We start from the raw sequence: 112753 nt of genomic DNA on the forward strand, positions 1-112753 counted from the left end.
CCGTCGAGGTCGACGTCGGTCATGAGCAGTCCCTCGGTCATGCCGTAGGGGGTGTGGGCGCTGGCGTTCGGCATCAGCTCGGTCGCCGCGGTGAGCAGCGCAGCCGAGACGGGAGCCCCGGCCGACAGGAACAGCCGCACGCCCTTCAGTGCCTGGCGGTCGGCGTCGGTGAGCTCCGACGCGGTCGCGACGACGTTCGCCAGGGCCGCCGGCGACAGGAACACCACGGTGGCGTCGGCCGCGGCGACCGAGGCCGCGACCGCCTTCGCCGTCAGGGTGCGTGGCGCGGTCACGTCCATGTCGGGCGCGACCGACCGTGCTCCGAGGGCCGGGCCGAGCAGCGCGAACGGTGCGAACCCGGCAACGAGGGCGGTGCCGACACCGACGTCGTACTGGGTGGCCAGGGCGTCCCGGACGGCGCTGAGCTGCCCGTGCGTGTACACGACGCCCTTCGCCGGCCCGGTCGATCCCGAGGTGAAGAGCACGGCCGCGGGTGCGTCCGGCGACGGTGCCGCCGGCAGCGCGGTGCCGTGCGCGAGACGACGCGCACCCCGTCGGGCGACGTCGACGAGCGTGTGCTCCACCCGCAGCGCCTTCCGGGCCGGCGCGGGCAGCGAGAGCGTCGCGATGCGTCGCCCCGGCCAGCCGAGGGCACGCGCGGCACCGAGCCCGGGCAGCGCGCCGATGATCCAGTCGGGTCGGGCTCCGCGGACCGCGCGGGTCAGGCCGCCGAGTCCGAGTCCGGCGTCCGCGACGACGACGACCGCGCCGATCCGCACGCAGGCGTACAGGACGGCGGTCAGGTCGGCACCGGGGGTCACCAGGAGCGAGACACGGTCGCCGCTCCGGACGCCCAGGTCGTCGAGTCCTGCGGCGATCTCGTCGACCCGTCGTGCGAGCAGCCGCCACGTGATGGTGCGGGGGCCACCGGCTGCGGCCATCTCGACCAGCGCGGGTTCGTCACTGTCACGCAGTTCGTCGAGCCGTGCCCAGAGCGGCGGGGTCGCCGGTGCGGGCTGGCCCGGGTCCACGGCGTCGGACTGGAGGCCCGTGGGGGCCTGGGCAGGACGGCCACCGTCCGGCAGGCGGTCACCGAGCCAGTCGAACACCGCGCCCGCCACGTCGGCGTCATCAGGCAGCAGGTGCCCGGCACCCTCGAACCGGTGGACGTCGGCGTGCGGCACGCGTTCGGTCAGGTCGTCCAGGTAGCGCTCGAGGAACACCGGGTCGCGCGGACCCCAGAGCAGGAGCACCGGCACGTCGAGCGCGGCGACCCCGGCGGCGATGCGGTCGAGTTCGGGTGCGCTCCGGTGCCGGGCGTCGACGGGGATGTCCGCGACGAAGCCGCCGATGCCACCGCGACGGGCGGCACCGCGGTAGGGTGCCCGGTAGCCGTCGGCCGTGGCACGGTCGAGCTTCGGGTGCGCGATGGCCAGGGTGGTCTCGAGGAACGCCGGGGTCACGACCGTCGCGCGGCCGAGCATCCCCGGGCCGAGGGCGAGCCGCAGCGGTGCAGGGATCGGGGCGTCGTCGGGCTGGTGCACGGCGGTGTTGCACGTCATCGCGGCGGCCAGGGCGTCCGGGTGGTCGACCGCCCAACCGAGCGACACCACACCGCCCCAGTCGTGGCCGAGGGTGACGACCGGTCCGGTCAGCCCGAGTTCGTCGGTCAGGGCTCCGAGGTCCGCGACGCGCTGCGCCAGTCCCCGCTCGACGCCGGTGCGCTCCGAGAAGCCCATGTCGAGCTGGTCGACGGCGACCACACGCCAGGCCGGTCCGCCGGCCTGCGCGACCTCGAGCGAGGTGCGGAGCACCGACCGCCACAGGTACGACCACGTCGGGTTGCCGTGCACGCACAGGATGGTGCCGATCGGTTCCACGCCGAGCGCGGCCAGGGACCCGGCCGTGTCGAGGAGGTGCCAGGTGCGCGCGGCGCGATCCGTTCCTCCCGTCCGCTCTCCGGACCACACGGGAACCGTGACCAGACGCGACCAGGCCGGGTCGAGGCCGGGCAGGGAGGGCGGCTGCGTCGCCGGAGCCGTGCTCGCGGCGACGCGGGGCAGCCGGGACCTCACCAGTGGAGTTCCATCATCGCCGTGTTGATGCCGGAACCGACGCCACCCAGGAACACGCGGTCACCGCGACGGATACCACCGGATGCGACCTCGTCGGCCAGGGTGATCGGGATCGACGCGGGGCCGACGTTGCCGAACCGCTGGTACGTGGTGGGGACCTTGTCGCGCGGGATGCCGATCGCCTCGACGAAGGCGTTGGTGTGCACGTCCGAGACCTGGTGCAGCACGTAGCGGTCCATGTCGGCCCAGTCGAAGTGGGCTCGGGCCTCGGTCCAGGCGGCGACGACGAGCTCCATGCCGCCCTTGAGCAGCATCTTCGCGTCCGTGAACATGCCGTCGACGCTGCCGACGCACAGGTCGTACCACTGGGTCGCCGCGCGGGTGACGCCGCCGACGATCCGGTGTCCTTCGGGGTGCAGGTCCGCCGGGCCGAGCACGGCCGCCGCGGCACCGGACCCGAGGGTCAGGCTGGCGAACTCGCTCATGAAGTCCTTGCGGTTCCGGCCGCCCTGGTTCAGGCGGTCGATGGTGTTGAGCTGCACCTGGTCGGCGTCCTCGCCGTCGACGACGAGCGCGTACTTGATCTGCCCGGAGTCGATCATGCCCGCGGCGACGCTCATGGCGTTGACGAACCCGAGGCAGGCGTTCGCGATGTCGAAGTTGATGGCGGACGACGGCAGCCCGAGGCCGTGGTGCAGGCGGACGGCCACCGACGGCTCGAGGTGCGGACGGGTCACCGAGGTGTTGATGAGCAGCCCGATCTCGTCCGGACGGACCCCGGCTTCGGCCATGGCACGGCGGCCGGCATCGATCGCAGCGTCCTGGAAGGTCTGGCCCTCGCCCCAGTTGCGACGCTCGATGACCCCGGCGACGCGCTCGAGCAGCCCCATCGGCAGACGGAGTCGACGGAGGACCCCGCGGAGCTTGGCCTCGATGTCGGCCGAGGTCGTCACACGCTCCGCCGTGGTGGTCGCCACGGAGAGCAGTGAGACGTTCCGGTGCTTCGCCGTGGCGTTGCCGGGCTGCTCCGGTTCACTGCTCGATGCCTGGTCGACCGGCCGTTCCGTCATGATCGTCACCGACACATACTTCCGCATCTGGCCTGTGTGCGCGATCCGGATGCGCTGGACGGCCCTGAATCCGCGCAATGCATTGCATGTGAAATACATATTGCATACGATGGCTACCGACCCTTCGATCGGAGCCCCGAATGCCCCCGCTCAGCAAGTCCACCTCTGCCGCAGCCCTCCTGCTGGCGTTCGCGCCGTTGGCGGTGCCGGACATGGCCGCCGCGACGACCGTCACGACGGCACCCGCGCCGACCGAGGAGCGAGCCGACGCGTCCGTGGAGCCGGAGGCTCCGGGCGAGGAGGAGTCACCTGTCGACAGTGGCGCACCTGTCGAGCCCGACGCGCCCGCGGACACCGCGGCCCCGGTCGACGCCGACCCCGCCACGGAGCCGGAGCCGGCCCCGGCGCCGAGCACCGCGCCCGCCCCGATCCCCACCCCCACCCCCGAGGCGCAGCCCACGACCGTCGAGGTCACGCCGAACGAGACGCCGATCAACGTGTACGTCGATGGAGCCGCGGACGCGATCGGTCAGCCGGGACAGCGGTTCGAGACGTCGATCTTCAACGTCAAGAACGTGAGTGGCTTCACGATCCCGAGCCGTTCGCTCGACTTCCACTGGACCATCACCGGCCCCGCGACCTTCACACGCGGACGACCGCCGTTCTCCGTGGCGAACTCAGGCACGGCGAACGTTGCGAACTGCACGTTCACGTCCTCCACGCAGACCGACTGCCTCGGCGGGAACCCCCAGCCACTCAACACCGGAGGAGCGAACTTCAACCACATCCGGGTGCCGATCACCGTCGACGTTTCCGCTCTGCCGGGCGACGTCATCACGGTGCACGGCTCGTTCGCCCCGAACGCCGCCACCGACTACGTGAACTCGAGCGAGCAGACGACATCGACGTGGAAGGTCACCATCCCGCTGACCGCCGCCGTCATCGACGAGCCGACCGCAGCCGTCGGGCCGAAGCCGACCATCACCGGCCAGGGCGTCCGCGGTGGCACCGTCGACGTGGCCGTCGGTGACCGGGCGCCGGTGAACGTCCCCGTCGGCGATGACGGCACCTGGTCGCTCCCCGTCACCGAGGCGCTGTCGGAGGGGTCGGTCACCGTCACCGCCGTGCAGCACCGCAACGGCTTCACCGCCGACCCGACCACGGCGACCCTCGACGTCGACGCCACCGCCCCCGACGTCCCGATCGTCGACGACCCCGGCACCCTCGCCGACCCGACCGGACCCATCACCGGCACCGCCGAGCCAGGCGCCATCGTCATCGTCCGCGACCCCGCCGGCAACGAACTCGGCCGCGATCGTGCGAACGAGGCCGGCGACTTCTCCGTCCGTCTCGACGCACCGCTGCCCGAGGGTGCGACCGACCTCGTGGTCGTCGCCGCCGATGCGGTCGGCAACGAGTCCGGCCCGGCGACCGCGACCGCGGTCGTCCCGGACACCACCGCGCCCGATGCTCCGGTCGTCGAGCGCCAGGACCTCGCGACCCCGACCGGCCCGGTGGTCGGCACCGCCGAGCCCGGCTCCATCGTGATCATCCGCGACCGGGACGGCGACGAGATCGGGCGCGGCGAAGCCAATGACGACGGCGACTTCTCGGTCGAGTTGAACGAGCCACTGACCGAGGGCGACCACGGCCTGGAGGTCGTCGCGCAGGACGACGCCGGCAACGAGTCGGCTCCCTCGCCCGTGACCGTCACCGCACCCGACGTCACCGCACCCGACGCACCGATCAGCACGACCCCCGAGTTCCTCGCCGACGGCACCGGCCCCTTCACCGGGTCGGCCGAACCCGGTTCGACAGTGATCGTGCGCGACGCCGACGGCAACGAACTCGGCCGTACCGAGGCCCGCGACGACGGGCAGTTCACCGTCGTGCTCGACGAGCCGCTCGACGACGGCGCGCACGACCTCGAGCTCGTCGCGCAGGACGAGGCCGGCAACACCTCCGAGCCGACGCCGGTCACGGTGGACGTGGACGACGACGCTCCGAACGCACCGATCGTGACCGGACCGACCGACCTCGCTGACGGCGCGGGTCCGATCATCGGCACCGCCGAGCCTGGTGCCACGGTGATCATCCGCGACGAGGACGGCAACGAGATCGGCCGCGGCGAAGCCAACGACGACGGCGACTTCAGCATCGAGCTGGACGAGCCCCTCGACGACGGCGCCCACCACCTCGAGCTGATCGCCCAGGACGACGCCGGCAACGTCTCGACGCCGACCCCGGTCACCGTCGACGTCGACACCGAAGCACCCGACGCACCAGTCGTCACCAGCCCGTCCGACCTGAGCGACGGCAAGGGACCCATCACCGGGACCGCCGAGGCCGGCTCCACCGTGATCATCCGCGACGAGGACGGTACTGAACTCGGCCGCGGCGAGGCCAACGATGACGGGGACTTCAGCATCGAGCTGGAAGAGCCGCTCGACGATGGCGACCACCACCTCGAACTCATCGCCCAGGACAAGGCTGGCAACCAGTCAGAGGAAACGAAGACCACGGTCGACGTCGACACCAAGGCGCCGACGGCACCAATCGTCACCAGCCCGTCCGACCTCGCTGACGGGACCGGCCCCATCACCGGAACCGCCGAACCGGGCGCCACCGTGATCATCCGTGACGAAGACGGCAACGAGCTCGGCCGCGGTGAAGCCAACGACGACGGCGACTTCAGCATCGAGCTGGACGAACCGCTCAACGATGGCGAGCACAAGCTCGAACTCGTCGCCCAGGACAAGGCCGGCAACGAATCCGACCCGACCGACACCACGGTCGACGTCGACACCGAAGCCCCCGACGCACCAGTCGTCACCAGCCCCAAGGACCTCGACAACGGCAAGGGCCCCATCACCGGGACCGCGGAGCCGGGCTCGGTAGTGATCATCCGTGACGAGGACGGCAACGAGATCGGCAGGGGCGAAGCCAACGACGACGGGGACTTCTCGATCGAGCTCGACGAGCCCCTCGACGACGGCGCCCACAAGCTCGAACTCATCGCCCAGGACAAGGCCGGCAACACCTCCGAAGAGACGAAGACCACGGTCGACATCGACACGAAGGCCCCGACCGCACCCGTCGTCACCAGTCCGTCCGACCTCGCTGACGGGACCGGCCCCATCACCGGCACCGCCGAGCCCGGCTCGACGGTGATCATCCGCGACGAAGACGGCAACGAACTCGGCCGCGGCGAAGCCAACGACGACGGGAACTTCAGCATCGAGCTGGACGAGCCCCTCAACGACGGCGAGCACAAGCTGGAACTCGTCGCCCAGGACGACGCCGGCAACGAATCCAACCCGACCGACACCACGGTCGACGTCGACACGGAAGCCCCCACGGCCCCGGTCGTCACCAGTCCCAGCGACCTCGACAACGGCAAGGGACCCATCACCGGGACCGCCGAGCCCGGCTCCACCGTCATCATCCGCGACGAGGACGGCAACGAGATCGGCCGCGGCGAAACCAACGACGACGGGGACTTCAGCATCGAGCTCGACGAGCCCCTCGACGACGGCGAGCACAAGCTCGAACTCATCGCTGAAGACAAGGCGGGCAACACCTCCGAAGAGACGACGACCACCGTCGACGTCGACACCGAAGCCCCCACGGCTCCCGTCGTCACCAGCCCCAAGGACCTCGACAACGGCAAGGGACCCATCACCGGGACCGCCGAGCCCGGCGCCACCGTCATCATCCGCGACGAAGACGGCAACGAGATCGGCCGCGGCGAAACCAACGACGACGGCGACTTCAGCATCGAACTCGACGAGCCCCTCGACGACGGCGAGCACAAGCTCGAACTCATCGCCCAGGACGACGCCGGCAACACCTCCGAAGAGACGACGACCACGGTCGACGTCGACACCGAAGCACCCGACGCACCGGTCGTGACCAGCCCCAGCGATCTCGACAACGGCAAGGGACCCATCACCGGGACCGCCGAGCCCGGCGCCACCGTCATCATCCGCGACGAAGACGGCAACGAGCTCGGCCGCGACACCGCGGACGAGAACGGCGACTTCGAGATCGCCCTCGACGAGCCGCTCATGGACGGTGGGCACGACCTCGAGCTCATCGCGCAGGACAAGGCCGGCAACACCTCCGACGAGACGAAGACCACGGTCGACGTCGATACCGAGGCCCCGGCGGCACCGGTCCTCGAGGCGTTCGACGACATCGTCGACGGCACCGGCGTCGTCCGGGGCTCCGCCGAGCCCGGCTCGACGGTCGTGATCCGCGACGCCGACGGCCGTGAGCTCGGCCGTGGGACCGCCGACTCCGACGGGCGGTTCGCCTTCCGGACGACGGCTCCCCTGGAGCCGGGAGCGCACCTGCTGTCGGTCGTCGCCGTGGACCGCATCGGTCACGTCTCACCGGGCTCGAGCATGCTCGTCACGCTCGTCCCCGAGAGCGAAGAGGGCGAGAACGACGAGAACGACAACGGGGCCGGAACGGGAATCGCGTTCCCGGGGATCGTGGCCCCGGGCACCGGCCCGCAGCTCGGCTCGACCGACGATCGCACCGCACCCGCTCCGAAGACCGACGGAGCCGGCACCACCGGCACCGGCACCGGCACCACCAACCGTGAGCTCGCGTTCACCGGCGTCGAGCTCGGCGGCTGGCTCGCCGCCGCGCTCACCGCGCTCGGGCTCGGCGCCGTCCTGCGCCTGCTCGCGCGCCGACGCCAAGGCGACGTGCGCGGCGACTGAGCCCCCGACTGCGGACTGGAGGCCCGGATCACGTACCCGACGAGAGGACGCGATCCGGGCCTCCCGGCTGTCACGGCGCTGCAGCGCCCCGAGCGCTCAGCCCTCGGTCTGCAACGGCTCCTTCGGCAGCTTCCGCACCTTCGCACGCCGCTTGCGACGCTCCGGGATCATCGACCGCATCTCCTCGAGCTTGCCGAAGCAGAGCAGGCGGTCCCCCGGCTCGAGGGCGACGCCACTGCGCGGGTTCGGGATGACGTTCGAGCCGCGGTGCAGCGTGAGGACCGTGATGTCCCGGTCCCAGAGCCCGGACTCCTTGATCGTCTTGCCGACCAGGTCGGCGTTGGTGTGCACGAGGAGCTCGGCGACGCCGTAGCCGGTCGAGACGGACAGCCGCTGGCGGACGTCGATCTCGGGGAACGCGACCTGGTTCGCGATGAAGTCGACGATCGCACCGGCGATGTCGAGGCCGGTGGCGCGCTCGACACCCTCGAGCCCCGGTGAGGAGTTGACCTCCATCACGAGCGGCCCGTCGTTGCCCTCGAGCATGTCGACGCCGGCGACCTTGAGGCCCATGATCTGCGCCGAGCGCACGGCCACCGCCTCGTACTCGGGCGAGAGCGTGACCTTCTCGACGGTGCCGCCGCGGTGCACGTTGGAGCGGAACTCGTCACCCGAGGCGGTCCGGCGCATCGCCGCCACGACCCGGTCACCGACGACGAGGGCCCGGATGTCACGACCGCGGCTCTCGGCGATGAACCGCTGGATCAGGACGTTCTGCTTCGTGGAGTGGAGGGTCTCGACGATCGACTCGGCCACCTTCGCCTCGGGTGCCAGGATCACGCCGATGCCCTGCGTGCCCTCGAGGAGCTTGATGACGACGGGCCCGCCGCCGACCCGTTCGATCGCGCCGCGCACGTCGTTACGGCCGGCCACGAAGGTCGTCGCCGGCATGCCGATGTCGTGCCGCGACAGGATCTGGTTCGCCCGGAGCTTGTCGCGCGAGTTCGTGATGCCGTTCGCCGTGTTCGGCGTGTAGACGTCCATCTGCTCGAACTGGCGCACGACGGCGGTGCCGTAGTAGGTGATCGAGTTGCCGATGCGCGGCAGCACGGCGTCGTAGTCGCTCAGCAGCTTGCCGCGGTAGAGCAGGTCCGGGTCATCGCCGGACAGGTCGATCGCGAAGCGCAAGGTGTTGAGCACCTTGACCTCGTGACCGCGGTCGAGTGCCGCTGCGCGGAGGCGCTGGGTCGAGTACGCCTGGGGCGCGCGCGACAGGATGGCGAGTTTCATCGAGGGGTTCTCCGCTGGGTCGGATCGACGGCGACGCTCCATCAAAGCATGCGGACGTGGCCACGGAGCATGCGACAGGATGGGCACATGGCCCGAGCTCCGAAGTCCTCCGACAGCGGGCTCGTCGTCGCCGGGTGGCGGGAGTGGGCGGGACTGCCGGACCTCGGCGTGCCGTGGATCAAGGTGAAGCTCGACACCGGCGCCCGGAGCTCCGCGTTGCACGCCTTCGACCTCGAGGAACTGCCCGGCGAGCGGGTGCGGTTCTCGCTGCACCCCTGGCAGGACACCGATGCCGACGCCTCCACCATCGAGTGCGACGTGCACGACCGGCGTATCGTCCGCAGCTCGACCGGGCACACCCAGGAGCGCATCGTCGTCCGCACGCGGATCGCGTTGGCCGGGCAGGTCGTCGAGTCCGAGGTCACCTTGAGCAACCGGGATCAGATGGGGTTCCGGATGCTCGTCGGTCGGGAGGCGCTCCGGCAGGGCTTCCTCGTCGATCCTGCACGGTCCTTCATGGCCGGGCGCGCTCCGAAGGAGATCCGGCGCCGCAACCGCGGTCGCGCCTGAGCGCTCCTGGTCACCTGGCACGGGCCGTTGCGGTGACCGGTCGACGGCCTGGAGGCGCGGTGCGGGGCCGCCACGGGCCTCCCGTCCGACTGGACGCGCGTCTCGGGCGCTGGTCGGCTCAGCGACCGAGGTGGCGGCCGAGGAAGGCGAGTTGCTGGGGCGCCAGGCGGCGCCAGTACCCGTGCGTGTGGGCGCCGGGTGCGAAGCCTCCGGCCGGAGGCGTGGCGAAGCCGTCGACGTACTTGTGCACCGCCGGAGCGAACCCGTCACCGTTGCCGCAGTCGACGCGGACGGCGACGCCGTCGAGGGCGCGCTGACGCCCGAGGACCGTGTTCGCGCGGAAGTCGGCGGCGTCGTCGAAGGCGCCGCGGGCGGTGTCGGCGGCCGACTTCCAGAGCGCGGGGCTGATGGCCGAGACGGCCCGGACGCGCGAGGCGCCGAGCACTCCGCCGAGCCGGAGGGCGCCGAAGCCACCCATCGAGTAGCCGGTCAGGGCGAGGCGGTCCGTGTCGAAGCCGCGGCGGGCGATCAGGGGCAGGAACTCGTCGACGACCATCGCGGCGGGGTCGTCGCCGTCGGCACGCCGGTGCCAGTAGCGGTTGCCGCCGTCGATCGAGGCGATCGCGAACGGTGCTCCGCCGGCGGCGACGTGCGCTGCGAGGAACCGGTCGTAGCCCAGGCTCCGCCCGAAGAACGAGGTGTGGTCGTCGCCGTAGCCGTGCATGGCGACCGCCACCGGCAAGGGGGTGTCGGACGCCGGGGCCGCGATCGTCCAGCCGACGGTGCGGCCCTTCCGCGCTGCTGACACGAAGGTGCCGGAGGTGGTGGGGACCGGCTGGACGTCGGGGACCGTGCCGTCGGTGCCGTCCAGACCGAGGACCCGGTACAGGGTCGAGCGCCCGGGCAGCAGGCCGAGGTTGATCCCCTCGGCCACGGCTCCCGCGGCGACGATGCCCGTGCCACCGATGAGCAGGGAACGCCGCGTGATCGTGGCAGCACGCGATCGGGTCATGTGGTGGGCGCCGTTCCGTCTGGGGTGTGTTCCCGGATGAGGGACGCGGCGACGGACCGTGCCGTCGTCGTGTCGAGCGCGGGGTCGCGCAGTCGCATCGCAAGGTAACCGGAGACGATGAGGAGCAGCTGGTCGGCGAGGGCCCCGGCACGGGGACCGACCACCGGCACCGCCCGTGCCACGAGCCGCCGGCGCAGGGTGGTGGTCTCGAGGTCCAGGACCTGCCGGACCTCGGCGGGGGCGTCGGCGTACTCGGCGGCGGTGCCGAGGAAGGCGCACCAGCGGGAGCCCGTGGGCGTCGAGCGGTAGTCGTCGAGGGCGTCGAACACCGCCAGGAGTCGGCCCAGGTCGTCCCGTTCGGCGGCGACCGCACGGTCCCAGGTGGCGATCCAGTCCTCGTGGCGACGGGTGAGGGCCGCGGCGACGAGCGACTCCTTGCTCGCGTAGCCGCGGTAGAGCGTGGCCGTCGAGACCCCGGCCCGTTCGAGGACGGCGTCGATCGGGGTGGCGGCGATGCCCTGTGAGAAGAAGAGCTCCTCGGCGGCGTCGAGCAGCCGTTGCTCGGTCCCTGGGCGCATCACCATGAGAGCACCCTAGGCTCTGAAAAGTGAAACGATCGTTTTCGTTACGACATCGACTGCTCCTGGTGAGCGGACTCGGCCTGATCGCCGCCACCTACGGCCTGGTGCGCCTGGCGTACGGGCTGTTCCTGCCCGACGTGCAGCGGGACCTGGGGCTCCGGGCAGACGCCGCCGGGTGGGTCTCGTCGGGTGCCTCGGCGCTGTACTGCGTCGGTGCGGTGGCCGGGTTCCTGCTCGCCGCACGGATGCCCCGGGTCCTCGTCGCGGTCGCGACCCTGGTGGCGGGGGTCGGCGCGATCGCCATGGCGACGGCCGGCGGGTCGCTGGCGTTCGGCGTGAGCGCCGTGCTCGCGTCGGCGGGTGCCGGACTCGCGTCGCCCGCCCTCGTGCGGATCGTCGCCGAGCAGGTGCCGTCGGCGCTGCTCGGTCGAGCGCAGGCGATCGTGAACGCGGGTACCGGCCCGGGGCTCGTGGGTGCCGGGGTGCTCGCACTCGTGCTGCTGCCCGACTGGCGGACGGCCTGGGCGGTGTCCGGGGTGTTCTCCCTGGCGGTCGGAGTGCTGCTGCTCGTGGTGTCCCGCGGCGGGACTGCTGCGTCCCGGTCACCGCTGCCCGGCACCCCGTGGTTCGCGGCGCACCGAGGGGTGCTCGTGCTGGCGCTGCTGTTCGGGGCCGGGTCCGCCGTCGTCTGGACCTACGGACGTTCGGCGCTGGTGGAGGCCGGCGCGTCGGTCGTCGTCTCGGTGTCGGCCTGGATCGCGCTCGGGATCGGCGGAGCGGCCGTCGTGGTCACCGCGCGTTGGACGAGCGGACTGCGCGCCCGGACGCTCTGGGCGGTCACGGCGGGTTCGGTCGCCGTCGCCGTCGTGGTGCTGGGGGCAGCGCCGCAGTCGACGGTCGCGGCACTGCTGGCGTGTGCCGTGTTCGGCTGGGGCTACACGGCGGCGACCGGGGCACTGATCGCGTGGACGACCGAGATCGATGCCGAGCGGTCGTCGGCGGGCACGTCGATGTTGTTCGTCGCACTCGTGCTCGGGCAGGCAGTCGGCGCTGCGGGTGCCGGAGCGCTCGTCGGTGCGATCGGGTTCGTCGCGTCGTTCGTGGTCGGGGCGGGTGTGACCGCGGCGAGCGCCGTCCCTGCGGTGGTCCGTCGGCCGGGTGGGGTCCGTGCCGTCAGAGCAGCGGGCGGAGCTCGATCTTCCGGTTGCACGCCTGCGACGCCTGGTGCGCCACCCGTGCCGCCGTCTCGGCATCCGGGAGGTCCATGACCCAGAACCCGGCGACGTACTCGTCGGTGGCGGTCGCGGGCCCGGTCGTGGCGCGCCCGGCCGTGGTGTCCGCCGCGCCCTCGCGGGCGTCGACCACGGTGGCGTCGGAGGGTGCGGAGACCCCGGCGGCGAACACGATCACGTCGGCCATCCGTTGGTTGAAGGAATCGACCGCGGCGGCTTCGGCGTCGGTCGCGGAGTACGTGTTGCCGACGGCGGCGGCCTGACCGTCGTCGATGACGTTGACGAGGAACTGCATGGCGTCTCCCCTGCTCGTTGGCGGGAGGCTACTCCTGCCGTGCACCGACCGACGCGTTCGGTGCGAAGCTGCTGTTCCGCTGGGACATCCGCGGACGCGGCAGTTTCACGTTTACCATCTGTGAACATGAACACTTCCACTCGAGGAGCTGCAGCCGGGACTCTCCTCAGGCACGGGCGCGGCTGGCAGACACCGGTGTTCCTCTGCAGTGCCGCCGTGGTCGCGTCCTTCGTGTTCGTGGTCGAGGGGCTGGATGCCCCGCGGCTGCCGATCCTCGCGGTCGCCGCGGTCGTCGTGATCGCGCTGTGGCTCGTCGCGAGTACCCGGCGGGTCGTTCCCCGCGGCGGCAACCGACTGATGACCGTCGCCTGGGTCGCAACCGGTGTCCTGTACGTCCTCGTCGTCGCACCGCTCAATGCCGCGCTGCTCCGAGGACTCGACGGGTCGACGTCGGTGCTGGCGTGGGGAGTGACCTCGCTCGTCGTCGCAGTGCCACTCGTCGTGGCGGCGGTGCAGGCTCGGCCGAGGCGTCGATGACGAGCGGCTCCCACCCTCGGCACGAACTCGACGATCGGATCCACTCGCCGGTGCGGTTCTCACTGCTCGCTCTGCTCAGGACGGTGGACGAAGCGGAGTTCGGTGTCGTCCGGGACGCACTCGAGGTGAGCGACTCAACGCTGTCCCAAGCAGCGGCGACCCTGGGAGAGGCGGGTTTCCTCCGCATCCGCAGACTTCGCGTCGGACGGAGCACGAGGAGCTGGCTCGCCCTCACCGACGCAGGACGAGATGCGTTCGAGCGGCACTTCGCCGTCATCCGGGCGATCGCCGAGCCCGCTGGGTGACCAGAGCACCGTGACGCGAGCGGATGCCGAGCAGTCCAGCGTGGTGGCGACATCGCACGGGGATTCCGCTAGCGTTTCGCGAGTGGGGACGACGGCGGAGTGGTCGCGACTGCCGGTGGGGCGGCACGAGTACCGGCAGGACACGGTGCTCGCAGTTGTGCTGGCCGGTGGGCTCGCCGTCACGACGTTCCTGTACGGGTCGGCCGGTACGTACGGCGACGACCAGGCCGCCTGGTGGGTCTCGGCGTTGATGATCGTCGCGAACGCGGCCCCGATCGCGTTCCGCCGACGGTTCCCGATGTCGGTGGCACTGGTGTCGGCGGTGGCGTTCGCCGCGACGCAGCTGCTCCAGGTGCCCGAGGTCTTCCTCGTCAACTTCACGCTCTTCATCGCGCTGTACACGGTGGGCGCCTGGTGCTCCGACCGGGTGCGAGCCGAAGCAGTGCGCTGGGTCGTCATCGGCGGCATGTTCGCGTGGCTGTTCGTCGCGATCTCGTTCGGGTGGGCGTCGCCGAACGCTCTGCCGAACGACACGGACTCCCCCGTGGCGCCCTACGTCGCGATCTCGCTGCTCAACGTCGTCATCAACGTGATCTACTTCGGCGCGGCCTGGTACGCCGGCAACCGCGCCTGGGTCTCCGCAGTGGCCCGGCACCAGCTCGCCGAACGCACCGCCGAACTCGCCGCCGAGCGGGAGCGGTCCGCGGCACAGGCCGTCACGATCGAACGGGTACGGATCGCTCGCGAGCTGCACGACGTGGTCGCCCACCACGTCTCGCTGATGGGGGTGCAGGCGGGTGCTGCACGGCGCGTGATCGACCGCGACCCCGCGCAGGCCACCGCCTCGCTCGGGGTGGTCGAGGAGAGCGCCCGCACCGCGGTGGAGGAACTCCGGCGGATGCTCGGCACCCTGCGCTCCGACGACGACGCGTCCGGCCTCGGGACGGCCGGTGGCGACGGCCCGAGCACCGAGGGCCTCACGCGGATCGCCGAACTGGCCGAGTCCGCCCGGGTGGCCGGCCACCCCGCCGAGTACGTCGTCGTGGGTGACGAGCGACCGGTGCCGCCGACGGTGGCCGCGGTGGCGTACCGGATCGTGCAGGAAGCGGTGACGAACATCCTCAAGCACGCCGGCCCGACCGCCCGCGCCGACGTCCGGATGCGGTACCTGGACGACGGCGTCGAGGTCGAGGTCACCGACGACGGGCTCGGTGCCCGTGCTGCCCGGAGCACCTCCGGCAGCGGCCTCGGACACGTCGGGATGCGGGAACGCGTCGCCGCCGTGGACGGACGGATCGAGATCGGGCCACGAGCCCGGGGAGGCTACCTGGTGCGGGCATGGCTGCCGACGACGTGAACGCGACGACCGACCTGACGATCGTGCTGGCCGACGACCAGGAGCTCGTCCGCGCCGGGTTCCGCGTGATCCTGGAGTCCGAGCCCGGGTTCCGTGTGGTCGGCGAGGCCGCGGACGGCGCCGGGGCGGTCGAAGCCGTGCAGCAGCTCCGTCCGGACGTCGTCTGCCTCGACGTGCAGATGCCGGGCGTCGACGGGCTCGAGGCCGCGCGGCGGATCGCGGCGCTGCCGGACCCGCCGGCGGTGCTCATCCTCACCACGTTCGACAGCGACGACGCGCTGTTCCAGGCGCTCGAGGCGGGAGCGAGCGGGTTCCTGTTGAAGAACGCCTCCCCCGAGCGGCTGATCGACGCCGTGCGGACCGTCGCCGCCGGGGACGCCCTGCTCGCGCCGGACGTCACGCGCCGGGTGATCAGCCGGGCGACGGCGTCCGCTGCGGTGCAGCCCTCGGCGACCACCACGGCGACGGCTGCGACGACCGACACGACTGCCACGACGGGCGACGACGCACTCGCCGCGGCCGGGCTCACCGAGCGGGAGACCGATGTGCTGCGGCTCCTCGCCCGGGGCCTGAGCAACGCGGAGATCGCCGCCGAGCTCTACGTCGGGGACGCCACCGTGAAGACCCACGTGTCGAACGTGCTCCAGAAACTCGCACTGCGCGACCGCATCCAGGCCGTCGTCTGGGCGTTCGAGCACGGCGTCGCCGGCTGACCGAGCCGAGCAGAACCCGCACGAACCGAACAAGCCCGCACGGTGCCGAGTTCGCAGACATGGCCGCACCGTGCGCCTTCGTTCAACCCGTGCAGCGTTGACCGCACCGTGCCGAGCCACCACAACGCACCGTGCAACCAAACCCGCACCAGCCCAACAAGCCCGCACCGTGCCCACCACCGCACCCCACGCCCGCACCGTGCGCCTTCGCTCAACTCGTGCGGCCTTGACCGCGCCGTGCGCCGCCAGCACGACGCACCGAAAGACCAAACCCGCACGAGCCGAACAAGCCCGCACCGTGCCGACCCGCACCCAGCGCGCGCCGCGCGCCGTGCCGAGCCGGGCCGACGCGCGCTCCTCCCCCACGCGGTGGAGCCGACCACCCACCCAAGTCCCGCCTGGCGGCGGAGGCGGGGCGTGCCTCCCGGCCAATAGCGTCGGACGCAGCGACGACCAGCGTCGCGACGAAGGGGAACGACATGCTCACCATCGAAGGGGTGACCAAGCACTTCGGCGACCGCCGGGTGCTCGACGACGTGGGGTTCACGGTCGGCAGCGGCCGCCTCACCGGCTTCGTCGGCGGCAACGGTGCCGGCAAGACCACCACCATGCGCATCATGCTCGGCGTGCTCCAGGCCGATGCGGGCACGGTCTCGATCGACGGCACCGCGGTCCGTCCCGCCGACCGCCGCCGCTTCGGCTACATGCCCGAGGAACGCGGCCTGTACCCGAAGATGCCGGTGGCCGAGCAGATCACCTACCTGGCCCGGCTGCACGGCGTCGACAAGCGCGCCGCGACGACCCGCACCGGCGAGCTGCTCGACCGCCTCGAACTCACCGCACACGCCGGCGACCCCGTCGAGAAGCTCTCGCTCGGCAACCAGCAGCGCGTGCAGATCGCCGCGGCGCTGGCACACGACCCCGAGGTGCTCGTGCTCGACGAGCCGTTCTCGGGCCTCGACCCGATGGCCGTCGACACGGTGCTCGGTGTCCTGCGCGAGACCGCGGCCCGGGGCGTCCCCGTGCTGTTCTCGAGCCACCAGCTCGACGTGGTCGAGCGGCTGTGCGACGACGTCGTCGTCATCGCCGGTGGCACGATCCGCGCCGCCGGTCCGCAGGAGGAACTCCGCAAACAGGCCGGTCCGGCCGCGTGGGAGCTGCTGGTCGACGGGGACGTCGCCTGGCTCCGCGACGAGCCGGGTGTGGCCGTGCGGGAGTTCGACGGCGGGTACGCGGTCTTCGAGGCCGACGCCGCCACCGCCCAGCGCGTCCTGCAGCGTGCCGTCCAGCACGGCACCGTCGGGTCGTTCTCGCCGCGGGTGCCGCGGCTCAGCGAGGTCTTCCGGGAGGTCGTGCGATGAACAACTCCTTCGTGCAGGCCGTGCGGCTCGTCTCCGCACGTGAGATCCAGGCACGCATTCGCAGCAAGGCCTTCGTGGTCTCGGCGCTCATCCTGATCGGCATGGTCGTCGCGTCGATCGTCGTCGGCGGGATCGTGAGCAAGGCCACCGCCGACGACACCACCCCGGTCGCGGTCGTCGACGGCGTCTCGCTGCCGACCACCAGTGGGCTGGACGTCACGAAGTCGGCATCGGTCGACGACGCCGAACGGCTCGTGACCAAGGGCGACGTCGACGCGGCGATCGTGCCGTCGGACGACCCGCTCGGCTACAAGGTCGTCGGACTCGACGAGGCCCCGTCCGAGGTCGTCTCGGCGTTGAGCGTCACCCCGCGCATCGAGTTGCTCGACCCGGACGCGTTGCCGGGTGGCCTGGTGTACCTCATCGCCATCGCGTTCGGCGTCGTGTACTTCGCGTCGGCGGTGACGTTCGGCCAGTCGATCGCGCAGAGCGTCGTCGAGGAGAAGTCGACGCGGGTGGTCGAGATCCTGATGTCCGCGATCCCGGCCAGGGCGCTGCTCGCCGGCAAGGTCCTCGGCAACAGCATCATGGCCTTCGCCCAGATCGTCGCGGTGGCCGTCGCCGCCATCGTCACGTTGGCGGTGACCGGGCAGGACAACATGTTCGCGATGCTCGGCCCGAGCATCCTGTGGTTCATCAGCTTCTTCGCGATCGGGTTCGTGCTCCTCGCGTCGCTGTTCGCCGCGGCGGCCGTGCTGGTGTCCCGCCAGGAGGACGTCGGCAGCGTCACCACCCCGGTGATGATGCTCGTGATGATCCCGTACTTCCTGATCATCGTCGCGTACGACAACCCGACGATCCTCGGCATCATGTCGTACGTGCCGTTCAGCGCCCCGATCGGCATGCCCATGCGGATCTTCCTGGGGACGGCCGAGTGGTGGGAGCCGATCCTGTCGCTCGTCATCGTCGCCGCTTCGGTCGTCGCGGTCGTGGTCATCGGTGCCCGCGTCTACGAGAACGCCCTGCTCCGCACCGGCAGTCGCGTGAAGCTGTCGGAGGCGCTGCGCGGCTGACGCCGCCAGGCCCGGCAAACCCGGCAAGCCCGGCAGGCCCGGCGGGTTCGGATTGGAGGCCCGCCCCACGTGAGCAGATCTGCTCACGCGGGGCGGGCCTCCAGTCCGTTGCCCGGCGCCGGTCAGGCGGTCAGGGTCGCGAAGGCGGACCGGTGCCAGACCAGCGGGTTGTGCGCGAAGTCGGACATGAGTCCGAGCACCCGGAGCACCACGATGTCGTGGTCGCCGGCCGGGTAGGTGTGCTCGACCGAGCACTCCAACCAGATCGGGGCCCCCTGCAGGAACACCGCACCCGTCTCGGCGACGGTCGTGTCGACACCGACGAAGCGGATCGACTTGTCACGCGAGGCGAGCTGCCGGGTGACCTGCGCGTGCCCCTCGCCGAGGATCGAGACGCCGATCGTGCCGGCGTCCCGCAGCACCGGCCACGTGGTCGACGTGTGCTGCACGGCGAACATCACGAGCGGCGGGTCCTGCGAGACGCCGACCGTGAACGAGGAGGCCACGAGCACGGTCGGTTCGCCGTCCACGACGGCGGAGAGCGCGGCGACGCCGCACGGGAACCCGGAGAACGCCTGCTTGAGCGCGGACAGGTCCGGGGCCTCGGTGGAGTAGGGGCTGATCATGACGCGGTTCCTTCCTGGTGGACGGCGGCCGCGCCGAGGACGACGTCCTGCCAGCGGGCGAGCCACACGTCGGTCGATGCGGGGTCCGAGTACTGCTTGTCGTTGAGGTACAGGGCGGGTGCGACGACGGTCGCGCCGAGTTCGACCAGCACCGGTTTGAGGAAGACCTCGGGGGCGAGGGCATGGGCCGGGCCGGCACCGAGCATGAGCGGCACCGCGACGACACCGGCGAGTCCGTCGCCGGTACCGAACTGGTCGAGGAACAGCTTGAGCACGCCGGTGTACGTCGCCTTGAACGTCGGCGACGCGACGACGACGAGGTCCGAACCGGCGACGGTCCGGACGGCGTCCGACACGGCGGCGTCACCCCAGCCGAGCAGGCCGGCACCGAGGTCGATGACGTCGACGACGTGGTCGGGGGCGCGGCCGGTGAGCCGTTCGAGCACGACCGTCGCGGCGTCGAGCGTCCGTGAGGCCGGCTTGGGGTTGCCGGCGACGACGGTGGTGATCATCGGGGTGCTCCTGTCGGTGGGCGGGTGGTGGGTGCGGGGGTGTTCGTGGAGCGTGTGGTTCGTGCAGCGGGTCGTTGGTGCAGTCCACCGCTCGTTCGTTTCGTCGCCGTGCCGCGTCCGTATCGGGTGGGTTACGCCAGCTGCCCCCTGCCCCGTGGCACCCGAATGTCCCGGTCAGCGGGGCTGCGCGTCCGGGTCTCCCGGCCATTCCGCCAGGCACGGTCCTCGCTGACCGCGCCGAATTGTGAGAGCGCCGTTTCCGGAAGTCGCCTCGGATGGGTCCGGCGTGTTTCGCCCCGCCGTCGCCGGCCCGTCACCGCCCCGATCCGCCCCTGCTCGCGGGTCGGTGGCGCAGTCGTCCACCCCGGATCGGCGGGGCGGACGCCCCTCGGCGTCGGGCGCCGCAGGTGGCCTAACACCAGCGAAACAAACGCCTAACAGGACCGTTACCGGGCGACCGCCTGCCGGTGCCCCGCGGCCGTTACATTCGCATCAGCCCCACTGCAGCGGCCGGCGTCACCGGCGATCCGCCGCCCCGCCGCCGCCCGGTCCGGCTCCCTGCACGTCCTGCCCCGCTCCGCGGGGCCTTCGTCGTACCCGCCGCAGCTCCCCCGTCCCCGCTCCGGCTCCCCGTCCCCGCACCTTCCCTGCTCCACCCGTCCAGGAGGTCCCCGACCGATGTCGTCCCCCGCACCGTCCCGAACGCGTCCGTCGCGTCCCGCGCTCCTCGCCGCCGCACTCGCCGGCGTGCTGCTGCTGTCCGCCTGCTCTGCCACCTCGACCGCGTCGACGAGTTCCGGTGACGACACCGCCGGTGTCGAGCACGCCACGAGCCAGATCAAGGCCGCCAGCGTCGACCCCGAGTTCACCTTCGAGGGCGCTCGCTTCGACATGTCGGGCATCGCCGGCAAGACGATCTTCAACATCCCGAACTCGTCCGCCGTCCCCTTCATCACCGCGGTCGACGAGGCTGGCGAGAAGGTCGCCGAGCAGTACGGCGCGAAGTGGATCGAGTACACGAACCAGGGCACGCCCACCGAGCACTCCGCCGGCATCGACCAGGCGATCAGCCGCGGAGCCGACATCATCGTGCTGGCGCAGGGCGTCAACGGCGAACTGATCGTCCCGGCACTGAAGCGTGCGAAGGCAGCGGGGATCCCCGTGCTGATCAGTCACACCTACCAGACCGGGCAGGCGCTGCCGGACCAGCTGCAGGACCTCGTCGCCGCGCAGGTGACCGCCCCGTTCCACGAAGCCGCCAAGCTCAACGCCGACTGGGCCATCAAGGAGACCAAGGGCCAGGGCGACGTCCTCATCATCACGTCGTCCGAGGTGCCGCCGTCCGACGGCATCGTCAAGGCGATGCAGGACGAGTTCGAGGCGCAGTGCGACGGCTGCAAGGTGAAGGTGACGAACGTCCCCGTCGCCGACTGGGCGACGAAGATCTCGTCGACCGTGCAGTCCGCCGTGCAGTCCGACCCGAACCTCGACTACGTCCTGCCGGTCTACGACTCGATGACGCTGTACGTCGAGGCCGGCGTGACCGCTGCCGGCAAGACCGGCCAGGTCTTCACCTCCTCGTACAACGGCACCCCCGCGGTGCTGAAGATCCTGCAGGAGGGCAGCGTCCTCACGATGGACATCGGCGAGAACATGGAGTGGCTCGCCTACGCGACGCTCGACCAGGCCGGCCGTGTCCTGACCGGCACGCCGATCATCGAGGACGGTGACGAGAAGACCCCGCTGAAGGTCTTCACGAAGGACAACGTCGACGAGACCGGCACGCCGCCGGCGCCGAGCAAGGGCTACGGCGACGCGTACAAGACCGGGTACGAAGCGATCTGGGGCGCGGCCGAGTGACCGCCACCCGGGAGGCACGGCTCGGCTCCGCATCGTCGGCTGCGGTCGTCGGGTCCGGTGCGGCCACCGCATCCGGTGCGGACCTCGCGTCCGTCGCGGACACCGCGCCGGTCCTGCGGATCAGCGGGCTCACGAAGCGCTTCGGCGGGCTGACCGCACTCGACGACGTCGACCTCGAGGTCCTGCCGGGTCAGGTGCACGCACTGCTCGGCGAGAACGGCTCCGGCAAGTCGACCCTCATCAAGATCCTGTCCGGCACGTACGCGCCGGAGCCGGGCGCGACGATCGAGGTCCGAGGCGCCCGGCTGCCCCTGCCGGTGCCTCCCGGGTACTTCCGCCGCGTCGGGATCAGCTTCGTCCACCAGGACCTGGCACTCGTGCCGTCGCTCGGCGTGACCGAGAACCTGCGGCTCGCGACCGTGGTGGCCGGGCGCGGACCCTTCGTCCGCTGGGGCGCCGAGCACCGTGCCGCGGCCGAGCTGTTCGCGCGGTACGGGGTCGACATCGACCCGCGAGCACGGATCGACGAACTCACCGACACCCAGAAGGCCCTCGTCGCGATCCTGCGGGCCGTCGCCGAGCTGGGCGACGACCGGGCGCTCATCGTGCTCGACGAGCCGACGGTCTTCCTGCCGAAGGAGGACGCCGACCTGCTGTTCCGCGTCGTGAAGGACCTCGTGGCGGACGGCCGTACCTCGGCACTGCTGGTGTCGCACGACATGTCCGAGGTCCTCCAGCACGCCGACCGGGTCACCGTCCTGCGGGCGGGCCGGGTCCAGGCGCATCGGGACACCGCCACGACGACGGCGGACGAGCTCGTCTCCCTCATCGTCGGACGCGGACTGGACGGTCCCGCTGCCAGGACTCCGCGCCCGGCGACCACCGGCGACGCCGTCGTGACGGTGCGGGACCTCCGGGTCGGTGTCGTCGACGGTCTGTCGTTCGACGTCGCGGACGGCGAGGTCGTCGGCATCACCGGGCTCGCCGGCTCCGGTGTCGAGGACGTGCTGCCCGGCCTGTACGGCGCACGGCCCGCGACCGGCTCGCTCGCCGTGCGGCACGACGGGGCGACGCCCGCGCCGGTCGACCTGGCACGGGTGACGCCCGGCTCCTCGATCGCCCGCGGCGTCGTGTACGTCCCCGCGGACCGCAAGCGCGAGGGCGGGGCACTCACCCTGTCCGTCGAGCAGAACGTCACGCTCCCCGTCCTCGGGAAGCTCCGCGGACTGCTCGGCCTGTCGCCCGCGCGGGAACGCGCCCACGTCGCGGGACTCGTCCGTGACTACGACGTCCGGCCCGCCGACCCGGCCGCCCTGTTCGGGACACTGTCCGGCGGCAACCAGCAGAAGGCCGTCCTGGCCAAGTGGATGCAGGACGACCCGAGGCTCGTGCTGCTGCAGGAACCGACCCAGGGCATCGACGTCGGGGCCCGCGCCGCGATCTTCTCGATGCTCCGCCGGAGTGCGGAGCAGGGCGTCACGATCGTCTGCGCCTCCACCGACTACGACCAGCTCGCGCAGGTGTGCGACCGCGTCGTCGTCCTCGCCCACGGCCGCGTGCACGACGTGCTGACCGACGACCGCATCGACCGCGACGTCATCGCGGCTGCCGTCGTGGCGAGCCTCGTCGACGACGACGCCCCGGCGTCCCCCGCCGTGCCCTCCTCCCCCGATGCCTCCTCCGCAGTCAAGGAGAACGCCTGATGTCCACCACCGCCGACCCCGTCCTCGAGACCTCGATCGTCCGTCCGACCCGCCCGCGCTTCTCGTGGGGGCACACCGAGCGGTACGCGCTGCTCGGCGCCTGGCTCGTCATCGTCATCGCGTTCAGCATCGCGCTGCCCGACACCTACCCGACCCTCGGCAACCTGCAGAACATCCTCGGGTCCCAGTCGGTGCTGCTCATCCTGGCGCTCGGGTTCCTGTTCCCGCTCACCGCGGGCGAGTTCGACCTCTCCGGCGCCTCGACGATGTCGCTCTCCGCCATGACCATCGCCGTGCTCAACGCGAAGATGGACATCCCGCTCGTGCCCGCGATCGCCGCCGGCCTGGTCATCGGCGTCGTCGTGGGGCTGGTCAACGGCCTGCTCACCGTCGGGTTCCGCATCGACTCGTTCATCGTCACCCTCGGCACGTCGACGTTCATGATCGGGATCATCCAGTGGATGAGCGCGTCGTCGTCGGTGACGGGCATCGACCCGGCGCTCGTGCAGGCCACCGTCGGGTGGCGGGGCCTGGCGGGCCTGCCGCTCGCGTTCGTCTACGGGCTGATCGCCACCGTCGTCGTCCTGGTCGTGCTGAGCGCCACCCCGGTCGGCCGGCGGCTGCTGTTCGTCGGGACCGGCCGCACCGTCGCCGAGCTCTCCGGGCTGAACGTGCGACGGCTGCGGGTCGGCGCGTTCGTCGGCGCCGGGCTCACCGCCGCGGTCGCCGGGGTCGTCTACGCCGGCACCCTCGGCGGCGCCGACCCGTCGAGCGGACAGTCGTTCCTGCTCCCCGCGTTCGCCGCCTGCTACCTCGGCGCGACCGCGATCGTCCCCGGCCGCTTCAACGCGATCGGCACCTTCATCGCCGTGTACTTCCTGTTCTCCGGAGTCGTCGGCCTGCAGATGCTCGGCGCCGACAACTTCGTGCAGCAGCTGTTCTACGGCGGCGCCCTCATCGTCGCCGTCGCCGTGTCGCAGACCATCCGGCGGCACTCCGTCGCGACCGCCGCCAAGGCCGCCGCGAAGCGTTCCTGAACCCGCTCCCCGTTCGTCCCTCCCTCGACACCCACCACAGAAAGCGAGTCCCCCATGGACATCGGCGTCTTCATCCCGATCGGCAGCAACGGCTGGCTCATCTCCACCACCTCGCCCCAGTACAAGCCGTCGTTCGACCTGAACCTCGAGATCGTACAGAAGGCCGAGTCGTACGGCTTCGACTTCGCCCTCTCGATGATCAAGCTGCGCGGCTTCGGCGGCCCGAGCGGCTTCTGGGACGAGAACCTCGAGTCCTTCACCCTGATGGCCGGTCTCGCTGCCCGCACCGAGCGGATCCGCCTGTTCGCGACGACCGCCGTCCTGACCATCCCGCCGGCGATCGCGGCGCGCATGGCGGCGACCGTCGACTCGATCTCGCACGGCCGCTTCGGGCTGAACCTGGTCGCCGGGTGGCAGAAGGCGGAGTACGACCAGATGGGCCTCTGGCCGGGCGACGAGGTGCACTTCAAGCGCCGCTACGCCTACCAGACCGAGTACATGCAGGTGATGAAGGAGCTGTGGGAGACCGGCCGGAGCGACTTCCACGGCGAGTACTTCCAGATGGACGACTGCCGGATGCTCCCACGGCCGACGTCGCACATCCCGATCGTCTCGGCCGGCCAGTCGTCGCAGGGCATGGCGTTCGCCGCGGAGTACTCGGACTACAACTTCTCGATGGGCGTCGGCGTGAACACCCCGACCGCCTACGCCGAGCAGAACCAGGCGCTGCTCGAGGCCCGCGAGAAGACCGGCCGCGACGTGGGCTCCTACGTGCTCTTCATGGTCATCGCCGACGAGACCGACGAGGCCGCCCAGGCGAAGTGGGAGCGGTACAGCGACGGGGTCGACGTCGAGGCGATCGCCTGGATGACCGGCCAGGCACTCACCGACGCCGAGGGCGAGGAGGGCAACACGGCGAAGCGGATCTCGCTGCCCGAGGGCGCCGTGAACATGAACATGGGCACGCTCGTCGGCTCCTACGAGCACGTCGCGGCGATGCTCGACGAGGCCGCGGCGGTCGAGGGCACGAAGGGCATCATGCTGGTGTTCGACGACTTCCTGCAGGGGATGGACGACTTCGGCACCCGCATCCAGCCGCTGATGCGCACCCGCGAGGGCGTGGCGTCGGCTGCTCCGAGCGCGGTCACGGCATGAGCGCCGCAGCGAGCCGCCCGGTCATCGAGGTCGCGGTCGTCCAGGCCGGCGAGGTCCCCGCCGACCACGACGTCGCCCTCGACGAGCTCATCGCCCTGTTCGAGGAAGCCGCCGTCGGCGCCGATCTCGTCGTCTTCCCCGAGCTCTGCACCACGCCCTACTTCTGCGGCGTGGTCAACGACAGCCGGAAGTCCTGGGCACAGCCCGTCCCGGGTCCGGCGACCGCCCGCTTCGCGAGTGCGGCGAAGCGTCTGGGGACCGCCGTCGCCTTCGGGCTGTACGAGGACGCCGGTGGGGCCCAGTACAACAGCGCGGTGCTCATCGACGCCGACGGCACGCTCGTGCAGGGCACCGACGTGCACGGCGACCGTGTGGCGTCGTACCGCAAGACCTCGATCCCGACGAACGCGATCTCCGACGTCGACGAGAAGCACTACTTCGAAGCCGGTTCCGGACCGGTCGTGTTCGACGCGCTCGGCACCCGCTTCGGCATGCTCATCTGCTACGACCGGAGCTTCCCGGAGTACTGGCTCGCGTCACGGGCCGCCGGCGCCGAGGTGATGCTCGTGCTCGTGTCCTCGATGGGCTTCCGCGAGACCCTGTTCACCCAGGAACTGCAGGTCCGCGCGCTCGAGACCCAGACGTGGGTCCTCGCCCCGAACCGCGGCGGCGAGGAGACCGTCGACGGCAAGACCGTCAGCTACTTCGGTCGGTCCTCGGTCGTCTCACCACGGGGTGACCTGGTCGTCTCGGCCCCCGCCCACCAGGCGGGGCCGATCATCCGGGCCACCATCGACGTCGGCGAGGTCGCGGCAGCCCGCCGGGACTTCCCGCTCGGACGTGACCGGCAGCCCGGGGTGTTCCGGTACCTCGCCGACGCCCACGCAGCGGCGGCGGTCCCCGCGTGACGGACGTCGCCGCCCTGGTCCGCGGCACCATCGCACCGCAGCTCGACCGCGCGCTGGCCGCGAGCCGCGCGAACCCTTTGCCCGCCGCCCCGTCGGCGCTGCCCGCGGAACCGGCCCACAGTGCGCAGCTGTTCGGCCGGCTCCTCGACGCAGCGGTCGACGGGGCCCCGGCGCCGACCGCTGCCGGGCCGGACGACGACCTGACGGCCTCCCGAGCAGCCACCGACCCCGCCGCCGCCTCGGTCGTCGAACTCCTCGCCGCGTACCGGTCCGGCACCACGACCCCGTCCGAGGTCCTCGCCGCACTCGCCCCGCACTGGACGAGCGACGACGTCTGGTCGGACGCCGTCCTGCGCCTGGTGCAGGGGGCCGAGGAAGCCGCCGCCGAGTCCACCCGCCGCTGGGCGCACGACGACGCCCGGCCGCTCGAGGGGATCCCGTTCGCCGTGAAGGACATCATCGACGTCGCGGGGACGATCGTCACGAGCGGCTCGCTCCAGACCGGTGACCGTGTGGCCCCGGCCGACGCCACCGTCGTGGCCCGGCTCCGCTCCGCCGGCGCGATCCCGGTGTTCACGGCGGCCACCACCGAGTTCGCCTGCGGCGGGCCGCACAACGCCCGGTACGGCGCCGTGCGGAACCCCTGGGACCCCGAGCGCTGGACCGGTGGCTCCTCGACCGGGTCGGGTTCGGCACTCGCCGCCCGGATCGTCCCGCTCGCGCTCGGGTCCGACACCGGCGGGTCGATCCGCGTGCCGTCCGCCCTCTGCGGGACCACCGGGATCAAGCCGACGTACGGGCTCGTGCCGCGCACCGGGGTCGCGAGCCTGTCGTGGACCCTCGACCACGTCGGACCGATGGCACGCTCCGCGGAGGACCTCGCGCTCGTCCTGCGGGTCATCGCCGGCTCCGACGGCCAGGACCCGACGACGTTCCCCGCCGTCCCGCTCATCGAGGCCGCGCCGGAACGGGTCGAGGGGCTCCGGATCGGGGTCCCGCTCGGCTGGTTCACCGAACGCGTCGACCGTGCGGTGCTCGATGCACACGCCGCGGCGGTCGAGCGGTTCCACGAGCTCGGTGCGACCCTCGTACCGATCGAGTTCGACGACCTGGAGTCGATCGACTCGGAGTGCTGGACGGTGTTCTACGGTGAGCTCGCCGCGAACCAGGAGGCCAACGCCGGCACGGCCGACCTGTTCGACGCCGGGACCCGCGCCCGGTTCGACGTGTCGTTCCTGCCGACCGCTGCCGACTACCTCCGGGCACTCCGCCGTCGCCCGCTCGTGCAGGCCGCGATGGTCACCCGGATGGACGAGGCCGGCGTCGACGTGGTGCTCACCCCCGGGATCGGCGCCACCGCCCCGCGACTCGACGACCTGACGATGTCGGTCGACGGCGAGCGCTTCAACCTGCACGACGTCATCCCCCGGAACACCCGGCTGTTCGACTACGTGGGGTTCCCCGCGCTCATGATGCCGGCGGGCACCGCGCCGGACGGTCTGCCCGTCGGCGTGCAGCTCGTCGCGCGGCCGTGGGACGACCGCCTCGTGCTGTCCGCAGCGGCCGCCTTCCAGCGGACCACGACGCACCACCGCAGGGTGCCGTCGTCGTCCGCCGTGCGAGGGCCGAGCGATCGGTAGCCGCCCCGTCGACGAGGGCGCCGCCCGGCGACGCGCCTGGCAGGTGCTCTGCGCGTCGAGCCTCAGCGTCGTCCTCGTCTTCATCTCCTCGAGCGCACTCCTCATCGCGCTCCCCGACGTCAGCCGTGACCTCGACGCCAGCGCCGTGCAGTCCAGCTGGGTGCTCCTCAGCTACATGCTCACCACGACCACCCTCATCCTGGTCTTCGGGCGCATCGCCGACCTGGTCGGTCGTCGCCGCCTCTACATCGCCGGGATCCTCGTCTTCCTGCTCGCCTCACTCGCGTGCGGCTTCGCCCCGGACGCGGCGGTGCTGCTCGGCGCCCGACTCGTGCAGGGCGTGGGTGCGGCGGCGATCGTCACCAACACGACCGCGCTGCTCACCGATGTCTTCCCGGAGTCGATCCTGTCGCTCGGCCTCGGTCTGAACGCCACGGTCGCCGCGGTGGGGCAGGTCATCGGTCCGGTCGTGGGCGGCCTGGTCACCGAGTCGTTCGGGTGGCGCTGGATCTTCCTCGCCGGTGTGCCGATCTCACTGGCCGGACTCATCTGGTCGCTCCGGTTGATCCCGCACAGCACGCGCCCCCGTTCCGGCGAGCGCCTCGACGTGCCGGGGTCGGTCCTGTCCGTCGCCGCCGTCGGACTGCTCGTCGGTGCGGTCTCGACCGGCGGCTCGGTCGGTTGGTCGGCCGTGCCCGTCGTCGCGATGACCGCCGGCGCGGTCGTGCTCGGCGGTGTGTTCGTGTGGACCCAACGCCGGGTCGCGCACCCCCTGGTCGACCCGGCGATCTTCCGCGACCGCACCACCATCACCCTGTTCTCCGCCGCCGGGCTGTGCGCCCTGTCCAGTTACGCACTGGTCCTGCTGGCTTCCCTCTCGTTCCAGGCGGTCGACGGCAAGGACGCCGTCGACGCCGCCCTCTGGGTGCTGCCCACGCCGATCGGCACGACGGTCGCGGCGGTGAGCGCCGGGTTCCTCGCCCGCCGGGTCGCCGCGCGGACGCTGTCGACCATCGGCATGCTCCTCATCGCGCTCGGCGCCGCGGTGCTCGCGGTGTCCCTCGCCGACGGCGACGCCTACGCCGTCACCGCCACCGGCCTCGGCGCGGTCGGGGTCGGCACCGGCGTGTTCATGACGCCGAGCACGTCGGCACTGATGACCCGCGTCCCGGAGCACCGCCGCGGCATCGCGAACGCCATCCGTTCGGCCCTGCAGAACGCCGGTTTCCTGTTCTCGACGGCGCTCGGCCTCGCGATCGCGACGGGCGGCCTGTCCGCGGCCCGGGCGGCTGCGGCCTACGACGGCAGCCTGCTCAGCCTGCCGTCCGGCGACGTCCAGGTGTTCGTCGACGGCGTCCGCGCCGCGGCGCTGACGTTCGCCGGCTGCGCGGCCCTGGGGGCGCTCATCGTCGCGTTCGGTCCGTTCGGGCCTCCCGACCGGGAGGCGCCACTCCGGCCCGACAGGTCGGGGCCGATCCCCGAGCCGGGGGCGTCCACGTGACCGTCCCCACCCTGGCAACGACCACCCACGACGGAAGCAGGACGCCATGACCGACGACCACCAGGACTACGCGGCAGCCGGCTTCACCGGCACGCTCCGCCCAGGACGACGCGCTGCGCTCGTCGTGGTCGATCCGGTCCGCGCCTACGTCGACCCCGACTGCGGGCTCTACGCCGGCGTCGAGGAACCCGTCGAGCGGATGCGGGAGCTCACCACCGCTGCCCGCGCCGCCGGGGTGCACGTGGCGATCACGACGATGGCACTCTCCGCCGACGGGTCCAACGCCGGCGTGTTCTTCCGCAAGGTGCCGGCACTCGCTGCGTACCTGCCCGGCGCGTCGACCGGAGCGTTCGTCGACGGGCTCGAACCCCTCGACGGCGACACCCTGGTGCCCAAGCAGTACCCGAGCGCGTTCTTCGGCACGTCGCTGGCCGCCGACCTCGTCGCCCGCGGCGTCGACACGCTCTTCATCGCGGGGCTGTCGACGAGCGGGTGCATCCGCGCGACGGCCACGGACGCCATGCAGCACGGGTTCGTCCCGATCGTCGTGCGCGACGCCGTCGGCGACCGGTTGCCGAGCGTGCACGAAGCCAACCTGTTCGACATCGCCGCCAAGATCGGCGAGGTCTGGCCCATGGACCAGGTCCTCGAGCACTGGGACGCGGCATGAGCACCACGACGCGCATCGAGGCGCCGGTCCGGGGCCGGCCGCGGAGCGCTGCCGTCGGCGAGTCCGTGTACACCGCGTGCGTCGAGATCCTGGCCGAGGGCGACCCCCGCGCGTTCACGATCCGGGCCGTCGCCGACGCGGCCGGCGTGGGTGCGGCGACGATCTACCGGCGGTGGTCGAGCAAGGAGGTCCTGCTCACCGAGACCGTGATCCGGCTGATGGAGGAGCACATCCCGACGGTGCAGGACGCCCCGATCGCCGCGGGTGTCCTCGGGCTCACCCGCGGATGGGTGCACGCCCTCGTCGCGACGCCGGTCGGTCGGGCGCTCCCGCTCATCGTGGAGACCGCGTCGCACGAGCCGCGGGTCGCCGCGGCCGTCGCCGAGTGGCACCTGGACCGGCGGCTGCGGGTGAACGCGATGCTGCAGCGGGCGATGGACGCGGGCGACCTGCGACCGGACGTCGACCTCGGCATCGCCGTGGACCTGCTCGGCGGGCCGACGTTCTACCGACGCGTGTTCGTCTCGCTCGACATCCAGGCGCCCGACTACCCGGTGCGGCTGGCCCGGGAGTTCCTGCGGTGGGCCGGTTGGACCGGCGACCTGTCGACGGTGGGGGTGACCTCGTGACCGGGACCGTGCCGGAGGGGTTCGCCCCGTCCGCTGCCTGGACCGACATGGGGGTCGGGACGACACCGTCGGCACCGGGTCACTGGATCGGGTTCAACCGACGCTCCGACGCGGCCCGCCAGGTGTCCGACCTGATCCGGGCCGACATCGTCGCGGGGCGGTTCACCGGGCCGCTGCCGTACGAGTGGGAGTTGCTCGACCTGTACGGCACGACGCGGAACGTCCTGCGGGCTGCCCTCGCGTTGCTCAAGGAACAGCGGCTGCTCACCCGTGCGCCGCGATCGGGCACGTTCGGTGTGCGGCCCGTCGCCTCGGTGAGTCTGGCCCGGACGTCCGACGAGGTCACGATCTACGGCGAGACGGCCGGCGGCAGCGTGTTCGAGTCGCCCCGGCTCAGCATCGTGCACCTGTGCGTGCAGCAGGTGACCGCGCCGGAGACGGTCCGGCGCAACCTGCAGATGACCGGCAGCAGCGCCTTCTTCGTCGAGAGCCTCATCTCGTTCGACGGCGAACCGAGCCGGGTCCGGACGAGCTGGGTCCCGCACGAGCGCTTCCCCGACCTGGTCGCCGAACCGCTGACCGAGTACGTGCCCGACGTGCTCGTCAGGGAGGCCGGTGCGCGGCCGGAGGCACGACGGTTGCTCCTGAGCACCGTGAACGCCGACCAGTGGACGGCCGACCTGCTCGACATCGATCCCGGCCAGGCGATCTTCCACATCGAACGGCTGATGTGCCTGGCCGACGGGACACCCGTCGAGTACGGGTTCTCGCGGTACCGCGGCGACCGGGCGGTGATCGACTCCCGGATCACGTGAGGCCCGGGCGGGGATCGTCAGTCGGTGCGGACCGAGAAGACGTCGCCCGGCTGGCAGCCGAGCACCTCGCACAGTCGGGTGAGGGTGGAGAACCGGATCGCGCGGGCCCGGTTGTTCTTGAGCACCGAGAGGTTGACGACGGTCACACCGACGCGGTCGGCGAGCTCGGTCAGGGTCATCCCCCGCTCGGCCAGCAGGTCGTCGAGGTGGCAGACGACCGCGTGGCCGTCCTCCTGTTCCGGGGGCATCAGACCAGCCCGGCCTGGTCCCGCACCATCCGCTGCGAGGCGGTGAGCGCGAACCGGAAGCAGACGACGACGAGCAGGCCGAGGTACACGGGCAGGAACTGGTGGTCGACCACCGGCGTGGGCAGGTACCCCTCCCAGCCGAGGCCCGACACGACCCAGTTCCACCCCATCCGGCGGACGAACGACGGCAGGAACCCGGCGGCCAGCACCGCGCCGGCGAGCCAGTCGAGGATCCGGGTGGTCGAGCGGTCGAAGAGCCCGCCGCGTGAGATCTTCCAGGCCACCGCCGCGACCAGGGCGATGAGGGCGCTGACGAGCAGGACCTCCAGGGCGTCGCCGACGCGGATGTACCCGATCGCACCACCCGGCACGTCGGCGATCGGCGCCCGGAGCACGAGCTGGTCGGACGTCACCGTCGCACCGCCCGGAGGCTGCGGGACGGCACTGGTCTCGCGGATCCGGACCGGCACCGCCACCGTGCCCGAGGCGATCGAGTGGACGAGCAGGTCGACGTACCGCCACACGACGATCGCGATGCCGATCGCACACGAGACGACGTAGGCCAGGTAGGAGTTCCGCCCGCGGGGCGGTTCGTAGACGGGAGTGGTCATGGCTGCTTCCCCTGTCGATCATCGATACCATCGAATTTCGATGCAACGATAAACGATAGGTCCGGTGCCGGCAACCCCTACAGCAGCCCGAAGGCTGCCTGCATGCCCAGGCTCGTCCCCGCCACCAGGACCCAGAGCGCGATGCCGAGCAGCATCGGCCGGAACCCGGCACGGCGGAGCGCGGCGAAGTCCGTCGAGCAGCCGATCGCGGCGAGCGCCACCGTGATGAGGAACGAGGCGGCCGTCGCGAACCCCGGCGCCACGGACGCGGGCAGGACCCCGACCGTCCGGAGCAGCACCACCACGAGGAACCCGATCAGGAACCACGGCACCAACCGGAACACACGGAACCCGCGACCCGGCCCCGAGGCGGGGGTGAGCTGCTCGCGGGAGGCGCGGCGGGCCTCCAGTCCGGCCAGCCCGATGACGATCGGGATGATCATCAGGGTGCGCACCAGCTTCACGACGACCGCAGTGTCGGTCGCCTGGCGGCCGTAGACCGTCGCCGTGGCGACGACGGACGACGTGTCGTTCACGGCGGTGCCCGCGAAGACGCCGAAGGCGTGCTGGCTGAGGCCCAGGGCGTGCCCGAGCAGCGGGAAGGCGAAGACGGCCGCGATGTTGCAGAGGAAGATCGTCGACATCGCGTAGGCGACGTCCGCACTGACCGCACCGATGACCGGTGTCACGGCCGCGATCGCGGACGCACCGCAGATGCCGGTCCCGACGCCGATCAGGGTGCGGAGTGCGCCCGAGACCCGGAGCAGCCGACCGATCCCCCACGCGGCCACCAGGCAGACGACGAGCGTCGCGAGCATCACCGGCAGGGTCTCACCGCCGATGCGCAGGACCTCGCCGATGGACAGCTGCGCGCCGAGCAAGACCACGGCGAACTGCAGGACCCGGCTGGACGAGAACTTCACGCCGGGAGCCAGCGCGGCGAGTGTGCCACCGGTGCGACGCCGGACCAGCCACCCGACGACGGCACCGATCAGGACGGCGGGGACGGGACCGCCGACCACCGGGACGACCCGGCCGACGAGGGTGGCGACGATGCCGATCACCACGGCGAGGGCGACACCGGGTGCGGCGGCACGGACGGACTGCATGGGAACAGCATGTCGCGCTCGCGGACGATCGGTGGCCGCGACGGGCAGGATGGCACGGTGGAGTACTCGGGGGAACGGTGGGTGCAACGGCTGCGCGACGGGGAGATGCCGAAGCGGGGGCCGGTGCTGCTCGCGGCGGTCGTCACCACGGCGGTGGGGCTCGCCGCGCTCGTCGCCGAGTTCGCGTTCCCGGACTTCCTGCGCGGCATCGACAGCGCCCGGACACAGGGGGCGTTCGTGCTGTGGCCGATCGTGGTCGCGGGGTTCGGGGTGCTGTTGGCCGTGTCGACGTTGTCCGCCGGGCGAGGCGACCGCCGGACGCTCGCGCGCATCGGAGCGGGGCGGGCACCCCGGTTCCACCTGCCCGTGCTGACGTCCGGCCTGCGCACCTCCGACGACTTCCCGAAGCCCCGCCCCGAGGTCTGGACCGTCGACGAGTTCGGCCTGCACGCGTGGACACCGTCACGGGACGCGCCGGTGTTCGACCTGCCGTGGGCGCGCATCCGACGGTTCTCCGTCGCGACGAGGGAATCCCGCGGCCAGCGTGCCGACTTCGGCGTCTGGATCAGCACGACCGACGGTGACGACGTGGTCGTGCAGCCGCGGTCCGCCCTCGGACGTGGGTTCGAGGCCGGACCGGACAAGCTCGACACCCTCGTACGGGTCCTCCGCACCCTGCAGCGGGAGCTCGGCGTGGCTTCCGCGCCGGCCGACCGTCACTGAGCGGGCGGGGTGTCCCCCGTCATCTCGACGCGGCCGGTCTCGTCGTTCCAGGTGAAGCTTGCGGTGGTGCGGCGTGCTGCGGCGTGCTGCGGCGTGCTGCGACACTGCTCCCATGCGGGGGATGCACCAGGACACGATCGAGGTCGCGGACGACCGGATCGACGGCCCACACGGCCCGGTCCCCGTCCGGCGGTACCGACCGCTGGACCGGAGCGCCGCCACGGGATCCCCGACCCTGGTCTGGGTGCACGGCGGCGGGTTCTTCCGGGGCGACCTCGACCTGCCGGAGTCCGACGCCGTCGCACGGGCGCTCGCCGAGCGCGGGCTGCCGGTCGTGACCGTCGACTACCGCCTCGGACCGCTGCCCGGACTGCCGTGGCTCGGCCGGGGTGGATCACGTGGGCGACGACGGGCACCCCACGCGCGGGACGAGATCGTCGCCGTCCTCCACCACCTGCACCACGAGGCACCGTCCGGGCTGCTGCTCGGCGGGGCGAGCGCCGGTGCGTGCCTGGCGGCATCCGCGGTCGCGACCGCCCCGCCACTGGCCGGCCTCGTGCTGACCTACGGGTTCTTCCACGCCCGACTCCCGCGTGACCGGGCGCTGCAGCGACTCGTCCGAGGGCACCGGCGGCTCACGCACGCGCCGCTGCTGCTCGACCTGAGCAACCGGGCCTACGCGGGCGGCCGCCCCACTGCGGTCTACCCGGCGTCCGACGACCTCGGCGGGTTCCCCCGCACCCTGCTGATCGACGCCGAGCGGGACGTGATGCGCGCCTCGGGCGAGCGCTTCGCGGACGAGCTCGAGGCCGCGGGCATCGAGGTCGAACGACACGTCCTGCCGGACAGCCGTCACGCGTTCCTCAACCAACCCGGCACGCGGGACTTCGACGACGCCATCGGTCACATCGTGGACTGGGCCGACCGGACCCCCATCCGCTGAACGCTCATCCGCCTGCGAACGGCGGACATCCGGGGACGGCACGCCTGCGGCGGACGTACTCTGGAAACGGAAGCAACGGCGGTTCCGAATCCCCTTCGCCACGCTCCCTGCCGTGGCGTCTCACCACCGTGACGAAGAGTTCCATCGTGACCGAACACCTCATCGAGTACGTCGCCCGCGACCGCACGGGCATCACCGCCGTCGTGACACCGACCGGTGTCATCGACGTGGACACCGTGATCCAGCACATCCGCGCCGGCCACGCGGGCTACTACGTGGCTGCCGACTCGTGGAAGCGCACCCCGGTCCGGAGCATGTCCTTCATCGGCGGGACCTACCTGTTCGCCAACTGGGACGGGTCGAAGCGGAACATGCTGCACGACCTGGCGTTCCGTTCGCCGACCCGCTCGATCGAGACGCCCCACGAGCCGGAGTCGCGGTTCTCGCGGTTCCTCGACGCGCTGTTCGGCAGGCGCTCACCGCAGCTCTGACCCCCGGCAACCCGCCCGTGACACCATGGCAGGGCCACGAGAGGCGCCAGCAGAAGGGGGAGGACATGCTCGCACGAGAGGTGGCGGACAAGCGGTTCCGGCCGACCAAGTTCCGCGAGGGGTACGACCAGAGCGAGGTCGACGCGTTCCTCGACCGGATCCAGACCACCCTGGCCGGGTACGAGCAGCGACGCCCGGTCGACCCGCTCACACCGGAGCAGGTCGCAGCGGTCCGGTTCCAGCCGACGAAGTTCCGCGAGGGGTACGACCAGGGGCAGGTCGACGACTTCCTCGACGAGGTCGTCGTCGCACTGCGCCAGCACGGCGCCCGCTGAAGCGGCCACCTGCGGTGCAGGTGACCGCCTGGAGGCGCGGCGTGCGTCGCGGACGCGGGTCGCGCCTCCAGGCGGTCGCGTCGGTCAGCGGACCGACTTGATGGGCAGGATCACCAGGGCGCCGAGGATGACGGCGACGCCGGCACCCCAGAGCATGAGCGTGTAGTTCTGGCCGCCACCGATGCCGAGCAGGAACAGACCGACGGCGGGGGCGAGTGACTGCGGCAGGGCGTTCGCGATGTTGATGACGCCGAGGTCCTTGCCGGGGCGCTCCGGGTCGGGCAGCACGTCGACGACCAGGGCGGTGTCGATGGCGGCGTAGATGCCGAAGGCGAAACCGAGGACGATCTCGGCGAAGTAGAACCCGCCGACGCTGTCGACGTGGGCCAGGATCACCAGGCCGACGGCGGTCATGGCCGTCGAACCCCAGACGAAGACCTTGCGACGCTGGATCCGGTCGGACACCCAGCCGGAGACGGCCGCACTGACGAGCAGGGCGATCGTGTACAGGAGCACGCCGAACGCGACGACCCCGACCGCTTCGCCCTGCGGGAGCCCGATGCGGTCCTGCATGTAGAGGAGTCGGTACGTCGTGAACATGAACGTGCCGAAGGTGATGAGGAAGCGGCCCCACCAGGCGAGCCCGAAGTCGCGGTGCTTGATCGGGTTCGTCCAGAACGAGCTGATCAGGTTGACCCAGCTGAAGGGCTTGACGGGCGTCGTCGGCAGGTCGTCGCGGGCGACGAACGAGTAGACGAGGACCGCGACGATCGCCAGGACGCCCGGTGCGATGAACAGGACCGGCAGGTTGCCGACCAGGTACACGGCCAGGTAGAGCCCGGCCAGGATCGCGATGTTCTGTGCCAGGGCGATGACGCTCGAGGCCTTGCCGCGCTGGAACTCCGGCACGTTGTCGGCGAAGCTCGCCGTCAGCGTGGAGAGGACGGCGTTGGCGGAGACCTGCGCCAGCACCCAGGCCAGGGTGAGCTGCAGCACGTCGGGCGAGAACGCGAGCCAGGCGAGGGAACCGACGAAGACGACGACACCGCCGACCATCCAGGGGCGGCGACGGCCCCACCGTGTGCGGGTGCGGTCGGAGAGCGCGCCGAACAGGGGGTTGGCGAACAGGGCGCCGAGCGCTCCGAACGGCAGGACCGAGCCGACGACGGTCTCGGGGCTCGTCGGGTTCAGCTCCGTCGCCTTGATCGACATGCTCACGAAGACCGGGGTGAGCAGGGCGACGAACAGGCCGAACTGGGCGAAGCTGAGGCCCCAGAGGTACCCCCGACCCACCCGGACGGTGCTGACGGACTGCGTGATGCCCTCGACCGAGAACGCTCGGGACGCCGCGGCGTCCGTGGCGGTGGCGCCGGCGGCTGCGGTGACCGCTGGGGACGCGGTCCCGGCGATGCCCCGCGTGGGTTCTTCCTTCGACGTCGGTGTCGACATGACTCCTCCTTGAGTCACAGGGGGCTTCGGTGCCCGCTGAATCCCTAGTGCTGCTAGGTGATCGGGACTGTAGCACCGGAAACCTCGTGCCGGAAGGTTTTGCGCTGTTTGTTTCGTCGGGGCGGACGGATGCGTGCGGACGCGTGCGGACGCGTGCGGACGCGTGCCGACGCAGAACGACACCGCCGCTGTCGGAGGACAACGACGGTGTCGTTCTGCATCGACCCGCAGGCCGGAAAGGAGCCGCTAGTGCTCGCCGTCCTCTTCCGGGTTGAAGTGCGAGTCGTCGCCGGTGTGCCCCGCGGCCAGGCCGTCGGGGTTGTTCGGGATGGTGTTGTCGTCGCCGAGGCCGCCCGGCTTCTCGGTGCCCTCGGAGTCGTTCTTCGGGGCGTCGTGCGTGTTGTCACTGTCGGTCATGAGCTGCTCCAGTGCAGAGATTGATCCGGCAGCACTGCCGCCGGTGGTACTGAGGACTCGGACAGTACGTGGCGCACCTCGGAAACCGCCGTCCGACCGGGGGAAGCGGATGACAGGGACCGGGGTGATCGGTAGATTGTTCAACAACCCGCGACGACAGGGAGCACCCGTGACGACGATCGACCTGAACAGCGACCTGGGCGAGGGCTTCGGTGCCTGGGCCATGGGCGACGACGCCGCGATGCTCGACGTCGTCTCGAGCGCCAACGTCGCCTGCGGGTTCCACGCCGGCGACCCGACGATCATGCTCGCCACTGCCCGCGCCGCCGCCGAGCGTGGTGTGGCGATCGGCGCGCACGTGGCCTACCGCGACCTGATCGGCTTCGGCCGCCGGCCCGTGCACGTCACCCCCGACGAGCTGTACGCCGACGTCGTGCACCAGCTCGGCGCGATGGCCGCCACCGCGCACGTCGCCGGCACGGCCGTGACCTACGTCAAGCCGCACGGCGCCCTGTACAACACGGCCTGCGCCGACCCGGTGCAGGCCGAGGCCGTCGTCCGCGCCGTGGCCGAGGTCGACCCGTCCCTCGCCGTGCTGGCGCTGCCCGGGTCGGAACTGCTGCTGGCAGCCGAGCGGCACGGGCTCCGCGCGGTGAGCGAGTCCTTCGCCGATCGCGCCTACGAACCCGACGGCTCGCTGGTGTCGCGGAAGCAGCCGGGGTCGGTGCTGCACGACCCGGACGAGGTCGCAGCCCGGGTGCTCCGCATGGTCACCGATGGTGTCGCGACCGCCGTCGACGGGTCCGAGATCGCCGTGCGTGCCGACTCGGTCTGCGTGCACGGCGACTCCCCGGACGCGGTGGCGATGGCTCGCGCCATCCGAGCACTGCTGACCGAGCACGGCGTGACGATCGCGCCCTTCGCACCGTGACTGGCCCGGAGGTCCGCTCCGCTGGCGGCACCGCACTCCTCGCCACGTTCGGGTCCCTCGCCGACGTCGTCGCCTTCCGCGCCGGGCTCGCACAGGCCACCCTGCCGGGGCTGACCGAGGTCGTCTCCGGTGCCCGGACACTGCTGCTCCGGTTCGACCCGACGACGACGGACGCCGGGCGACTCCGCTCCGAGCTCGCACAGGTCGACCCGGTCAGCGCAGCGCTCGAAGCGCAGGACACCGAGCCGCTCGTCATCCCCGTCACCTACGACGGCGAGGACCTCGACACCGTCACCGAAGTGACCGGCATGCGGCACGACGAGCTCGTGGCGTGGCACACCGGGCAGCTCTGGACGAGCGCGTTCTGCGGCTTCGCCCCCGGCTTCAGCTACCTCACCCGCAGCGATCGCCCGCTCGACCTGCCCCGCCGCAGCACCGCCCGCACAGCCGTCCCCAGCGGCGCCGTGGCGTTGGCCGGCGAGTTCAGCGCCGTCTACCCGCGGACATCGCCCGGCGGCTGGCAGCTCATCGGCCGCACCGAGGTGCCGATGTGGTCCCTCGAGCGCACGCCTCCGGCGCTCGCGCCCGCCGGCACGCTCGTCCGCTTCGTCGTGGCGGGTGCGGCATGACCGCGCTGACCGTCGTGCAGGTCGGCTACGGCGCGACCACGCAGGACCTCGGGCGCCCGGGCTTCAGCGACATGGGCCTCGGGGCGGCCGGAGCAGCCGACCGCGGCTCCGCGGCGCTCGCCAACCGGCTGGTCGGCAACCGTCCCGACGCGGCCGTCCTGGAGGCTCTGCTCGGCTCCGTCACGCTCCGCGCCGACGCGTACGTGGTCGCGGCCACCACCGGCGCGGCCTGCCCCGTCGAGGTCGAGCGGGCGGACGGATCGGTCCGCGGTGCCGCCTCGCACGAGGTGCTGCTGCTGGCCCCGGGCGACACGCTCCGGATCGGCACCGCGACCGTGGGCCTGCGCGCGTACGTCGCGGTCCTCGGGGGCTTCGCGGTCGACCCGGTGCTCGGCAGCCGCTCGTGGGACTCCCTCGCGCGCCTCGGTCCGCCGCCGCTGTCGGCCGGTGACGTCCTGCCCGTCGGCGACGCCCGGGTGTCGTGGCCGATCGTCGACGCGGTGCCGCAGCCCGCGCCGCGGTGGCCGGACGAGCCGGTCGTGCTCGACGTGGTGCCCGGACCGCGCGACGACTGGTTCACCCCGGAGTGGCGCACGACCCTGACCGGCCAGGACTTCTCCGTCAGTGCGGACAGCGACCGCGTCGGGGTCCGCACCACGGCCGAGACGCCGCTCGCCCGCTCCGTGGCACGCGAACTGCCGAGCGAGGGCGTCGAGACCGGGTCACTGCAGGTGCCGCCCGAGGGCTTCCCCGTGCTGTTCCTCGCCGACCACCCGGTGACCGGCGGCTACCCGGTCGTCGCGGTCCTGACACCGTCGTCGATCGACCTCGCTGCGCAGCTCCGTCCGGGCGATCCGCTCCGGTTCCGCATCCTCGACTGACCGACCCGGAACAAGCGCAGGGGGTCAGGGGTTGGCTTGGACACCGCTGACGAAAGGTTCCCCATGTCGATGACCGTCCTGCTCGAGGTCCAGTTCCAGAGCGACGCCCCCGAAGACGCACTCCAGGGTGCGATCCGCGAGACGCTCGAACAGACCGCGTCGTTCCACGGCCTGGAGTCGCTCGAGGTCCTGGTCGACGACGAGGACCCGGCGCGCATGGTCGTCGTCGAGTCGTGGACGACCCCCGAGGACCACGACACCTACGTGGCCTGGCGTGCGACGCCGGAGGGCGCTCCGGCGATGGCACCGTTCCTCGCCGCGACGCCGGTCACCCGCACCTTCGCGCGGACCCTCCCGCTCGACTGAGCAGACGCCGAAACCGAAGCTGACGTCGGCACCTGCGTCAGCGCCGGTGCCGCGGCACGACGACGGCGCGATCGCTCAGATCGAATCGTCGTCGGCGTCGAGCGGCACCGGTCGATCGTCGTCGGGGAGCAGTTCGTCGTCCGCGTCGTCGACCACCGGCAGGTCGTCGGGGTCGAGCACGCTCGGCTCCGGCTCGTAGTCGGTCTCCTGCGCCTCGCGGAAGTCGTCGAGGGTCTCGTCGTCCTTCGGATCGCTCATGGCCCCGAAGGTACCTCCGGATCCTCGACGTGTCCGCAGACGATCAGCGCTCCCGACGAACGATCAGCGGGCGGCGTGCTCCCGGGCCTCCATGGCGTCCCAGGCGAAGCTCGCCAGCCAGTGGGTGGAGTAGTACTCCTCGCCCACGCTCGCGGCGAGACCCGAGGCCAGCAGCCGGTCGGCCGCGTCATCGAGCAGGTCGGCGACGCCGGTGCCGGAGTCGTCCGGACCGGCGGCGCGGAGTGCGTCCGCGATGCGCCGGGCCGATCCCGCCCGCGACAGGTCGAGCCCGAACAGGTGCACCTGCTGCGGGTCGTTCTCGTCCCGGACCACCGTCGACCGCAGGATCGCGTCACCCGGCTGCACCGCGGCGAAGAAGCCGCGGGCCCACGTCGCGAACTCCGGGGCGGGCAGCACCGCCCGCATCAGGTCGGCTTCGGCCAGGCCCGCGGACAGGAAGTCGTGCCCGCTCCGCTCCCAGGCGAACGGCCACCTGGCGTCCGCGCCGAACCAGTCCTTCGCAGCCCCCTCGACCGCAGCCGCCAGGGCCGGACGGTCGAGCGACCGGGCTGCCTCGAGCACGAGCAGCAGCCCGAACGCCGAGTTCGAGTGCACGCCGTGCCGGACGGGGTGCGCGGCCCCGTCGATCCACCGGACGACCAGGTCTTCGAGGACGTCGACGACGGGTGCGAACCCCGGTGCCAGTGCCCGGACGGCGGGCGCCTCGGATGCCGAGACCTCGGCGGCGAGCCGGGCGAGCCAAGCCCAGCCGTAGGGGCGCTCGTAGTGCGGCGTCTCGCGCAGGTAGGCCGCCTCGGTCGCGAGGTGATCCGTCGTGAGGTGCGCCTGCAGGATCGAGGTGAGCCGGGCCTCCAGGTCGGCGGGCAGGCCGTGCGCGACCAGGCGCGCCGCGAGCCAGTGCATGTGCACCGACGAGTGCCAGTCGTACGACGTGGCGAAGGCGGGGTGCAGCTCGACGGGCAGGGCCCGGTCGTCCGGTCCGGACGTCGCGTGGTGCGCGGCGTACGGGTACTCGCGGGTCGTGTTGTCCGCGGCGACGGCCGCGAAGCGGTCGGCCCAGGCGGCCCGGGTCAGGTCGATCGGGGCGGCATCAGAATGCGACAAGGTACATGACTCCCATGTTGACGACGAGCAGGATGGCGGCGGTGGGGATCTGCGCCTTGATCGGGCCGTACTTGTCCCGCATCTCGAGCAGGGCGGCCGGCACCAGGTTGAAGTTCGCGGCCATCGGGGTGACGAGCGTGCCGCAGAAGCCGGCGAGCATGCCGATCGCGAAGATCGCGGCGGGGTTGCCGTCGAAGCCCTGCACCAGGACGGGCCAGCCGATCGCGGCCGTCATGATCGGGAACGCGGCGAACGCGTTGCCCATGATGATCGTGAACAGGGCCATGCCGAGGCAGTAGATGACCACGGCGGCGAGCAGCGAGCCGTCGGGCAGGATCGACTTGATGATGGTGCCGACGGCGTCACCGACCCCCGCCTGGGTGAAGACGATGCCGAGCGTCGAGAGCATCTGCGGCAGCAGCGCCGCCCAGCCGATCGCCTGCAGCAGGCGACCGCCCTCGCGGATCGGGGTGGCGATCCTCGGCGGGCGCAGGACGAACACCGCCACGACGACGGCGAGCACCGAACCGATGCCCAGACCGGTCAGGGTCGCACTGCCCTCGGCGAGGAGCGGTTCGCCACCGAACGAGACGAGCGGCCCGAGCGTCGCGACCAGCACGGCGACCACCGGCACCACGAGGGCCGGGATGAAGAGCCGGTTGCCGTACTTCGTCGCGAACGCGGCGCGCTCGTCCGGGCTGGTGGTGGCGAGCACACTCGTGCTGCCGCTGCCGGCGTCCGTGATCTTCTGCGTCACGCCGGTGGGTTCGGCGGGGCCGGTCTCGGCACCGGTGCCCGCGCCGGGGATGCTCGCGACCCGGGTGCGGCTCGTCGTGCCGGTGAAGCCGAGCCCGGCGAGCGCGACCATCACGAGGACGGCGATCCCGAGCGTCCAGGCCGGCACGGCGCCGGCGGCGACGAAGGTGCCGTAGAAGAACGACAGGCCGAGGATGCCCCAGAACGCCGCGTTGCCCAGGCGCTTCGCGTGCGCGGTGTCGGTGACGATCAGGACGGCGACGGCGATGAAGAACGCGCCGATGAGCCAGTAGAGCCATTCGCTGGTGATCACGCTGCTGCCCCCAGGATCGGAGCGTCGGCACGGGCGTCCGCCGCCATCTTGTCGAGTCGGCGGTCGAACAGCAGCAGGCGTCCGCCGTGCACGATGAGTGCCGCGATGCCCGTCGGGATCGCCCACAGGGCCAGGTCGATCGGTTCGAGCGACAGTCCGTAGGTCGAGTCGACGAACGTCGTGATGAGCAGGATCGAGCCGACGGCGACGAAGACGTCCTCGCCGAAGAACACACCGACCGTGTCGGACGACGCCGAGTAGCCCTTGATCTTCTCGCGCATGCGGTCGTCGATCCGCCCGTACTTCTTGGTCGCCGCACCCTCGGCCATCGGGTAGACCAGCGGGCGCACGGTCTGCGCCGGGCCACCGATGCTCGTCAGGCCGACCGCCGCGGTGACCTGCCGGATCACCAGGTAGCCGGCGAGCAGACGACCGGTCGTGAGCTTGTCGAGCTTCGCGATCAGGCGCTTCGCCTGGTCCTGCAGGCCGTAGCGCTCGATCAGACCGATGACGGGCAGGACGAGCGCGAAGGTCGTGACGGACCGGCTCGAGGCGAACCCGTTGCCGAACGCGTCGAGGATGCCGACGGGACCGATCCCGCCGATGGCCGCGGTCACGATGCCCGCGACCGTGACGACGAGGAGCGCGTTGATGCGCAATGCGAAGCCGACGATGACGACGGCGACGCCGATGAGGACGAACATGCGGGACAGTCTGGACCGCATTGTTCAACAATCGCAAGAGCCGGTTCCGCTCTGTAACACGCCCTTCACAAACGCCACCCGTGCCAGGATCGGTGCCATGACCCGAACCGTCGGCGGCGCTGACTCCACGGCCACGCGGTTGCGCACCATGATCGCGTCGGGTGGGTTCTCCCCCGGGGCGCAGCTGTCCGAGGAGCGGTTGAGCGACCAGCTCGGGGTCTCGCGGAACACCCTGCGCGAGGCCTTCCGGCTGCTCGCCCGCGACCGTCTGGTCGAGCACGTGTTCAACCGCGGGGTGTTCGTCCGCCGGCTCTCCGCCGCCGACGTCACCGATCTCTACGCGGCTCGGCGGGTGCTCGAAGAGGCAGCCGTGCGCGCCTGCACCCCCGACGCACCGGCACTCGCCGAGGCCGCTGCAGCGGTCGCCGACGCCCGGGCAGCAGCGTCCGCGGGCGACTGGGGCGCGGTCGGCACCGCCGACATCCGGTTCCACGCCGAGCTCGTGCGCGCGGTGCCGAGCGAGCGGATCCACGCCCTGATGGACGGCCTGCTCGCCGAGATGCGGCTCGCCTTCCTGACCACCGCCGACCCGGCCTCGTTCCACGCCGACTTCGTCGAACGCAACGACGCGATCGTGTCCGCGTTGCGCGGTGGCGACCAGGACGCCGCCTCGGCGCTGCTCGCCGACTACCTCGACGACGCGGAGCGGACGCTGCGGGTCGCCGCCGGCGCAGCCGACTGAGGGACGGCCAGGAGGCCCGGTGCAGCTCCGCCCCGCACGTCCGGCCCGCGACCGCTCACGCTGATCCCTGCGGACCCCTCGGTCAGGACTTCCCGCCGAGCAGCGCCGTGACCGCGTCGACCACGACCTGGCGACGCCGCGGCGGCGTCACGGCCTGCACCAGCGGCTCGTACTCCGCAGCGGTCGCGCTCCAGAACGCCGCGGTGTGCAGGACGAGCCCGAGGAGCACCGCCGGACGGAACGCCCGCGGCAGGACCCCGGCGCGCTGCGCGTGCTCGACCTCGGCCACCGCGTCGGCGTAGCTCGTCGCGACGGACTCGAGCGGGACGTCGGCACGCTCCAGCCGGTGCCAGGTCGCGAGCCGCTGTGCCCAGGGGCGACGGACGTACGAGTCGTGCACCCGGCCGGCCCAGGCGGCGAGGTCGGCGGTGTCGAGTGGAGCCTCGGCGAACGTCTCGGTCACGGTGTCGGCGACGAGGGCGTCGAACAGCCCCTCCTTGCTGCCGAAGTAGTGGAAGACCTGCGCCTTGTTGCTCGACGCTGCGGCACCGATCCGTTCGACCCTGCCGGCGGCCAGTCCGACCGCGGGGAACTCGTCCCGCGCGGCAAGCAGGAGCCGGGCGCGCATCGCGTCAGCGGCTGGGGGCGTGAATCGGGCCATGGCGACCACCGTACCGATCACGCGGCCCGCAGCGCTGGAGTGCACCGCAGCAGCTTCAGGCCCGCTGTCTCCGCACAGCGCTCCGAAGGACCAGCGCGAGCGTCAACAGGACGCCGGCGACCACGGCCCCCTGGACGAGGTCGGCGAAGCCGCGCTGCAGATCGTCACCGGTGACAAGGATCGCGACGACCAACGCCGCCGTCACCGCGAGCACGATCGACCGGGCTCGCAGGCTTCCGTCGGAGCGACTCACGGCGGCGTGGATCGCCACGAACGGGATCGGGAAGAGCGCGGCGAAGGCAGCCGAGCAGTCGAAGAAGAGGAGGCCGACGAGCAGCCCTGCCCCGAGACCGGTCGACAGCGCCACCCAGTCCGACGTGGAGATCCCGGCCCGCACGGTGCCTCTGCGCCGATGCCGTCCCAGCAAGAGCGGCAGGGCGCAGACGGCGCCACCGACGAGCAGGAACGCCCCCGGATTCCACGACGCCTCGTTCGGAGCGCTCAGCATCGAGGCCCCGAGCGCCATGATGGCGAACAGGATCGCCCGGGCCCCGCTCTGCCCCACGCGCCCAACCGTCCACCGCTGATGTTCCACATCTCGACTCTACTGACCCAGCCCTCGTTCCGCCGAAATACAAATTTCTTGTTCTACGTGCTGGAAGATCAGTAGCGTGAGGTCCTCGGCACAGGCCGGGACTGACATGGGGAGATGACGTTGTCCCGCAATTTCATTGGACGATCTTCGGTAGCGCTCGGAGCGTGCTTGCTCTTCGTGGCAGCTCTTGCCTCGCCAGCAACGGCGGCACAGAACGTCGCGGAGCCAGTCGCCGACGTGGACGTGCACGAACAGGCACGGAAACTCGCTGACCTTTCGCACGCCTACGACTCGAATCAGGCCGGCGGGGGCAACACGGTCAACGGAGAGTTCGCGACGTCACCAGTTGCGTCCTTCCGCTGGAGCTACCGAGGCGTGACGATCGTCGTACCAGCGGGATGCTTCCTCAACATGTCCGTTCGAGGTTCGGGGCTGCGGGTCACGGGGTCGACGACCGCGGTCGAGTGCTACGGCCTCGCTGCGGTCATCCCGGGGATGTTCTGCAACTGGAGCGGCGTCTACCGCTTCAAGGACGTCAACGGGCGGCAGTACGCGCAGGAGACGACGTCGGTGCGTTCAGGCTGCGGACAAGCCGTCTTCAACATCCCCAGCGTCAAGAAGCACACGTTGCGTCCGGGGAGCATGTGCGTCGATTTCCGGAACAACGGCGAAGTACGTGGCCGAACGTGTATGGCGATCTACCGTTGACCGTTCCGGAGCGAGCAACGCCGGCTCGTCTCCGCCGCGTGCTCAGCAGGGTGCTCGCAGCGTGCGCGGTCTTGCTCGGCGTCGCTTGTGTCGTGCTCGTCGTCAATGGATGGCCGCTCTCGGTCGCAGCGGGAGCAGCTGGCCTGAGTGCCTCGGGCTTTGCTGGCATGGCGCACCCGAAGAGCAGGGCAGCACCGGTTGCGTTCCTGGTCTGCGTCGCAGTGATCGGCGCCGCGCTCGTCCTCAACCAGGTACTCGCGTAGTCCGACCGCACGACGACGGTCCGTCCACCGGACGGGAGGCGCGATGCGGGCCCGCACCGTGCCTCCCGTGCGTCATCCGAAGCGACCGTTGACGTAGTCGGCGGTGCGCGGATCCTGCGGTGTCTGGAACATCGCGTCGGTCGGGCCGTGCTCGACGATCGCACCGGGTGTCCCGGCCTCGGCCAGGAAGAACGCGCAGCGGTCGGAGACGCGCTGCGCCTGCTGCATGTTGTGCGTGACGATGACGATCGTCACGTCGGTGGCGAGCTCCGTGATCGTCTGCTCGATGCGCCGGGTCGACGTGGGGTCGAGGGCGGAGCACGGCTCGTCCATCAGGAGCACCCGCGGACGGACGGCGAGCGAACGGGCGATGCAGAGCCGCTGCTGCTGCCCACCTGACAGACCGCCGCCGGGTTGCCGCAGGCGGTCCTTGACCTCGTTCCACAGGCCCGCCTTGGTGAGGGTCTCCTCGACGAGCGCGGCCTTCGCGGCCTTGTCGGGCCGCACGCCCGTCAGGGCGAGTCCTGCGAGCACGTTGTCCTGGATGCTCATCGCGGGGAACGGGTTCGGCTTCTGGAAGACCATGCCGATCTGCCGCCGGGCCTCGGTGATGCGCCGGGACGCGTCGTAGATGTCGACCTCGTCGAGGAGCACCTCACCCGCGAGCGACGCCGTGGGGACGAGCTCGTGCATGCGGTTGAGCGTGCGGAGGAACGTGCTCTTGCCGCAGCCGGACGGTCCGATCAGGGCGGTGACCTGGCCGGCCGGCATGGTCAGCGAGACACGGTCGAGCACCTTGTGGTCGCCGAACCAAGCGGAGACGGATCGGGCGTCGAGCGTCGCGGGCAGGGTCGACGGATCCGGTGCCGGCGGCACACGGTCGAACCAGCTGTCGAACTCGGCGAGGAGGGTTTCGGTTTCTGTTCCGGGCATCGTGGTCTCTTCGGTCACATCAGGTTGGGCAGGAGGACGGTGAGCTGGGACGCCGCGGAGAGCCCGACGGCGAGCACCACCGGGACGGCGACGACGAGTGTCTGCCGACGGCCCCAGAAGCGCATCCCGACCGCGAACAGCGCGACCATGCCGGCCAGGACGATCAGGCCGAGCACCAGGAACGGCCACACCGAGCCGTCACCGGCCATCGTCAGTTCGGCGGGGGCGAGTGCGGCGTAGCCGAACGAGGGCGTCGGGGTCGGAGCGGCCTTCGAGACGAGTTCGGCGTCGACGCGGACGACGGAGTCGGGCAGGAACGGCAGCCCGGCGGCGGAGACCAGGGTGAGCCGACCGTCGTCGGCCTCGAGCGGTGCGGGGACGTGGTCGCCGGTGCGGCGGACGTCGACGACCCGGTACTTCGCGGTCCCCTGCCCGGTCGTCGCGGTGATGAGGGCACCCTTGTCGAGCTGGTCGATGCGACCGAAGGGGCCGCCGTAGGCGGTCTGGCGCCCGTAGACGACGCTCGCGCCGACCTGACCGGGCAGCGGGGTGTCCCGACGGTGGCCGGGGCCGGAGCGGGTGGTCTCCGACGTGGTGCCCTGCAGCACGACCGTGTCGAGGCCGAGCGCCGGCACCCGGACGATCGCGACGGGGGTGCCCTCGGGGACCAGGCGGCCGTCCGTGCCGGTCTGGCCGACGGGGGCGGTGGCGTTGGCGAGCTGGTAGCGGAACGCGTCACGGGCGAGCTGCTGGTCGCGCGAGTACGTGACCTGCGACACGGCCGTGAACTGCAGCGCGAAGCCGACGAGCAACAGCCCGACGACGACGATCGCCGACCCGCTGAACCGCCAGCGGTCGGGGGCGCCGAGGACCGGGATCGCCCGGGCGGCGGGGCCGGCGGACTCGTGGGACCAGCCGCTGACCGGGCGGGTCGGACGCCGGGTGCGGGACGGACGGAGCGCCCGGATCGGCCGCCACGTCCGGACGGCGCGACGGCGGCCGCTCGCGTCCGGTTCGCCGGTGGGTCGCCGGCCCGGCAACCAGGAGGTGAAGCTCGTCATCGATCCGTCCGTCGGGGTGTTCGGGGTGTGGTGTCTTCGGGGGTGGGGTCTTCGGGGTGGGGCACCCGGCCGGTCCTCACGGACCGGCCGGGCGGGGGACTAGCGGGTGATCTTCACCGAGGACGAGGTCCGCGCGGTGTTCCAGAGGGAGTCGCCGCCGTAGACGACGGTCAGCTTGTGCGTGCCGGCCTTGAGACGCGGGAGCGAGACGGTGCCGCGCCCGGTCTTCGACAGCGACACCGAGGCGAGCGTCTTGCTGCCCTCCTTGACGGTGACCTTGCCGGTCGGGACCACGCCGGTGCCGCTCACGGCAACGGTGACCTTGGCGTGGGACTTGGCGGAGACCGACTTGACCTTGCCGGCCTTCACGGTCGGCGCACCCTTGGCGACCTTCACCGTCGACACGGCGCTCGTGGCGACCGTCCCGCCGGCCGTGGCCGGGGTGTAGGTGGCGACGAGGCTGTACGAGGCGCGCTTCGGGACGAACGAGACCGAGGCGGTGGTGGCCCCGGCGGCGACCTTGGCGGTGCCGACGGTCTCCGTGCCGTTCCCGATCGTGACGGTGCCGCCCGTGGCGTTCCCGCCCGTGATCGTCGTGGTGACCTTGGCGGTCTTGCCGACCGTCAGACGCGGAACCGTCATCGTGACGCCGGTCGCGGCCGAGACGGTGACCGTGGACGCCGCCGAGGTGCTCGACGCGACGCCGGCGAGCGCCGGGATGAACAGCGCGTTGACCGAGGCCGTGCCGCTGGGCAGGGTCACCGGGGCGGTGACGCTCTTCGCGCCCTTGGCGATGGTGCCGGTCCCGACGACGGTGGAGCCGTTCAGGAACCGGACCGTGCCGCCGCCGGTGCCGAACGAGTCGACGGAGACGGTGGCGCTGACGGGCTTGCCCGCGACGGCCTTCGCGGGGATCGACAGGGCGGTGGTGCTCAGCGACGCGGGGAAGGCACGCAGCTGGGCGTAGCCGCAGGTGGTGGCGGCGTTGGTCGCCGGCTCCGGCAGGAACCCGTAGGCGGCGATGGTCGCGGTCTGCTTGCAGACGAGCGAGTCCTTGCCGACGAACGCCTTCGCGATCGCGCTGGACGGGTCGTCCGCCAGGCGCGACGGGACGATGTTGTAGACGTCACGGACGAAGCCGGCGTACGCCGGGTTGGTCGCGTAGGCCTTGCCGCTGCCGGTGGTCGCCGCGGTCTGGCTGCCGGCGGTCTTGCCGAGGTCGGCGAGCGTCACGCCGTGGCGACGGTCGGTGACCCCGCCGACGCCGTTGGCCTGCGCCACCCACTGGCTGACCGAGAACGGGGCGATCGCGAGCGTCGAGCCGGTGTCGGCCGCGACGACTGCGGTGCCGTCGTGCTCCTCGATCGGCTTGCCGGCCGAGGTGTCGGAGACGAAGGAGTTCGTGCTCGTGAAGCCCGAGGCGTCGGTCAGACCGAGCTGGCCGAGGAAGTAGCTGCGGGTGCCCGAACCGAACTTGGGCAGGAGCGGCTGGATCTTGGACGCCTTTGTGCCGTCCGGACCCGTCGCGCTGCCGCCCACGGAGTTGTAGGTGCCGTCCGCGTTGAAGTACACGTAGGACACGTCACCGCGGTAGACGTTCCAGAGCGTCGGGGCGGTCTTGGCCTGCGTCCCGTCCCCGATGAAGAAGGGCACCTTCGCCAGCGGGCTGCCCGGCGCGTAGGCGACGTCGACCGCGTCGCGGGCGAACGGCACGTACGCCAGGACGCCGTCGGCCGACTGGTCCTTGGCGGCGGGGCCGCCCGACGAACGGGCGAAGTCGAGCTGGCCGACGACGGACTCGTCGATCGTCGTGCTCGTGCCGTCGGCCAGGGCGACGCCCGACTTGTTGGCGACCGCACCGACGGAGACGAGCAGCTCGTCACGGCCGGCACCGGAGCCGGAGACGCGCGGGATGGCCGCTCCGCCGGATCGCGTGACGACGGTGGGGCCGGCGTTCGTCGCGTCGTACGAAGCGATCTGGTTCCCCCCGACCGCTGCGGCGACGCCGTTCATGACGTCCTGGGTCGTGTCCGAGCCGAGGCCGACGAGCTTGCCGAACGCGTTCCCCGCGGGGTCGGCCTGGGCCGCCGGCACGGAGAGGGCACCGACGATCAGCGCGGCTGCACCGAACGTGACTGCCGACTTGCAGAAGGTGTTGACCTTCATGGCTGGTGTTTCCTTTCGTGGGTTCGACGCTGCCCAGGTGGCAGCGGTCGTGGGTGGAACTCGGTCACACGTGGGCGGCGGCCAGCATCGCCAGCCTCCGGCCACGGCGGATCAGGAACGGCCCCACGCCGAGCGCCGGCAGGCCGGCTCCGAGCGCCGCGGCGAGACCCAGGCGGGTCGCCGCGAGCGGCTGGTCGTGGGTGCGTTGGGTGGGTCCGGACGCCTCGTCGACGTCGTTGGTCGACACGGGAGGCGCGGCGTCGGCCACCGGGTCGACGGTCGCGTCCGGCAGGGTGTCGGTCGACGTCCCCGGGCCGTTGACGGGATCGGTGACGGTCTCCGTCGTGTCGGTGGGCGGTGGGACCGCCCCGTCGGTGCCGGACGCCGTCGGCTCGGTCGGAGCCGCAGCCGCCGGCGGCTTCGGGCACGCCGCAGCGACCGTCCGGGCGTCGGTCAGCCCGGCGGCGACCTGCCCGGCCGCTGCCCGCATGCTGCTCGACAGCGGGACGTAGCCGGCGGGGAGCTCACCCTGCTTCTCCCCCGGTACCTGACCGGCACCGCTCGCGTACCGGATGAAGGTGGCGTAGTCCGAACGCTCCGCCGGGCTCGAGGCGCAGACGTTCACGGCCGCGTAGCTGAGCATGGCCAGCGGGTAGGCCGCCGCGTCACGGTTCGCGGGGTCGGCCACGACGACGCCCGGCACGGTCGACGGCCGCATGGTCGCGATGCCCTTCGTGATCGCCTCGGTGGTCGGAGCGACGGCCTCGCCGGCGGCGTTCACGAGCTTCGCGGTGGGGAGCGCGTACCGGGCGGCCGAGGCCGTGTCGGTGATCGACAGCAGGAATCGGCTCCCCGGCACCTGGGCGCCGAGCGAGGTGTAGCCCTTCGGCTGCCCGAACGGGTTCCAGGAGTCCTTCTGGTTGGGGTCCGCCTTGAGCGTCCGGTAGGCGCCCTCGTGCATGTCGTTCATGTACGGGCGCATGTCGAGGGTGCCGTAGCCGGTCTCGTCCGGGTCGCCGCCCTTCGCGATGGTCAGGTCGGCCTTCGGGAAGCTGTCGATCGTCGTGTCGGTCGCCAGTGACAGCGGGCGGTAGGCGGGGTTGATCCGCATCCCCCACTCGTCCGGGCGCCCGTCGAGGAACGCCGCCGCGACCGGGTCCGCCCGCAGCCACGCCCAGACCCGGGCGTTCGCGTTCGTGTCCCCGAGCGCGACCATCAGTCCGGCCGGGGCGGTGTCGCTCTTCGAGCCGACGAAGGTCGGGTTGAGCGCGAGGAACTCCGGGTCCGTCACGATGCTCGAGGCGTTCGCCGCCACGGTGGGGTCGCCCTTGCCGCGGCCGGGCACGTCCGCCTGGTACGACTGCGTGAGCAACTTCGCGACGAGCCGTGCGTCGAGCGTGAGGTCCTGCGCCTGCAGCCCGTTCCGCGCCTTGGCGGGGGCGTCCGGGTACAGCCGGTAGTCGATCGAGAAGCCGATCACGATCGCCGACTGCGCCACGGGGGCGTACCGGATGGTCGTGTCCGGGGCGGTCGCGGGGTCGAGCGGGGTGTTCACCAGGGCGAGCCGCGATGCCCCGCCTGTCGTCGAGACGATCTGGTGCTGTGCCTCCTCGTCGCCGATCTGCGAGTAGCCGTAGGTGGTGCCGAGTCCGCACAGTGCGGGCTGCCAGGCGGTGACCGCCTCGGTGGCGGGCTCCGAGCCGACCAGGCGCTGCTCCGCGTTGCCGATCGGGCAGGCCTGGGCCACGGACTGGAACCCGAGGGGGAACACGACACGGTTGCGCCAGGCCGATGCCGACAGGGGCGAGCCGGTGACACGACCGGCGGCGGTCGACCCCGCGGTACCGCCGTCGAGGTTGTGGCTGCCGCGCGGCACGATCACGAGCCAGCAGTCCCGCGGCGTCGTCCTTCCGGCAGCCACCCGGTCCTGCCCGCAGCCGAGCTGCGGCGCCTCGAGCCCCGACTGGGTCTCGAAGGTGACCTGGCCGGTGCCGTCGCTCGCGGTGCGCGCGGCCGTGACCTCGTTCGTGGTCGTCGCGTCGAACTGCTTCGACAGCTCCGTCGTGCTCTTCGACAGGGTCCCGTCGACCGACCGGAAGGGCACGCGGTAGGCGCGGAGGAACGGGTTCTCGACGGGCGGGTCGAGCAGCAGGTCGGGGTTCGCGTCCGGTCCGGTCAGGGTCGGGTCCTGCAGCGGGTCGTCCCCGTTCACCAGGTCGCGCTTGGCGGCACCGACGCCGGTCAGGGCCGCGATCGTCGACGACGGAGCGCCCCACTGGCACTGTTCGGGGGACGGTCCGGCCGCCTCGTCGCCCCAGCACTGCATGACCTGGACGTAGTCGGTGGCGTACTCACTCGGCGAGGTCGGCTTCGCACCGGTCCAGCTCACCGTGACGCCCTGGTCGGTGAGTTCGCGGGTCTGGCTGACCGTGAACGACATCTTCGAGAAGTCGGCCGCGTCGGGGTCGGGCGTGGTGGTCGATCCGCCCGGACCGAGGGCGGCCTGCGCGTCGACCCACGACTTGGTCACCGCGGACGAGGGCGTGGCCGACGGCGCGGTGGCCGACGCCGGGATCGTGGCGACGAGCAACGACCCGGCGATGGTCGAGGTGACGGCACCGAAGACGAGGGCCGCGGAACCGAGTCGGACGAGGTGCTGGTTCTTCACTTCTGGGTCCTCCGTCGGGACACGAGCACGCCGATCAGCGGGGGCAGCAGGACCACGCCCAGCAGTGCGGCCACGGCGCAGAGCATCAGGGTGCGGGTCGGCGTCCAGCCGTCGGCCGCGTCGACCTCGACCGGCAGGGCGGCCACGTTCTGGCACACACCGCTGTCGGCGTCGCACTGCACGGGCGAGCCGTTGTTCAGTGCGGGCACCGCGCCGGTGCCACCGCTGCCGGTGCTGCCGCCGGAGAGCTCCGTCGACCCGCTCCCGGATCCCGAACCGGATCCGCCCGAGCCGCCGGAACCGGAACCCCCGGACCCGCTGCCCTTCGCACCGGTCCCCGAACCGCCGCCGGAGCCCGAGCCGGAGCCCCCGGCCGCCCCGGCACCGCCACCGGAACCGCCCGCGCCACCACCGGACGCGCCACCGCTCTGGGTCGGCGTCGTGGTGCCCTTCGCCCCGCCGGTGCCCGTGTTGCACTGGGTCGCGCCGAGCTTGTCGCACGCGGGCGGCTGCGGTGCCTTGACGGCGAGGGTGTTCTTGCCGTCGGCGGAGAACGTCGGGTTGTTGCACTTCCGGATGTCGATCTTCTTCGCCTCGACACCGGGGATGCGCCGCACCTGGTCGAGTCCGGCCTGCACCAGGTTGATCGGCAGTGGCGAGTAGCCGAGCACCTCGGCCTGCTGCTGCCCCTCGCACAGGAAGTAGTAGTCGAACGCCCCGAGGGTCTTGCCCTTCGCCGGGGTCAGGCTCGCGTCCGTGGTCGTCGGCACCACCATGTAGGAGTACGACGACAGCGGGTAGGTGCGGGCGTCGGGGTTGTCGTAGACGCCGTCGAGGATCTGCGTCAGGTACGACGACGACCGCTTGTCCTGGTTGATCTTCGCGCCGAGCAGGCCCACCGCGACGTTCGAGGCGGTCGGTTCGACGTAGTAACCGGCCTTGTTCAGCACCTTCGCCACCGGGTAGCCGGTCTTCAACGCGTAGGAGTACTCGACGTACGTGATCGTGCCGACGTTGGCCTTCTGGGCGACGTAGCCGGACACGCCCTGCGAGTTCGGCTGGGCGATGAACCCCTTGCCGGCGACCGTCGGGTAGTTCGACGTGATGCCGCACGGCAGCGGCCGGCCCGCCTGCTTGCAGTACGCGTTCCACTCGGACGGGTACTTCTTGCTCATCCAGGTGGTGAACTGCGCGGTCGACCCGGACCCGTCGGACCGGACGACCGGCACGACGCGGCGCTTCGGCAGGTCGAGCCCGGGGTTGTCGGCCTTGACCTTCGGGTCGTCCCAGCTCGTGATCTTGCCGGTGAAGATGCCCGCGAGCACCGGGCCGGACAGCCGCAGGTTGGTGATCTGCTTGCCACCGGCGCTGAGGTTGTACATGAACGACGTGCCACCGGCGACGATCGGCATGTACGCGTAGCCGACCGTCGGCGGGACGTCGGTGACCCCACCGTCCTTGATGCCGTACGGGATCTCGGAGACGGCGAAGTCGACCGTGCCCGCCTTGAACTGGTTGCGGCCGTCGGAGGACCCGGTGCTGGCGTACCGGACCTTCATCCCGTACTGCTGCACGTTCACGGCCCACTGCTGGATCGCGACGGAGCTCCACGACGAGCCGGCGCCCGAGATGGGCACGTAGGACTCGCCCGCGTCGGCCGCGGTGGCGGGGAGGATCGACAGGGCCAGTGCGGCGGCGGCCAGGACCGCGCCCATCAGGCGTGTTCTGCGGGGTCTCACGAGGGGTCCTTCTGGGAGGCGTCGGCGGGGAACGGGTGGACGTAGCGGCGGGCATGCCTGCGGACGAAACGGCCGACGGGGCGCCAGACCGGTTCGGCGACGGCGACACCGCGCAGGACCAGGCGACCGAGCGCCCGGAACCGGTCGTTGCGGCGCTCGCGGGTGGCGACGGTCTGCGACCCGATCACACGGGCGATCACGAAGAGCACCAGCACGAGGAACATCAGGACCGCGGCCGCGCCGAAGCCGCGGGCGATCATGTTCGGTTCGGGCGACTTGACGAACTCGAAGATCGCCAGGGGCAGCGAGATCATCGGGCCGCTCGTCGGGTCGAGGTTCAGGTCGGGCGCGAAGCCGGCGGTCAGCAGCACCGGGCTCGTCTCACCGATGCCGCGCGCGGTGGCGAGGATGATCGCGGTGACCAGGCCGGAGCGGGACGTCGGCAGCACGACCCGCCACACCGTCTGCCACTGACCGGCACCGAGCCCGATCGACGCCTCCTTCAGCGTCGACGGCACTAGGCGGAGCACGACGTCGGCGGACCGGATCATGATCGGCAGCATCATCACGCTGATCGCCAGGGACGCCGCGAACCCGGACTTGTCGAAGCCGAGCCCGACGATGACGCTCGCGTAGATGAAGAGCCCCGCGACGATCGAGGGCAGCGCGGTCATCGCCTCGACGATGGTGCGGACGAACCGGGCGAAGGGTCCGGGCACCTCGGTCAGGAACAGCGCCGTGGTCACGCCGAGCGGCACCGTGATCACGAGCGCGATCGAGATCTGGATGAGTGACCCCGCGATGGCGTGCAGCACCCCGCCGGAGGTCATCGGGTCGAGCGGCCCGGTGAGCGCCATGTCCTGCGTGTAGAAGTTCCAGTGCGGCAGCGCCTTGGTGGCCCGGATCACGCTGAACGAGACGACGAACACCAGCGTGGCCACCACGACGAACGCCAGCGAGTGCACCGCGGCGGAGACGACCCGGTCACGGACCACGGCCGCGCTCTCGTTGGTGGCGACGAGGAGCGCGTAGAACACCAGGAACATCACGTAGGCGACGGCCGCGAAGGCGATCGGGCCGGAGACCGGGGCGAGTTCGGTGAACACGATCGACGTGACCGAGACCGAGGCGACCGCGGCACCGACGACGCAGAGCACGTCGCTGATCCGGGTGCCGCTGAACCGGCGCTCCTCGGGCCCACGGGCCGGCTCGGACTCCCGCTCGAGCCGCGGCAGGACCGTGCCGGAGCCAGAGCCCGAGGGCGTCGACACCGTCACCGGGCTGACCGGGACGGGCGTCGACAGGGGGACGGTGGGCAGGGGTGACGTGACGCCCGACGGCGCCTGGGTGGTGTCGGTCATGGCTAGCTGCTCGCTCCCGAACGCGATCGGGCGACCACGGCGGACGCGGCGAAGTTGATGCACAGCGTCATCAGGAACAGCGTCAGACCCGCTGCCATGAGTGCCGACATGCCGAAGGGTGTCGCGTCGCCGTACCGCAGGGCGATCAACGAGGAGACCGAGCTCGCCCCGGCCTGCAGGATGTGCGGCTGGATGACGAACACCGGCGAGATGATCATGTAGACGGCGATGGTCTCGCCCAGCGCCCGGCCCAGACCGAGCATCGTCCCGCCGATGATGCCGCCCCGGCCGAACGGCAGCACGACCGAGCGGATCATCCCCCACCGCGTCGACCCGAGCGCAAGCGCCCCCTCACGCTCACCGAGCGGGGCCTGCGAGAACACCTCGCGCATGATCGAGGTGACGATCGGCGTGATCATCAGCCCGACGACGATGCCCGCGATGAACGTCGAGGCCGTGTACGCGGTCGGCGACGCGAGCGGGTCGTCGAGGTCGACGCCCGACACCGAGAAGAGCGGGATCCAGCCGAACCACTGCGAGATCCACCGCGACACCGGCGTGATCTGCGACTGCAGGAAGAAGAAGCCCCAGAGCCCGTACACGACGCTCGGGATCGCGGCCATCAGGTCGACGAGCCCGATGAACGCCTTGCGGATCCGCAGGGGTGCGTACTCGGTGATGTACAGCGCGGTGCCGAGCGAGAGCGGCAGGGCGAACGCGATCGCGACGGCGGCGATCAGGACCGTGCCGACCAGCACGGCGGCGATGCCGAACCGGTGGGCGTCGGGGTCCCAGGCCTGCGTGGTGAGGAACCCGAACCCGGCGACGCGCAGTGCCTCGGCGGCCCGGACGGCCAGGAACAGCCCGACGAGCAACATGATCGCGAGGACGGTGACACCGCCGGCACGGGCGATGTTCCGGAACCTGACGTCCGATGGGTCCCGCACGACCGTGAGCAGGCGGGGCGAATCTGTGGACAACGGCATCCTTCGGAATCCGGGGCAGCAGGTCGGGTGCGCCGGGGGATGCTGCGCTCCCGTTCCGGCGGGCATCACCTTGGCAGTCGCTCGACCAACGAAGGCCCCTCAGCCGGCGTCCAGGAAACGGCTCAGAAGTGAACAGACGGGTTTCCTGAGCGGATCGCAAGCTTCGTGTGGTCGCCACACCCTCCGTTCGGGGGCGGACGGAGCAGTCCGGGGTACAGCGATCGGGGCACAACCCCGATGCGCCACAGAACCCCAGATCGGAAGGTGGTTCGTTCCCGGAACAAATATTTCCTCACACTCACGCGTGTGCCCCTCCCCACCAGGCGAACGTCCAGGCGAAGGACCCGGAAGGCCGCTCCGAGCTTCCTGTCACTCCTGCCGAAAGCAGCCGGCCGACGAAACCGTGCGCACAGCAGTCGGATCCCCGCGCGAGCGCCGTGACGACGCACGATTCCACCGCAGATGGGCAACTTTGCGTCCCCCGAACTTCCCTAGGCTCGAGACGATCCGGTAACGCGCACCACTCGTCCGCAGATCCGCGGCCGACCCCGATGACGGGAGGTTCGACATGTCCCAGTTCGCCCAGAAGATCTCGCAGGACGCCATCGTCGGAGAGCCCGAGGTCGTCGAGGACCACCTGTCGGTGCGCGAGATCGCCGCCCACCCCGCCTGGCTCCGGCTCAAGCGTTCAGTCGTCGCCCTGCAGGCCCTGCAGACGCGGGACGGCTCCGTCCCCGAACCGTCCGACCACGCCGCTGCCGCCGGACACGTCGCGGTGATCGTGCCGGCCGTCGCCGAGCTTGCACCGCACTTCCCGCACGACGCCGCGTTCCTGCAGGTGCTGCAGCTCGACTTCGCACGCTGGCAGGAGCAGGGCTTCGGGGTCCCCGACTTCCTCGACTCCCTCACCGCGTTCCAGCCGCAGCAGCACCGCGTCGACGGGCTCGGCCACCTGGTCGTGTTCCCGATGGTCACGCAGAACGGCAGCACCTCGCGGTTCGTCGAGGCGCTCCTGGTCGAGGTCATCTGGCCGGACTTCATCGCCGAGCTCGAGGCCGGCGACCACGGCAACGCGTTGTTCGTCGCGCTGCGATTCGTCGACTTCACCCCGGGGTACGACACGAACTCGGCGGTGCTGTTCCCCGAGACCGTCGCGATGCGCTCGATCCCCGCCTTCACGTGGGGCGCGATCTTCCAGGACCGCGAGGCCGCCCGCTACCGCCGGGTCGTCCGTGCCGCCGCCGACGTCACCAAGCTCGAGCTGCCGGCCGAGGCCGCTGCGATGCTCGACGACCAGCAGCTGACCGAGCGGGTCTTCGTGATGTGGGACATCATCCACGACCGCTCGCACATGCGCGGGGACCTGCCCTTCGACCCGTTCATGATCAAGCAGCGGATGCCGTTCTTCCTCTACTCGCTCGAGGAGCTCCGCTGCGACCTGACCGCGTTCCGGGAGTCCGTGCGTCTGGAACGCGAGCTGTCCGCCGGACCAGACACGGGCCTCCAGGACGCGCAGCGCGCCATCCGCGACCACGCGCGCCTGGTGCAGTACGCGGTCGTCTTCGACCGCGTCTTCCGCTTCGCGATCACCGGCAGCCGCGTCCGCAACTACGACGGACTCGGCGGCCAGCTGCTCTTCGCCTGGATGCACCAGCACGGCGTCCTGCACTGGACGGACACGCAGCTGACGATCGACTGGCCCGAGGTGCCGGACGTGATCATCGCCCTGAGCGACGAGATCAACGAGCTCTACCGGCGCTCGATCGACCGGCCGAAGTCGGCGCACTGGCTCGCCGCGTACGAGATGCTGACCCGCACGCTCACGCCGCACCCGGCGTCGAAGTGGGCGCGTGGCCTGCCCGACGAGACGCTCGCCGGTCCGCCGCGCGGCTACACCGATGCGGTGCTCGACGACGAGTTCCCGCTGTCGATGTTCTACGAGGCCCTCGACAAGAAGATGGCGACCGTCATCGCGTCCACGGCCGGCATCACCGGCACCACGGACGCCGAGCTCGTCGCCGAGGCCGCCGCGTGACCGACGGCTCGGTGGCCGGTCGCCTGGTGCTGATCGCCGGTGCGACCAGTGCCAGCGGCGCAGCCGTCGCGCGCGCACTCACCGCCGCCGGTGCGGCCGTCGTCGCGGTCGGCACCAGACCCGACGCCCTGGAGGCCCTGCGCGCGTCCGTCCCGGGCGTCACGACGCGCACGTGCGACCTGTCGGACCTCGGTGCGGTCACCGCGTTGGCCGACGACGTCCGCGCGGACGCCGGCCGAGTCGATGGACTGGTCCACCTGGTCGGCGGGTGGCGCGGCGGTGGCAGCATCGTCGGCCAGTCCGACGCGGACTGGGACTTCTTCGACCGCGCCTTCCGGACCCTGCGGAACACGACCCGGGTCTTCCACGACGACCTGGTGGCGTCCCCGGCCGGACGGCTCGCGTTCGTGTCGTCCACCGCGGTCGACTCCCCCACCGCCGGCGCCGCGAACTACGCGGCGGCGAAGGCCGCGTCCGACGCCTGGGTCCGGGCCGTCGCGCAGGGGTTCCGGAAGGAGGCACCGGAGACCGCCGCGGCCGCCGTGTTCGTCGTCGGTGCACTGTCCGGCCTCGAGGAGCGGCTCGGCACCGAGGTCGTCCGGCTCTGGGACACCCCAGCAGCCGATGTCAACGGCGCCCGCATCCCGCTCACAGCGCCTGACCCCTCGAACCTAGGATGAACGCGTGACCCTCCGACTGCACGACCTGGACCTGCGGGGCTTCGCCTCGGACAACTACGCCGGCGTCCACCCCGAAATCCTCGCCGCCATCGCCGCGGCCAACGACGGCCACCAGATCGCCTACGGCGAGGACGTCTACACCGCACGTCTCAACGAGGTGATCCGCGAGCACTTCGGGTCGCAGGCCGAGGCGTTCCCGGTGTTCAACGGCACCGGCGCGAACGTCGTCGGGCTGCAGTCGATGCTGCCGCGGTGGGGAGCGGTCGTGTGCACCGCGACCGCGCACATCCACACCGACGAAGCCGGTGCGCCCGAGCGCGTCGCCGGCATCAAGCTCCTGCCCGTCGAGGCACCCGACGGCAAGCTGACGCCCGAGCTCATCGACCGCGAGGCCTGGGGCTGGGGCGACGAGCACCGCGCCCAGCCGCTCGTCGTGTCGATCACGCAGACCACCGAACTCGGCACCGCGTACACGGTGGACGAGGTCCGGACGATCGCCGACCACGTCCACTCGCTCGGCATGAAGCTGCACATGGACGGCGCCCGCATCTCGAACGCCGCGGCGTCCCTCGGGGTGCCCCTGCGCGACTTCACCACCGACGCCGGTGTCGACGTGCTGAGCTTCGGCGGGACGAAGAACGGCATGCTCTACGGCGAGGCGATCGTCGTGCTGAACCCCTCGGCGTCCGAGGGGTTGCACTACCTGCGCAAGATGAACATGCAGCTCTCGTCGAAGATGCGGTTCGTCTCCGCGCAGCTCATCGCCCTGCTCAGCGACGACCTGTACCTGCGCTCCGCCGGGCACGCCAACGCGATGGCCGCCCGACTGCGCGGTGCGCTGGAGGCCGGCATCGCCGACGGCAGCATCCGGGGTGTCGGCTTCAGCCAGCAGACCCAGGCGAACGGCGTCTTCGCGACCCTGCCCGCCGGGGTGGCCGACCGGCTGCGGAAGCACTTCCGGTTCTACGACTGGGACGCCAGCCGCAACGAGGTGCGGTGGATGTGCGCGTACGACACCTCGGAGCAGGACATCGACGACTTCGTCGCGGCCCTGACGCGGGAGCTCGACGCCGCCTGAGCCGGCACCGTCCGGTCAGGCGCGCACCGGTCCGGCGCGCGCCGGGCCGGTACCGGCGGTCGGTTCACCCGAACGGGATGACCCGCACCACGATCGCCACCACGAGCATCGCCATCGCGACCACGGCCGCCCGCCACAGCACCTTCCGGTGGTGGTCGCCGAGGTTCACGTTGGCCAACGACACCAGCAGCAGGATCGCGGGGACGAGCGGGCTCTGCATGTGCACCGGCTGCCCGACGACCGAGGCCCGCGCCATCTCGGCCGGCGTGATCCCGTACGCCGAAGCGCTCTCGGACAGCACCGGCAGGATCCCGAAGTAGAACGCGTCGTTGCTCATGAAGAACGTCAGCGGCATGCTCAGCACACCGGTGATGCCCGCCAGGTACGGGCCCATCGAGTCCGGGATCACCGCGACGAGCCAGTCGGCCATCGCCGCGACCATCCCCGTACCGTCGAGCACCCCGATCAGCACCCCGGCGGCGAACACCATCGACACGACACCGACGATGCTCGGGGCGTGCGCCACGATCTGCGCGGTCTGCTGCTTGAGCTGCGGGAAGTTCACGAGCAGGGCGATCGCCGTGCCGATCATGAACACGAAGTGCAGCGGCAGGAGCCCCAGCACGAGCGCCACCATCACCGCGACGGTCAGCGCCAGGTTGAACCAGATCCGCTTCGGCCGAAGGGTCGGACGGTTCGGGTCGAGCATCGTCTCGGCCATGGTGCCGGTCCCCGTGCCGCCCTCGTCCCCCGCACCCGCGCCGTCCACACCTTCGCCGTCCGCACGCCGACCGTCGGCCTTCCCGCCGCGCAGTCCGAGCGCGACCGTGGGGCTCGTGAACATCCCGCCGCCGGTCCCGCCCACCGCCGCGAGCACCCGTGAACCGGCCCGAGCATTCGCCCGTTCCGGCACCCGCGCACCCCGCGAGGCCTCGGTGAACTCGATCAGCCCGAGGCGCTTCCGCTCCCGCAGGCCCATCGTCCACGCGAACGTGAAGCACAGCAGCAGCCCCACCACGAGCGACGGCACGAGGGGCACGAAGATGTCCGTCGGATCGATCTTCAGCGCGGCGGCGGCACGGGCGGTGGGACCGCCCCACGGCACGATGTTGAGCGTTCCGTTCGTCAGACCCGCCACACACGTCATCACGACCGGGCTCATGCCGAGCTTCAGGTAGATCGGCAGCATCGCCGCCGTGACCACGATGAACGTCGTCGAGCCGTCCCCGTCGAGCGAGACCGCACCGGCCAGCAGAGCCGTCCCGAGCACGATCTTCGCCGGGTCGTTGCCGGTCACCCGCAGGATGAACCGGACGAGCGGGTCGAACAGGCCGACGTCGATCATCAGCCCGAAGTACATGATCGCGAACATCAGGAGCGCGGCCGTCGGTGCCAGCGTGCCGATCGCCTCGGTCACCATGTCGCCGAGTCCCAGACCCGCCCCGGCGAACAGCCCGAACACGGTCGGCACGATGATCAGCGCGAGCATGGGCGACATGCGCTTGGTCATGATCAGGACCATGAAGGTCAGGACCATCGCGTACCCGAGGATGACGAGCATCAGGACTCCTTCGTCCGTGTCTGGCAGTCCGGGCACGCTACGACCCAGCCTGGAGGCGCGGCGCGCTTCTGCACATTGGCGCACCATCGCGCGTTGACCGCTTTCTGCGCATTGTGCGCAGGCAGGTCGGGTCGCCTTCCGTACGCTGGGGTCGTGACCGACGACCGTTCACGGCGCCCCAGGCTCCGCTTCGCCACCGAGGTGCTCGTGCTGCAGCTCGCCGTGGTGGTCGCCGTCGTCGCCCTGACCAGTGCGGTGTTCGTCCGGATCGAGGTCACCCGGCTCGAGCGCGCTGCCGAGGGGACCGCACTCGCGATCGCACAGAGCGTCGCCGCGCAGTCCGACGTCCGGGCCGCGGTCGCCCGGCTCAGCGTCGACGGCACCGAGCTCGACCCCGCGGCCCTCGCCGACGGGCCCGTCCAACGGGCGGCACTCGCAGCCCAGCGCCGGACCGGGGCACTCTTCGTCGTGGTCACCGACGACCGGGGCATCCGGCTGGCCCACCCCGACACCGACCGGATCGGCGAGATGGTGAGCACCTCCCCCGACGCCGCACTCGCCGGCCGGGAGACCGTGTCCTGGGCGCGCGGCACGCTCGGTGAGTCGGCGCGGGCGAAGGTGCCCGTCTCCGCGCCCGCAGCCGGCGGGGCGGAGACGAGCCGCGCCTCCCGGCAGTCCGTCGTCGTCGGTGAGGTGAGCGTCGGGTTCAACCGGGCACGCGTCTACGACACCCTGGTCGAGGACAGTATGCCGGTGATCGGTGCCGGGCTGGCGGCGGTCCTGCTCGCGGTGATCGCTTCGGCGCTGATCCGACGCAGGCTGGTGCGGCTGACGCTCGGGCTGCAGCCGGAGGAGCTCGTGACGCTCGTGCAGAACCAGCAGGCCGTGCTCGGCGGTGTCGGTGAAGGCGTCATCGCGATCGGGCCGGCGGGGGTCGTCACCGTCTGCAACCCCGAAGCCGTGCGACTGCTCGGGATGGCCGATCCGGTCGGCCGTCCGGTGTCCTCCCTCGACCTGCCCGCGCCGCTCGGGTCGATGCTGGACGTGACCACCGCGGCTCCGGCGAGCGCCACGATCGTCGCCGGGCACCGGGTGCTGCTCGTCGACGTCCGCACGGTGTTCCGCGACGGACGCGACCTGGGCCGGGTCGCCGTCCTGCGCGACCGCACCGACGTCGAGGCCCTGACCCGGCGACTCGACGCCGTCGGGGCGATGAGCACGGCGCTCCGCGCGCAGCGCCACGAGTTCGCGAACCGGCTCCACGCGATCTCGGGGCTGCTCGACATCGGCGAGACCGCCCGGGCGCGCGCGTACCTGGCGGACGTGCAGGAGCGCGGGCCACTTCGCTACCCGGTGCAGCACGCCGACCGGCTGACCGAGCCGTACCTGCAGGCGTTCCTCGGGGCGAAGGGCGTCGAGGCCGCCGAGCGCGGGGTGCTGCTGCGGATCGGGGCGGAGACGCTCGTGCAGGGGACGATCACCGAGCCGGGCGACGTGACGACGGTGCTCGGCAACCTGGTCGACAACGCGGTGTCGGCGGCCCTCGGCGACGACGAGCGCACGCGCGACGGCGGATCCCCGTGGGTGGAGGTCGAGGTGCTCGACGACGGAGCGACCCTGCACCTGTCCGTGATGGACTCCGGGCCGGGGGTGCCGGACGATGCCGCGGACTCGCTGTTCGTGCGCGGTCCGGCGGCGGCTCCCGCGTCGGAGGACGTCTCGCAGGTGCACGGGCTCGGGATCGGGCTGCCGTTGTCGCGGGAGATCGCCCGGCGGCACGGTGGCGACGTGTGGCTCGCCTCCCCCGGCGGTGACGACCACGGCGCGGTCTTCTGCGCCCGACTGGAAGGAGTGGTGTCGTGAGTTCCGTCTTCACCGTGCTGGTGGTCGACGACGACTTCCACGTCGCCGACCTGCACCGGCGGCAGGTCGACGACGTGCCGGGGTTCCGGGCGCTCGAACCCGTCGGGACCCTCGCGGCCGCCCGCGCCGCGCTGTCGAGCGGGACCGTGGACCTGGTGCTCGTCGATGTCTACCTTCCCGACGGCAGCGGGCTCGAGCTGCTGCGGTCGATCGACACCGATGCCTTCGTGCTGAGTGCCGCCTCGGACTCCGGCACCGTTCGCCGGGCGATGCGGAGCGGGGCACTCGCCTACCTGATCAAGCCCTTCGCAGCCGGGGTGCTGGCCGAACGACTGCAGGCGTACGCACGGTCGCGGAACGTGCTCGACGAGCGGTCGACCCTCGATCAAGAGGCCGTCGAGCGGGCGTTCCGGATCCTGCACGCCGGCGACAGCGGTGGGGCGTCGCCGTCCCGGGCGGCCACGGCGGCGCTGGTGCTCGAGCAGCTCGTCGCCGGTGAGGAACGGTCCGCCGCCGAGGTGGCTGCGGCGATCGGGGTGTCGCGGGCGACGGCGCAGCGGTACCTGGCGCAGCTCACGGCGGACGGGACCGTGGCGATGCAGTTGCGGTACGGGGCCGCGGGGCGGCCGGAGCACCGGTACGTGCGGCGGTGACGGATACTGCTGCCCCTTGCGTATTTCACCGGATACCGGCAGGTTTGGTCCGACACGCTCCGCGCAGCCTCACTGCGCGCACGAGCGCGATGACCGACCCAGAAGGAGACCACGTGATCGCGATCGAGATGGCAGCCGCCGTCCTGACCATCGTCTTCGTCGTCCTGCCGGCGCGGGGCACCATCGGCAGGAACGGGCTCGTCGGCATCCGTACCCGGGCAACCATGCGCAGCGACGAGAGCTGGATCATCGGCCACCGAGCAGCGATCGTCCCGACGAGCATCGCCGGCGGCGCGACGGTTGCAGTGAGCCTGGTCTACATCGCGCTCGGACGCGCCGACGACATCCCCGCGTTCGTCGCGTGCGCCGCGATCCTCGTCGGCGGAGCCTTCTGGGGTGTGGTGGCCGCAGGACGCGCGACCAGGTGACGGCGGACGCGGGGGCCCGGGCGTGGTTCAGCGCTGACGTCGTCGAGCTGCTCGAGTTGGTCGGCCCGTACCTCCAGGTCGTCGCGGTGCCGCACACCCACGCTGACGCCTGGCCCTTCCGGCCGCCTCAGGAGGGGCGCGCGCCCTAGCCCTGTCCCTGGTCCGTGAGGCGCCATCCGGACGCCGTCTTCGTGAAGCAGAAGCTCCACGTGCGCGTCCCGTTCATCGGCTCCGATTCCTCCGACGCTCGACTCGTCACCGTTGTGTCGACGCAGGACTCCGTCCTGTGGCCAGGGTTGAACGGCACCGATTCCGCCTTGTCCGCGACGGTGTACTTCCGCAGCGTCGGGTTCCGGCACCACGCCCACGTGCTGTCGAGCGTCAACGCCTTCGTCACGTCACACCGCTGCGCCTTCGCCGCAGCCAGGTACACCTTCGTCACCTCGACGGCGGTTGCGGACGACGGCGGCAGGCGGGGCGAACTGCACCCGGTCACCAGTGCGAGCCCCGACGCCAGCACGGCGGTCACGAGGACCGAGCGTTGCACGATCAGGAGCCGTCCGTGCGGTCTGCTCAAGCGCATCAAGTCCACCCCTCACGGTGCCGCGGACGATCCGCTGGTCTCGCCCAGCAAAGCGCACCACCCCGATCAGAGCCATGAGCACCCCCACAGCCAGGTCCGCCGCTGACGGACTGGAGGCGCGGGGCGGGGCCGCGCCGGGCCTCCAGTCCGTCAGGTGGTCACGCGACGATCTGCACCTGCGTGGGCACGTCGGTGACGGTGAACGGGGCGGACGTGCCGCGCACGTCGACGCGGTAGTCGCCGCGGAAGCCGCGGACCTGCACCCGACCGCGGTCGTCGGTGCGGAGCACCGTCGGGCCGCGCCACCACTCCTCCTTGACCAGGCGGCGGAGCGCGTCGTAGGACGGCTTCGGGGTGCCGTCGGCGCGGACGAGTCCGATCGGGGCGCCGAGCCAGGCGCCGGCGTCGGTGATGCCCCAGTAGGTGATCGCCTCGACGGAAGGGTGGCCGACCAGGCTCCGGTAGTGCCGTTCGACGTCGTCGGCCTGGCGAGCCTCACCCTCGGGCGTCGACGGCCACGAAGCGACCTGGTGGTCGTTGAGGTCGACGATGTGCGCGGGCATGAGGTCACCGGAGACGAGCGAGGTCTCGGTCAGGTGCAGCGGCAGGCCGTAGCGGGCGAACCGGTCGACCATCGCGAGCATCGTGTCCTCGCCCCAGTAGCCCTGGTGCATGTGGGTCTGCAGTCCGATGGCGTCGATCTGCACGCCGGCTTCGAGCACGCCCTCGATCAGGCACTCGTACGCACTCGACAGGTCGAAGTCGTTGAGCAGCAGGGTGGCGTGTGGATTGGCGGCGCGGGCCTCCTCGAAGGCCATCCGGATCATCGGGATGCGGCCCTTGGCCCGGGCGAGCGGGGTGATCGCGTTGTCGCCGTTGTCGAACACCGGCATGATGACGACCTCGTTGATGGCGTCCCAGGTGTCGATCGTGCCGGCGAAGGCGGAGACCTCGCGGCGGATGCGCTCCCGCTGCAGCTGGTCGACCTCGTCCAGCGGGAGCCCCAGCAGCCAGTCGGGCTGCACGGTGTGCCAGACGAGCGGGTGACCCTTGAGGGCGATGCCGCGGTCGCGGAACCACTGCGCCGTCGTCAGGAGTCTGGCGGTGTCCGGGGCTCCGCGCTCGGGCTCGAAGCGGCCCCAGTAGAACGGGAGCGTCGCGGTGTTGAAGACGTCGGTGTAGAGGTCGGCGAGGTGCTCGGTGCCTGCTTCGTCCTGCGCTTCGGCGTTGGCTTCGCCGGTCGGTTCGCCAGTCGCTTCGCCGTTGGCCAGTCCGATGAAGTCGAAGCCGATGCTGCCGAAGGCGAAGGCATGGCGGGTCTGCTCGACGGTGATGTCGGCATCGGGGATGGGATTGCCTTCGGCATCGACGACCGTCAGGGTCGTCTCGCCGAAGCGGTGCTCTGTTGCGTGCGTCATCGCGCGTCCTCCGACATCGTCGTCCGGGATTTGTTGTGCGCGCAAACATAGCAGCGGAGATCGTCGCCGTCACCCGGAAGACGGCCGGGGGTGAGAGGATGCGTTCGCATCGCACTGCTGCGGGGCGCACGGCATCAGTGTCGGGCCGGAAATCGATGTCAACCAAGACCGAGTCGGCCTTGCTGTGAGGTGGCCCCCGTGGTCTTGTTGGAAGCGGAACGTGCAGGCGCCCTGCGTCGCGAGCTGGAAGCCGCGCGTGCGGACGGCCACACGCGCACACGGCTGGAACCGTTCCCGAGCCGCGCGGGCGCACGATGGCTGCTCCGGCTCGCATTCGCCGTCCCGTTCCTGGTTCTCGCAGCCGTCAGCGCCGACCCCACCGTGGCCGACGTCACCGTCAACCGCTCCGTCGTGGACCATGTCGCGACACTGAGCTGGGACCGCGCAGACGTCTCGTGGCTCAGCGAGCTGTACCCACCGCTGGGCACGATCCTCGTGCGGCTCATCCCCGGTGGCGCCGCCGGACTCGCGGTCGCCGGGGCACTCGTCGCCGGGATCCTGCTGCAGCAGCTGCTCGAGGCCATGGTCCAACGACGCTTCCCGTGGTGGAAGAGCACGGTCTTCCTCATCGCGATCGGCGCGAACCCGCTCTTCGCGTACACCGCCACGGGCAACTTCGAGGCGCTCCTCGGCATCGCGCTCTTCGGGATCGGCGCGATCAACATGGTCCGCTTCGTCTCCAGCCGGAACACCAAGGCCGGCTTCGAGTCGGGGATCCTCTTCATGCTCGCGGCCTTGGCGGACGCTTCGGGGCTCGTCCTCGTGGTCGCGGCGGCCATCACGGCCCCGCTGCTCTCCGTCGCTCGGCGGAGCGAGTCGGGCGCGAGATGGTCGAACGTGCTCATCGTGCTGTTCCCGACCATCGCGGTCTTCGGCGCGGTGATGTTCCTCGAGGCACTGTTCGGACGGAACCCGTTGCTGGTGTTCCAGAACGCCGTCCACTACGACCCTGCGCTCTGGGGGCTGGTCCCGGAGCTCGTCACGACGCTCAACGGGCTGCTCATCCTCGCCCCGGTCGCGAGCGGTTGCGCCCTGGCATTGCTGAGTCGTCGGCCCGGTTCGGTCCTGATCTCGGTGTTCGTCTTCGGGGCACTGATCATCGGCTACGTGGGTGGTCTCATCCCGGTGAACTCCGCGGGCAACGTGTTCCTCATCATGACGATGATGGGCATCGCCGTGGTCCCCGCCGCCCGGACCACCCGGGTGAGCGGCCTGATCGCCGCCGTGGGCGCTGCGCAGATCGTGATCGCGTGGGCGGCTGCGTTCAACCGGCCGATCACGCTGGAGTGGATGGCCGCCATCGGTGACTCCCTCGGACGGTGGTGACGAGTGACCACCCCACACCTCTCCGGGCTCGGCCGGCACACAGCCACGTCCCGACCCGACGAACTCACCGAGCTCGAGGCCTCCGGGATCGACCCGGCGTTGCAGCGCCCCGGATCCGGGCAGCGGTACCTCGCCGAGGACTGGATGCCGGTCCGCGTGCTGCAGGACGGCAGCGTCCTCGTCCTCACCTCCGGCCGGGCCGACGACGCCTCACTCGGGGATGCGTTGTCCGAGGAGCTCGGGGCTCCGGTCACGTTCGTCTCCGTCGACAGCTGGACCCTCCGCCGTGCCGTGCTGAGCCAGTTCCACGGTGCCGTGGCCGATGCCGCTGCGAACGAACTCCATGACCGGAACCCGACGCTCTCCGCCCGCGTCGTCTTCTCGCGGTCGCAGAAGGCCTCGGGCATCGTCCTCGCCGTGATCGCCGTGGCGTGCGGGATCATCTGGCCGGTCCAGACCGCGATCGCAGCGCTGATCGCAGCCAGCCTCGTGTTCCTCGCCGGGACGGGCTTCAAGTTCGTCGTCGCCACGCAGGGAGCCCGCTACGACGTCGTCGAACGGATCACCGACACCGAGGTCTCTGCCCTGGACGACGCCGACCTCCCCGGCTACACCGTCCTCGTGCCCGTGTTCCGCGAAGCGAACATCGTCGCCCAGCTGATCGACAACCTCGGCGGCCTGGACTACCCCGTGCACAAGCTCGAGGTCATCATCCTGACCGAGGAAGAGGACCAGGAGACACGGGACGCGATCGCCGCGGCGAACCCGCCACCGCACTTCCGCGTCATCACCGTGCCGAAGGGACACCCGCAGACAAAGCCACGTGCGTGCAACGTCGGACTCTACGTCGCGACCGGCGAGTACCTCGTGATCTACGACGCCGAGGACACACCAGACCCCGACCAGCTGAAGAAGGCACTGATCGCGTTCGAGCGCGGTGGCGAGACCACGGTGTGCGTGCAGGCGGCACTGAACTACTTCAACGCTCGCGAGAACGTCCTCACCCGCATGTTCACGCTGGAGTACTCCTACTGGTTCGACTACATGCTGGCCGGTCTGGACCACGCGTCCCTGCCGATCCCCCTGGGCGGCACGTCGAACCACTTCCGCACGGCATCGCTCATCGAGCTCGGCGGCTGGGACCCCTACAACGTGACCGAGGATGCCGACCTCGGCATCCGGGCGAGCGCCGTCGGGTACCGCGTGGGCGTCATCAACTCCACCACCATGGAGGAGGCCAACACCTCGGTGCCGAACTTCATCCGGCAGCGGTCCCGCTGGATCAAGGGCTACATGCAGACCAGCTTGGTCCACGCCCGTCGGCCGCTCGCACTCGTCCGTGAGATCGGAATCGTCCGGTTCGCGGCGTTCGTCCTGCTCATCGCGGGCACCCCGGCGACGTTCCTCTGCGTGTTGCCGTTCTACGCGCTCACCGCCGTCACGTTCTTCCTGCCACGGGAGACCGTGGACGCACTGTTCCCGGTGTGGGTGCTGTGGCTGTGCCTGTTCAACTTCCTGGTCGGCAACGCGATCATGATCTACCTGTCGATGATGGGCCCGTTCAAGCGCGGGACCTTCCACCTGATCCTCTGGTCGCTCCTGAACCCGGTGTACTGGACGCTGCACTCCATCGCCGCCTACAAGGCGCTCTGGCAGCTCCTGACCCGGCCGCACTACTGGGAGAAGACGGAGCACGGCCTGACGACCCAGGGGTCTGCGACGGTGACGTCACCCGACTCGCCGAGCTGAACGGGAGGCCCGCCAGGGAAGCGGTTCCGGTTCGCCGGAGGCCCACGAACGGGAGGATGCAGCAGGCCGCCGCCGTAGGGAACACTTGCCACGACATGCGCACTCCGTTCCCCCACGCCCGCCGCGGCCTCCGACGCAGCACACTGGTCATCGGCGTCGCCGTCGTGGCCCTCGTGTCACTCACGGCCTGTTCTGATCACCCGACGCCGGAGGAGAACGACAAGGCCTACTCCGGCTGGATGCAGCGCGTGCAGGACCGATGGGCCGGACAACCTGGCGGACTCGGCAGCGGTGCCGGCACCAACGATTCATCCAGCCGACTCTCCCTCGGCACCGACGGAGCCGGGGACCGTGCGCGGATCCGCGTCTCGGTCACATGCCAGGGCGGCGGAACCGTGCAGATGGCCGTGTGGGCCGGACGCATCGGTGCGAACGGGTCGGAGACGGGCAAGCGACTCACGTCACGCTCCGTCCACTGCGGACACGACGAGGACCTGTACGTGGTCACGTCGAGCGCGGCGATCACGATCGGCCCGACCGCCGGAGACGGCACCGTCGGCTGGTACGCGGCGGCCTACAGCGATCTCGCTGCTCGCACGCGCTGAGTAAGCACCGCAACAGCGGAAGCGCTTCCCGCCAAGGGCGCAGGCCGATCCTGCGACCGGGCCGGTTTCCGTCGACACCACACGGCGGCCTGGAGGCGCGTGGCGGCGCCGCCACGCGCCTCCAGGCCGTCTTCCGGGTCACGTCGGGGGCGCGCCGGCGCGTCCCTAGGGTGGTGGGATGCGATCGCTCACCAAGCTCGATGACTGGAGCAGGTCCGACGTCGACGCCATCTTCGACCTGGCCGACGACTACCGCGACGGCCGAGGGCCCGCGACGGCGGGCTCCGCGGTGATGTTCTTCCCGTCCACGAGCCTGCGGACCCGGGTCACGTTCGAACGGGGCGCGTCCCTGATGGGCCTGCAGCCGATCGTGTTCCCCGACACCACGCTGGACAAGCCGGAAGCGTTGACGGACGTGGCGCAGTACCTGGCGGCGTGGGCGGACATCCTCGTCGTGCGCCATCACGACCTCGCCGTCGTCGAGGGCCTGACCGCAGCAGCGGCACTGCCCGTGGTGAACGCGATGACCGACGAGAACCATCCCTGCGAGGTGCTGTCGGACCTGTACGCGCTGCGGCAGCGAGGCGACATCTCGTCGCTCCGATACCTGTTCGTGGGTGCTGACGGCAACATCGCTCGGGCGTGGCAGGAAGCGGCTCGGGTCCTGCAGCTCGATCTGGTCCAGTGCTGCCCCGCCGAGCTGGCTTCCCCGGGTGCAGTGTGGACGGACGACCTGGAGACCGCCGTCCGATCAGCGGACGTGATCCTCACCGACGGCCCCGGCCAGCACGCCCGGGCGCTCGAACCGTTCCAGATCACCGCGGCCCTCCTCGACCTCGCACCGAAAGGGATGGTGCTCGATCCCTGCCCGCCCTTCCTGCGCGGCCGGGAGGTCAGCACCGACGCTTTCGAACACCCTGCCTTCGTCGGCCACGCCTTCAAGGCGGCCCTGCTGCCGGTCCAGCAAGCCGTCATGGCGCACTGCCTCGGTCTGCCGTCCGCGAAGCCGTAGGTTGGCGGCGGGGAGCCACAGCAGCAGTTCTCATCACCTGATTCGCGGACCGGGAGTTGCGATCCAGCTCCTTCGGCTTCTCCGTTCCACGGGCCCGTGCGGAGCGCTCGGTCGATGGTCGGTCACCGGATCAGCTCGCGTTCGTAGAGGCTGGAAGCGAGTTGCCGCCCGCCGTCGAGGGAGGTCACCGTCACGTCGTGAACGTGCCGGAACCCTCGCTGTTCGTAGAAGCGCCGCAATCGTGGGTTGTCCGACGCGCAGTCCAGCCGCACGAAGGCTGCCCCACGGTCGGCAGCTCTCGCCTCGACCCACGCGAGCAGTCGTTGCCCGAGTCGGCTGCCCCGGTGCGCCTGAGCAACGGCCAGCCGGTGCACGTAAACCGCGGGACTGCTGTCCACGCTCCATGTCCCTGAGTCCGAGTCGGACACCGTGACCATCGCCACGACCACCTCGCCCTGGCGCGCCACGAAGAGATTCCCCTGCTCTACGTCGCGCCGGAGAACGGCGTCCGGCACCGGGTCCTGCCACTGGTCGATCCCTCGCGAGCGGAGCCACTGCCTCGCACCATCGATGAGCGCCTGAGCCGCGGGTACATCAGCGATCGTGGCCGTTTCGATCGTCAGCACATCTCGATCCATGGAATGACGCTACGGGAGCGGCCGCTCCGGAGACGTGCTGGAGCGCCGCTCCCCATGGTCTGATGGCGAGCGTTTCTCGCAGTGAGGATCGCACCTGCAAGGTTGTGCTTCGTATTGATATGCAGCATTCTGGGCGAGTTCGCCTAGACCACGGTGATGAATTGGGGAGGAAACACATGAAGAAGACCCTTTCGGTCGCATCCGCAGTCACGACCGTCGCAGTTGCGGCGGGACTCTTGATCGCTGCACCCGCCCAAGCTCAGACCACGACGCCGGTCGAGCTGCCGACGAACGTCGTCGTGGACGAGAGCTTCGATCCCACCGGGGAGGTCGTCACCGCCGACGACGGGCGGTCCACCCGTTCGGGGAACTGCAAGGACCGAGCGTTCGCCGTCGTCGCCAAGATGACCCAGTCGCTCAACGGCTGCAGCGTCATCGGCTCGAAGGCTTCGACCCAGGTGCAGTACAAGTGGTACAAGCACCAGGGCAACTCGAATCCCTGCATCTGGGGGAAGTCGTTCAACTCGCGGCACGCTCCGACCTGGACGACCCTGAACTGCGGGACCGGGCGCTCGAAGTTCGTCCCCTGGGGCAACGTGGCCGCCACCAAGAAGATGAAGGGCCTCACGGGCTCCGGTTGGGCCGGCGTGCAGTGGCAGTGACGCCCCAACGATCGCGGCGACGCAGCATCGAGGCCGTTGCCTCGATCTGCGTCGCCGCAGCCGCTCTGTCCGCGTGCTCGTCGGGCCCCGACGATCGGACGCGACGGGCTGAGTCACCGACGCAGACACCCGCACCCGCACTCGGCGTGGCTTCGATGCAGATGATCGCCGATGAGCTCCGCGCAACAGTGCCGTGCGTGCGGGCGGATGCACTGCATGACGACCTCGCATTCTGGGACAGCATGCGTGGCTTCGACTGTCTCGACGGGGACTCACCAACCTTCATCCGTGTCTACGCGCATGCGGTGTCGGTGCCGCAGACCCTCGCGGACTGGGACGGCACGTTCGGTGCCGGGCGAGCCGTGACCAGGGGTGAGCACTGGTACGTCATCGGAGCTCCCGCCACCGTCTCCGCCGTGAAGCCTCCGAAGGGAACACCTCGCATTGCGAACGACCTCGGAGTGCCCGTGCCCCTCACTCCCGAGCAGGACTACATGACGACCTGCGTGCTGTTCGTCTCGAGTTAGGGCCAGCGGTACGTGCAGCATCCGAAGCAGCGCAGCACATCGGCGGATCAGTACAGCGCGCTCTTCCCAGGGGTCACTGCCGAGGTGCACGCGGCGATCGACGACCTCGGCCGGAGCCGCATCCTCGGGATCGCAGATGAGGAACGATGGATTGCGGCGCTGTCCCCGATAGGTCCCCGGCTCAAGCGGCAGTGCGCGACCGCGTACCGCGCGGTCGGCGACACCGTGCGCCCGCTCACTGGAGACGAGCGGTGAGGGCGTCAAGCACCCGACCCTCCGCGCGCAGAGCTGCAACCGCCGCCTTGATGGTCGCCACCACCGGCGCCTCGCTGCTGGCGGTCGACAACCTGCTCGGCTTCATCGGAACGCATCTGATCGCAGGAGGGCCAGTGTTGATGGTCGCTGCGATCTCGGTCTCAGCAGGAGTCGTGGCCGCTGCCGGTGCTGCGCTCGCTCGCGACGCCGTGCACCTCGTCTTCGCGGCCGCCACCGTCGTCTTCGTGAGCGCTCTGTCGCCGGCGACCAGCAGCCAGCTGTTGCTCCCCATCGCGGTCATCCTGCAGGCGCTCGTCCCGTTGGCCTTCGCAGCCGCCGAGCTGCTGGCCCTTCGCGGTTCGCGGAACTCCACCGCGGTGCGGGTCCTCGCAGTGATGCTCGTGGGGTTCGCCGCCGCCTGGATCGTCACCGCGTTCATCCCGGTGGCGCTCGTGGCGTTCCTCCTCGCACAGGCCGGCACGCTGGTCGTCGGGGCTGTCCTCAGCCTGCAGCCGATTCTTCGCCGAGGTCGGAGTCTTGCGCGTGCGCTGTGGTCGAGCGCGGAGGTCCGCTGAGGAGTCCCGCTGCACGCCGCTGGGCGGTGTGCGTTCGACGCGGTGCGGATACGATCGTGCGCGCATCCTGATCCAGCGAGGGCAACGGGTGTTCGAGGGGGAAAACGTCGTGGTGCGTCAACAGGGGCACGTGGGTCCCGGATCGTCTGCCAGACGCACGCTCGCGGTCGGTCTGGCAATCGCCGTGTCGGCAGCAGCTCTGGTCGGCATCCGTGCAACGGCAGGATCAGCGGACGCCGCAGCCTCGACGGTGACCGTCACCCAGGTCACCGCGACCACCACCGTCACCTCGACCGGCAGTGCCGTGCGCACCACCCTCAAGGTCAAGAACACTGCCGCCGTGCGGAAGCCGGCTTCCTCCGCTTGGCTGTACCTGTCCGCCGGCACGAAGAAGTACACACTCGGCCGGGTCGCGGTGAAGGCACTCGCCGCTGGTTCGAGCACCTCGGTCACCGCAGTGCGCGGGACCCCTTCCCGTGCCGCAGCCGGCAAGTACTCCGTCCTCGCCTGCGCCGGTGCGTACTCGGCGAAGCAGTGCCGCACGTCGACCGCGACCGTCACCACCAAGCCGACGACCCGCGCGCGTCCGGAGACGGGCGTGATGCTCGACGTCGCTCGCGCCTACTACCCCGTGGCGCTGATCAAGCGGTACATCGACCTGCTCGCCGACGACGGTGGGCGCTTCCTGCACCTGCACCTCACCGATGACCAGAACGTCGGGATCGAGAGCACGGTGCTCGGCCAGACCCTCGCGAACGCTGATCTCGACGACGGCGTGTACACGAGCCGCGTGACCCATCGCCCGTTCCTGAGCGCCGCGCAGGCACGCTCGATCGCCGCCTACGGGGCGAAGCGAGGCGTCGCGATCGTGCCGGAGATCGACACTCCCGGACACATGGCCGCCGCCTTCGCCCTGCTCGAGGCGGAACACGGCACGAAGTGGGTCGACCGCATCCGTTCGGGCGGGAACGAGCTCGACACGTCGGCGCCGGAGAGTCTCGCGCTGGCGAAGAAGCTGTACGCGGAGGTGCAGCAGACCTTCCCCTCCAGCCGAACCGTGCACATCGGCGGCGACGAATGGGGCGACGACGCCACCTCCACCCAACGCGTCGCCTGGATGAACGCGATGGCGGCCACGGTCGGTAACCGCGAGGTCTGGGCCTGGAACGACGGGATCGATCGGGTCGCGGTCGGGCGACTCGATCCGCGCATCCACGTCACGTACTGGAGCTTCGACGGCGACACCGAGGACGCAGCCGAGCGGCGCGAACGGCGAGCACGACGGGCGAGTGCGGTCGACCTGCAGCAGGCCGGGATCGACCTGCTCAACTACAACTCGTACTACCTCTACGAGGTGCCGACCGACCTCGACCCGGCGGACAGCGAGTACACCGTCGCCGACCTCCGCGAGAACTGGTCGCTCCGGGCTTGGGACGGCGACTCCGGTTCGCTGCTCGCGGCTCCGATGTCGGGCGCCGCCGTCGCGATCTGGGGTGAGGACCTCGAGGATCCACCTGCTGACGCGCTCCTGCGGTGGAGCGCGCCGCACGTGACGGCGATGCTCGAGACCGCAGCCTCCTGACGGACGCATGTCGTGCCTCCAGGCCGATCGCTGGAACCGCCGGACCGCCGCCTGCCTACCCGAGCGGCTCGACGCCGTAGCTGGTGACCACCGCACGCAACTCGTCCAGGTACGCCTGCGCCTGCACGGTGAGGGGAACCGACGCGTGCGCGATCCAGCCGATCTCGATGCGCTCGTCGACGTCGAGTGGGATGGCGACGATCTCGGGGTCGAGGTCGTCGCTGATCAGCCCGGTCGAGATCGTGTACCCGCCCAGACCGATCATGAGGTTGAAGATCGTCGCCCGGTCCGACACCCGGATCTCCCGCTTGCTCGACATCGTCGACAGGATCTCCTCGGCCAGGTAGAAGGAGTTGTTCGCACCCTGGTCGAAGGTGAGCCGCGGCAGGTCGGCGAGGTCCTCGAGGGTCGCACGCTCCCGTGACGCGAGCGGGTTCCGCTTGGCGACGAAGATGTGGGGCTGCGCGACGAAGAGCGGTGTGAACACGACGCCGGCGTCCCGCAGCAGCTTGCCGAGCACCTGCTTGTTGAAGTCGTTGCGGTAGAGGATGCCCACCTCGCTGCGCAGCGTGCGGACGTCTTCGATGATGTCCCAGGTGCGCGTCTCGCGCAGCGAGAACTCGTACTCGTCCGCAGCCGCTGCTTCGACCATGCGGACGAAAGCCTCCACCGCGAACGAGTAGTGCTGGGCGGACACCCCGAGCAGCCGACGCGACCGCTGGCCGCCGACGTACCGCTGCTCGAGCAGGGAGACCTGCTCGACGACCTGCCGGGCGTACCCGAGGAACTCGACGCCGTCGACGGTGAGCACGACTCCTCGGGCCGAGCGGGTGAACAGCGGGCGCCCGATCCGCGTCTCGAGGTCCTTCATCGCTGCGGACATCGTCGGCTGCGACACGTAGAGCAGGTCGGCCGCTGCGCTGATCGAGCCCTCCGTCGCGACCTCGATGAAGTACCGGAGCTGCTGCAGGGTGATGTCGTTCGAGACACGGGCCATAGGCCGAGGCTATACCGGTGCATAGCGTCTCGGTATTACCTGATGGCCCGGGAATCCCGCCATGATCGAGGCACCCCTTCCCCAGCGCCTGCGAGCGCTCGACGAACAGATTGCCGACCATGGCGAACGACCTCACCTTCAGCATCACCCGGACCCGGTTCGACGAGGACTACTCCCCCGCCGACAGCTCCCGGCTGACCACGAACTTCGCCAACCTGGCGCGCGGCGAGCACCGTCAGCAGAACCTCCGCGCTGCGCTGGCGATGATCGACGGGCGAGCGAACGAGCTGGCCGCGGCGCACGACCGCTACCGTCTGCAGCTCGACATCGTCTCGGTCGCGCTGGAGTTCTCCGACGGTGGTTCGGACGCCGAGTTCCCGCTGCTCGAGATGCTCGACGTCACGATCGTCGACGAGCACACCGGCGAGCGCCACCAGGGGATCCTCGGCAACAACTTCTCGTCGTACCTGCGCGACTACGACTTCTCGGTGCTGCTGCCGTCGACGCCGTCACTGCCGTCCGACTTCGGCCAGCTGCACGGAGCGCTCTTCCAGCGCTTCCTGGAGTCATCCGCGTTCCACTCGAATTTCGGTGCCGAGCCCGTCGTCTGCATCAGCGTCTCGACGAGCCAGACCTACCGCCGGAACGGGTACGTCCACCCGGTGCTCGGCGCCGAGTACGAGCACGAGCACTCCTCGCTCACCGACGACTACTTCGGCCGGATGGGCATGCGGGTCCGGTACTTCCAGCCCGCCGGGGCGGCTGCACCGCTCGCGTTCTACACGCGCGGCGACCCGACCGGCGACTACACGGACCTCCAGCTCATCGGCACGATCGCCACCATGGAGACGTTCCAGAAGATCTACCGCCCGGAGGTCTACGCCGCGAACACCCCGGCCGGCAGCACCTACCGCCCCACCCTCGACCACACCGACTTCACGCCCACCCCGGTGACGTACGACCGCGAGGAGCGCAGCCGCCTCGGGATCACGCAGGGCCGGTGGACCGAGGAGCACCTGGTGCGGCCGCACCACGCACTCCTCGCCCGGTTGGCTGATCCCGCCCTCGCGCGCTGACTTCCTCTGCCCTTCGACTGACTGGACCGTCACACCCATGCGTTCTCTCCTCCCCACCTCGATCGTCGGCAGCCTGCCGAAGCCGTCCTGGCTCGCCGAGCCCGAGCGACTCTGGTCCCCCTGGGAGCTGCAAGGAGCAGCACTGACCGAGGGCAAGCAGGACGCCCTGCGCTCCGCCGTGCACGAGCAGGAGCGCCGCGGCATCGACATCGTCAGCGACGGCGAGCAGACCCGCCAGCACTTCGTCACGACGTTCATCGAGCACCTGGACGGCGTCGACCTCGAGCGCAAGGAGACCGTCCGCATCCGCGACCGGTACGACGCGGCCGTCCCGACCGTCGTCGGTGCCGTCAGCCGTCGGGCGCCTGTGTTCGTGGACGACGCCCGCTTCCTGCGCGCGCAGACGGACCGGCCGATCAAGTGGGCGCTCCCCGGCCCGATGACGATGATCGACACCCTCTCCGACCAGCACTACAAGAGCCGCGAGAAGCTGGCGTGGGAGTTCGCCACGATCCTCAACCAAGAGGCACGCGAACTCCAGGACGCCGGCGTCGACGTCATCCAGTTCGACGAGCCTGCCTTCACCGTCTTCCACGACGAGGTGCAGGACTGGGGCGTGGCCGCGCTCGAACGCGCAGCCGAGGGCCTGCACGCTGAGACCGCCGTGCACATCTGTTACGGCTACGGCATCGAAGCGAACAACAAGTGGAAGGAGACCCTCGGCGCGGAGTGGCGGCAGTACGAGCAGTCCTTCCCGCTGCTGCAGCAGTCGTCGATCGACATCGTCTCGCTGGAGTGCATCCACTCGCACGTTCCCCTCGAGCTCGTCGAGCTGATCCGCGGCAAGAAGGTCATGCTCGGGGCGATCGACGTCGCGACCGAGACCGTGGAGACCCCGGAGGAGGTCGCGGAGGTCCTGCGTCGGGCGCTCGAGTTCGTCGATGCGGACAAGCTCATCCCCAGCTCCAACTGCGGGATGGCGCCCCTGGCGCGGAGTGCCGCGCTGGACAAGCTCGGTGCGCTGTCCGCAGGGGCAGACATCGTGCGGGCCGAGCTCGCTAGCGTCGCCGAGCCGGTATCGCGCTAGCGACTCGGCTGCACAGGAGGGCTCGCCTCGACAACGGGGCGGGCCGTCCTTCGTGTCGCGTCCGGCAGGCGCCCTGGTCCCGGGCCGGACTGGAGGCGCGGCTCGGTTCCGGTGGTCAGGTCGCGGTCGTCACTCCTGACTGTCGAGGCTCATCTTCTCGAAGTCCCCCGCAACGCACTGCGAGCTGCCGTCGATCGTGTACCCGCGGGAATCCGCGCGGAAGTCGGAGGAGCTCACCGGACCGCCCCTGCCCCGGACGCCGAGGATCGGGTCCTCGCCGCCGGTCTGGTACCGCTCGGTCGTGACGCCGAGCTCCTTCCAGTGCTGTTCCACCGCCTTGACGTCGGCCTTCGGGTCAGCGCTCGCGGAGCGGACCATGGCGTAGACGTACTGGACGCCCCCTTGCCCCAGTCCCCGGCCGCACTTCCCGAGCCCCGGACCGTCGCTGACTTCCCAGCCGTCACCGACCACGTCGGTCGAACCCTCGACGAACGTGACGATCGACTGCTTCGCCCGCTCCGGGGTCTTCCCGAGCCCGGAGCTGCAGCCGGCGAGGACGGCGACCGCGAGCAGTGCCGCTCCTACAGACGGGAGGACGATGACGGCTTTCCGTCGAGGTACTTTCATCTGGGAACTCCACTCAGATCGCGCTGTGTCTGCGACGTTCGCACAATCATCTCGTGAGCCGTTCGGGCTGGCCGGTCGTGGCAGAGCCCACGTTCTGGAGCGACTGCGTGTCCTCGTCGAGGTAACCGCCGCCCTACCAGGTATGGACTCCATGGTCGCGTACGGGGTTGAGACCCGGCGCTCCGTCGGCGTCGAACGATGGCGTCTGCGAAGCGTTAGACTCGAGGGCGTTGACTACGGTCATGATCACCAAGGGCGTCATCCACCAGGTCGAGAGTGCGACTGTCCGGGATCGCAACGGCGTATCAGTCGGCAAGGTCGTGCAGGTGTTCCCCTCCGACGAGGACGGCAGTGCGGCCTACGTCTGTGTCGCAACCGGCCTGCTCGGGCGACACCAGGCGCTCGTCCCCGCCGACGACGCCACGTTCGACGGCACGGACGTGCACGTCGGGTACACGAAGGACGCGATCAAGGACGCGCCGTCCCTCGGAGCCGGACGCACCTTGTCCCCCGCCGAGGCGAACGCCGTCCGCGGACACTTCGGGCTGTCCCCCATCGGCGCTGCGACCGGGGACATGGGTGACCCCCACGAGAACCTCGATCAGGCCGGGACAGGTCTTGCGGGCGCGGACGACACCGAGGGCGCAGGGACGACACCGCCGGCCTGAACGCCACCGGGGTGAACGGCGCCGGGCTGAACGGCGCCGAGCTGACGGCGCCGAGCTGACGGCGCCGAGCTGAACGGCGCCGAGACCACGGCTATCGCCCACACCAAGCAAGGCAGCGGCCGGTCCTCTGGCGGGTGCGTGCTCCGTCATTGATGCGCGCTCTTGTGAACGTGGTACACACGGGGTTCTCGGAAGAGCATGCCCGTCTTCGTCCGACGGGCTCCGCGGCCATCGCACACGCGCAGCACCGCCAAGGCGCTGCTGCGAACCCCCACCTCGTCGCTGCGCGGTCACGTGTCATGGGAAGTCACCCTCCGACACACATCGACACAACCCTTCTCGCGGGCGTTCGGCGATGCCACAGTCTCGCCATGGCGCACATCTGGTCGGGCTGTCCGCCCACACCGGACGAATCGACACCACCCGGCGCCACACAACGCGACAGGTAGCAGCCCAGAGCACGAAGGAGTCCTCGTGACCATCAGCAACCAGACCGCCGACAGCACGATCGACGAGGGCGCCGACGACGAGCTCCTCGCCCGCTTCCGTCCGATCTTCGACCGCGTCGCTGCCGGCGCCTCCGAGCGCGAACGCGACCACCGCCTCCCGTTCGAGGAGATCCGCGAACTCGCCGCGGCAGGATTCGGCGCCGTCCGCGTCCCCGTCGCCCACGGCGGAGCCGGGGCGACACTGCCCCAGCTGTTCCGCCTGCTGACCGAACTCGCCGCCGCTGACAGCAACATCCCCCAGGCGCTCCGCGGCCACTTCGCACTGGTGGAGGATCGGTTGGTCGCACGGACCGGGGAACGCGAGGGGTGGCTGGACCGCTTCGGCCGTGGTGAGATCGCCGGCAACTCGTGGACCGAGGTCGGGTCAGTGCAGGTCGGCGACGTGATCACGAAGGTGACCCCGCAGCCGGACGGGACGTTCCGGATCACCGGGCAGAAGTACTACTCGACCGGCAGCATCTTCGCCGACTGGATCGACACCTACGCCGAGCGCACGGACACCGGCGAGCGGGTCATCGCGATCGTCGACGCGCACCAGCCCGGGGTCACGCACACCGACGACTGGGACGGGTTCGGGCAGCGCACCACCGGCTCCGGCACCAGCACCTTCGACGACGCCGTCGTGCAGGCCGATGCGGTGATCCCCTTCGACGAGCGGTTCAAGTACCAGACGGCGTTCTACCAGGGCGTGCTGTTGAGCGTCCTCGCCGGGTCCGTCCTCGCAGCCGAGCGGGAGATCGCGCGCGAGGTCCGCAACCGCACCCGCGTCTTCTCACACGGCAACGCCGACACGTTCGCGGCAGACCCGCAGATCCTGCAGGTCGTCGGCGAGGTGTCGGCGGCTGGGTTCGCCGCCACCGCCATCGTCGACCGGGCCGCCGCAGCCCTGCAGGGTGCGCACGAGGGAGCCGGGCTCGACACAGCCGAGGACGAGCGCCGCAACGACCGCGCCGAACTCGCGACCGCGCAGGCGCAGGTGGCGCTGACCACGCTGGCGACGACGGCGACCTCGCACCTGTTCGACGCGCTCGCGGCGTCCGGGGTGAGCACGACGAAGAACCTCGACCGGCACTGGCGGAACGCTCGCACCGCCGGCAGCCACAACCCGTGGGTGTTCAAGGCGCGGATCATCGGTGACCACGCGGTCAACGGTGCCGAACCGCCCCGCGTCTGGGCGATCGGTGCGACCCGCATCTCGTGACGCCTGTCGAAGCCGAGACGGCTTCCGCGTGACCGCTGCTGCGATGTGCCTGCCCCACCGCTCGCCCGCCGTGCGCGTACAGTCCCTGGCAACGCACGGCTGGCCAACCATCGGGGAACGCGATGCGACTGATCACGGGGACGACGCTGGCCGTTGCGCTGGCAGCAGGTGCGCTGATCGGCCTCGCGCCACCAGCGACTGCGGCCGGATCCGGAACGATCACCGTGCAGCTCGCAACGCCGGACGGCACCGCGATCCAGCTGGCGGACGTCGAACTCGCAGCGATCGGCACCGACGTCGTCGTCGGGAACGCCACCACCGACGATGACGGCGCCGCGACGTTCACCGGCATCCCCGCACCGGACACCGTCACGGTGACGACGCGGCAGCTCCCGCCGCACGGAACGGAGACCTACGCCCCCGGACTCCGCTCGGGCATCGCCCTCCGCGGCGGTTCCACAGTCGCGGTCACCGTGCCGCTCGTGATCGGCGCCACCGTGCAGGGCGGCGTGGTCGGCCCGACGGGACCCGCCACCGGTCGCCTGATGTACGCCTGGAACGAGGACACCTCGCAGGTGTTCCGGACGACCTCGGACAGCGCGGGCCAGTACCGGTTCGTCGGGTTGAGCACCGGGAAGTACCGTATCGAGGCCTACGCCAGCGGAACGGCGTCGCCCGCCGTCTGGAAGACCCGGGTGTACCAACAGCGAGGAACGCTCCCGGCGTCCCGAGTCACCTTGTCACGGCACTACGCACACAGTGACTACGACCTGGTCGTCTACGCGGCCTCGGCGTCCCGCAGCCCGTCGGCGCAGCTGAGCGGTGCGACCGTCACGGTGACGAACGCGACGACCGGTGCATCGTTCTCGACCCGGTTCTCGACGCTGCTCGACAGCGAGCAGACGGCGCAGTTCCAGATCCCCTCCGGGCAGTACGTGGTGGAGCTCCGGACCGTCGCGACGACCACAACGACAGCGCAGGTACTGTGGCTCGGACGTCCGGGCGGCGTGTACCGGTACGTGACCGACCGGGCGCAGGCCGTCCCGGTGAACGTCGTCTTCGGCGGTCACGACTTCTGGGGCGGCGCCCTCGGGTGATCCGGCCCCAGCACCATCCCCAGCACATGGCCAGCCGAACTCGGTTGGCTGCGTGACTGCACGCGGTCGCGTGAGCAGCAACGGACAGGAGGCGCGGTGCCAGCTGGCACCGCGCCTCCTGTCCCGCACACGGTCGCGGACACGCGACGGTGGCGTCGCCACCTTCTACATGTCGGCGATGAGACGGAGCGTGTAGCCGTCGGGGACCGTCTGGTGTTCGACGTAGTGCATGAACACCGGCGCAGCCTGGTCGGCCGTGAACAGCTCGGCAGGATGCCGGGGCTCGTGCGCCGCCTGCACGTCGACGGTCTCCGTGAGCGGTTCGGTGAGATCGTGGTCGCGGCCGACGATGTAGAAGCGGCACTCACCGTCGTCTTCGCGGCGGCGCAGCTCGACGCTCATCCTCTCGGCGGTGCCACCGGCCTGGAGGTAGGAGTTGCCGTACTCGTCGATGACCGACTGCGGGCCGGCGCGCCAGGTCTGGTCGTCGATCGGCGCGGAGAAGACGAGCCACGCGAAGTGGTCGTCGTTGTCGAGAAGGCCGAGGCTGCGTCGCACCTGGTCCGGGAGCGGGCGGAACGTGTCGTTCAGCACACTGCTGACTGACCCGTTGGACTTCATGATGATCAAGGCGGGCTACTCCACGTGCTCGTAGGCGACAGAGGTGATCTTGATGCGCACCCCATGGAGCGTGGCATACGCGGGCTTGTCGTAGGAAACACCGTTGTCGAACGCTTCCTGGCCGGTGTCCCTGGAAGTCCCGCTCTTCACTTCGATTCCTTCGTACGTTCCATCAGCCTTTTCCACGAGGCCGTCGTAGTAGCGGGTCTGGCCTGCTCCGTCTTGAGACGCGCGGACGCGAGTCGTATCGACGTCGACACCACGCTGCTGCTCGTACTGCTCGATGCCTTGCGCCTCCTTCTGTGAGGAGTCGGCACGGGCCTTGTCGTTGTCCTTCGACTGGTACTCGCCCTTGTTGTTCCGCCCAGGGTGTTCCTCGTTCGGCCCGTACGGATCCTTCTCCGCCTGCTCGACGTGATCGGTACGGTTCGGACTCACCCCGTCGTCGGTCATCGCGTGCACGCCGAGCTGGCTTGCGCCGGCCGCAGCGGCGGTTGCACCTGCGGCCATCACCGCTGCACCGGAGATGTTCAACGGGACTCCGCCGATCGCTCCGATCCCGGTGAGATCGAGTGCGACCCCGCCGCCTTCCATCGCGGCTCCCCAGGTCATCGTCGCGATACCGCCGAGGAGCTCGAGCATCTCGTCCGGGTGGTTGACCATGGCGTTGCCCATCGAGGCGAACAGGTTGCCGGCGACCGCGGCAGCATCCTGCACGTGCGGCCACGCCGCTTCTGCTTCCGCGCCGAGGACTGCCCCGCCGACCCCAACGGCGGTCTTGGCGGTGTTCCACGCGTCCTCGAACCAGTTGCTGTGGTCGCCGCCACCACTCGACGACACGTCCGCAGCGGTGTGAACGGGATGGGCGTCCACGGTGGAGGGACTGATGCCCTCGACCTGTGCCGCGATGCTGGCGAGGGTCGTCGTGACGTTGTCGTTGTGCGCCTGCACCTTGATGCGCAGTCCGAGTTCCTCGGCGACGAGATCAGGCACCTGCTGCCAGTTCGTGACGACTGTGCCTACGGCTCCGAGCAGGTCCCCGCTGGCTGCCTGCTTCGCAGCGGCCGTGGCAACCTGGCCAGGCGCGGACGAGTGGAACTGCTCGATCTGTCGGACAAGCCGGTCGTGGTCATCCTTCAGATCGTCGATGCTGTTCGCCGCACGGGATGCGATCTGCAAGAACTCCTCCGCGGCAGCCTGCATCTGCTGCGCTTTCTGCACGGCGGGATCCATCAGCGGCGTCAGCGCCGGCTGCAATGCATCGGAGGTGAACACCGCCGGGAGTCCTGCCCAGGACCGTGACGCGCGCGTCGCTGCGCCGAGGACACCGTCCGCAGCGGTCGAGAACAGACGCGCAGCTGAACGAAGTGCATCAGCATCGTCCGGCACGTCGGTGACGTCAGCAGCAGTCAAGGCACCGGCGAGGACGCTCACTCGCTCATGCTCCGTGCGCTGCCGGCGAGCTCCGCATCCGTCGCGGTGAGAGCCGAGGACGCGGAAGTCAGCGCGCCCCCGAGACTGGTCATCCTGAGGCCTATGTCGTCGAATCCGCCGCGAAAGCGAGCGGCCAGCTGTTCTACCGCCGCTGCGAGCGGGGCCGACGACACCGCCCCGGCCGCCGCCCCGAGTGCAGCGTCCGCCTGCGCGGCATGCTCGTCACTGCCAGCGCTGTGCACGTGCAGCTCTCGAACGAGCGACGCGAGCCCGCCCTCGTCGAGCTTCAGTTCCCCAGCCAAGAAACCCCCATTCCCCGGGACATCGTGTTGCAAAGGCAACCGTACGATCGTGGAAGCACCTGCGCGACATGTCTGAGAGCAACAACAGCTCTCAGCGCATCGGAACGAGTCTGCCTTCACCGTCTTCCACGACGAGGTGCAGGACTGGGGCGTGGCCGCGCTCGAGCGTGCAGCCGAGGGCCTGCGCGCCGAGACCGCCGTGCACATCTGTTACGGCTACGGCATCGAAGCGAACAACAAGTGGAAGGAAACCCTTGGCGCCGAGTGGCCGCAGTACGAGCTGTCCTTCCCGCTCCTGCAGCAGTCCTCGATCGACATCGTCTCGCTCGAGTGCATCCACTCCCACGTTCCCCTCGAGCTCGTCGAGCTCATCCGCGGCAAGAAGGTCATGCTCGGGGCGATCGACGTCGCGACCGAAACCGTGCAGACTCCGGAGGAGGTCGCGGAGGTGCTCCGTCGGGCGATCGAGTTCGTCGATGCGGACAAGCTCATCCCGAATTCCAACTGCGGGATGGCTCCCCTGACGCATGGGGCCGAGCGACAAACTCGGTCCGTTGTCCGCCTGCACCCGCCCAGTATGTGATGACGCCCCCCCCCCGTCAGCCGCAGCCTCGGCCGACGGCAAGGTGTGGTCGAAGATGCTGGTTGAGGAGTGCGACGACTCTGGTTGAGCAGTGCGACAACGCGCCGCGGTCCCGCCGTCGGGAAAGCGCGTCTCGAATTAAGCCATGTCGCAACCTCAAATGTCCTTCACTCATGCGTGCATCGGACGATCACTGCCGGAGTTCAGCCGCAATCTGAGATACCGCGGCCGCGTCACCCGAAGCGGCACGCTCGACCTCGTCTTCGAAGTCCTCATCCCCGAGCGGCTCGGGCCACCCGATTTGCATCTGAACGAACCTCCCCAGATTGCATTCAATGATTGTCCAAGCGCCCTTCTCGGAACCCTCGACAGCAGTGTACACATAATCACCCCTTACGATGTGATCCTCGTACGCATCGAAATGCGGGTGGACGATCAAAAAGGCGTCCCCTCGGAGGGGGTAGGCCCTAAGCGTAGGATCCACGAGTGTCTCCTTGTCCCATTTTGGCCCATTGCAATCCGGGCAGGACAACGCTAAGTTCTCCGGGGTGAACATAAACTCCGGATGCAAGCGCTTCGGAACGATGTGTTCTGCATCCCACGCGCGCATGTGTTGAACAGGATACGTTTGCCTACAATAGCAACAAAGAAAGCCCTGCGCGGCCTGATAATGTGTTTTGACCGTCGCCCTGACAGGATCGACCGCCGCGTCAGACCAATAGAGGTGATTATGGACCAAGCGCGCATTGAACGCATCAACGAGTTTCGCGACAGAGCCATCATAGGTGACTGCGGGCAAATGCCTGATCATTGGACACCCCGAACTCGGTCGACCGTTTTATTCAAATCCTCAATCACACGTCGAAGGTTCAATGAGAGCGCAGAAGCGGTGAGGGCATCATTCAGAACGCTCGACAGATAGGAAAATTCCTCGCTAGCGAGGTCACCCTTGGTTGCAATGCGGAGAGCGCGAACTAGTGTCTGCTTCAGATAAAGGTTGTCCGGACCCGCGACGTTGAAGGTATTAAGGAGAACAGCGTCAGTCGATCGCTCAAACCGCTCAGTTTGATCCATCTCGAGACGCGCTCCATCCGTTGCTCGCTCTGGAATTCGAACATTTGTCGACTCCAACGATATGACCTGACTTTGACGATCAGGCATCCCAGCAATGATCAACGGCGAGTGGGTCGCAACTACGAAGTGACAACCATCGAAGTTCCGAAAGACGGACCGAAGTCTCGGAATATATTGTGACTGCAGTTCAGGATGTAGACTGATTTCTGGCTCATCGATCAACACAAGGCTTGCGTCATCGATCGACGACGCAATGCCGAGCATCGTAGTCACAAGCGACATCTCTCCCGAACTCGCATACTGCACATCCACCGGCTCAGACGATCCGTCGCGAAACAGGTTGACGCTTTCGATTCGAATCAGGCCCGCTCGACGCAATTGTTGAGCGGCTCGTAAATGTTGAATTCGACTGCTCGCCGTATGGTCGACAAAGTCCGCGTGCAGACGAAGTTTGCCACGATCTTCAACCTCCGCCGCAAGAGATGCCGCCTCCTCTAAGACCAAAAGCCGCCCATTCATATCCAGCGAGGAACCTGGGTTGACCCGAAACTTACTCTCAGGGCGATTGTCAAACGCGACATATCCGGGAATCCCCGCAGCAACTCCCTCTGTTAGAAACTCCTCTCCGGCATGAGTCCAGCTATACAAGACTTCGACGCGCGGCTGGTATCCTAAATCAGCAAACACGCCGCTGATGGCACTCCGACGATAGTTATCCGCGCTCAAACCGTCGAAAATGTTTTCTAGTGCTCGATAGAGGCCCGCCGTCGCCGATATCCGGCCTCTAGAATCCTTCAAACCCAGATAACGATAGTTTGTCAATTCCTGCCGGATATTCCGAGCCTCAGATATTCGAGGAATATCGAACTTATCAAAAGCGCTTGCGGTCGTCGCAATCACACGGGTGGGTCCGGGGGCTTTCGAGGAGCCGAAGTTTGCGATAGACGGATTGTAGGTTATCTGCCCCCGCGAGATTTCCGCCTCAACGAGGATACCGTCGACTTCGAACTCCACCGCTGCTGACACACCTCGGCGCGATCTCCCCGAACTCAGCCCCTCAAAAGCGGCCGCCGCCGCAGACAAGAGCCTGGATTTCCCTACCCCATTCTTACCAGTGATCGCGGTGAACGCGTTGCCGCGCTCTTCATCCGCAGCGCCTATTTGTACACTCAACGGAGGCATCGTCTTCCCGAAAGCGGTCACGGAGCGCAAGCGAAACTGGGCGGTCACGGTTGGATCTTATACCGTTCGTTCTCCAACCTCAGAACTCAACCCGAGGTGGCCGATCGCTTCTCTCCACGGGCTTGCACGGTCGTCGTGACGATACAGCTAGGCGAACGCAGCCGTAAATCGTTACCCGCGATCACGTTTCTTGAAACCGTTCAAATCTACGACGATGCCACGATCGACGTAAACGAAGGACGTGCGTCTTGGTTCTAGATACGTTCCTACGCGCCGGTCGCAGGACAGGGGTTCGTCGAGCCATGCATTCGCCGTTGCATGCGTCCCCTGAGGATCAAGCGAGCCTCATGGTCTGTAGCCCCTTCACCCCTCGCCCTGTAGACCGGGTCTATGTTGGGTGCTACAGCACAATCGAAAGTCCCCGATCTGTGCTGATCACGCACCTGTTGCCCGCCACATTGACATCGCCCCAAAGCTGCTACCCGCGCGTCTTGGGGACGTAGATTCACCCATGCCGCGAAGCCACGGACGCCCCGCCAGCCGAAGCCAGCGGGGCGTCCCCACGAGTCAGACCAGGATCAGAAGTCCCAGTCCTCGTCCTCGGTGTTCACGGCCTTGCCGATGACGTACGACGAGCCGGACCCCGAGAAGAAGTCGTGGTTCTCGTCCGCGTTCGGCGACAGAGCGGAGAGGATGGCCGGGTTCACGTCCGTGATGTTCTTCGGGAACATCGGCTCGTAGCCCAGGTTCATCAGCGCCTTGTTGGCGTTGTAGTGCAGGAACTTCTTGACGTCCTCGGTCAGACCGACCTCGTCGTAGAGGTCCTGCGTGTACTGCACCTCGTTCTCGTACATCTCGAACAGCAGCGAGAACGTGTAGTCCTTGAGCTCGTCGCGCTCGGCCTGCGTGAGGGTCTCGAGGCCCTTCTGGTACTTGTACCCGATGTAGTACCCGTGGACGGCTTCGTCACGGATGATAAGGCGGATCAGGTCGGCGGTGTTCGTGAGCTTGGCGCGCGACGACCAGTGCATCGGCAGGTAGAAGCCCGAGTAGAACAGGAACGACTCGAGCAGCGTCGAGGCGACCTTGCGCTTCAGCGGGTTGTCGCCCTGGTAGTAGTCCATCACGATGGACGCCTTCTTCTGCAGGTTCGGGTTCTCCTCGGACCAGCGGAAGGCCTCGTCGATCTCACGCGTCGACGCGAGGGTCGAGAAGATCGACGAGTAGGACTTGGCGTGCACCGACTCCATGAACGCGATGTTCGTGTAGACGGCTTCCTCGTGCGGGGTGATCGCGTCGGGGATGAGCGACACGGCGCCGACGGTGCCCTGGATGGTGTCGAGCAGGGTCAGACCGGTGAACACACGCATGGTCAGGGTCTGCTCGGCCGGCGTCAGCGTGTTCCACGACTGCACGTCGTTCGACAGCGGCACCTTCTCGGGCAGCCAGAAGTTGTTGACGAGACGGTTCCAGACCTCGACGTCCTTGTCGTCCTGGATGCGGTTCCAGTTGATGGCCTGGACCCGATCAATGAGCTTCAGCTTCTCGACCAACGTGTGTTCCTTACAGAGATGGTGACTAAGTGACGGACTGGAGGCGCGGTGCGGGTTGGCACCGCGCCTCCAGGGAGCAGAGCGGCAGCTCTACAGCATGCAGCTGACGCAGCCCTCGACCTCCGTGCCCTCCAGCGCGAGCTGGCGGAGACGGATGTAGTAGATCGTCTTGATGCCCTTGCGCCATGCGTAGATCTGCGCCTTGTTGATGTCACGCGTGGTTGCGGTGTCCTTGAAGAACAGCGTCAGGGACAGGCCCTGGTCCACGTGCTGCGTCGCCGCGGCGTACGTGTCGATGATCTTCTCGGCACCGATCTCGTACGCGTCCTGGTAGTAGTCCAGGTTGTCGTTCGTCATGAACGGCGCCGGGTAGTAGACGCGGCCGAGCTTGCCTTCCTTGCGGATCTCGATCTTCGACGCGATCGGGTGGATCGACGACGTCGAGTGGTTGATGTACGAGATCGAACCGGTCGGCGGGACGGCCTGCAGGTTCTGGTTGTAGATGCCGTGCTCCTGGACGGACGCCTTCAGCGCCTTCCAGTCGTCCTGCGTCGGGATCGTGATGTTCGCGTTGTCGAACAGCGAGGCAACACGAGCGGTCGCGGGCGTCCACGTCTGGTCGGTGTACTTGTCGAAGAACTCACCCGACGCGTACTTCGAGTCGCGGAAGCCGTCGAAGGTCTCGCCGGTCTCGATCGCGATCTTGTTCGACGCACGCAGGGCGTGGAACAGCACCGTGTAGAAGTAGATGTTCGTGAAGTCGATGCCCTCTTCGGAGCCGTAGTAGACGCGCTCACGAGCGAGGTAGCCGTGCAGGTTCATCTGGCCGAGGCCGATGGCGTGCGACTTGTCGTTGCCGTCCTCGACGGAACGCACCGAGGTGATGTGCGACATCTGGGAGACCGAGGTCAGGCCGCGGATGGCCGTCTCGATGGTCTTGCCGAAGTCCGGCGAGTCCATCGTCAGCGCGATGTTCAGCGAGCCGAGGTTGCAGGAGATGTCCTTGCCGATCTCCTTGTAGGACAGGTCCTCGTTGAAGGTCGTCGGGGTGTTGACCTGCAGGATCTCCGAGCACAGGTTGGACATGTTGATCCGACCCTTGATCGGGTTGGCCTTGTTCACCGTGTCCTCGAACACGATGTACGGGTAGCCCGACTCGAACTGGATCTCGGCGATGGTCGTGAAGAAGTCACGCGCCTTGATCTTCGTCTTCTTGATGCGCGAGTCGTCGACCATCGCGCGGTAGTTCTCGGAGATCGGGACGTCGCCGAAGGGGACGCCGTAGACCTTCTCGACGTCGTACGGCGAGAACAGGTACATGTCCTCGTTGTTCTTCGCGAGCTCGAACGTGATGTCCGGCACGACGACGCCGAGGGACAGCGTCTTGATGCGGATCTTCTCGTCGGCGTTCTCGCGCTTGGTGTCGAGGAACTTCATGATGTCCGGGTGGTGGGCGCTGAGGTAGACCGCGCCGGCACCCTGACGCGCACCGAGCTGGTTCGCGTAGGAGAAGGAGTCTTCCAGCAGCTTCATCACGGGGATGATGCCCGAGGACTGGTTCTCGATCTGCTTGATCGGGGCGCCGGCCTCGCGGATGTTGGAGAGGAGCAGGGCCACGCCGCCGCCGCGCTTCGAGAGCTGCAGCGAGGAGTTGATGCCGCGCGAGATCGACTCCATGTTGTCCTCAATGCGGAGCAGGAAGCAGGAGACGAGCTCGCCGCGCTGTGCCTTCGCAGTGTTGAGGAACGTGGGGGTCGCGGGCTGGAAGCGGCCGGCGACGATCTCTTCGACCAGGTCGATGGCGAGCTGCTCGTTGCCCTGGGCCAGGCCGAGGGCGGTCATGACGACGCGGTCCTCGAAGCGCTCCAGGTACCGCTTGCCGTCGAACGTCTTGAGCGTGTAGCTCGTGTAGTACTTGAACGCGCCGAGGAACGTCTGGAACCGGAACTTCTTCGAGTACGCCAGGTCGTTGAGTCGCTGGATGAAGTCCAGCGAGTACATGTCGATCGTGGCTTTTTCGTAGTACTCGTTCTCGACCAGGTAGTCGAGCCGCTCCTTCAGGTTGTGGAAGAAGACGGTGTTCTGGTTGACGTGCTGCAGGAAGAACTGCTTGGCGGCCTCACGATCCTTGTCGAACTGGATGTTCCCGTCCGCGTCGTAGAGGTTGAGCATCGCGTTGAGGGAGTGGTAGTCCATCCCCGTCTGCGGCGACGTCAGATCGACGTCTGCAACTGCTGCGTCCAAAATGCATCCAATCCTGAGTTGACCGCCGACACGTCGTCAGGGGTCCCGAAGAGTTCGAATCTGTAGAGAAGGGGGACGTTGCACTTCTGCGCGATGACGTCCCCTGCGAGGCCGTACGCCTCGCCGAAGTTCGTGTTGCCACCCACCACCACGCCGCGGATCAGCGAGCGGTTGTGGGCGTCGTTGAGGAACTTGATGACCTGCTTGGGGACTGCACCCTCGCCGTTGCCGCCACCGTAGGTGGGCAGGACCAGGACGTAGGGCTCGTCGACGTGCAGGAACGGTTCGCTCGGGTAGAGCGGGATCCGGTCCGCGTCGCGGCCGAGCTTCTCGACGAAGCGCGCGGTGTACCCGGACACGCTCGAGAAGTAGACCAATCGGCTCATGGTGCGCTCCTCGTGGAAAGGTGCGGACAGGCGGACCGGACGGGCCAGGAGAGGCGAGTCGCGCCTCCCGAGATGCCCTGCCTGCGGGCCCCTTCGGGGCCCGCAGAACGACTACGCCAGTTCGGCGCTGAGGGTCGCGATCTTGTCGGGGCGGAAGCCCGACCAGTGGTCGTCGTCCGTGACGACGACGGGGGCCTGCATGTAGCCCAGGCTCTTGACGTGCTCGAGCGCTGCTTCGTCCGTGGAGACGTCGTGCACTTCGTACTCGATGCCCTTGTTGTCGAGGGCCCGGTACGTCGCGGTGCACTGGACGCAGGACGGCTTGGTGTAGACGGTGACGGCCATGTTCTCCCCTGGTTCCTACTGGTTTCTGCTGTGCTGTGGAGGTGGTGCTGATGTCTGTCCGCAGTCGTGTCCGGGAGGGGCCGCTGCGATGCCTCCACACTACATCTAGTGGCTAGCCGCAGCACCGACCACTAGAGGAAGTGTTACAGCCATGTAGTTCTCCACAACGTCCTCCACAGTCTGTGGATTCCCGGGAGGCCCGAGTTTCCGCCAGTCTGCGGCCGACCACCGACACTTCCCCACACCGGTGGACAGTCCCGATCCACAGATGTGGAATCAACGCCTCGGCGTGTCGCGAACCGCCCCTCCCCAGGACGGGGGACACCCCCGTCCGGCCGGTCCGTACACTCGTCTCGTGAGTACGTACGGGCCCCTCCTGAAGACCCCTGGCGTGGGTCGTGTCATCGCCGCACAGCTCACCGCGCGGTTCCCGTTCGGCATGCTGTCGCTGGCCTACCTGCTGCACGTCGAGCACGTGTTCGACTCCTACGGCGCGGCCGGTCTGGTGCTCGCGACGACGAGCATCGGGCAGGCGCTGGCCGGCCCCCTGACGAGCCGGTGGATGGGCAGCTGGGGCATGCGCCCCGTCCTCATCCTGACGAGCATCGTCGCGCTGATCAGCATGGTGGTCATCGCGTTCGTGGTCATGCCGCTCTGGGGCTACGTGGTGGTCGGGTTCCTCGGCGGTCTGGCGGTCCCGCCCGTGCAGCCGGCGGTGCGCACCATCTACCCGAAGATGGTGACGTCGGCGCAGCTCACACCCCTCTTCTCCCTCGACGCCAGCGCGCAGGAGCTCATCTGGGTCGCCGGCCCGGTCATCACCACCTTCGTCGCCACCCAGGTCGGCACGGTCGAGGCGATCGTCGTCGCGATGGTGTTCCTGGTCGTCGGCGGCGCGTGGTTCATCGCTTCCCCCGAGCTCGGCCGCGTCCGCATCCCCCGTTCGAAGCGCGCCTTCGGTGTCGTGCTGAAGCGCCCTGCCGTCGTCGTCGCCACCCTGACCGGTCTGCTGCTGATCGGGGCCTGCGCCGCGGTCGAGGCGAGCGTCACGAGCGTCTTCGGCGAGGGCAGCCCGAACGCCGGCATCGTCCTCGCGGTGTTCGCGGTCGGTTCGCTCGCCGGCGGCCTGGCGTTCGGCCACCGCCCGATCTCCCGCAACACCCTGTGGACGCGCATGGCCGTCGTCTTCGTCGGCCTCACCCTGGCCCTCGGTGGCACGGGTTTCTGGTGGCTCTGCCTGGCCCTGGTCATCGCGGGTGTCGGCATCGCGCCGGCCCTCGCGGTGATGTTCGGTTCGGTCTCCGCCACCGTCAAGTTCTCCGACACGGCCGAGGCCTACGGCTGGATGGGCACCGGCCAGCTGATCGGTGCCGCCGGCGGTTCGGCGATCGCCGGCTTCCTGATCGACGGCAGCGGCCCCGTCGGCGGCTTCACCGTCGGCGCCGTGATGGCCGGCCTGGGCGTGCTGCTCCCCCTGGCGATGCGCAGCTGGCTGCCCGACCTGCGCGGCCGCGACGCCAGCCCCCTCCCCGACACCGAGCCGGTGCACCTGCCGACTTGAGCGGCGGGCGGCTGCGGCGGGCGGCGGCCGGGCGCGCGGCGGCGGGTGGTTTCGGGCGTACCTGGTCGAAACGGGCGTACCTGGTCGGAAGTTCTGACCAGGTACGCCCGTTTCCACTCGCCATCGCGGCCGGTATGGGAAGGAACGTGCGCCCGGCGTACGGGTCGCGTTCTCCACAGATGGCCTGGAGGCCCGGCGCGCGCCCGCCAGGCACCGGCAGGATGGGTGCATGGTCACCTCAGTTCCCCTGCGCGACGGCCGCTCGATCCCCGCGATCGGCTTCGGCGTCTACAAGGTCGACGACACCCAGGCAGAGACGGCGGTCGGCCTCGCGCTGGACGCCGGCTACCGGCACGTCGACACCGCCGAGATGTACGGCAACGAGACCGGCGTCGGCAAGGCGATCCGGGCCTCCGGGCTGGACCGTGACGACGTCTTCGTGACGACCAAGGTGTGGAACGACCACCAGGGGCGCGACGCGACCCTGCGGGCATTCGACGGCAGCCTCGAGCGGCTGGGGCTCGACGCCGTCGACCTCTACCTGATCCACTGGCCGGCCGCCGCCAACGACCGCTACGTCGAGACCTGGCGCGCTCTGGTGGAACTGCGTGAGTCAGGGCGGGCACGGAGCATCGGTGTCTCGAACTTCCAGGTGCCGCACCTGCAGCGACTCATCCACGAGACCGGCGAGGTACCGGCGCTGAACCAGGTCGAACGGCACCCGTGGCTGCCGCAGCGCGAACTCATCGCGTTCCACGAGCAGCACGACATCGTGACCGGGGCGTGGTCACCGCTCGGCCGCGGGCGCCTGATCGACGAGCCGGTACTGACCGGCATCGCGGACGCGCACGGCGTGAGCGTGGCGCAGGTACTCGTGCGGTGGAACGTGCAGCAGGGCGTGGTCGTGCTGCCGAAGTCGGTCACGCCGTCCCGGATCCGCTCGAACCTCGACGTCGACGGCTTCGTGCTGACCGACGACGAGCTCGCAGCGATCGCGACGCTCGAGTCCGGGCAGCGGACGGGCTCCCACCCGGACTCGGTGTCGTAGCCGGGCGGGGTACGCACTGTTCAGCCACAGCGAGTGACGGGCCGTACTGTCGAGGGGTGATCGATCCTCAACAGACCGCCCGTGAACACCTGCGCCCCGACGAGCACCTGTACTGGGCCGGCACGAGCGATCCGGCCAGGCTCCTCTCGGGCCGCGACGGGTTCCTCATCCCGTTCTCGCTGCTCTGGTGCGGATTCGTGGCGTTCTGGACCGTCTCGGCCGTGACCAGCGGGGCGCCGCCCTTCTTCTTGGTCGTCGGGTCGCTGTTCACGCTGATGGGCCTGCACCTGCTCGTCGGACGGTTCCTCGTGAAGCGGTACCGCAAGCGGACAACCGTCTACGCCGTGACCGATCGCCGGGCCCTCGTGATCACCCCTCGCGGCACGCGGGAGGTCCCGATCGGCCGCACCGACCGCACCGTGAGCTGGACCGGTGACCGACGGCACTGCAACGTCGAGTGGGACGCGACGGGAGGTGGACCGGGATCGATGCTCTTCGGGTGGGGAACGAACGCGAAGGTCTATGCGAACACCGGTCTCGACGGCTTCTTCGGGCCACAGCCGATGGCGTTCTGGGACGTCACCGATGGCGAGGCTCTCGTGCGCGAACTCGACCGGGTGTCGAGCTAGCCCCGGCGGTCCTCCTCGGACTGCCACGGCAGGTGCAGGTCACCCGGTTCGGGCTCGACGTCGCCGGCGTCGTCCGCGCCGCCCGTCCCGGGGGCCGCGATGACCTTGGACGGGTCGATGCCGTCCGCACGCAGGTCGGCGTCGTCGCGTTGCTTCGTCTGGGACGCGTCCATCTCGCGCTCACTCGACGGGCTGTACGACGTGTCCGCTGCTCGCTGCTCGCGTCCGCTGACCCCGTCGACGTCGTCGCTGTGCGCGGCGTCGCGGAGCGCGTCGTTGCGTGCGCGGTCGTCGGACGGCTCGGGGCCGGGGGCGTTCGGGATGCTGTCGCTCATGGTGTTTCCTCCTGCAGCGGACGGTAGTCCTCGGCCCCGTGTAACGAGTCTGGCTCGGTCCGCTCCCCGCACTCGATGAGGCCCTTGGCCCCCGCTACGCTGCCGACGAGGGGGAACGATGGGACGAACACGGACCGCGACGACCGCGGTGATCGGCTCGGCACTGGTGGGGCTGCTGCTCGCCGGGTGCACGGCGTTCGGCGGCGACGACGCGATCCCGACACCGACGCGACAGGCGTCACTCGACCGAACGGACCGAAGCCAGGGAGCGGACCCGACTCCGGCCGCACAACAGGTCAGCACGCCGCAGGTCCTGGCGGCCGGCACGGTCGCCGCCGAGACCGATGTCGTCTCGGCGAGCGGTGACACCCGGATCCACGTTCGGGTCGTCGCGAACGAGAGCGGCACCTTCGACGCCGAGTTGTCCGGCTACCACACGACGAACCCGCAGTGGATGAGCTTGGAGTTCCGCGGAGGTGACGCTGACGGTGGCGGCGACGCCAGCGGGTACCGCGCCGGAGTCGTCATCTGGGACCCGGAGACCGGTGCACCGGACTCGGTCGGACTGTCCGAGGCTGGGTCCACTCCGGACTTCCTGCACAGCGTCGCGCTCGTGCCGGCGCCGTCTGATGACGGGGACGATGCCGGACGCACCGGCATCGGCTCCGTGCTTGCAGTTGCTCCGTTGCGCTGGACGATCCCCGACCCGTACCCGCACCTTCAGGTCGACGTGGGCGCAGCGCGGCCCGGGGCAAACGGATGGGTGCACGAGCGTGACAGCGTGCCGGTGTCCTACCAGGTGTCGAGCGACGACGCGCAGGTGACGGTCGCCGAACGCTTGGGCATCACCGTCGCGCAACTCCGCTGGCTGAACCCGTCGCTGCAGACGGGAGCGGGCGACCAGCTCATCACGGACACCGATCTCAACCTGGATCCCGCAGCGCGCTGATCCGGTCGCCGCCCCGCCGCGCAGAGCCCGTCCGTACGGTCGGTTACGGTTGACCAGCACTCGCGAGCACTCGGCACCACCAGGAGGTCCCATCGTGACGATCGTCGCCGCCGCAGACGGCTCAGCCCTCGGCAACCCCGGCCCCGCTGGCTGGGCCTGGTACGTCGACGACGACCGGTGGGCGGCCGGCGGCTGGCCCCGCGCGACGAACAACATCGGTGAACTCACCGCCGTGCTCCAGCTGCTCCGCGCCACGAAGGACACCGGCGAGCCGCTGCACATCCTGTGCGACAGCCAGTACGCCATCAAGGCGTGCACCGAGTGGCTCGCCGGCTGGAAGCGCAAGGGCTGGCGGAAGGCCGACGGCAAGCCGGTCCTCAACGTCGAGATCATCAAGGAACTCGACGCGGAACTGCAGGGCCGCAAGGTCACGTTCGAGTGGGTGCGCGGTCACGTCGGTCACGAGATGAACGAGGCCGCCGACGTGCGTGCCCGCGGTGCTGCCACCGCGTTCCAGAACGGCACCGACGTGCCGCACGGTCCCGGCTGGCCAGGCGCCGAGGTCCCCGAGCCGTCCGCGCTGCCCGACGCGACCCCGCCCGCGACCCTCTTCTGACCCTTCCCGCGGGTCAGTAGGTCCCGTCGCGCCGATCCTGCCGGGTGATCTGCTCCCCCGACGCCGGGTCGACGCCCGAGCGCGTGGTGGTCGTGGTGCGGCGACCGCCGAAGGCCACGGCGAGGCTGATGATGAGCAGCACGACACCGGCTGCCATCAGGATGTAGCCGATCAGGCGGAGGTCGATACCGGCGAGCTGGATGTTCAGCGCGAAGGCGACGATCGCGCCGATGACGATCAGGGCGATGCTGGATCCGATGCGCATGACGCAGTCCTCTCGGGTGGGGGTGGTGCCGGAGACGGTACACGTCCGACAACCCCAGCGCCGATCAGTCGACGTCCACCTCGGCCCAACCGTCGAACCGCCCGATCTCGGTGACCCGCACGACGGCCTCGCCGACCTCGTCCGAGGCGTCCAGGTCGATCGTCGCCGAGAACCCGAAGTCCTTGTCGCCCTCGGGGTCGGCGAAGATCTGCCGCGCCTTCCACACCCGGGGTGATGCGGTGGCACCGCTCTCGTCGAGCACCAGGTACTGCATCGAACGCGCATCGGCGTCGGTGCCGATGCTGTCGTGTTCCTCGTAGTACTCCTCGAGCACGTTGTCCCACGCGGCCCGGTCGAAGCCCGCGGTCGCGTCGAGTTCCCCGAGCCCGTCGACGTCGTCGGCCGCGGCGAGCAGCACCCGCTGGAACAGGGCGTTGCGCACGAGCACCCGGAACGCCCGCGGGTTGCCGGTGAGCCGTGCGGGCTGCGGCGGCGCGATCTCCTCGTGCTCCTCGGACGCCAGCAGGACGTCCCCGTTGAGCAGCGCCTCCCACTCGTCAACGAGTGAGGAGTCGGTCTGCCGCACGACCTCGCCGAGCCACTCGATCAGGTCGTCGAGCTCCTGGGTCCGCTGTTCCTCGGCGATCGTCTGTCGCATGGTCCGGTACGCGTCGGACAGGTAGCGGAGCACGAGCCCCTCGGAGCGGGTGAGCTGGTAGAAGCGCACGAAGTCGCCGAAGGTCATCGCGCGTTCGTACATGTCGCGGACGACGGCCTTCGGGGACAGCTGGAAGTCGAGCACCCAGGGCTGTTCGGCGGCGTAGGCCTCGTACGCGGCGGTCAGCAGCTCGTCGAGCGGCTTCGGCCAGGTGACCTCCTCGAGCAGCTCCATCCGCTCCTCGTACTCGATCCCCTCCTGCTTCATGCGGGCGACGGCCTCGCCGCGCTCCTTGAACTGCTGCTGCGACAGGATCGCCCGCGGGTCGTCGAGGGTGGCCTCGACAACCGAGACCATGTCCAGTGCATAAGTGGGAGAAGAAGGGTCGAGCAACTCGAACGCGGCGAGCGCGAACGGTGACAGCGGCTGGTTGAGCGCGAAGTTCGGCGCGATGTCGACGGTCAGGCGGTAGGCGCCGTCGACCTTCTCGATCACCCGCGCGTTGATGAGGGTCCGGGCGATGACGAGTGCCCGCCGGGCCATCGCGAGCTGCCGGGAGCGCGGTTCGTGGTTGTCGTAGACCAGCGACCGGACGTCCGCGAAGGCATCGCCACCACGGGCGACGACGGACAGCACCATCGCGTGCGTGATCCGCATGCGCGAGACCATCGGCTCCGGCTCGGCCGCGATCAACCGCTCGAACGATGCCTGCCCCCAGGACACGAAGCCCTCGGGCGCCTTCTTCCGCTTGATCTTGTTCTTCTTCTTGGGGTCGTCGCCGGCCTTGGCGACGGCGCGGGCGTTCTCGATGTCGTGCTCGGGTGCCTCGGCGACGACGTCGCCCTCGGTGTCGTACCCGGCACGTCCGGCCCGGCCGGCGATCTGGTGGAACTCCCGCGCGGACAGCTGGCGCATCTTCGTGCCGTCGAACTTCGTCAGCCCGGTGAACAGCACGGACCGGATCGGCACGTTGATCCCGACGCCCAGGGTGTCGGTGCCGCAGATGACGGGCAGCAGGCCGCGCTGGGCGAGCTGCTCGACGAGTCGTCGGTACTTCGGCAGCATGCCGGCGTGGTGCACGCCGATGCCGGCCCGGATCAGGCGCGACAGGGTCTGTCCGAACCCGGCGCTGAACCGGAAGCCGGCGATGGCGTCGGCGATCTGGTCGCGGCGTTCGCGCGAGGCGACCTTCGCCGACATCAGCGACTGCGCCCGCTCGAGTGCGGCGGCCTGGGCGAAGTGCACGATGTAGATCGGTGCCTTGCCCTCCTCGAGGAGCCGCTCGACCGTCTCCTGCACGGGCGTCATCACGTACTGGTACTCGAGCGGCACGGGTCGCGAGACACCCGTCACGCGGGCGGTGGGCCGACCGGTCCGGCGGGACAGGTCGTCGGCGATGGTCGTGACGTCGCCGAGGGTCGCCGACATGAGCAGGAACTGCGCACGCTCGAGCACGAGCAGCGGCACCTGCCACGCCCAGCCACGGTCGGGGTCGCCGTAGAAGTGGAACTCGTCCATCACGACGACGTCGACGTCGGCGTCCGGTCCCTGCCGCAGCGCCAGGTTCGCCAGGATCTCGGCGGTGCAGCAGACGATCGGGGCGTCGGCGTTGACGCTCGAGTCGCCGGTGACCATGCCGACGTTCTGCGCACCGAACAGCTCGACGAGCTGGAAGAACTTCTCGGACACCAGCGCCTTGATCGGTGCCGTGTAGTAGCTCCGCTTGCCCTCGGCGAGCGCGGCGAAGTGCGCGCCGGCCGCGACGAGCGACTTCCCGGTGCCGGTCGGCGTGCTCAGCACGACGTTCGCGCCGGACACGAGCTCGATGACCGCTTCGTCCTGCGCCGGGTACAGCGGTCGGCCGCCCTCCGCGGCCCAGGCCGCGAAGGCCTCGTAGACCTCGTCGGGGTCGACGACGCCGTCCACCGCCGCCGGGATCGCGGCGACGAGCGGGGGCAGGGCGGTGACGTCGGTCATGCGCCCATCCTCCCAGGTACGGCCATGACGGACTGGAGGCGCGGTGCCAGCCCGCCACGGGCCTCCCGTCCGCCCCGTCGCCGACTCAGGCGCACTTCGATACGTGCGCATAGACTCGCGGCATGCGCGAACTCGGCTTCCTCTCCTTCGTCCCGAACCACGGCGGCACCGACGGCGCCGCCGGCGCCCTGGAGGACGGCCTGCGCCTGTTCGAGACCGCCGAGTCGCTCGGCTACGGGACGGGCTGGGTGCGCGGACGGCACTTCGAGCCGTACCTGACGAGCCCGATGACCTTCTTCGCGGCAGCCGCGCAGCGCACCAGCACCATCGCGTTCGGCACCGCCGTGCTCGGCATGCGCTACGAGGACCCGGTGCGCCTGGCCGAGGACGCCAGCACCGTCGACCTGCTCAGCGGAGGCCGAGTGCAGCTCGGCATCAGCACGGGCATCGCCGGGTACGGCCCGATCCTCGACCCGGTGTTCGGCACGGTCGACCGCAGCTTCCGCGACGAGGCCGAGGCCCGCGCCGCACGGCTGCTCGAGGTGCTGCAGGGCGAGCCCCTCGGCAGCGCCGGCAAGGGCTACGAGAGCATCCCCGCCGGGGCCGACCTGACCCTGCAGCCGCTCAGCCCGGGCCTGCGCGACCGCGTGTGGTGGGGTGGCGGCAGCATGGGCACGGCGGTCCGCACGGCCGAGAAGGGCCTCCTGCTGCACTGCTCGACCCTGAACACCGAGGACACCGGCGCCCCGTTCGCCCAGGCGCAGGCCGACCAGATCGCCGCCTACCGCGAGCGGTTCGCCGAGCTGCACCCGCAGCGCGAGTCCAAGGTCGCCGTGGGCCGGATCGTGGTGCCGCTCCTCGACGACCACGACCGCGCCGTGCACGAGGAGTTCCTGACCGGGTACGCCTCCGGGATGGACGACGAGGGCCGGCCGCTCTCGGGTACCCCGCCGTTCCGCTTCAGCAAGGTCGTGTCCGGCGAACCGGCGGCCATCGTCGACGCCCTGCTCGACGACCCGGCGGTCACCGCCACCGACGAGCTCGTCATCACCCTGCCGGCGAACGGCGACCGTGCGGCACACGAGCGGATCCTGCGCATCGTGGCCGAGGAGATCACCCCGGCGCTGCGGGCCTGAGGGCCGGTGCCCCGGGCTTGAGCGCCGGCGCCGCGGGCCCGACCACCTGCGGTCCTGCCGCCGCACCACCACCGAGAGTCAAGGGCATCCGGCGGGGCTCTGATCGAGTTGGTGAGGCCCGAGAGCCCGGCCGGATGACCATCTCGTCCCTGATCCGCACGAGATGGTGCACCCATCGTTCCACCTACCGAGCGGTTTGTCACACCGTTCCGCGCACCTGGGACGTATGAAGTTGACCAAGTGTCACTCGTTTTTCCGAACCGGGACGAAGTGCGGCAACCGGTTCACCGGTGCGCATCGGGGCCGGAACGAGCCACGGAACCTGGTTCCGGACACAGCACCGCGCGATCCCGTGGTGTTGTGCCCGGAACCTGGTTCCCGCGCCGGTTCGCCTGCGCATCGGGGCCGGAACGACGAATGCGTCCCCGCGCGGACGCGGGGACGCATTCTGGGACGCACCGGGGAGGCCAGGGCAACAACGGCCGGATCAGGAGACCGAGTCGCTCACCCAGCGACCCCGTAGTCGGTGCGTGCGCGGACGGTAACCAGCCGACTCGCGCAGAACGATGTTACTGAACGGAGTCGGGAGCTGCGCGGAAACCGGACGACTTCGTCACTCCAGTTCGAGGGACGCGGTTCCGGCGTCGTCGACGACCGAGGCGCCGACGTGCAACGTGAAGGTCCCTGACTCGTACTGCCACGAGCCGTCCCAGTGGGCGAAGGCACGCGCCGGGACCTCGATCGAGACCTCCGTCGAGGCGCCCGCGGCGAGCCGGACCGGGGCGAACCCGACCAACCAGCGCACCGGGCGGTCAACCGCCGACTCCGCTCGGGACGCGTAGACCTGCACGACGTGCTTGCCGGCACGGTCGCCCGTGTTCGCGACGGTCGCCGTGACGATGACGGCGTCGCCCTCGCGCACGGTCGGGGTCGCGGAGACGCCCTCGATCGACCACGTGGTGTAGCCGAGGCCGTGGCCGAACGGGTACGCCGGATCCGTGCCGACCCGCAGCCAGGCCCGGTAGCCGACGTGGACGCCCTCGTCGTAGGCGACCTTCCCGTCGACCGGGGTGACGTCGAGCACCGGGACGTCGGCCATCGCGACCGGCCACGTGGTGGGCAGGCGTCCGCCGGGCTCCTGCGCCCCCGTCAGCACGTCGGCCAGGGCGTTGCCGTACTCCTGCCCGCCGAACCAGGTCAGCAGCACCGCGGCGACGTCGTTCCGCCACGGCATCTCGACCGGCGACCCGGCGTTCACGACGACGACCGTGTTCGGGTTCGCCGCGGCGACCGCGCGCACCAGGTCGTCCTGGTGGCCGGGCAGTGCCAGCGAGGACCGGTCGTAGCCTTCGGACTCGACCTTGGAGTTCGTACCGACCACGACGACGGCGACGTCCGCACCACGGGCGGCGTCCACCGCGGCCTCGATGAGCACAGCGGGGTCGTCGTCCGACGGCTCGGTGCCGAACTGGTACGCCAGCACGCCGCCGAGCGTCTCGTCCTGCACGATGTCGTACTCGATGCGGATCGCGACCTGCTGGCCGGTGGTCACCTCGACCGGCACCGACCGCGCCGGCGGGTTGAGGAACGCGGCGCCGAGCTGGTCGCCCTCGAACGGCACGTCCTCGTCGAGCAGCAGCTCGCCGTCGATCCACATGCGTGACCGTCCGGCCGCGCCGATGCCGAACCGCACGGTCCCGGTCGACTCGGCCGTGTGGGTGGTGGTGATGTCGAGCCGGTCGGCTTCGCGGGTCGGGGCGTCGCCGCCGAACCAGAACAGTGCCGTCGCGCGGCGGTCCTCGACGAACAGCTCCTCGCCGCCCTTGACGAAGGCGACCCGGGCTCCGGGCTCCCCGGTGCCCGGGTTCGTGATGGTGGACAGCGGGAACTCCGCGATGCCCTCCTGCACGACGGCGCCGATCGCGTAGTCCACGCTCGCGCCGGGGAAGGCCGAGCGGATGCCGTCCAGCGGTGACACGACCTGCGACGGCACGACCGTGGCCGAGCCGCCGCCCTGCGTGCGGGCCTGGTCGGCGTTGTGCCCGATCACCGCGATGCGCGACACGGCGGGGGCGTCGAGCGGCAGGACACCGGTGTTACGGACCAGGACCGTGCCCTCGGCCTCGGCCTCGCGCACGAACGCGATGCCGTCCTCGACGTGCACGGGCGACGCGGCGACGGGCTCGAAGCCCTCGAGCGCGCCGACGCGTGCGGCCAGCGTCAGGATCCGGCGGACCTTGCGGTCGATCGCTGCCATCGGCACCTCGCCGGACTGCACGGCGGCGAGCAGCGGGCCCTCGCTCCACCACGGGTTCGGCCCCGGCATCGCGACGTCCTGCGACGCCTTCGCCGAGTCCACCGAACGCACCCCGGTCCAGTCGGACACGACGATGCCGTCGAAGCCCCACTCCGAGTTGAGCGGAGTCTCGAGCAGGTCGTTCTCCGACGCCGTCACGCCGTTGATCGCGTTGTACGACGACATGATCGCCCAGGCGTGTGCCTCGATCACGGCCTTCTCGAACGCCAGCAGGTACAGCTCGCGCAGCGCGCGGTCCGACACCTCGGTCGACGCGGTGAAGCGGTCGGTCTCGTAGTCGTTCGCGATGTAGTGCTTCGGGGTGGCAGCGACACCGTTCTCCTGCACGCCGTCGACGTACGACGCGGCCAGGTCACCGGTGAGCACCGGGTCCTCGCTGAAGGCCTCGAAGTGCCGGCCACCGAGCGGGGACCGGTGCAGGTTGATGGTCGGGCCGAGCACGACGTCCACGCCCTTGCGGCGGGCCTCCACCGCGGCGGCGGCGCCGTAGCGCTTCGCGATCGCGCGGTCCCACGAGGCACTCAGCGCGGTCGCCGACGGCAGGTTCAGGGACGGGTCGCGCTCGTCCCACACCTCGCCGCGCACGCCCGATGGGCCGTCCGACATCAGGATCCGGCGCAGCCCGATCTTCTCGATGGGCCAGGTGGTCCAGAAGTCACGTCCGGTGAGCAGCTGCACCTTCTCGTCGGTGGTCAGCTGGCCGAGGAGCGCATCGATGCGCTCGGTCAGCGGCGTCGACGGACTGGAGGCGGTGCTCGCGTCGTTCACGGTGGTCACGGTGGTCGGTCCTCTCGTTCAGGGCCGCGGGGCGCCGCCTGGACAGCCGGGGCCTCGTCGCCCACACCCACCATCCACCGGGTTCGCCGCCCGCGCTGGCAGCTCCTGCACCGTACCACCGAAAACCAACCGTTGCTTGGTTTTCTCGGGTCTCCTGCGGGCGGTACAGTCTGGCCATGGCACGACGGGGTTCGTACGCAAAGGGCATCGCGAAGCGCGAGGAGATCCTCACGGTCGCGCTGGACCTCGTGGCGTCGCAGGGCTTCCGGCGGACGAGCATCAAGGACATCGCCGACGCCGTGGAGCTGACCCAGGCCGGCCTGCTGCACTACTTCGACTCCAAGGACGAGCTCTGGGTCGAGATCCTCCGCCGGCGCGACGAGCTCGACCTCGCGCACGACTGGCAGGCCGCGGACCCGGCGGCCCTGCTCGCGGCGATCGTGCGGCACAACGCCGAGGTCCCGGGCCTGGTGCAGATGTTCGTCAACCTGTCCGCCGCCGCTGCCACCGACGCCGAGCACCCGGCGCACGAGTACTTCCGCGAGCGCTACGAACGCAGCCGCCGCGACCTGTCCGCCGACTTCCGCACCATGCAGCAGGACGGTCGGTTGCGTACCGACATCGACCCCGACGAACTCACCAGCGTGCTGCTCGCGGTGTCCGACGGCATGCAGATCCAGTGGCTCTTCGACCCCACCCGCGACATGGCCGAGCACGTCGAGCTCGTCGCCCGCCTCGCGATCGCCCAGGTCGCCCCCACCGCCTGACGGGCTCCCCCACCCCGCCCGAACCAGGTTCCGGACACAGCACCGCGCGATCCCGTGGTGTCGTGTCCGGAACCTGGTTCCGCAGTGGGGTACGGACAGGGCCTGGTCGCGTCAGGTGCGGCGGGGCAGGATGGTCGGTGCCCGCCAGGGTGTGTTCCGACGACGATGTGGAGTGACGCGATGACGCGTGTAGTGGTGACCGGTGGCAGCGGCAAGCTCGGACGAGCGGTGGTGCGTGACCTCGATGCGCACGGGTACGACGTGGTCCTGCTCGACCGTGTCCCCTCCCCCGACAAGCCCGAGCGTGTCCCGTTCGTGCGGATCGACCTGACCGACCACGGCCAGGTCCTGAACGCCCTGCTCGGCATCGACGACCGGTACGACCACGTCGACGCCGTCGTGCACCTCGCGGCGGTGCCGGCTCCGGGGCAGGTCCCCGATGTGGCCCTCATCACGAACAACGTGACCTCGTCCATCAACGTCTTCCACGCCGCACGTGCCGCGAAGATCAAGAACGTCGTGTGGGCGTCGAGCGAGACCCTGCTCGGCATCCCGATGGGCGAGCACCACCCGCCCTACCTGCCGGTCGACGAGGAGTTCGCCGTCCGCCCGCAGTCGTCGTACTCGCTCGGCAAGGCGGTCGAGGAGGAGATGGCCCGCCACTTCACCCGCTGGGACCCGGAACTGAAGATGATCGGCCTGCGCTTCTCGAACGTGATGGACGAGACCGACTACCCGGCGTTCCCGTGGGACGCCACCCCCGAGGCGAAGACGTTCAACCTGTGGTCGTACATCGACTCCCGCGACGGCGCCCAGGCCGTCCGCCGGGCGCTCGAAGCCGACCTCACCGGGTTCGAGGCGTTCGTCATCGCCAGCCCCGACACGGTGATGGACACCCCGACCATCGAGCTCGTCGAGCGCTTCGTGCCGGACATCGAGCGCCGTGCGGACATCGACGGCGTCAGCTCGCTGTTGTCGTCGGAGAAGGCCCGCGAACTCCTCGGCTACACGCCCGAGCACAGCTGGCGCGACCACCGCGCCTGATCGTCAGGCAGCGGGGACGAGCAGCCCGTCGAGCACCAGGTCGCGCGCCGCCGGCAGCAGGTCGGCGGCGAGCGCCTGCTCGTCCACGCCGGTGATCTGCGCGAGCGCTCCGATGATCGCGGCGACGGACAGGTCGCCGTCGCACGCACCCACGAACGCCGCGAGCGCGGTGTCCGCGTCCACCCGGCGCCCGAGCCCGCCACCCTGCACCAGGGTCATCACGGTCGGGTCGTCGTTGCCCGGCCAGTAGTACCGCTCCTCGGTGACGTCACCGGCCACCGACAGGTGGGCGGCGGCGAGCGCGGCATCGCCGTGCGCGGCGAGCCAGGCGGCCGCGTCGAGGACGCGGGCGACCGTCGCGCCGAGGCCCGCGGGGTTGGAGCCGAGCGTCTCGGGGACCCGCTCGAACCGGCGGAGGCCGGACGGGCCTCCCGGCAGGGGTCGACGCACCACGACGTAGCCGAAGCCGACGCCGGTGACGCGACGGTCCGCGAAGTCGTCGAGCCAGGCGCTCATCAGGGTGTCGAATTCGGCCGTGCCGGGCTTCGTCCCGCCGTCACGGATCCAGGTCTCCGCGTAGGACGTCGGGTCCTGCCGCTCGCGCTCGATCACCCACACGTCGAGGTCGGTGTCGGCGAACCAGGCGCGCACGCGGTCCAGGCCGTCGACGCCCCAGTGGTACTCCCAGTTGCCGAGGAGCTGGGCGGTGCCGCCGGGCTCCAGGTGGTCGGACAGGCCGCGGAGCACCGTCTCGACCAGGGCGTCGCCGACCATGCCGCCGTCGCGGTACTCGTACGACGGGACACCCTCGCGACGGGGCGTGATGACGAAGGGCGGGTTCGAGACGATCCGGTCGAAGCGCTCTCCCGCGACCGGCTCGAACAGTGAGCCGAACCGGAAGTCGATGCCGTCGATGCCGTTGAGTCGGGCGTTGAACCGGGCGATGTCGAGGGCACGGCGCGAGATGTCGGTGGCGACCACGTGGTCGGCGAAGCGCCGCGCGTGCATGGCCTGGATGCCGCACCCGGTGCCGAGGTCGAGCACCCGCTCGACCGGCACGGGCACCTGCAGGCCGCTCAGCGTCGTGGTGGCGCCGCCGATGCCGAGGACGTGTTCCTCGCTGATGGCGTGCCCGAGGGCGAGCTCGCCGAGGTCGGAGACGATCCACCAGCTGCCGGCGCCGAGGTCGTCGACGAAGGCGTAGGGGCGCAGGTCGACGGTGGGGTGGACGAGCCCGTCTGCGCCGTTGCCGTCGCCTTCGCTGCGCAGCAGGCCCGCGGCGATGACGGCGTCGAGTCCGGCGGTCGGGAACGCCGCGGCGGCTTCCGCCCTCGCCACCGGCAGGCCGAGTACGAACAGCGTCGCCAGGGTGCCGAGCGGCGTGGTCTCGCGGGCGGCGAGCGCACGGAGCGCGGCGACCCGCGAACCGCGGTGCAGCGATGCGGCGGCCTCGGCACCCCACAGGGAGTCGAGCCGGTCGACGGTGAAGCCGGCCGCTGTCAGGTCCGCGGCGAGCGCCGTGGTGACGGCGGGGTCCGCGACGATCGACGGCAGCGTGTGCACAGTGTCCACGCCGGCGGTTGCACCGTCGCTCACGAGGCGATCCCCTCGCGCAGCAGGGCCGCGGGGACCTGCCAGTCGAGCACCAGGTCGAGGAGCCCGGGGAACCGCTGCTGCACGTCCTCGACGCGGACGCGGCTGACGCGGGTCAGGCCCTCCAGGTGCTGCTCGAGCAGACCGGCCTCGCGCAGGACCCGGAAGTGGTGGGTCAGCGTGGACTTCGGCCGGTCGATGCCGACCCAGCCGCAGCTGCGCTCACCCCCGGCCGCGTCGACCAGGTAGCGGTGCAGGATCGCGAGCCGGATCGGATCGCTCAGGGCGTCCATCACGACCGGGAGGTCCATCTCGGCCACGGACGGCTGCGGCAGCAGTTCAGGAGCATCGACGTGCGCGGGCATGGACGGGACGCTACCACCGTTCGGCTTGCTGTACGACTTGCGTCGTACTGTTCGAGTGCGGTACGAATGCAGTCGTACTGCACGGTGATGGAAAGGGGTGCGCATGCACCAGTCAGCTCGTTCGGTCGCCGGGTTCTGGATCCTGGCGGCGATGCTCCTGGTCTCGGTCGCGTCGTCGGCCGTGCCGTCGCCGATCTACCCGGTCTACGCAGCCGAGTGGCACCTCACCCCGCTCATGCTCACCGGGGTCTTCGCCATCTACGTCGCCGGCCTGCTCGCGAGCCTGCTCGTCGCGGGTCGCCTGTCCGACCACGTCGGCCGCAAGCCTGTCCTGGTCGTCGGCGGCCTGGGTGTCGCACTGTCGCTCGGCTTGTTCGCGATGGCGGACGGGGTCGTCGCGCTCATCGTCGACCGGATCGTGCAGGGTGTCTCGGTCGGGCTGCTCATCGGGGCCCTCGGTGCGGCCCTCATCGACAACTCCCTCGAACGCCACCCGACCATGGCCGGCGTGCTGAACGGCGTCATCCCGCCGATCGCACTCGCCACCGGCGCGATGTCGAGCGGCGCGCTGGTGCAGTGGGGTCCGGCACCGGAGCAGCTCGTCTACCTGCTGTTCGGCGCGCTCCTCGTGCTGCTGGTGCTCGCACTGTTCGTCGTCCCCGAGCAGGTGCAGCGTCGTCCCGGCGCTCTTCGCTCCCTGCGTCCGACGATCAGCGTGCCGCGGTCCTCACGCCGGCTGTTCCGCGGCGTCGCCGGCTCGCTCGTCGCCAGCTGGGCCCTCGGCGGCATGTTCCTGTCGCTCGTGCCCTCGGCGCTCGGCGCGGTGTTCGGGATCACGAACCACTTCGCCGCCGGTGCGCTCATCGCCGTGGTCACGGGCGTCGGCGCGCTGACCGGCCTGGCGATCCAGCGGATGGACACCCGTCGCGCGGTCCTGCTCGGGCTCGTGGCCCTCGTGCTCGGCCCGATCGTCACCGTGTCGTTCGTGTTCGCGCACTCCCTGCCGGGCATGGTCGTCGGCAGCGCCATCGCCGGTGTCGGCTTCGGCGCCGGGTTCCAGGCGCCGCTGCGGATGCTGCTCGCCACCGCTGCCCCGACCCACCGCGCCGGGCTGCTCTCCACGATCTACGTCGTCAGCTACCTGGCATTCGGGGTGCCCTCGGTCATCGGCGGCCTGCTCGAGCCCTCGGTCGGTCTGGTCCCCGTCATCGCCGGGTACGGCGGCTTCATCGTGCTCGCCGCGGTCGTCGCCCTCGTGCTGCAACTGTCGTCGAAGGACGCCGCCGAGGTCGAGGAGCGCGCGGCCGAGGTCATCGAGCGCACCGCGACCGGCTCGATCCGGGTCGCGGCCGAGTAGCGACCCGTCCGCCTGGCGCAACGCGCTCGCACGGTGCGGAGATGCCCATTCGGTGCGAGGTTGATCGCTCGGTGCGGGCCTGCAGCGCCGCACGAAGCCATCAACCTCGCACGCGGTGACCGGCACCGCACGGTGCCGACAGCACCAGCGCCCGGCTGCCGCGGCCCGACTAGTGGCCCGGTCGCGCCGAGTTCGTCCCGCGAGCGCGCGCACGCACCCCGACGGTCCGCGCCGCACCGGTGTGCGCAGCATCGACGTCAGCCTTGCCCCGGTCCGCAGCATCGCGCAGACGCTTCGGCCCGTGCCGCTTGGCCCAGTCCCAGAAGCGGTGCAGCTGCGCCTTGAGCCACGTGATGATCTTGTGGAAGAAGTGGAACTCGCTCGCCAGCACCGTGAGGCCGATGAACACCACGAGCCACCCCGGGCCCGGCAGCGGCACCAGGATCAGCCCGATGATGACGACCAGCCCGCCCACCAGACCGACCAGCACCTTGTAGAGCAGGTGCACGTGCGGCCGCGCGTGGATCCAGGTGCGCAGGCGGTGGAACCACTGGAAGCGCTGGCGCGGCGCGCCGTCGGCCCGGGCTTCGCCGGGTCGGTCGTTCGGGTCGCCGTCCATGCCGAAAACGTAGGGCGCGCGGCTGGGAATCAGCGGCGCACGGGGTGGACGCGGGGTGCGCATGCCGGGAGGCGCGTGACGGGGACAGCCCGCGCCTCCAGGCCGTCAGGCGGCACCGATCGCGTGCCCCTCACGCGTGCGCGACGCACGTCGCCGCCCACGGGACGGCGGCCAGCCGTGCCTCCGGGATGGGCTCGCCGCCGACCGTGCAGCGACCGTAGGTGCCGTCGTCGAGTCGTGCGAGCGCTGCGTCCACCTGGCGGATCCGCAGTTGGGCGCCGTCGCGGACCGCACCGAGCGAGCCGCGTTCCCAGGCCAGGGTCGCACCCTCCGGGTCGTGTTCGTCGTCGGAGTTCGCGCCCTGCCGGGCGTCACTGACGTCGCGCATGCTCCGCTCGACCTCGGCGAGCAGCCGTTCGTTGCGGGCGCGTTCGGCCTCGAGTGCGGGGCGGGGGTCCTCCATCCCGGCCACGGTAGTCGCGGTGGAATGGCCCCGCCTCCGGATGCGTTCGCTTGCACATGACGAAGATCGGGTTCCTGTCGTTCGGACACTGGCGTGACGTGCCGGGGTCGAAGGTGCGCAGCGGGCGGGAGGCCCTGGTGCAGGCGATCGACCTCGCGGTCGCAGCCGAGGAAGCCGGCGTCGACGGCGCCTACTTCCGCGTCCACCACTTCGCGCCGCAGCAGGCCGCGCCGTTCCCGCTGCTCTCCGCCATCGCCGCGAAGACCAGCCGGATCGAGATCGGAACCGGCGTCATCGACATGCGCTACGAGAACCCGCTCTACATGGCGGAAGAGGCCGCGGCCACCGATCTGATCTCCGGCGGCCGACTGCAGCTCGGTGTCTCGCGGGGATCACCCGAGACCGCCCTGGCCGGCTACCAGCAGTTCGGCTACGTGCCCGACGCCTCCGACGAGAACGGCGGCGACATGGCCCGAGCGCACACGAACGTGTTCCGCCGTGCGATCGCCGGCGAGCCGATGGCCAACGCCAACCCGCAGATGACCGGGTCGGTCGGGTCCCTGCCGATCTCC

The 112753-nt window shown here is 70.2% G+C and carries 107 protein-coding genes and 3 pseudogenes (2 of these 110 only partly in view); 62 read left to right on the forward strand and 48 right to left on the reverse strand.

Annotation, left to right across the window (positions count from 1 at the left end):
• Positions 1 to 2075 carry the 5' portion of an alpha/beta fold hydrolase gene (locus DEJ11_RS14730; RefSeq protein ID WP_258375444.1) on the reverse strand. Its footprint begins 643 nt before the window's first position, so the window shows 2075 of its 2718 coding nt (coding positions 1-2075); the start codon lies at positions 2073 to 2075; the stop codon falls past the left edge of the window.
• The gene (locus tag DEJ11_RS14735; RefSeq protein ID WP_042537701.1) at positions 2072 to 3145 is read right to left on the reverse strand and encodes a 3-oxoacyl-ACP synthase III; all 1074 of its coding nucleotides are present in this window, start codon (positions 3143 to 3145) and stop codon (positions 2072 to 2074) included. Before DEJ11_RS14735 ends, DEJ11_RS14730 begins: the two co-directional genes overlap by 4 nt.
• 140 nt (positions 3146 to 3285) lie before the next feature.
• Here DEJ11_RS14735 and DEJ11_RS14740 point away from each other — a divergent pair, with 140 nt between their 5' ends.
• A complete protein-coding gene (locus DEJ11_RS14740) occupies positions 3286 to 7875 on the forward strand; it encodes an Ig-like domain-containing protein (RefSeq protein ID WP_284176633.1) in 4590 nt (1529 codons plus the stop codon).
• A gap of 96 nt (positions 7876 to 7971) precedes the next feature.
• On the opposite strand, the gene DEJ11_RS14745 is transcribed toward DEJ11_RS14740, so the two are convergent.
• Positions 7972 to 9165 (reverse strand): RimK family alpha-L-glutamate ligase, encoded by a 1194-nt coding sequence (locus DEJ11_RS14745; protein ID WP_111105163.1) that lies wholly within the window; start codon positions 9163 to 9165, stop codon positions 7972 to 7974.
• A gap of 87 nt (positions 9166 to 9252) precedes the next feature.
• Here DEJ11_RS14745 and DEJ11_RS14750 point away from each other — a divergent pair, with 87 nt between their 5' ends.
• The gene (locus DEJ11_RS14750; RefSeq protein WP_027465989.1) at positions 9253 to 9735 is read left to right on the forward strand and encodes an ATP-dependent zinc protease family protein; all 483 of its coding nucleotides are present in this window, start codon (positions 9253 to 9255) and stop codon (positions 9733 to 9735) included.
• Positions 9736 to 9853: 118 nt separating this feature from the next.
• Here the strand turns inward: DEJ11_RS14750 and DEJ11_RS14755 are convergent, their stop codons facing one another.
• Positions 9854 to 10747: an alpha/beta hydrolase gene (locus tag DEJ11_RS14755; protein WP_111105137.1), complete on the reverse strand. Its 894-nt coding sequence runs from the start codon at positions 10745 to 10747 to the stop codon at positions 9854 to 9856.
• Positions 10744 to 11331 (reverse strand): TetR/AcrR family transcriptional regulator, encoded by a 588-nt coding sequence (locus DEJ11_RS14760; protein WP_071405954.1) that lies wholly within the window; start codon positions 11329 to 11331, stop codon positions 10744 to 10746. The genes DEJ11_RS14755 and DEJ11_RS14760 overlap by 4 nt, the downstream gene beginning before the upstream one ends.
• A 62-nt stretch (positions 11332 to 11393) precedes the next feature.
• Between DEJ11_RS14760 and DEJ11_RS14765 the strand changes: the two genes are divergently transcribed.
• Entirely contained in the window at positions 11394 to 12596 is a 1203-nt protein-coding gene (locus tag DEJ11_RS14765) for an MFS transporter (RefSeq protein ID WP_220038346.1), read from the forward strand.
• Here the strand turns inward: DEJ11_RS14765 and DEJ11_RS14770 are convergent.
• Positions 12502 to 12855 (reverse strand): YciI family protein, encoded by a 354-nt coding sequence (locus DEJ11_RS14770; protein WP_111105139.1) that lies wholly within the window; start codon positions 12853 to 12855, stop codon positions 12502 to 12504. The genes DEJ11_RS14765 and DEJ11_RS14770 overlap by 95 nt on opposite strands.
• 126 nt (positions 12856 to 12981) lie before the next feature.
• On the opposite strand from DEJ11_RS14770, the gene DEJ11_RS14775 reads away from it, so the two are divergent.
• The 6 genes from DEJ11_RS14775 to DEJ11_RS14800 all read left to right on the forward strand — a co-directional run bounded on the left by DEJ11_RS14775 (position 12982) and on the right by DEJ11_RS14800 (position 18201).
• Positions 12982 to 13392: a hypothetical protein gene (locus DEJ11_RS14775; protein ID WP_146248566.1), complete on the forward strand. Its 411-nt coding sequence runs from the start codon at positions 12982 to 12984 to the stop codon at positions 13390 to 13392.
• On the forward strand, positions 13389 to 13697 hold the full coding sequence (locus tag DEJ11_RS14780) for a transcriptional regulator (protein ID WP_111055462.1): 309 nt from the start codon (positions 13389 to 13391) through the stop codon (positions 13695 to 13697). The genes DEJ11_RS14775 and DEJ11_RS14780 overlap by 4 nt, the downstream gene beginning before the upstream one ends.
• Positions 13698 to 13779: 82 nt before the next feature.
• Positions 13780 to 15054, forward strand: a complete 1275-nt coding sequence (locus DEJ11_RS14785; RefSeq protein WP_181440899.1) for a sensor histidine kinase — start codon at positions 13780 to 13782, stop codon at positions 15052 to 15054.
• Positions 15036 to 15767, forward strand: a complete 732-nt coding sequence (locus DEJ11_RS14790) for a response regulator (protein ID WP_111105141.1) — start codon at positions 15036 to 15038, stop codon at positions 15765 to 15767. Before DEJ11_RS14785 ends, DEJ11_RS14790 begins: the two co-directional genes overlap by 19 nt.
• Before the next feature lie 479 nt (positions 15768 to 16246).
• On the forward strand, positions 16247 to 17128 hold the full coding sequence (locus tag DEJ11_RS14795) for an ABC transporter ATP-binding protein (RefSeq protein WP_111105142.1): 882 nt from the start codon (positions 16247 to 16249) through the stop codon (positions 17126 to 17128).
• The gene (locus tag DEJ11_RS14800) at positions 17125 to 18201 is read left to right on the forward strand and encodes an ABC transporter permease (RefSeq protein ID WP_111105143.1); all 1077 of its coding nucleotides are present in this window, start codon (positions 17125 to 17127) and stop codon (positions 18199 to 18201) included. The genes DEJ11_RS14795 and DEJ11_RS14800 overlap by 4 nt, the downstream gene beginning before the upstream one ends.
• 122 nt (positions 18202 to 18323) lie before the next feature.
• Here the strand turns inward: DEJ11_RS14800 and DEJ11_RS14805 are convergent, their stop codons facing one another.
• Both DEJ11_RS14805 and DEJ11_RS14810 read right to left on the reverse strand, forming a co-directional pair.
• Positions 18324 to 18827, reverse strand: coding sequence for a flavin reductase family protein (locus DEJ11_RS14805; RefSeq protein WP_071405947.1), 504 nt, complete (start codon positions 18825 to 18827; stop codon positions 18324 to 18326).
• Complete coding sequence (locus DEJ11_RS14810; protein WP_071405946.1) at positions 18824 to 19339, reverse strand: NADPH-dependent FMN reductase; 516 nt, start codon at positions 19337 to 19339, stop codon at positions 18824 to 18826. The genes DEJ11_RS14805 and DEJ11_RS14810 overlap by 4 nt, the downstream gene beginning before the upstream one ends.
• 678 nt (positions 19340 to 20017) lie before the next feature.
• Between DEJ11_RS14810 and DEJ11_RS14815 the strand changes: the two genes are divergently transcribed.
• From DEJ11_RS14815 to DEJ11_RS14860, 10 genes are read left to right on the forward strand one after another with little or no spacing between them, the layout of a single operon-like run.
• Positions 20018 to 21199 (forward strand): sugar ABC transporter substrate-binding protein, encoded by a 1182-nt coding sequence (locus tag DEJ11_RS14815; RefSeq protein ID WP_071405945.1) that lies wholly within the window; start codon positions 20018 to 20020, stop codon positions 21197 to 21199.
• Entirely contained in the window at positions 21196 to 22902 is a 1707-nt protein-coding gene (locus tag DEJ11_RS14820) for a sugar ABC transporter ATP-binding protein (protein WP_111105144.1), read from the forward strand. Before DEJ11_RS14815 ends, DEJ11_RS14820 begins: the two co-directional genes overlap by 4 nt.
• Positions 22902 to 23939 (forward strand): ABC transporter permease, encoded by a 1038-nt coding sequence (locus tag DEJ11_RS14825; RefSeq protein WP_111030591.1) that lies wholly within the window; start codon positions 22902 to 22904, stop codon positions 23937 to 23939. The genes DEJ11_RS14820 and DEJ11_RS14825 overlap by 1 nt, the downstream gene beginning before the upstream one ends.
• 54 nt (positions 23940 to 23993) lie before the next feature.
• Positions 23994 to 25094 carry a pyrimidine utilization protein A gene (gene rutA, locus DEJ11_RS14830; RefSeq protein ID WP_111030592.1) on the forward strand — a complete coding sequence of 367 codons (1101 nt, stop codon included), beginning with the start codon at positions 23994 to 23996 and terminating at the stop codon, positions 25092 to 25094.
• On the forward strand, positions 25091 to 26002 hold the full coding sequence (locus DEJ11_RS14835) for a carbon-nitrogen hydrolase family protein (protein WP_111105145.1): 912 nt from the start codon (positions 25091 to 25093) through the stop codon (positions 26000 to 26002). Before rutA ends, DEJ11_RS14835 begins: the two co-directional genes overlap by 4 nt.
• Positions 25999 to 27642 carry an amidase gene (locus DEJ11_RS14840; RefSeq protein ID WP_111105146.1) on the forward strand — a complete coding sequence of 548 codons (1644 nt, stop codon included), beginning with the start codon at positions 25999 to 26001 and terminating at the stop codon, positions 27640 to 27642. Before DEJ11_RS14835 ends, DEJ11_RS14840 begins: the two co-directional genes overlap by 4 nt.
• A 43-nt stretch (positions 27643 to 27685) precedes the next feature.
• Positions 27686 to 29143: an MFS transporter gene (locus DEJ11_RS14845; RefSeq protein WP_181440900.1), complete on the forward strand. Its 1458-nt coding sequence runs from the start codon at positions 27686 to 27688 to the stop codon at positions 29141 to 29143.
• A gap of 46 nt (positions 29144 to 29189) precedes the next feature.
• Complete coding sequence (locus tag DEJ11_RS14850; RefSeq protein WP_111105148.1) at positions 29190 to 29813, forward strand: isochorismatase family protein; 624 nt, start codon at positions 29190 to 29192, stop codon at positions 29811 to 29813.
• Complete coding sequence (locus DEJ11_RS14855; RefSeq protein ID WP_111093609.1) at positions 29810 to 30442, forward strand: TetR/AcrR family transcriptional regulator; 633 nt, start codon at positions 29810 to 29812, stop codon at positions 30440 to 30442. Before DEJ11_RS14850 ends, DEJ11_RS14855 begins: the two co-directional genes overlap by 4 nt.
• Positions 30439 to 31257: a GntR family transcriptional regulator gene (locus DEJ11_RS14860; RefSeq protein ID WP_111105149.1), complete on the forward strand. Its 819-nt coding sequence runs from the start codon at positions 30439 to 30441 to the stop codon at positions 31255 to 31257. The genes DEJ11_RS14855 and DEJ11_RS14860 overlap by 4 nt, the downstream gene beginning before the upstream one ends.
• Positions 31258 to 31274: 17 nt before the next feature.
• Here DEJ11_RS14860 and DEJ11_RS14865 read toward each other — a convergent pair whose 3' ends face one another.
• From DEJ11_RS14865 to DEJ11_RS14875, 3 genes are all read right to left on the reverse strand, one after another.
• On the reverse strand, positions 31275 to 31505 hold the full coding sequence (locus DEJ11_RS14865; protein WP_071245067.1) for a helix-turn-helix domain-containing protein: 231 nt from the start codon (positions 31503 to 31505) through the stop codon (positions 31275 to 31277).
• The gene (locus DEJ11_RS14870) at positions 31505 to 32116 is read right to left on the reverse strand and encodes a hypothetical protein (protein ID WP_111105150.1); all 612 of its coding nucleotides are present in this window, start codon (positions 32114 to 32116) and stop codon (positions 31505 to 31507) included. Before DEJ11_RS14870 ends, DEJ11_RS14865 begins: the two co-directional genes overlap by 1 nt.
• 77 nt (positions 32117 to 32193) lie before the next feature.
• Positions 32194 to 33225 carry a YeiH family protein gene (locus DEJ11_RS14875; RefSeq protein ID WP_111105151.1) on the reverse strand — a complete coding sequence of 344 codons (1032 nt, stop codon included), beginning with the start codon at positions 33223 to 33225 and terminating at the stop codon, positions 32194 to 32196.
• 9 nt (positions 33226 to 33234) lie between these two features.
• On the opposite strand from DEJ11_RS14875, the gene DEJ11_RS14880 reads away from it, so the two are divergent.
• The 5 genes and pseudogenes from DEJ11_RS14880 to DEJ11_RS14900 form a co-directional block, all read left to right on the forward strand.
• Complete coding sequence (locus tag DEJ11_RS14880; protein WP_111105152.1) at positions 33235 to 33948, forward strand: hypothetical protein; 714 nt, start codon at positions 33235 to 33237, stop codon at positions 33946 to 33948.
• Positions 33949 to 34069: 121 nt separating this feature from the next.
• A complete protein-coding gene (locus DEJ11_RS14885; protein WP_181440901.1) occupies positions 34070 to 34891 on the forward strand; it encodes an alpha/beta hydrolase in 822 nt (273 codons plus the stop codon).
• Between the two features lie 146 nt (positions 34892 to 35037).
• Positions 35038 to 35382, forward strand: coding sequence for a hypothetical protein (locus DEJ11_RS14890; protein WP_071405928.1), 345 nt, complete (start codon positions 35038 to 35040; stop codon positions 35380 to 35382).
• Between the two features lie 65 nt (positions 35383 to 35447).
• Positions 35448 to 35540 (forward strand): annotated as a pseudogene (locus DEJ11_RS14895) (DivIVA domain-containing protein); the annotation flags it as partial.
• 12 nt (positions 35541 to 35552) lie between these two features.
• Positions 35553 to 35702, forward strand: a pseudogene (locus DEJ11_RS14900) (DivIVA domain-containing protein); the annotation flags it as partial.
• A 99-nt stretch (positions 35703 to 35801) separates the two neighbouring features.
• On the opposite strand, the gene DEJ11_RS14905 reads toward DEJ11_RS14900, so the two are convergent.
• Entirely contained in the window at positions 35802 to 37166 is a 1365-nt protein-coding gene (locus DEJ11_RS14905; RefSeq protein ID WP_071405927.1) for an MFS transporter, read from the reverse strand.
• A gap of 246 nt (positions 37167 to 37412) precedes the next feature.
• On the reverse strand, positions 37413 to 37583 hold the full coding sequence (locus tag DEJ11_RS14910) for a hypothetical protein (protein ID WP_164941189.1): 171 nt from the start codon (positions 37581 to 37583) through the stop codon (positions 37413 to 37415).
• Positions 37584 to 37752: 169 nt separating this feature from the next.
• On the opposite strand from DEJ11_RS14910, the gene DEJ11_RS14915 reads away from it, so the two are divergent.
• From DEJ11_RS14915 to DEJ11_RS14930, 4 genes are all read left to right on the forward strand, one after another.
• Positions 37753 to 38514 (forward strand): LamB/YcsF family protein, encoded by a 762-nt coding sequence (locus DEJ11_RS14915; protein WP_111030602.1) that lies wholly within the window; start codon positions 37753 to 37755, stop codon positions 38512 to 38514.
• Complete coding sequence (locus tag DEJ11_RS14920; protein WP_111105154.1) at positions 38511 to 39143, forward strand: 5-oxoprolinase subunit B family protein; 633 nt, start codon at positions 38511 to 38513, stop codon at positions 39141 to 39143. The genes DEJ11_RS14915 and DEJ11_RS14920 overlap by 4 nt, the downstream gene beginning before the upstream one ends.
• Positions 39140 to 40024 carry a 5-oxoprolinase subunit C family protein gene (locus DEJ11_RS14925; RefSeq protein WP_111105155.1) on the forward strand — a complete coding sequence of 295 codons (885 nt, stop codon included), beginning with the start codon at positions 39140 to 39142 and terminating at the stop codon, positions 40022 to 40024. Before DEJ11_RS14920 ends, DEJ11_RS14925 begins: the two co-directional genes overlap by 4 nt.
• Before the next feature lie 63 nt (positions 40025 to 40087).
• Entirely contained in the window at positions 40088 to 40390 is a 303-nt protein-coding gene (locus tag DEJ11_RS14930) for a putative quinol monooxygenase (RefSeq protein WP_071405925.1), read from the forward strand.
• A 75-nt stretch (positions 40391 to 40465) separates the two neighbouring features.
• Here DEJ11_RS14930 and DEJ11_RS14935 read toward each other — a convergent pair whose 3' ends face one another.
• The 4 genes from DEJ11_RS14935 to DEJ11_RS14950 form a co-directional block, all read right to left on the reverse strand.
• The gene (locus DEJ11_RS14935) at positions 40466 to 40648 is read right to left on the reverse strand and encodes a hypothetical protein (RefSeq protein WP_111105156.1); all 183 of its coding nucleotides are present in this window, start codon (positions 40646 to 40648) and stop codon (positions 40466 to 40468) included.
• Between the two features lie 63 nt (positions 40649 to 40711).
• Complete coding sequence (locus DEJ11_RS14940; protein WP_258375559.1) at positions 40712 to 41773, reverse strand: DUF2891 family protein; 1062 nt, start codon at positions 41771 to 41773, stop codon at positions 40712 to 40714.
• On the reverse strand, positions 41760 to 42842 hold the full coding sequence (locus tag DEJ11_RS14945) for a DUF979 domain-containing protein (RefSeq protein ID WP_111105157.1): 1083 nt from the start codon (positions 42840 to 42842) through the stop codon (positions 41760 to 41762). Before DEJ11_RS14945 ends, DEJ11_RS14940 begins: the two co-directional genes overlap by 14 nt.
• Entirely contained in the window at positions 42839 to 43546 is a 708-nt protein-coding gene (locus tag DEJ11_RS14950) for a DUF969 domain-containing protein (RefSeq protein WP_111105158.1), read from the reverse strand. Before DEJ11_RS14950 ends, DEJ11_RS14945 begins: the two co-directional genes overlap by 4 nt.
• Before the next feature lie 97 nt (positions 43547 to 43643).
• On the opposite strand from DEJ11_RS14950, the gene DEJ11_RS14955 reads away from it, so the two are divergent.
• Complete coding sequence (locus tag DEJ11_RS14955; protein WP_111024726.1) at positions 43644 to 44288, forward strand: GntR family transcriptional regulator; 645 nt, start codon at positions 43644 to 43646, stop codon at positions 44286 to 44288.
• Positions 44289 to 44370: 82 nt separating this feature from the next.
• Here the strand turns inward: DEJ11_RS14955 and DEJ11_RS14960 are convergent, their stop codons facing one another.
• Both DEJ11_RS14960 and DEJ11_RS14965 read right to left on the reverse strand, forming a co-directional pair.
• Entirely contained in the window at positions 44371 to 44949 is a 579-nt protein-coding gene (locus DEJ11_RS14960; protein WP_146250109.1) for a TetR/AcrR family transcriptional regulator, read from the reverse strand.
• Positions 44950 to 45004: 55 nt separating this feature from the next.
• A complete protein-coding gene (locus DEJ11_RS14965; protein ID WP_146250110.1) occupies positions 45005 to 45475 on the reverse strand; it encodes a hypothetical protein in 471 nt (156 codons plus the stop codon).
• A 237-nt stretch (positions 45476 to 45712) separates the two neighbouring features.
• Here DEJ11_RS14965 and DEJ11_RS14970 point away from each other — a divergent pair, with 237 nt between their 5' ends.
• Positions 45713 to 46252, forward strand: coding sequence for a hypothetical protein (locus DEJ11_RS14970; protein ID WP_146250111.1), 540 nt, complete (start codon positions 45713 to 45715; stop codon positions 46250 to 46252).
• 335 nt (positions 46253 to 46587) lie between these two features.
• Here DEJ11_RS14970 and DEJ11_RS14975 read toward each other — a convergent pair whose 3' ends face one another.
• From DEJ11_RS14975 to pstC, 7 genes are all read right to left on the reverse strand, one after another.
• Entirely contained in the window at positions 46588 to 47364 is a 777-nt protein-coding gene (locus tag DEJ11_RS14975; protein ID WP_220038348.1) for a phosphate ABC transporter ATP-binding protein, read from the reverse strand.
• Positions 47365 to 47462: 98 nt separating this feature from the next.
• The gene (locus DEJ11_RS14980; protein WP_111105162.1) at positions 47463 to 48509 is read right to left on the reverse strand and encodes a sortase; all 1047 of its coding nucleotides are present in this window, start codon (positions 48507 to 48509) and stop codon (positions 47463 to 47465) included.
• Positions 48510 to 48608: 99 nt separating this feature from the next.
• On the reverse strand, positions 48609 to 50675 hold the full coding sequence (locus DEJ11_RS14985; protein ID WP_111104380.1) for an Ig-like domain repeat protein: 2067 nt from the start codon (positions 50673 to 50675) through the stop codon (positions 48609 to 48611).
• A gap of 64 nt (positions 50676 to 50739) precedes the next feature.
• Positions 50740 to 53343 carry a hypothetical protein gene (locus DEJ11_RS14990; protein WP_181440875.1) on the reverse strand — a complete coding sequence of 868 codons (2604 nt, stop codon included), beginning with the start codon at positions 53341 to 53343 and terminating at the stop codon, positions 50740 to 50742.
• Positions 53340 to 55082, reverse strand: a complete 1743-nt coding sequence (pstS, locus tag DEJ11_RS14995; RefSeq protein WP_258375498.1) for a phosphate ABC transporter substrate-binding protein PstS — start codon at positions 55080 to 55082, stop codon at positions 53340 to 53342. Before pstS ends, DEJ11_RS14990 begins: the two co-directional genes overlap by 4 nt.
• Positions 55079 to 56443: a phosphate ABC transporter permease PstA gene (gene pstA, locus DEJ11_RS15000; protein WP_111104386.1), complete on the reverse strand. Its 1365-nt coding sequence runs from the start codon at positions 56441 to 56443 to the stop codon at positions 55079 to 55081. The genes pstS and pstA overlap by 4 nt, the downstream gene beginning before the upstream one ends.
• Before the next feature lie 2 nt (positions 56444 to 56445).
• A complete protein-coding gene (gene pstC, locus DEJ11_RS15005) occupies positions 56446 to 57429 on the reverse strand; it encodes a phosphate ABC transporter permease subunit PstC (RefSeq protein ID WP_111039792.1) in 984 nt (327 codons plus the stop codon).
• 568 nt (positions 57430 to 57997) lie between these two features.
• On the opposite strand from pstC, the gene DEJ11_RS15010 reads away from it, so the two are divergent.
• The 3 genes from DEJ11_RS15010 to DEJ11_RS15020 are packed head-to-tail and all read left to right on the forward strand — an operon-like array spanning position 57998 to position 61222.
• Positions 57998 to 59464 carry a DUF6421 family protein gene (locus DEJ11_RS15010; protein ID WP_111104388.1) on the forward strand — a complete coding sequence of 489 codons (1467 nt, stop codon included), beginning with the start codon at positions 57998 to 58000 and terminating at the stop codon, positions 59462 to 59464.
• Positions 59461 to 60144: an SDR family NAD(P)-dependent oxidoreductase gene (locus DEJ11_RS15015; RefSeq protein ID WP_111104390.1), complete on the forward strand. Its 684-nt coding sequence runs from the start codon at positions 59461 to 59463 to the stop codon at positions 60142 to 60144. The genes DEJ11_RS15010 and DEJ11_RS15015 overlap by 4 nt, the downstream gene beginning before the upstream one ends.
• Positions 60145 to 60148: 4 nt before the next feature.
• The gene (locus DEJ11_RS15020) at positions 60149 to 61222 is read left to right on the forward strand and encodes a threonine aldolase family protein (RefSeq protein WP_071245082.1); all 1074 of its coding nucleotides are present in this window, start codon (positions 60149 to 60151) and stop codon (positions 61220 to 61222) included.
• Positions 61223 to 61286: 64 nt separating this feature from the next.
• Here DEJ11_RS15020 and DEJ11_RS15025 read toward each other — a convergent pair whose 3' ends face one another.
• Positions 61287 to 62783 carry a CitMHS family transporter gene (locus DEJ11_RS15025; protein WP_111104392.1) on the reverse strand — a complete coding sequence of 499 codons (1497 nt, stop codon included), beginning with the start codon at positions 62781 to 62783 and terminating at the stop codon, positions 61287 to 61289.
• A gap of 153 nt (positions 62784 to 62936) precedes the next feature.
• Here DEJ11_RS15025 and DEJ11_RS15030 point away from each other — a divergent pair, with 153 nt between their 5' ends.
• From DEJ11_RS15030 to DEJ11_RS15045, 4 genes are all read left to right on the forward strand, one after another.
• A complete protein-coding gene (locus DEJ11_RS15030) occupies positions 62937 to 64646 on the forward strand; it encodes a sensor histidine kinase (RefSeq protein WP_111104393.1) in 1710 nt (569 codons plus the stop codon).
• The gene (locus DEJ11_RS15035) at positions 64643 to 65299 is read left to right on the forward strand and encodes a response regulator (RefSeq protein WP_111104394.1); all 657 of its coding nucleotides are present in this window, start codon (positions 64643 to 64645) and stop codon (positions 65297 to 65299) included. Before DEJ11_RS15030 ends, DEJ11_RS15035 begins: the two co-directional genes overlap by 4 nt.
• An 89-nt stretch (positions 65300 to 65388) precedes the next feature.
• Complete coding sequence (locus tag DEJ11_RS15040; RefSeq protein WP_111039798.1) at positions 65389 to 65727, forward strand: SdpI family protein; 339 nt, start codon at positions 65389 to 65391, stop codon at positions 65725 to 65727.
• 209 nt (positions 65728 to 65936) lie between these two features.
• Positions 65937 to 66416, forward strand: coding sequence for a hypothetical protein (locus DEJ11_RS15045; RefSeq protein ID WP_146250084.1), 480 nt, complete (start codon positions 65937 to 65939; stop codon positions 66414 to 66416).
• Between the two features lie 52 nt (positions 66417 to 66468).
• Here the strand turns inward: DEJ11_RS15045 and DEJ11_RS15050 are convergent, their stop codons facing one another.
• A complete protein-coding gene (locus DEJ11_RS15050) occupies positions 66469 to 67728 on the reverse strand; it encodes an endo-1,4-beta-xylanase (RefSeq protein ID WP_111104396.1) in 1260 nt (419 codons plus the stop codon).
• Positions 67729 to 67926: 198 nt separating this feature from the next.
• Here DEJ11_RS15050 and DEJ11_RS15055 point away from each other — a divergent pair, with 198 nt between their 5' ends.
• The 4 genes from DEJ11_RS15055 (at position 67927) to DEJ11_RS15070 (ending at position 72480) form a co-directional block, all read left to right on the forward strand.
• Positions 67927 to 69114 carry a hypothetical protein gene (locus tag DEJ11_RS15055; protein WP_111104441.1) on the forward strand — a complete coding sequence of 396 codons (1188 nt, stop codon included), beginning with the start codon at positions 67927 to 67929 and terminating at the stop codon, positions 69112 to 69114.
• Between the two features lie 3 nt (positions 69115 to 69117).
• Entirely contained in the window at positions 69118 to 70863 is a 1746-nt protein-coding gene (locus DEJ11_RS15060; protein WP_111104397.1) for a glycosyltransferase, read from the forward strand.
• A gap of 95 nt (positions 70864 to 70958) precedes the next feature.
• On the forward strand, positions 70959 to 71468 hold the full coding sequence (locus tag DEJ11_RS15065; RefSeq protein ID WP_111104398.1) for a hypothetical protein: 510 nt from the start codon (positions 70959 to 70961) through the stop codon (positions 71466 to 71468).
• 178 nt (positions 71469 to 71646) lie between these two features.
• Complete coding sequence (locus tag DEJ11_RS15070) at positions 71647 to 72480, forward strand: ornithine carbamoyltransferase (protein WP_111104400.1); 834 nt, start codon at positions 71647 to 71649, stop codon at positions 72478 to 72480.
• 122 nt (positions 72481 to 72602) lie between these two features.
• On the opposite strand, the gene DEJ11_RS15075 is transcribed toward DEJ11_RS15070, so the two are convergent.
• Positions 72603 to 73118: a GNAT family N-acetyltransferase gene (locus tag DEJ11_RS15075; RefSeq protein ID WP_258375499.1), complete on the reverse strand. Its 516-nt coding sequence runs from the start codon at positions 73116 to 73118 to the stop codon at positions 72603 to 72605.
• 176 nt (positions 73119 to 73294) lie between these two features.
• Here DEJ11_RS15075 and DEJ11_RS15080 point away from each other — a divergent pair, with 176 nt between their 5' ends.
• The 5 genes from DEJ11_RS15080 (at position 73295) to DEJ11_RS15100 (ending at position 76719) form a co-directional block, all read left to right on the forward strand.
• A complete protein-coding gene (locus DEJ11_RS15080; RefSeq protein ID WP_111104402.1) occupies positions 73295 to 73780 on the forward strand; it encodes a hypothetical protein in 486 nt (161 codons plus the stop codon).
• Positions 73781 to 73935: 155 nt separating this feature from the next.
• Complete coding sequence (locus DEJ11_RS15085; RefSeq protein WP_146250085.1) at positions 73936 to 74307, forward strand: hypothetical protein; 372 nt, start codon at positions 73936 to 73938, stop codon at positions 74305 to 74307.
• Positions 74308 to 74319: 12 nt separating this feature from the next.
• Positions 74320 to 74562 (forward strand): hypothetical protein, encoded by a 243-nt coding sequence (locus DEJ11_RS15090; protein WP_111104404.1) that lies wholly within the window; start codon positions 74320 to 74322, stop codon positions 74560 to 74562.
• Between the two features lie 50 nt (positions 74563 to 74612).
• Positions 74613 to 75137: a hypothetical protein gene (locus DEJ11_RS15095; RefSeq protein WP_111104405.1), complete on the forward strand. Its 525-nt coding sequence runs from the start codon at positions 74613 to 74615 to the stop codon at positions 75135 to 75137.
• Positions 75138 to 75321: 184 nt separating this feature from the next.
• Positions 75322 to 76719 carry a family 20 glycosylhydrolase gene (locus tag DEJ11_RS15100; protein ID WP_146250086.1) on the forward strand — a complete coding sequence of 466 codons (1398 nt, stop codon included), beginning with the start codon at positions 75322 to 75324 and terminating at the stop codon, positions 76717 to 76719.
• A gap of 55 nt (positions 76720 to 76774) precedes the next feature.
• Here the strand turns inward: DEJ11_RS15100 and DEJ11_RS15105 are convergent, their stop codons facing one another.
• Complete coding sequence (locus tag DEJ11_RS15105) at positions 76775 to 77716, reverse strand: LysR family transcriptional regulator (protein WP_017886883.1); 942 nt, start codon at positions 77714 to 77716, stop codon at positions 76775 to 76777.
• A 119-nt stretch (positions 77717 to 77835) separates the two neighbouring features.
• Between DEJ11_RS15105 and DEJ11_RS15110 the strand changes: the two genes are divergently transcribed.
• Together DEJ11_RS15110 and DEJ11_RS15115 are read left to right on the forward strand one after the other, a co-directional pair.
• A complete protein-coding gene (locus tag DEJ11_RS15110; RefSeq protein WP_111104407.1) occupies positions 77836 to 78792 on the forward strand; it encodes a putative oxygenase MesX in 957 nt (318 codons plus the stop codon).
• Positions 78793 to 78829: 37 nt separating this feature from the next.
• Complete coding sequence (locus DEJ11_RS15115) at positions 78830 to 79879, forward strand: methionine synthase (protein WP_111104409.1); 1050 nt, start codon at positions 78830 to 78832, stop codon at positions 79877 to 79879.
• Between the two features lie 129 nt (positions 79880 to 80008).
• Here DEJ11_RS15115 and DEJ11_RS15120 read toward each other — a convergent pair whose 3' ends face one another.
• Positions 80009 to 80506: a hypothetical protein gene (locus DEJ11_RS15120; RefSeq protein ID WP_111104410.1), complete on the reverse strand. Its 498-nt coding sequence runs from the start codon at positions 80504 to 80506 to the stop codon at positions 80009 to 80011.
• Between the two features lie 242 nt (positions 80507 to 80748).
• Between DEJ11_RS15120 and DEJ11_RS15125 the strand changes: the two genes are divergently transcribed.
• The 3 genes from DEJ11_RS15125 to DEJ11_RS15135 all read left to right on the forward strand — a co-directional run bounded on the left by DEJ11_RS15125 (position 80749) and on the right by DEJ11_RS15135 (position 83981).
• Positions 80749 to 81174, forward strand: coding sequence for a hypothetical protein (locus DEJ11_RS15125; RefSeq protein ID WP_111104411.1), 426 nt, complete (start codon positions 80749 to 80751; stop codon positions 81172 to 81174).
• A gap of 474 nt (positions 81175 to 81648) precedes the next feature.
• Complete coding sequence (locus DEJ11_RS15130; RefSeq protein WP_111104412.1) at positions 81649 to 82884, forward strand: acyl-CoA dehydrogenase family protein; 1236 nt, start codon at positions 81649 to 81651, stop codon at positions 82882 to 82884.
• A 224-nt stretch (positions 82885 to 83108) separates the two neighbouring features.
• Entirely contained in the window at positions 83109 to 83981 is an 873-nt protein-coding gene (locus DEJ11_RS15135; protein WP_181440876.1) for a carboxypeptidase-like regulatory domain-containing protein, read from the forward strand.
• A gap of 165 nt (positions 83982 to 84146) precedes the next feature.
• On the opposite strand, the gene DEJ11_RS15140 is transcribed toward DEJ11_RS15135, so the two are convergent.
• Genes DEJ11_RS15140 through DEJ11_RS15150 form a run of 3 tightly spaced genes read right to left on the reverse strand, consistent with a single transcriptional unit; the run spans position 84147 to position 86338 of the window.
• Positions 84147 to 84611, reverse strand: a complete 465-nt coding sequence (locus DEJ11_RS15140; RefSeq protein WP_111104414.1) for a hypothetical protein — start codon at positions 84609 to 84611, stop codon at positions 84147 to 84149.
• A 6-nt stretch (positions 84612 to 84617) separates the two neighbouring features.
• Entirely contained in the window at positions 84618 to 86036 is a 1419-nt protein-coding gene (locus DEJ11_RS15145; RefSeq protein WP_146250087.1) for a hypothetical protein, read from the reverse strand.
• Positions 86033 to 86338, reverse strand: a complete 306-nt coding sequence (locus DEJ11_RS15150; protein WP_111104417.1) for a hypothetical protein — start codon at positions 86336 to 86338, stop codon at positions 86033 to 86035. The genes DEJ11_RS15145 and DEJ11_RS15150 overlap by 4 nt, the downstream gene beginning before the upstream one ends.
• A 103-nt stretch (positions 86339 to 86441) precedes the next feature.
• On the opposite strand from DEJ11_RS15150, the pseudogene DEJ11_RS15155 reads away from it, so the two are divergent.
• A pseudogene (locus DEJ11_RS15155) lies at positions 86442 to 87009 on the forward strand (uroporphyrinogen decarboxylase/cobalamine-independent methonine synthase family protein); the annotation flags it as partial.
• 102 nt (positions 87010 to 87111) lie between these two features.
• Here the strand turns inward: DEJ11_RS15155 and DEJ11_RS15160 are convergent.
• The 6 genes from DEJ11_RS15160 to nrdH all read right to left on the reverse strand — a co-directional run bounded on the left by DEJ11_RS15160 (position 87112) and on the right by nrdH (position 93705).
• Positions 87112 to 87732, reverse strand: a complete 621-nt coding sequence (locus DEJ11_RS15160) for an HNH endonuclease (RefSeq protein ID WP_111104418.1) — start codon at positions 87730 to 87732, stop codon at positions 87112 to 87114.
• Positions 87729 to 89225 carry an AAA family ATPase gene (locus tag DEJ11_RS15165; protein WP_111104419.1) on the reverse strand — a complete coding sequence of 499 codons (1497 nt, stop codon included), beginning with the start codon at positions 89223 to 89225 and terminating at the stop codon, positions 87729 to 87731. Before DEJ11_RS15165 ends, DEJ11_RS15160 begins: the two co-directional genes overlap by 4 nt.
• 530 nt (positions 89226 to 89755) lie before the next feature.
• Positions 89756 to 90730, reverse strand: a complete 975-nt coding sequence (gene nrdF, locus DEJ11_RS15170; protein ID WP_017886894.1) for a class 1b ribonucleoside-diphosphate reductase subunit beta — start codon at positions 90728 to 90730, stop codon at positions 89756 to 89758.
• A 90-nt stretch (positions 90731 to 90820) separates the two neighbouring features.
• Complete coding sequence (gene nrdE / locus DEJ11_RS15175) at positions 90821 to 92926, reverse strand: class 1b ribonucleoside-diphosphate reductase subunit alpha (protein WP_110864196.1); 2106 nt, start codon at positions 92924 to 92926, stop codon at positions 90821 to 90823.
• Positions 92927 to 92943: 17 nt separating this feature from the next.
• A complete protein-coding gene (nrdI, locus tag DEJ11_RS15180) occupies positions 92944 to 93360 on the reverse strand; it encodes a class Ib ribonucleoside-diphosphate reductase assembly flavoprotein NrdI (RefSeq protein WP_027465945.1) in 417 nt (138 codons plus the stop codon).
• Between the two features lie 111 nt (positions 93361 to 93471).
• Positions 93472 to 93705 (reverse strand): glutaredoxin-like protein NrdH, encoded by a 234-nt coding sequence (gene nrdH, locus DEJ11_RS15185; protein ID WP_017886897.1) that lies wholly within the window; start codon positions 93703 to 93705, stop codon positions 93472 to 93474.
• A 355-nt stretch (positions 93706 to 94060) separates the two neighbouring features.
• On the opposite strand from nrdH, the gene DEJ11_RS15190 reads away from it, so the two are divergent.
• From DEJ11_RS15190 to DEJ11_RS15200, 3 genes are all read left to right on the forward strand, one after another.
• On the forward strand, positions 94061 to 95266 hold the full coding sequence (locus tag DEJ11_RS15190; protein WP_071405882.1) for an MFS transporter: 1206 nt from the start codon (positions 94061 to 94063) through the stop codon (positions 95264 to 95266).
• Between the two features lie 229 nt (positions 95267 to 95495).
• The gene (locus tag DEJ11_RS15195) at positions 95496 to 96314 is read left to right on the forward strand and encodes an aldo/keto reductase (RefSeq protein WP_111104420.1); all 819 of its coding nucleotides are present in this window, start codon (positions 95496 to 95498) and stop codon (positions 96312 to 96314) included.
• Between the two features lie 56 nt (positions 96315 to 96370).
• Positions 96371 to 96943: a hypothetical protein gene (locus tag DEJ11_RS15200; protein ID WP_111104421.1), complete on the forward strand. Its 573-nt coding sequence runs from the start codon at positions 96371 to 96373 to the stop codon at positions 96941 to 96943.
• Here the strand turns inward: DEJ11_RS15200 and DEJ11_RS15205 are convergent.
• The gene (locus DEJ11_RS15205; protein ID WP_071405879.1) at positions 96940 to 97278 is read right to left on the reverse strand and encodes a hypothetical protein; all 339 of its coding nucleotides are present in this window, start codon (positions 97276 to 97278) and stop codon (positions 96940 to 96942) included. The genes DEJ11_RS15200 and DEJ11_RS15205 overlap by 4 nt on opposite strands.
• Before the next feature lie 118 nt (positions 97279 to 97396).
• Between DEJ11_RS15205 and DEJ11_RS15210 the strand changes: the two genes are divergently transcribed.
• Positions 97397 to 98227 carry a hypothetical protein gene (locus DEJ11_RS15210; protein WP_146250088.1) on the forward strand — a complete coding sequence of 277 codons (831 nt, stop codon included), beginning with the start codon at positions 97397 to 97399 and terminating at the stop codon, positions 98225 to 98227.
• 94 nt (positions 98228 to 98321) lie between these two features.
• Complete coding sequence (locus DEJ11_RS15215) at positions 98322 to 98843, forward strand: ribonuclease H family protein (protein ID WP_027465941.1); 522 nt, start codon at positions 98322 to 98324, stop codon at positions 98841 to 98843.
• 13 nt (positions 98844 to 98856) lie between these two features.
• On the opposite strand, the gene DEJ11_RS15220 is transcribed toward DEJ11_RS15215, so the two are convergent.
• The gene (locus tag DEJ11_RS15220) at positions 98857 to 99108 is read right to left on the reverse strand and encodes a DUF6458 family protein (protein ID WP_027465939.1); all 252 of its coding nucleotides are present in this window, start codon (positions 99106 to 99108) and stop codon (positions 98857 to 98859) included.
• Positions 99109 to 99172: 64 nt separating this feature from the next.
• Positions 99173 to 101743 carry a DEAD/DEAH box helicase gene (locus tag DEJ11_RS15225; RefSeq protein WP_111104424.1) on the reverse strand — a complete coding sequence of 857 codons (2571 nt, stop codon included), beginning with the start codon at positions 101741 to 101743 and terminating at the stop codon, positions 99173 to 99175.
• A gap of 122 nt (positions 101744 to 101865) precedes the next feature.
• On the opposite strand from DEJ11_RS15225, the gene DEJ11_RS15230 reads away from it, so the two are divergent.
• On the forward strand, positions 101866 to 102879 hold the full coding sequence (locus DEJ11_RS15230) for an LLM class flavin-dependent oxidoreductase (protein ID WP_111104425.1): 1014 nt from the start codon (positions 101866 to 101868) through the stop codon (positions 102877 to 102879).
• Between the two features lie 613 nt (positions 102880 to 103492).
• Here the strand turns inward: DEJ11_RS15230 and DEJ11_RS15235 are convergent.
• Positions 103493 to 105973, reverse strand: coding sequence for a beta-glucosidase H (locus tag DEJ11_RS15235; RefSeq protein ID WP_111104426.1), 2481 nt, complete (start codon positions 105971 to 105973; stop codon positions 103493 to 103495).
• A 176-nt stretch (positions 105974 to 106149) separates the two neighbouring features.
• Between DEJ11_RS15235 and DEJ11_RS15240 the strand changes: the two genes are divergently transcribed.
• Together DEJ11_RS15240 and DEJ11_RS15245 are read left to right on the forward strand one after the other, a co-directional pair.
• The gene (locus DEJ11_RS15240) at positions 106150 to 106740 is read left to right on the forward strand and encodes a TetR/AcrR family transcriptional regulator (protein ID WP_111024889.1); all 591 of its coding nucleotides are present in this window, start codon (positions 106150 to 106152) and stop codon (positions 106738 to 106740) included.
• Between the two features lie 180 nt (positions 106741 to 106920).
• The gene (locus DEJ11_RS15245; RefSeq protein WP_071245140.1) at positions 106921 to 107784 is read left to right on the forward strand and encodes an NAD-dependent epimerase/dehydratase family protein; all 864 of its coding nucleotides are present in this window, start codon (positions 106921 to 106923) and stop codon (positions 107782 to 107784) included.
• A 3-nt stretch (positions 107785 to 107787) separates the two neighbouring features.
• Here DEJ11_RS15245 and DEJ11_RS15250 read toward each other — a convergent pair whose 3' ends face one another.
• Together DEJ11_RS15250 and DEJ11_RS15255 are read right to left on the reverse strand one after the other, a co-directional pair.
• Positions 107788 to 109380: a DUF7059 domain-containing protein gene (locus DEJ11_RS15250; RefSeq protein ID WP_258375501.1), complete on the reverse strand. Its 1593-nt coding sequence runs from the start codon at positions 109378 to 109380 to the stop codon at positions 107788 to 107790.
• Entirely contained in the window at positions 109377 to 109742 is a 366-nt protein-coding gene (locus DEJ11_RS15255) for an ArsR/SmtB family transcription factor (RefSeq protein ID WP_111104427.1), read from the reverse strand. The genes DEJ11_RS15250 and DEJ11_RS15255 overlap by 4 nt, the downstream gene beginning before the upstream one ends.
• A gap of 103 nt (positions 109743 to 109845) precedes the next feature.
• On the opposite strand from DEJ11_RS15255, the gene DEJ11_RS15260 reads away from it, so the two are divergent.
• A complete protein-coding gene (locus DEJ11_RS15260; RefSeq protein ID WP_071405874.1) occupies positions 109846 to 111099 on the forward strand; it encodes an MFS transporter in 1254 nt (417 codons plus the stop codon).
• Between the two features lie 169 nt (positions 111100 to 111268).
• On the opposite strand, the gene DEJ11_RS15265 is transcribed toward DEJ11_RS15260, so the two are convergent.
• Together DEJ11_RS15265 and DEJ11_RS15270 are read right to left on the reverse strand one after the other, a co-directional pair.
• Complete coding sequence (locus DEJ11_RS15265; RefSeq protein ID WP_071405873.1) at positions 111269 to 111718, reverse strand: TIGR02611 family protein; 450 nt, start codon at positions 111716 to 111718, stop codon at positions 111269 to 111271.
• Positions 111719 to 111848: 130 nt separating this feature from the next.
• Positions 111849 to 112181, reverse strand: coding sequence for a TraR/DksA family transcriptional regulator (locus DEJ11_RS15270; protein WP_111055206.1), 333 nt, complete (start codon positions 112179 to 112181; stop codon positions 111849 to 111851).
• 56 nt (positions 112182 to 112237) lie between these two features.
• Between DEJ11_RS15270 and DEJ11_RS15275 the strand changes: the two genes are divergently transcribed.
• On the forward strand, positions 112238 to 112753 hold the 5' portion of the coding sequence (locus tag DEJ11_RS15275) for an LLM class flavin-dependent oxidoreductase (protein WP_375342386.1). It continues 516 nt past the right edge of the window; only the first 516 of its 1032 coding nucleotides appear in the window; its start codon is at positions 112238 to 112240; its stop codon lies beyond the right edge, outside the window.

The organism is Curtobacterium sp. MCLR17_058, assembly GCF_003234705.2.
In the GTDB taxonomy this organism is placed as follows: domain Bacteria; phylum Actinomycetota; class Actinomycetes; order Actinomycetales; family Microbacteriaceae; genus Curtobacterium; species Curtobacterium flaccumfaciens.

What these genes read in the sequence shown, in the direction of transcription:
- DEJ11_RS15075 (WP_258375499.1), bottom strand. Translation starts at nt 73,118, where the DNA reads ATGGATCGAGATGTGCTGACGATCGAAACGGCCACGATCGCTGATGTA.
- DEJ11_RS15040 (WP_111039798.1), top strand. Translation starts at nt 65,389, where the DNA reads ATGACCGACCCAGAAGGAGACCACGTGATCGCGATCGAGATGGCAGCC.
- DEJ11_RS14850 (WP_111105148.1), top strand. Translation starts at nt 29,190, where the DNA reads ATGACCGACGACCACCAGGACTACGCGGCAGCCGGCTTCACCGGCACG.
- DEJ11_RS14865 (WP_071245067.1), bottom strand. Translation starts at nt 31,505, where the DNA reads ATGCCCCCGGAACAGGAGGACGGCCACGCGGTCGTCTGCCACCTCGAC.
- DEJ11_RS14925 (WP_111105155.1), top strand. Translation starts at nt 39,140, where the DNA reads ATGACCGCGCTGACCGTCGTGCAGGTCGGCTACGGCGCGACCACGCAG.
- DEJ11_RS15230 (WP_111104425.1), top strand. Translation starts at nt 101,866, where the DNA reads ATGCGCGAACTCGGCTTCCTCTCCTTCGTCCCGAACCACGGCGGCACC.
- DEJ11_RS14880 (WP_111105152.1), top strand. Translation starts at nt 33,235, where the DNA reads ATGTCGCGCTCGCGGACGATCGGTGGCCGCGACGGGCAGGATGGCACG.
- DEJ11_RS15265 (WP_071405873.1), bottom strand. Translation starts at nt 111,718, where the DNA reads ATGGACGGCGACCCGAACGACCGACCCGGCGAAGCCCGGGCCGACGGC.
- DEJ11_RS15245 (WP_071245140.1), top strand. Translation starts at nt 106,921, where the DNA reads ATGACGCGTGTAGTGGTGACCGGTGGCAGCGGCAAGCTCGGACGAGCG.
- DEJ11_RS15065 (WP_111104398.1), top strand. Translation starts at nt 70,959, where the DNA reads ATGCGCACTCCGTTCCCCCACGCCCGCCGCGGCCTCCGACGCAGCACA.
- DEJ11_RS14805 (WP_071405947.1), bottom strand. Translation starts at nt 18,827, where the DNA reads ATGATCAGCCCCTACTCCACCGAGGCCCCGGACCTGTCCGCGCTCAAG.
- DEJ11_RS15095 (WP_111104405.1), top strand. Translation starts at nt 74,613, where the DNA reads ATGGTCGCCACCACCGGCGCCTCGCTGCTGGCGGTCGACAACCTGCTC.
- DEJ11_RS15080 (WP_111104402.1), top strand. Translation starts at nt 73,295, where the DNA reads ATGAAGAAGACCCTTTCGGTCGCATCCGCAGTCACGACCGTCGCAGTT.
- DEJ11_RS15125 (WP_111104411.1), top strand. Translation starts at nt 80,749, where the DNA reads ATGATCACCAAGGGCGTCATCCACCAGGTCGAGAGTGCGACTGTCCGG.
- DEJ11_RS15225 (WP_111104424.1), bottom strand. Translation starts at nt 101,743, where the DNA reads ATGACCGACGTCACCGCCCTGCCCCCGCTCGTCGCCGCGATCCCGGCG.
- DEJ11_RS14775 (WP_146248566.1), top strand. Translation starts at nt 12,982, where the DNA reads ATGAACACTTCCACTCGAGGAGCTGCAGCCGGGACTCTCCTCAGGCAC.
- DEJ11_RS14755 (WP_111105137.1), bottom strand. Translation starts at nt 10,747, where the DNA reads ATGACCCGATCGCGTGCTGCCACGATCACGCGGCGTTCCCTGCTCATC.
- DEJ11_RS14950 (WP_111105158.1), bottom strand. Translation starts at nt 43,546, where the DNA reads ATGTTCGTCCTCATCGGCGTCGCCGTCGTCATCGTCGGCTTCGCATTG.
- DEJ11_RS14780 (WP_111055462.1), top strand. Translation starts at nt 13,389, where the DNA reads ATGACGAGCGGCTCCCACCCTCGGCACGAACTCGACGATCGGATCCAC.
- DEJ11_RS15270 (WP_111055206.1), bottom strand. Translation starts at nt 112,181, where the DNA reads ATGGAGGACCCCCGCCCCGCACTCGAGGCCGAACGCGCCCGCAACGAA.
- DEJ11_RS15025 (WP_111104392.1), bottom strand. Translation starts at nt 62,783, where the DNA reads ATGCTCGTCATCCTCGGGTACGCGATGGTCCTGACCTTCATGGTCCTG.
- rutA (WP_111030592.1), top strand. Translation starts at nt 23,994, where the DNA reads ATGGACATCGGCGTCTTCATCCCGATCGGCAGCAACGGCTGGCTCATC.
- DEJ11_RS14795 (WP_111105142.1), top strand. Translation starts at nt 16,247, where the DNA reads ATGCTCACCATCGAAGGGGTGACCAAGCACTTCGGCGACCGCCGGGTG.
- DEJ11_RS14960 (WP_146250109.1), bottom strand. Translation starts at nt 44,949, where the DNA reads ATGGCCCGATTCACGCCCCCAGCCGCTGACGCGATGCGCGCCCGGCTC.
- DEJ11_RS14735 (WP_042537701.1), bottom strand. Translation starts at nt 3,145, where the DNA reads ATGACGGAACGGCCGGTCGACCAGGCATCGAGCAGTGAACCGGAGCAG.
- DEJ11_RS14790 (WP_111105141.1), top strand. Translation starts at nt 15,036, where the DNA reads ATGGCTGCCGACGACGTGAACGCGACGACCGACCTGACGATCGTGCTG.
- DEJ11_RS14965 (WP_146250110.1), bottom strand. Translation starts at nt 45,475, where the DNA reads ATGGCGCTCGGGGCCTCGATGCTGAGCGCTCCGAACGAGGCGTCGTGG.
- DEJ11_RS14835 (WP_111105145.1), top strand. Translation starts at nt 25,091, where the DNA reads ATGAGCGCCGCAGCGAGCCGCCCGGTCATCGAGGTCGCGGTCGTCCAG.
- DEJ11_RS14760 (WP_071405954.1), bottom strand. Translation starts at nt 11,331, where the DNA reads ATGGTGATGCGCCCAGGGACCGAGCAACGGCTGCTCGACGCCGCCGAG.
- DEJ11_RS14875 (WP_111105151.1), bottom strand. Translation starts at nt 33,225, where the DNA reads ATGCAGTCCGTCCGTGCCGCCGCACCCGGTGTCGCCCTCGCCGTGGTG.
- DEJ11_RS15255 (WP_111104427.1), bottom strand. Translation starts at nt 109,742, where the DNA reads ATGCCCGCGCACGTCGATGCTCCTGAACTGCTGCCGCAGCCGTCCGTG.
- DEJ11_RS15210 (WP_146250088.1), top strand. Translation starts at nt 97,397, where the DNA reads ATGGGACGAACACGGACCGCGACGACCGCGGTGATCGGCTCGGCACTG.
- DEJ11_RS14825 (WP_111030591.1), top strand. Translation starts at nt 22,902, where the DNA reads ATGTCCACCACCGCCGACCCCGTCCTCGAGACCTCGATCGTCCGTCCG.
- DEJ11_RS14815 (WP_071405945.1), top strand. Translation starts at nt 20,018, where the DNA reads ATGTCGTCCCCCGCACCGTCCCGAACGCGTCCGTCGCGTCCCGCGCTC.
- DEJ11_RS14800 (WP_111105143.1), top strand. Translation starts at nt 17,125, where the DNA reads ATGAACAACTCCTTCGTGCAGGCCGTGCGGCTCGTCTCCGCACGTGAG.
- nrdH (WP_017886897.1), bottom strand. Translation starts at nt 93,705, where the DNA reads ATGGCCGTCACCGTCTACACCAAGCCGTCCTGCGTCCAGTGCACCGCG.
- DEJ11_RS15260 (WP_071405874.1), top strand. Translation starts at nt 109,846, where the DNA reads ATGCACCAGTCAGCTCGTTCGGTCGCCGGGTTCTGGATCCTGGCGGCG.
- pstC (WP_111039792.1), bottom strand. Translation starts at nt 57,429, where the DNA reads ATGCCGTTGTCCACAGATTCGCCCCGCCTGCTCACGGTCGTGCGGGAC.
- DEJ11_RS15070 (WP_111104400.1), top strand. Translation starts at nt 71,647, where the DNA reads ATGCGATCGCTCACCAAGCTCGATGACTGGAGCAGGTCCGACGTCGAC.
- DEJ11_RS14770 (WP_111105139.1), bottom strand. Translation starts at nt 12,855, where the DNA reads ATGCAGTTCCTCGTCAACGTCATCGACGACGGTCAGGCCGCCGCCGTC.
- DEJ11_RS15240 (WP_111024889.1), top strand. Translation starts at nt 106,150, where the DNA reads ATGGCACGACGGGGTTCGTACGCAAAGGGCATCGCGAAGCGCGAGGAG.
- DEJ11_RS15115 (WP_111104409.1), top strand. Translation starts at nt 78,830, where the DNA reads ATGCGTTCTCTCCTCCCCACCTCGATCGTCGGCAGCCTGCCGAAGCCG.
- DEJ11_RS15120 (WP_111104410.1), bottom strand. Translation starts at nt 80,506, where the DNA reads ATGAAAGTACCTCGACGGAAAGCCGTCATCGTCCTCCCGTCTGTAGGA.
- DEJ11_RS14810 (WP_071405946.1), bottom strand. Translation starts at nt 19,339, where the DNA reads ATGATCACCACCGTCGTCGCCGGCAACCCCAAGCCGGCCTCACGGACG.
- nrdE (WP_110864196.1), bottom strand. Translation starts at nt 92,926, where the DNA reads ATGGACTACCACTCCCTCAACGCGATGCTCAACCTCTACGACGCGGAC.
- DEJ11_RS15085 (WP_146250085.1), top strand. Translation starts at nt 73,936, where the DNA reads ATGCAGATGATCGCCGATGAGCTCCGCGCAACAGTGCCGTGCGTGCGG.
- DEJ11_RS15205 (WP_071405879.1), bottom strand. Translation starts at nt 97,278, where the DNA reads ATGAGCGACAGCATCCCGAACGCCCCCGGCCCCGAGCCGTCCGACGAC.
- DEJ11_RS14855 (WP_111093609.1), top strand. Translation starts at nt 29,810, where the DNA reads ATGAGCACCACGACGCGCATCGAGGCGCCGGTCCGGGGCCGGCCGCGG.
- DEJ11_RS14885 (WP_181440901.1), top strand. Translation starts at nt 34,070, where the DNA reads ATGCACCAGGACACGATCGAGGTCGCGGACGACCGGATCGACGGCCCA.
- DEJ11_RS14750 (WP_027465989.1), top strand. Translation starts at nt 9,253, where the DNA reads ATGGCCCGAGCTCCGAAGTCCTCCGACAGCGGGCTCGTCGTCGCCGGG.
- DEJ11_RS14740 (WP_284176633.1), top strand. Translation starts at nt 3,286, where the DNA reads ATGCCCCCGCTCAGCAAGTCCACCTCTGCCGCAGCCCTCCTGCTGGCG.
- DEJ11_RS15050 (WP_111104396.1), bottom strand. Translation starts at nt 67,728, where the DNA reads ATGACGCACGCAACAGAGCACCGCTTCGGCGAGACGACCCTGACGGTC.
- DEJ11_RS14955 (WP_111024726.1), top strand. Translation starts at nt 43,644, where the DNA reads ATGACCCGAACCGTCGGCGGCGCTGACTCCACGGCCACGCGGTTGCGC.
- DEJ11_RS14985 (WP_111104380.1), bottom strand. Translation starts at nt 50,675, where the DNA reads ATGAAGGTCAACACCTTCTGCAAGTCGGCAGTCACGTTCGGTGCAGCC.
- pstA (WP_111104386.1), bottom strand. Translation starts at nt 56,443, where the DNA reads ATGACCGACACCACCCAGGCGCCGTCGGGCGTCACGTCACCCCTGCCC.
- DEJ11_RS15010 (WP_111104388.1), top strand. Translation starts at nt 57,998, where the DNA reads ATGTCCCAGTTCGCCCAGAAGATCTCGCAGGACGCCATCGTCGGAGAG.
- DEJ11_RS15110 (WP_111104407.1), top strand. Translation starts at nt 77,836, where the DNA reads ATGGCGAACGACCTCACCTTCAGCATCACCCGGACCCGGTTCGACGAG.
- DEJ11_RS14910 (WP_164941189.1), bottom strand. Translation starts at nt 37,583, where the DNA reads ATGACCGACAGTGACAACACGCACGACGCCCCGAAGAACGACTCCGAG.
- DEJ11_RS14905 (WP_071405927.1), bottom strand. Translation starts at nt 37,166, where the DNA reads ATGTCGACACCGACGTCGAAGGAAGAACCCACGCGGGGCATCGCCGGG.
- nrdI (WP_027465945.1), bottom strand. Translation starts at nt 93,360, where the DNA reads ATGAGCCGATTGGTCTACTTCTCGAGCGTGTCCGGGTACACCGCGCGC.
- DEJ11_RS15220 (WP_027465939.1), bottom strand. Translation starts at nt 99,108, where the DNA reads ATGCGCATCGGATCCAGCATCGCCCTGATCGTCATCGGCGCGATCGTC.
- DEJ11_RS15105 (WP_017886883.1), bottom strand. Translation starts at nt 77,716, where the DNA reads ATGGCCCGTGTCTCGAACGACATCACCCTGCAGCAGCTCCGGTACTTC.
- DEJ11_RS14870 (WP_111105150.1), bottom strand. Translation starts at nt 32,116, where the DNA reads ATGACCACTCCCGTCTACGAACCGCCCCGCGGGCGGAACTCCTACCTG.
- DEJ11_RS14980 (WP_111105162.1), bottom strand. Translation starts at nt 48,509, where the DNA reads ATGACGAGCTTCACCTCCTGGTTGCCGGGCCGGCGACCCACCGGCGAA.
- DEJ11_RS14935 (WP_111105156.1), bottom strand. Translation starts at nt 40,648, where the DNA reads ATGAGCGATCCGAAGGACGACGAGACCCTCGACGACTTCCGCGAGGCG.
- DEJ11_RS14930 (WP_071405925.1), top strand. Translation starts at nt 40,088, where the DNA reads ATGTCGATGACCGTCCTGCTCGAGGTCCAGTTCCAGAGCGACGCCCCC.
- DEJ11_RS14745 (WP_111105163.1), bottom strand. Translation starts at nt 9,165, where the DNA reads ATGAAACTCGCCATCCTGTCGCGCGCGCCCCAGGCGTACTCGACCCAG.
- DEJ11_RS15160 (WP_111104418.1), bottom strand. Translation starts at nt 87,732, where the DNA reads ATGATCAGGCATTTGCCCGCAGTCACCTATGATGGCTCTGTCGCGAAA.
- DEJ11_RS15195 (WP_111104420.1), top strand. Translation starts at nt 95,496, where the DNA reads ATGGTCACCTCAGTTCCCCTGCGCGACGGCCGCTCGATCCCCGCGATC.